This is a genomic window from Paractinoplanes pyxinae (genome assembly GCF_026626335.1).
GTDB classification, from domain to species: Bacteria; Actinomycetota; Actinomycetes; order Mycobacteriales; family Micromonosporaceae; genus Actinoplanes; species Actinoplanes pyxinae.
Map to the genome: position 1 here is coordinate 112,989 of NZ_JAPNTZ010000007.1, position 115,343 is coordinate 228,331.

Consider the following 115,343-nt stretch of genomic DNA (forward strand, 5'->3'; position numbering starts at 1 on the left):
AAGTCGGCCCGCTCGGGCAGCAGATAGCGGACCCGCACGACGTCGGCCAGCGTGCAGCCGGCCTCACGCAGGGCCGCCTCGATGTTGCGCACAGCCTGTTCGGCCTGCTCGACGACGCCGGAAGGAATGGTCATCGTCGAGTAGTCGAAGCCGGTGGTGCCGGAGACGTACACGTGGTCCCCGGCCACCACCGCCCGGGCGTACCCGATCTGCTCCTCGAAGGTGGAGCCGCTGAAGATTCTGGTCACACTGAGCCGTCCCGGTCGTGCCCTCCTGGCCCTGCGCCCGCTCCGCTTGCTTCGGTGCAGTCGGTCACTCCGCAAGACCGTAGGTGAGGGCGTCGACCAACGCCACCCACGACGCCTCGACGATGTTCTCGTGGACGCCGACCGTCGTCCAGTCGCGGTCGCCGTCGCCGGTCTCGAGCAGCACCCGGGTGATCGCGTTGGTGCCGTGGCTGCCCTCGAGGATGCGCACCTTGAAGTCGGTCAGCTCGAAGTTCTTGAGCTGCGGGTAGTGCTGGGTCAGGGCGGCCCGCAGGGCCTCGTCGAGCGCGTTGACCGGGCCGTTGCCCTCAGCCGTGGCGATCACCCTTTCCCCGCGTACGCGGACCCGGACCGTCGCCTCGGACACGACCACCCCGTCCTCGCGGTGTTCGACCTGCACCCGGTACGACTCCAGGCTGAACGGGCGGGCCAGCTTGCCGCCCAGCAGCTCGTCGCGCACCAGCAGCTCGAACGACGCGTCGGCGGCCTCGAACGACCAGCCGCCGGCCTCCAGGTCCTTGACCCGCTGGGTGACCGAGCTGAGCGTGTCCGGATGGCCGGCCAGGTCGATCCCGAGCTCGCGGCTCTTGAGCTCGATGCTGGCCCGGCCGGCCATCTCGGTCACCAGGATCCGCATGTCGTTGCCCACCACCGACGGGTCGACGTGGTTGTAGAGCAGCGGATCCACCTTGATCGCGCTCGCGTGCAGCCCCGCCTTGTGAGCGAAGGCAGCGGCCCCGACGTAGGCCTGGTGGGTGTCGGGGGCGATGTTGGCGATCTCGGCGAGCGCGGTCGACACCCGCGTCGCCTTCTCCAGGCACCCTTCCGGTAGGACGGGCAGCCCGAGCTTGAGTTGCAGGTTGCTGACGGTGGCGAACAGGTCGGCGTTGCCGGGGCGCTCGCCGTACCCGTTGGCCGTGCACTGGAAGTGCTTGACCCCGGCCTCGACGGCCGCGACCGTGTTGGCCACGGCGCACGAGGTGTCGTTCTGGCAGTGGATGCCGAGCTGGTCGGCCGGGACGCCGGTACGCTCGACGACCTCGTTGATCGCCTTGGTGATCATCGAGGGGAGCATGCCGCCGTTGGTGTCGCACATGACGACCCGCTCGGCGCCGGCGTCGATGGCCGTCTTGACCACGCTCGCGGTGTACGCCGGGTCGTGGCGGAAGCCGTCGAAGAAGTGCTCGCAGTCCACGAACGCCCGGCGCCCGTTGGCCACCAGATGCTGGACGGTGTCGCGGACCATGGCCAGGTTCTCGTCGCCGGTGGTGCGCAGCGCCCGCTCGACGTGCCGGATGTCGCTCTTGGCGACCACGCAGACGACCGGGGTCTCGGCGTCGAGCAGGGCCTGAACCTGCGGATCTTTCTGCGCTTCGGTGTTCGCCTTGCGGGTCGCGCCGAAGGCGACCAGCACCGCGTTCTTCAGGTCGAGCTCGGTGCGGGCGCGGGCGAAGAACTCGGTGTCCTTGGGCATCGCGCCGGGCCAGCCGCCTTCGATGAAGCCCACGCCGAACTCGTCGAGCAGCTTCGCGACCGCCAGCTTGTCGGCGACCGAGTAGCTGATCCCCTCGCGTTGCCCGCCGTCGCGCAACGTGGTGTCGAAGACCTGGTACTCCATGGCGCGTTCCCTTCAAGGATTTTGGGGTGACCAACAAAAAGACCCCCCGCGGATGCGGGAGGTCTGCGCGTCGGCGAAGAAGTCAGCCGGCGCGCTAGGTGCGAATAATCAGCACAGCGTGGGTCACGTTCCGAAGCATGCCACGGGTGTGCACTGCTGGGACAGGAAATCCACCAGATGGGACAGGGTCACCCGAGCGGGTTTCACCTCCCGCAAGATCACAGCTACGTTGGCTGCGTGGCTGTCGAACAGTACCCCCGCAATCTCGGCTTCTCGGCGACCTACAACTTCCGCGACGTCGGCGGCTACAGCGGTCTCGACGGCCGTACGGTTCGCTGGCGGCGGCTCTTCCGGGCCGACGCGCTGCACCGGCTCGGCGAGGCCGACGCTTCCGCTTTCCAGGCCCTGGGCGTGCGTACGGTGATCGACCTCCGCCGTCCGCACGAGATCGAGAGGTACGGCCGGGTGGCCGAGCGCTACGGCCTCGCCTACCAGAACCTGGTGCTCCAGCACGTCGACTGGGACGAGGTCGGCCGCTCAGACGACGTGGTGCACGAGCGCTGGCTGGCCGACCGCTACCTCAACTTCGCCGAGGACGGGCGCGAGGCGATCGAGGCGTCGCTGCGGATCATCGCCGACCCCGGTCAGGCGCCGGTCATCGTGCACTGCATGGCCGGCAAGGACCGCACGGGTACGGTCTGCGCGCTCACCCTGGCCCTGCTCGGCGTGTCCGACGAGGACATCGCGGCCGACTACGCCCTGACCACCAACGCCATGACGCCGCTGACCGACTACCTGCTCGAGAAGCACCCGTCGGCCGTCCTCGGCAAGGAACACATGTGGGACTCGCCGCCCGCCGCCATGCTGATGTTCCTGGACGACCTGCGCGCCCTGCACGGCTCGATCGAGAACTACGTCCGCGAGATCGGCCTGAGCGACGCCGAGATCGACAGCATGCGGGGTCACCTGCTGGAGTAGTCCCCAGTCGGCCATCCGTCAGCCGGGCCCGCAAAGACCCATGCAGACTGCATGCTGGAGCTCATGCAGATGCTGATCGGGATTGCTGAGCGCGGCGCCGACGAAGAGCGGCTCGACTACCTGGTCCACGGCGTCCGCTCGGAGCTGCTGCAGCTCGATGTGGACGCCGTGGAACCGGTGACGGCCGCGCCGCCGTCGCCCGCCCTGCGGGTATCGCTCGGCGGGTCGGCCGAGGCGCTCACCCAGATGATGACGGCGCTGCGCTCGTGGGTGGGTCGCACCCCGGCGCCGCGCACGATCGAGATGACCGTGGGCGAGAAGACCCTGCGGCTCTCCGCCGCCTCGCTCGCCGAGCAGGACATCGACGAGTTCCTGAGGGCTATCCGCCAGGCCTAGAGCACGCGGTGCACCCAGCCGAACGGGTCCTCGGCCCGGCCGCGCTGGATGTCGACCAGCTGCTTGCGCAGCTCGGCCGTGACGTCGCCGGTGCCGCCGTCGGCCACGACGAACTCGTCGCCCGCGCTCTTGACCTGGCCGATCGGGGTGATGACGGCCGCCGTGCCGCAGGCGAAGGCCTCGCGGATGCGGCCCGACTTGGCGCCCTCCTGCCACTCGGCCAGGCTGACCGGACGCTCCTCGACCTTGCGGCCGGCCCGCCCGGCCAGCTTGATCACCGAGTCGCGGGTGATGCCGGGCAGGATCGTGCCGGTCAGCGGCGGGGTCACCAGGCTGCCGTCGTCGAGCACGAAGAACACGTTCATGCCGCCGAGCTCGTCGATGTACTTGCGCTCGACCGCGTCGAGGTAGACGACCTGGTCGCAGCCGTTCTCGATCGCCTCGGCCTGGGCCGACAGGCCGGCCGCGTAGTTGCCGCCGCACTTGGCCGCGCCGGTGCCGCCGGGCGCGGCCCGGGTGTAGTCCGGGGTCACCCACACCGAGACCGGCTTGACGCCGCCGGAGAAGTACGGGCCGACCGGCGAGGCGATGACCAGGTAGAGGTATTCCATCGAGGGCCGCACGCCCAGGAAGACCTCGCTGGCGTAGGCGAACGGGCGCAGGTAGAGGCTGCCCTCGTCGCTGGTCGGCAGCCAGGACCGGTCGATCCGGATGAGCTCGTGCAGCGACTGCAGGAACGTCTCGACCGGCAGCTGGGGCATCGCCATGCGCTGGGCCGACTGGGCGAACCGGGCCGCGTTGGCGTCGGGCCGGAACATGGCGACGCCGCCGTCGGGCAGCGTGTAGGCCTTCAGACCCTCGAAGATCTCTTGCGCGTAGTGCAGCACGGCCGACGCCGGGTCCATCGGGATGGGCGCCCGCGCCTCGACGCGAGGCTCGTACCAGCCTTTGCCGTCGGCGTAGCGGACCGTGACCATGTGGTCGGTGAAGATGCGGCCGAAGCCGGGGTTGACCAGCAGGGCTGCGCGCTCGGCGTCGCCCACGGGTGCCGGGTTCGGACGGATCTCGAACTCGAGGTTGTCACCACCGCTCATGACAAGTGGACCTGCTTTCTGACAAGAAGAATGGAGGCATGCGGAAGCACCCGTAGTGCTTCCTGAATCTACCCGAACGGTCGTTCAAACTGCAGACCGCAACGGGTGAGGGGCCCCCGACGCTGTGTTTACAGCGCGGCGGCGATGCGGTCGCCGACTTCGGCGGTACGCAGCGGCGCGCCCGTCGTGCGGGACGCGACCTCGGCCGCGACCGCCTCGGATACTCGGCGGGCCTCGTCGTGGTGGCCCAGGTGCTCGAGCAGCAGCGAAGCGGAGAGGATGGCGGCCGCCGGGTCGGCGATGCCCTGACCGGCGATGTCGGGCGCCGAGCCGTGCACCGGCTCGAACGTCGACGGGAACTTGCGCTCCGGGTTGACGGAGCCGCTGGCCGCCATGCCGATGCCGCCGGTAACGGCAGCGGCGATGTCGGTGAGGATGTCACCGAAGAGGTTGTCGGTCACGACCACGTCGTACCGCTGGGGGTTGCTGACCATGAACATGCTGGCCGCGTCAATGTGCTGGTATTCCGTGGTGACCTCGGGGAATTCGGCCGCGACGGCGGCGAAGGTGCGCGCCCACAGGCCGCCGGCCTTGGTCAGCACGTTCGTCTTGTGCACCATCGTGAGGTGACGGCGGTCGCGGCGCTGGGCCCGGCCGAAGGCGTCGCGGATGACCCGCTCGACGCCGTGGCGGGTGTTCAGGCTCTCTTCCGTCGCGATCTCGGCCGGGGTGTCCTTGTGCAGCACCCCGCCGGCGCCGACGTACAGGCCCTCGACGCCCTCGCGCACCACGACCATGTCGATCTCGCCGGGCTTGACGCCGGCCAGCGGGCTGGTGGTGCCGGGCCAGAGCTTGGACGGGCGCAGGTTCACGTACTGGTCGAAGTCGAACCGCAGCTTGAGCAGCAGGCCCCGCTCGAGGACGCCGGGCGGGACGCTCGGGTCGCCGATGGCGCCGAGCAGGATGGCGTCGTGGCGGGCCAGCTCTTCCTGAATGGCCGAGGGCAGCACCTCGCCGGTGCGGTTGTAGAAGCGGGCGCCGAGGTCGTAGTCGTTGAACTCCGTATTCGGGAGGACCGCCTCGATCACCTTCTGAGCCTGAGCGGTCACCTCGGTACCGATGCCGTCGCCGGCCACCACCGCGATCCGCGCCACGCTCACGTCCTGCTCCTTCGGTTGAGGTCTGCCGGGCCTCAGGCTAGCGCGCAAGTCCCGATCTTCGGTACGACGGTCCCACCTACTGAACCCATCCAACCATCCCGCCCGCCACCCTAAACCGGACTGAAGGCCAGATTCGGCTCGGCGGAAACGAACAACCCCCGACCGCGGCAAACGGTTCGGGGGTTGCTGCGACGAGTACGCGTGGATTGGCCTCGCCAATGTCGCCCGGCGCAGGCGAGCGCATCACCCGAAGACGAGCCCGCCGGCGGGTCGCGCGGCGGACACAACGCTAGCGATGCGGACTAAAGACGCGCAAGACACATCCCCCGCGTGTCGGCGCGGATGTTCCGGCTCACATGGCACCATGCGCCGGTGAGTTTCGACCTCGTGGTGTGGGCCATGGACAAGCCGGACCTGCCGGACGCCGTACGGGCCGCCAACGCGCGATGCGCGCGCGGTGAGCACCCGCAGCGCCCGGCCGATCCGCGCGTCGTCGCCTTCTACGACGCCCTGACCAGTGAGTATCCCGATCGCGGCCCGCGCGCCTCGGCGCCCGGCTCGCCCTGGGCGCACCCGCCGCTGCACGCCGCGGCCGACCACATCCAGATGCGGCTCGACGAGAACTGCCCGGACGAGGTGCTGGAGACGATCGAGCGGCTGGCCGCCGAGCTCAACCTCGACCTGCTCGACCTGCAGGACGGCACGGTCTACCCGCCGCCGGTCAGGGCCCGCTGACCCGCAGATCGGCGATGCTGCCGCGCTCCGCGCCGATCGCGGCGGCCACCGTGGTGAGCAGGTCGGCGCCGACCGACGAGTCGACGGTCAGCGTCATCAGCGCCTCGCCGCCGGCCTCGCGCCGGGCCACCTGCATGGCGGCGATGTTGACCCCGGCCTCGCCCAGCAGGGTGCCGATCGCGCCGACGATGCCGGGCCGGTCGCTGTACCGGAAGAACAGCAGCACACCGTCGGCGTTGAGGTCGAGGTCGAAGTCGTCGAGGCCGGTCAGCTTGGCCGTCTCGCGGGTGCCGTGCACGGCCAGGGTGCCGGCCACGCTCACCGACCGGCCGTCGGGCAGCGCCCCGCGCACGGTCACCAGGTCGTGGTCGAGGGGCTCGTCGCTGGTCACCAGTTCGACCTCGACCCCGCGGTCGGCCGCCAGCTGAGGGGCATTGACGTACGTCACCCGCTCGTCCACCACGGCGGCGAACAGCCCCTTCATCGCGGCCAGCCGCAGCACGCCCAGTTCGTGCGACACGATCTCGCCCCGCACCTCGACTGTGACGGTCGCCGCCACGTGCCCGGCCACCGCGGTGAAGACCTTGCCCAGCTTCTCGGCCAGGGTCAGCAGCGGGCGCACGTCCTCGTCGACCACGCCGCCGGCCTGCACGTTGACCGCGTCCGGCACGAATTCGCCGTCCAGCGCGAGCTTGACGCTGCGGGCCACCGAGAGCCCGGCCTTGTCCTGCGCCTCGGCCGTCGACGCGCCCAGGTGCGGCGTCACCACCACGTTGTCCAGGCCGAACAGGGGCGACTCGGTGGTCGGCTCGGTGACGAACACGTCCAGCCCGGCGCCGGCCACCCGGCCCTCGAGCAAGGCGGTGGCCAGCGCGTCCTCGTCGATCAGCCCGCCGCGGGCCGCGTTGACGATGCGCACACCCGGCCGGACCAGCCCCAGTTCCTTCTCGCCGATCAAACCCACCGTTTCCGGCGTACGCGGAAGGTGCACCGAGATGAAATCGGACTCCCGCAGCAACTCGTCCAGGCCGACCAGGCGTACGCCCAATTGAGCGGCCCGAGCGGGCTGCACGTACGGGTCGTACGCGATCAGGCGCGTGCCGAAGGCCGCCATCCGCTGCGCGAACAGCACGCCGATGCGGCCCAGCCCGACCACCCCGACCGTCTTGCCCTGCACCTCGACGCCGACGAACCGCGACCGCTGCCATCGCCCGCCCTTGAGCGAGGCCGTGGCCGTCGCGGTGTGCCGGGCCACCGCCAGCAGCAGCGCGATCGCCTGCTCGGCGGCCGACACGATGTTGCTGGTCGGCGCGTTGACCACCAGGACGCCACGGGCGGTCGCGGCGGCGATGTCGACGTTGTCCAGCCCCACCCCGGCCCGGGCCACCACCCGCAGCCCGGCGCCGGCCGCGAGCACTTCGGCGTCGACCTGGGTGGCGCTGCGCACGATCAGCGCGTCGGCCCCGGCCACCGCGGCCAGCAGGGCCGGGCGATCGGTGCCGTCGACCTGGCGGACGTCGTAGTCGCCGGCGAGAACGTCGATGGCGGACGGGGCTAGTTCCTCGGCGATCAGGACGACAGACGGCACGCGGCACCCTCCCGGGGGATCGCTACAGATCGATGCGATCGTAAATGGCCCCGGGAGGCGCCGTCACTAGCTCAGCGTGTTGGGATCGTCGCCCGGTTGATGGGTGGCGCGGGCGGCTGACCGGCCAGGGCCAGGCCGTCGGGCTGGCGGAAGCTGAGCGCCTCGGCGTCCAGCGCGTCGTACAGCAGGTCGAGGTCGAGCGTGCCGACCGGCGGGTAGACCCGCTCGCGCGGCGGTTCCTGACCGACCTCGAGCGCACCCTGCTCGACCATGAACTCGACGATCGCCTGCCGCACGGCCGGCAGCGTCACCGGCGAGTGGTACAGGACGTTGAGGGCCTGCATCCGCATGCCCTGCACGTGTTCCTCGCCCTTGTTGTCGTGGAAGTGCGGGTTGCGGGTCTCGATCTGCAGCACCGGCACCGAGCTGGCCATCACCTCGGGGTCGGTGCTCTCGAGGACGCCGCCGAACTGCTCGAACAGGTCCATGAACTCGTACGGCTCGACCGCGAAGCCACCGGCCAGGCGCAGCTTGAGACCGAGGTCGAGGGTCATGGCGTGCTCGCCCGCGTTGCCGGTGGCGATCACCTCGGTGCCGAAGTCGGAGTACTCCGCCAGGAAGCGGTTGAGCCATTCGTTGGTGATCTGCGAGCTGCGGCCCTTGCGGCTGAAGAAGAGCCGGTTGTCGCGCAGCTTGGGCTTCGAGTGCCACGAGATGCGGACCATCGAGTACGGCGAGTCGGCCAGGTGCAGCCCGGCCGCGTAGACCTTGCAGTACTCGTGGACCGAGCCGGGCACGTAGTTGTCGGCGTCGACGTAGCCGATGTAGCGGCGGCCGGTCATCGCGGCCAGCGCCATGCCGAGCAGCATGGCCTCGCCCTTGCCGTTGCGGATCAGGCCGTCGTCGTCGAGCAGCTCGGGCAGGCCGGCCGCCTTCATGGCCGCGGCCACCCCGGGGTCTTTCTGGTGGACCGTGATCGCGGAGCGACCGGCCAGCCGGCAGAACTGCTCGACGGTCTGCGCCTCGATCTCGTACCGGTCGACCGGGGCACGGTCGCTGTTCGAGACCAGAACGATGAGGCAATCGTGCGGAATTCCCGAGAGAACACCCTCGATGACGGTCCGTGTCTCATTCATGCACGGAACGACAATGACCATTTGTGATTCGACGGCGTGCAGTGCCTCGGCCGGCACCACCCGGCTGCCGGCCCCCGCCGACAGCCCCGAGTCCAGCTCGATGACCCGCTGGAGCTCGTGAATCCGAACCGCACCGAAGCGCTCGCTCCGGAAAGAATCAGCCAGTCGCATCGCCCGAAGATACCCGCCGCGGGCCGGCTTCAAGAGTCCGAACAGCACACATTTCAGTGTCGGAATCGTCGCAGGTAAATGGCACGTAACGCCGATGTTTCCAAATAGCACTCAGCCCGCTTTCCGGCCCCATTTCGGAGCAGGAAAGCGGGCTGAGGATAAATCAGGCAGTTTCAGTGATCGGGCGGTCGACCCAGCTCATCATGTCGCGCAGCTTGCGGCCGGTGACCTCGATCGGGTGCTGGGCGCCCTGCTCGCGGTACTTCTTGAGCAGCGGGCCGCCGTTGTCGTCGTCCTCGATCAGCTGGCGGGTGAACTCGCCGGACTGGATGTCGGCCAGGATCCGCTTCATCTCGGCCTTGGTCTCGGCGTTGATGACCCGCGGGCCGCTGACGTAGTCGCCGAACTCGGCCGTGTCCGACACGCTGTAACGCATGCGGGAGATGCCGCCCTCGTACATGAGGTCGACGATCAGCTTGAGCTCGTGCAGGCACTCGAAGTACGCGATCTCGGGGGCGTAGCCGGCCTCGGTGAGCACCTCGAAGCCGGTCTGCACGAGCGCCGCGGTGCCGCCGCAGAGCACGGCCTGCTCGCCGAACAGGTCGGTCTCGGTCTCTTCCTTGAAGGTCGTCTTGATGACGCCGGCCCGGGCGCCACCGATCGCCTTCGCGTACGAGAGGGCCAGCGCGAGGCCCTCGCCGGTCGGGTCCTGCTCGACCGCGACCAGGCACGGGACGCCCTTGCCGTCCACGTACTGGCGGCGCACCAGGTGACCCGGGCCCTTCGGCGCCACCATGGCGACGGTCACGTCGGCCGGGGGCTTGATGAGCTCGAACCGGATGTTCAGGCCGTGGCCGAAGAAGAGCGCCTTGCCCGCCGACAGGTTGGGCGCGATCGACTCGGTGTAGATCTTGCGCTGCGCGGTGTCCGGCGCCAGCAGCATGATCACGTCGGCCCAGGCCGACGCCTCGGCCGGGGTCTTGACCTCGAGGCCCTGCTCCTCGGCCTTGGCCCGGCTCTTCGAGCCCTCCTTGAGGCCCACGACCACCTCGACGCCCGAGTCACGCAGCGACAGCGAGTGCGCGTGGCCCTGGCTGCCGTACCCGATCACGGCGACCTTCTTGCCCTGGATGATGCTCAGGTCGGCGTCGTCGTCGTAGAAAACTTCCGCGGTCATTTCTTTCCTTTAACTAGGCGGCGCGGAGCGCCGGGCCGGTCGTGATGGAGCGGGAACCGCGGCCGATGGCCACCAGGCCCGACTGGACCATCTCTTTGATGCCGTACGGCTCGAGGTCGCGCAGCAGCGCATCAAGTTTGTCGGGGTTACCCGTCGCCTCGATCGTGAGGGTGTCCGGAGCGACGTCGATCACCTTCGCCCGGAACAGCTCGACCGTCTCGAGCACCTGGCTGCGCTGCGCGCGATCGGCACGCACCTTGACCAGCAGGAGCTCGCGCTGAACCGACTGCTGCGGGTCCAGCTCGACGATCTTGAGGACGTTCACCAGCTTGTTGAGCTGCTTGGTCACCTGCTCCAGGGGTGAGGAGTCGGCGTTGACCACGATCGTGATGCGGGAGACGTCCGGGTTCTCCGTCTCGCCCACCGCCAGCGAATCGATGTTGAAGCTGCGCCGCGAGAACAGGCCCGACACCCGGGCGAGGACACCCGGCTTGTTCTCGACCAGCACGGACAAGGTGTGCTTGTTCATGATCAGAGGTCGTCCTCTTCGAAGGTGGGACGGACGTCCCGGGCGAACATGATCTCGTCGTTGCTGGTGCCGGCCGCGACCATGGGCCACACCATGGCGTCCTTGCCGACAGTGAAGTCGATGACCACCGGGGCGTCGTTGATCTCCATCGCCTGCTTGATGATCTTGTCGACGTCGTCCTTGGACTCGCAGCGCAGCCCGATGCAGCCCAGCGCCTCGGCCAGCTTCACGAAGTCGGGGATGCGGTGCTTGTGCGTGCCCAGCTCGGTGTTGGAGTAGCGGCCCTCGTAGAACAGGGTCTGCCACTGCCGGACCATGCCCAGGTTGCCGTTGTTGATGACGGCGATCTTGACCGGGATGCCCTCGAGGGCGCAGGTGGCCAGCTCCTGGTTGGTCATCTGGAAGCAGCCGTCGCCGTCGATCGCCCAGACCGGGGTGTCCGGCCGGCCGACCTTGGCCCCCATCGCGGCCGGGACGGCGTAGCCCATGGTTCCGGCGCCGCCCGAGTTCAGCCAGGTGCCCGGCTTCTCGTACTTGATGAACTGCGAGGCCCACATCTGGTGCTGGCCCACGCCCGCGACGTAGATCGCCTCGGGGCCGACCAGCTCGCCGATCCGCTCGATCACGTACTGCGGGGCCAGGGTGCCGTCGGTCGGCTCCTCGTAGCCCAGCGGGTAGCGCTCGCGCAGCTCGTTCAGCGTGGCCCACCACGGCTCGTACTTGCCGGCGCCCTCGGCCGAGGCCGACACGGCGGCGATCAGCTCGTCGATGACGTGCCGGGCGTCGCCCACGATCGGGACGTCGGCGTGCCGGTTCTTGCCGATCTCGGCCGGGTCGATGTCGGCGTGCACGACCTTGGCGTCCGGCGCGAACGAGTCGAGCTTGCCGGTGACCCGGTCGTCGAAGCGCGCGCCCAGCGTGATCAGCAGGTCGGACTTCTGCAGCGCGTAGACCGCCGGGACCGTGCCGTGCATGCCGGGCATGCCCAGGTGCTGCGGGTGCGAGTCGGGGAACGCGCCCAGCGCCATCAGCGTGGTGATGACCGGGATGCCGGTCATCTCGGCCAGCTTCTTCAGCCCGTCGGTGGCGCCGGCCTTGAGCACGCCGCCGCCCACGTAGAGCACCGGGCGCTTGGCCGCGGCGATCAGCCGGGCCGCCTCGCGGATCTGCTTGCCGTGCGGGTGCAGGGTCGGGCGGTAGCCGGGCAGGTCGAGCGTGGGCGGCCAGGTGAAGGTGGTCTGCGCCTGCAGCACGTCCTTCGGCACGTCGACCAGCACCGGGCCCGGGCGGCCGGAAAGGGCCAGGTGGAAGGCTTCGGCCAGGATCCGCGGCAGCTCCTCGGGCGTCTGCACCAGGAAGTTGTGCTTGGTGATGGGCAGCGTGATGCCCTGGATGTCGGCTTCCTGGAAGGCGTCGGTGCCGATCGCGGGCCGGGCCACCTGGCCGGTGATCGCGACGATCGGCACCGAGTCCATGTAGGCGTCGGCGATCGGCGTCACCAGGTTGGTCGCGCCCGGGCCGCTGGTGGCGATGCACACGCCGACCTTGCCGGTGGCCTGCGCGTAGCCGGTGGCGGCGTGCCCCGCGCCCTGCTCGTGGCGGACCAGGATGTGCCGCACCTTGGAGTCGTACAGGGGGTCGTAGGCGGGCAGGATGGCACCGCCCGGGATGCCGAACGCGACCTCGACCCCGAGCGCCTCGAGCGACCGCACGAGCGCACCGGCGCCCGAGGTGGGAACCGGGGAGGCTACGGCCGGGGCCGTGGTGGCGGCCGCCGCGACAGTGGCCGGGTTGGCTCGGTGGGCGAGAGTCTCAGGAGTGGGTCTCGTCATGGCACTTCATACCTTTACGGGTTGGGCGAACCAGTACTTGAGCAACAAAAAAGGCCCTCGTGCCAAACAGCACGGGACCTAGCGCACTCGGGCTGGCCTCAGACCAGCGGGAGTGCGCTCAGATAAGTACTCGGGACGCGAAGCACATGCTGCCCACCTTGCCCGATCCCAGGCGGTGAGTCAACTGATCCCACATTTTGATCACTCGACTCCCTCCCCCGTGGGAGCGACGAAGCCCGGATCGCTCGGCAACAGGGCCCTGAGCTGCCTCATACCCGGCCCGAGCATCACCACCTGGCTGCGCGGAGCGGCGTCGGCGGGCGGGGCCGAACGCGGCGCGGGCACCGGACGGGAGCCGCCCTGGCGCAGGGTTCGCAGCTGCGCCTCGAGGTGTTCGGCGGGCACGCCCCAGCCGAACAGCGAGCCCTGCCCGAGCCGGCAGCCCGCCTCTTCGACGGCGGCCCGCTGGGCCGGTGTGCCGATGCCCTCGGCCAGCACCTCGAGACCGAGCCGGTGCCCCATCCGCACGACGACATCGACCAGCGGGGCGGCCATGCCCGTACGGGACTCGGGCTCGGCCACCAGGGCATGGTCGATCTTGAGAATGTCGACCGGGAGCGTACGCAGCTGACCGAGCGAGGAGTAGCCGGCGCCGAAGTCGTCGAGCGCGATCCGCACGCCGGTGGCCCGCAGCTCGGCCAGGCGGCTGATCAGCTCTTCCATGTCGGTGGCGACGGCGTGCTCGGTCACCTCGAGCACCAGCCGCTGGGGCGGGACGCCGTGCCGTTCGAGCACGTCGGCGACCTGACCCGCGTAGTCGGCGGCGTGCAGCTCCTTGGGCGACAGGTTGACCGAGACCCAGACGTCGTGGCCGCGGGAGAGCCATTCGGCGAGCTGGATGGTGGCCTGTTCGAGCACCCACGAGCCGATCCGGTTGATCAGCCCCGATTCCTCGGCGACCGGGATGAACTCGTCCGGCCGGACCGCGCCCAGCGTGGGATGGGTCCAGCGCAGCAGCGCCTCGGCCCCGACCGGCCGCATGGAGGGCAGCGCCACCACCGGCTGGAAGACCAGGCGCAGCTGCTCACGGTCGATCGCGTGGCGCAGCTCGGCCTCGAGCGTGCCCCGGCGGCGCAGCAGCTCGTCGTACCGCTGCTGATAGCGCTCGACCCGGTTCTTGCCGCGCTGTTTGGCGTAGCGCAGGGCCAGGTCGGCGTCGCGGATGATGTCGCCCGTGTCGGCCGGGTCGGGGCCCGTGTAGGCCACGCCGAGGCTGGCCGAGAGGAAGATCGAACCCCCGTCGGCCTCGTACGGTTCACCCAGCACAGCCAGCAGCCGGTGCGCGGTGAGCATGGCCTCGTCGGCCGTGCCGCGCATCAGGATGGCGAACTCGTCGCCGCCGAGCCGCGCGGCGACGTCGCCGTCGAGCAGGTTGCGCCGCAGGCGCTCGCCCACCTCTTTGAGCACCGTGTCCCCGACGTCGTGGCCGCGCATGTCGTTGACCGTCTTGAACCCGTCGAGATCGATGCCGACCAGCACCCTCGACTCGGCGCCCTCGCGCAGCGCCCGCTGCAGGCCGCGGCGGTTGGCCAGCCCGGTCAGCGGGTCGGTGTGCGCCAGCTCGCGGTAGTGCGCCTCGCGGGAACGCAGCTCCAGCGTGTAGCGCCGGACGTCACGCAGGGCCAGGTATTGCCGGCCGACCAGGGCGAAGCCTTCGACGGCGGCGCCCAGGAAGCCGTACACGTCGAAGTCGCCGCCCCGAGCCAGGTGGTAGCCGGCCGCGACGACCATGGCCACCATCGGGACCACCGCGTAGCCGGTGCTGCGCTCGGTGACGTCGCCCACCACCGTCACCGGCCGGTCGGCCACCTTGACCGCCCGCGCGATGACGAACAGGCCGGTCGGCAGCAGCAGCGCCCCGAACAGGACGGCGCCGTCATTGTCCTGGCAGATGCCGCCGGCCAGCGCGACGGCGGCGGCCGAGACGAGAGTCACCCCGCCGGCCGCCCGTACGGTGGTCAGGCGCGGCCGGTGCGCATGGAGCGCCAGCACGACGGTGAGGCCGAGCGAGATCACCGCCAGGCCGGTCGGCACCAGCACCGACGGGCAGGCCATCGGGGTGGCGTCGCCCAGCAGGCGGGTCGGCTCGGCCAGCAGCACCGAGCCCACGAACCAGATCGCCGCCGCGATGACCAGACCGTCCAGCAGGTGCCGGAGGGCGGCGCCGGGGTTCTCGGCCGCGCCGGGCAGCATGGCCGTGCCGACAAGCAGGATCAGGCTGCCGATGGCGGTGCCGGCGGCGACCGCGGTGCCCAGCCCCATGCGCGGCGGCTCGGCCGTGGTGATCAGCACACTCAGCATGCCGGCCAGGGCGGCCCCGGTGGCGATCGCACCGCCGGCCGCGAGCACGAGGTAGGCCCGGCGGGCCGCGCCGGTGTGCCGGCGGCCGGAGTTGCCCAGCACGGCGACGGCGGGGACCGCGATCAGGAGGCCCGCGAGCGCTGCCAGCTCCACGCCGGACGGTGATTGCACGGGAACACTCTGCCTGATGCCGATCTATTTAACGAGCCCCCTCGTCCCGCCTTCTGGACGCAATTGGCGGTCCTTACCTCCGGCGGTGGCACACTGAGGGGATGCCTGACCTGCGTTCCCGGACCTCGACCCACGGTCGGACCATGGCCGGCGCGCGTGCCCTGTGGCGCGCCACCGGGATGACCGACAACGACTTCGGCAAGCCCATCGTGGCGATCGCCAACAGCTATACGCAGTTCGTACCGGGTCATGTGCACCTCAAGGACCTCGGCGGCCTGGTCGCCGACTCGATCGCCGAGGCCGGCGGCGTCGGGCGCGAGTTCAACACGATCGCGGTCGACGACGGCATCGCCATGGGCCACGGCGGCATGCTCTACTCGCTGCCCAGCCGCGAGCTGATCGCCGACGCGGTCGAGTACATGGTGAACGCGCACTGCGCCGACGCCCTGGTCTGCATCTCGAACTGCGACAAGATCACCCCGGGCATGCTGATCGCCGCCCTGCGGCTCAACATCCCCACGGTGTTCGTCTCGGGCGGCCCCATGGAGGCCGGCAAGACGGTCGCCATCGAGGGCATCGTGCACGAGAAGCTCGACCTGGTCGACGCCATGAGCGCGAGCGCCAACGAGAACGTGACCGACGCCCAGCTCGACACCATCGAGCGCTCGGCCTGCCCCACGTGCGGCTCCTGCTCCGGCATGTTCACCGCCAACTCGATGAACTGCCTCACCGAGGCGATCGGGCTGGCCCTGCCGGGCAACGGCTCGACGCTGGCCACCCACGCCTCCCGCAAGGCGCTGTTCGAGAAGGCCGGCGAGCTGATCGTCGGCATCGCCAAGCAGTACTACGAGAACAACGACGAGTCGGTGCTGCCGCGCAACATCGCCAGCCGGGACGCGTTCGAGAACGCGGTCGCGCTCGACGTGGCCATGGGCGGCTCGACCAACACCGTGCTGCACCTGCTGGCCGCCGCGCGCGAGGCCGGGCTCGACTTCAGCGTGGCCGACATCGACGCGATCTCGCGCCGGGTGCCCTGCCTGTCGAAGGTCGCCCCGAACAGCCCGAAGTACCACATGGAGGACGTGCACCGGGCCGGTGGCATCCCGGCCCTGCTGGGCGAGCTGCACCGCGGCGGCGCGCTGAAGACGAACGTGCGCTCGGTGCACTCCCCCGACCTCGAGTCGTGGCTGGGCGAGTGGGACATCCGCGGCGGCTCACCGTCCGAGGCGGCCCTCGAGCTGTTCCACGCGGCGCCCGGCGGCGTGCGCACCACCCAGCCGTTCTCGACCGAGAACCGGTGGGCGACGCTCGACACCGACGGCGAGAAGGGCTGCATCCGCTCGGTCGACCACGCCTACACGGTCGACGGCGGCCTGGCCATCCTCTTCGGCAACCTGGCCCCGGACGGCTGCGTGGTCAAGACGGCCGGCGTGGACGAGTCGATCTGGAAGTTCACCGGCCCCGCCCGCGTCTTCGAGTCGCAGGACGCGGCGGTCGACGGCATCCTCGGCAAAGAGGTCGTCGAGGGCGACGTGGTGGTCATCCGCTACGAGGGCCCCAAGGGCGGCCCCGGCATGCAAGAGATGCTGTACCCGACGAGCTTCCTCAAGGGCCGCGGGCTGGGCAAGGCGTGCGCGCTGATCACCGACGGCCGCTTCTCGGGCGGCACCAGCGGGCTCTCCATCGGCCACGTCTCGCCCGAGGCGGCCGCGGGCGGGCTGATCGCGCTGGTCCAGACGGGCGACGAGATCACCATCGACATTCCCGGCCGCGGCATCACGCTCAACGTCAGCGACGAGGAACTGGCCCAGCGCCGGCACGAGGAGGAGCGGCGGGCCAAGCCGTTCACCCCGGTCGACCGCCAGCGCCCGGTGTCGGCGGCCCTGCGCGCGTACGCGTCGATGGCCACCAGCGCCAGCGACGGCGCCTACCGCCGCGTTCCCGACTAGGCCGTACTGCGAAAAGGCCGCGCACCCGTCGGGTGTGCGGCCTTTTTGATCTTTCCCGGAGGGCAACTTTTCGATGGGGATGGTCGTTGGCCGATAGGTGAGCACGCCCAGTCCCGACCGCCGCGGCACGATGAAAGTGCTGGCCGGCCTCATGCTCGGCATGTTCCTGGCCGCGCTCGACCAGACCATCGTCACCGCGGCCATCCGCACGATCGGCGACGACCTGCACGGGCTCAGCGTGCAGGCCTGGGTGACCACGGCCTACCTGATCACGGCGACCATCTCGACCCCGCTCTACGGCAAGCTCTCCGACATCTACGGCCGGAAGAAGTTCTTTCTGGCGGCCATCACGATCTTTCTGATGGGCTCGGCCGCCTGCACGTTCGCCGGGTCGATGTACCAGCTGGCGGCCTTCCGAGCGGTGCAGGGGCTGGGCGCGGGCGGGCTGTTCTCGCTCGCGCTGGCCATCGTGGGCGACCTCGTGCCGCCCCGCGAACAGGCCCGCTACCAAGGGTTCTTCCTGGCCGTGTTCGGGTCGGCCAGCGTCGTCGGGCCGGTGGTGGGCGGCTTCCTGGCCGGGGCCGACGAGATCCTGGGCATCGCCGGCTGGCGCTGGGTCTTCCTGGTCAACGTGCCGATCGGGGCGGTCGCGCTGGTCGTGGTGGCGCGGGTGCTGCACGTGCAGCACAACCGGCGCGAGCACCGGATCGACTGGTGGGGCGCGGTCGCGATCTGCCTGTGCCTGGGGCCGCTGCTGACGGTGGCCGAGCAAGGGCGTACGTGGGGATGGGGTTCGCCGGGGTCGGTCGTCTGCTACGTCGTAGGTGCGATCGGGCTGGTGCTGTTCCTGCTGGCCGAGGCGCGCATGGGAGCCGAGGCGCTGATCCCGCTGCGCTTCTTCCGCAACCGCACCTTCGCGCTGACCGCGAGCGGCGGGTTCGTCGTCGGCATGGGGATGTTCGGCGGGCTGGCCCTGCTGCCGTTGTATCTGCAGATCGTGCGCGGGGCGACGCCGACCGAGTCGGGGCTGCAACTGCTGCCGATGACGGCGGGAATCATGGTGGGCTCCCTCGCGTCCGGGCAGACCATCAGCCGTACGGGAAAATACCGGCTCTTCCCGGCGGTCGGGGTGGCGCTGATGATGTGCGGGCTGCTGTTGCTGCACACCACCGGGGTCGAGACGCCGTACTGGCAGACCGGCGTCCACATGGGAGTCTTCGGCCTCGGGCTGGGTTTCGTGCTGCAGCCGGTCACGCTCGCGGTGCAGAACGCCATGCCGTCGTCCGAGATCGGCGTGGCCACCGCATCGTCCACGTTCTTCCGGCAGATGGGCGCCACGGCCGGGACGGCGATCTTCCTGTCGATCCTGTTCGCCACCGTGGGAGATAAGATCGCCGCCGCGTTCCGGGAGGACACCGCCTTTCAGCGGGCGCTCAAGGACCCGGCCGTCGTCGCCGACCCGGCGAACCGGCCGCTGCTCTCGTTCTCGGGATCGGGGGCGGCTCTGGACGACACGTCGTTCCTCGAGCGGGTGAACCCGGCCCTGGCTCACCCCTTCAAGGCCGGTTTCTCGGACACGGTGAACGCTGTGCTTCTCGTGGCCGCCGGGATCCTGCTGCTGGCCTTCATCCTGTTCGTCTTCCTGCCGCACGTGCCCCTGCGTACCGCCGCCGCCTCCGCTTCGCCGCCTTCCTCACCACCGTCCTCGCCGCCTTCCTCGCCGCCTTCTTCACCGCCTTCCTCGCCGCTTTCTTCACCGCCTTCCTCGCCGCTTTCTTCACCGCCTTCCTCGCCGCTTTCCGAACACGCTCTCGCCCGTGCCTCCTCGCTCGCCGATCTCGACGCCGATCTCGCCCGGCTCTTCGACACCGGGCCCAGCCTTGAACGGACGCCCACAATGGACACTGCTCAGCTGACCGACGAACCCGACACGACCACGGCCGGGCCGGGCGAGGCTATCGTCCGCGGCCGCATCGACGGTCCGGGCGGGCTGCCGCTGCCCGGCGCCACCCTGACGATCACCGACTTCGGCGGTCAGCAGCTGGCCCGCGCGGTGACCGGCGACGACGGCACCTACCGGATGGTGCTGCACGCCGGCGGCTCGTTCCTGCTGATCTGCGCGGCCGACCGCCACCAGCCGGCCGCCGCCGTGATCAACGTGGCCGCGGGCGAGATCCGCCGGGTGCTGTCACTGGCCGGCGCCGGCCAGATCACCGGCCGGGTCACCGACCGCGCCGGCCGCGGCCTGCCCGGCGCGACGCTGACCCTGACCGACCCACGCGGCGAGGTGGTCGCCACCACCACGGCCGGCGCCGACGGTCGCTACCAGGTGCCCGGCCTGGACGGCCCCGAGTACACACTGACGGCGACGGCCCCGCACGCCCGCCCGGCCTCGCGCACGGTCTCCCCCAACGAGCCCGGCCCGGTCGACCTGGCCCTGGCCGTCGGCGGCGTCCTCACCGGCAACGTACGGGCGGCCGGCTCCGGCCACCCCATCCCCGAGGCGTCGGTGGTAGCCGTCGACCGAACCGGCCGCGTCGCCGGCGCCGCCACCACCGACCACGAGGGACGCTACGAACTGCGAGACCTGCCTCCGGGCGTCTACACGGTCGCCGCGAGCGGCCACGCTCCCGTAGCCACCCGAGTCGAACTGACCGGCGACCACGCCGCCCACGACATCACCCTGGGCACCCCGGCCGCCGCCTCGGCCCTGCACTGAGGGCTTGCCGCCGCTCACTCCGATGCCGATGCTGGGTGCCATGTTCGAACGGGTAGCGCCGATCATTCCGGTGGGGGATCTGGACGTGGCCCTGGAGCGGTACCGCCGGCTCGGGTTCACCGTCCGGGCCTACGGCGGGGCGGAGCGCTACGGCTTCGTGGACCGCGATGACGTGTCACTGTACCTGACCGAATGGGCCGACCACGACCCGGCCCACACGGCGGCGTCGGTCTACCTGTACGTGTCAGACGCCGACGCCGTCCACGACGAGTGGGCCGGGATCGCCGAGGGGCGGCTGGGCGCACCCCGCGATACGCCGTGGGGTCTGCGCGAATTCACCTACGTGGACCCGGACGGCACGCTTCACCGCCTGGGTTCGCCGCTGACCCGCTAGCCACTCCCGGCGCCGGGTCGCGAGGGCATCGGAAAGTCGCGCGCGAGCAAGGCGTAGAGGGCAACGTCGCGGGGCCCGTCCGGGAAGGGCGCGGCCTCGCGCAGGACGCCCTCAAGGGTGAAGCCGAGGCGTTCGGCCAGGCGGCGGCTGCGGTCGTTGGTGGTCAGGGTGCGCATCTCGGCGCGGTGCAGGTTCAGGTCGCCGAAGGCGTGGGCGAGCACGGCGGTCAGCGCGCGTGTGACGTAGCCCCGGCCCTCGGCGGCGGCGTCGATCCAGAAGCCGGCCTCGGCACTGCGGGTGAAGGCGTCGATGGTCAGGTTCACGGTGCCGACCAGGCGGTGGCCGCCGTCGGCCGGGACGCCGATGGCCAGCGGCAGCCGGGTGCCGTCGAGCCAGGCCTGGCCGGACCGTTCCAGGGCGGCCCGGGTGGCTTCGAGGGTGGGCTCTTGCGGGCTCGGCGACCACTGAGCCAGCCGAGCGTGGTTGGCCGCGACGAGCGCGTGGTAGGCGTCGGCGATCGCCGTGGTCCTGGGAATCAGCACCAGGTCGTCCGCGACAACCCACACGAACCGAGCAGTGGTGACGTCCGACATGGACGGCATCATAGGCTCGCATTTCGATCTTGACCCGTCGCCGCCGCCCATCCCTAACCCCCACCCGCCTCGGGGAACGGTGGTGAGGTTACGCCGGTGTCAAGACGTCAGGAGGCGGTTGTCCACAGGTGAACACGGGAGCCCTATGGCACGTATCCACAGATGGACACGAAAGCCCTGCGGCACTATCCACAGGTGGACACGGGAGCCCCTGCGGCACGTATCCGCAGGTCGCCGGGGTCCGGGGTTTCGAGCGCCACCATTTACGCACGCGCCTGGGTGGGGTGAGCGTTCTGGACGCGCCAGCGGCCAGCTCACCCCGCCCAGGCACCTCGGCGGGAGCGACGGTCTGTACCCACCACCCCGCTACGACATCAAGCTCTTGACCTTCAGTTCTTTGCGACGGGCGAAGCCGCGATGTCGTTGACGCAGCGGAGGACCGGGCGGCTGGTCAGGGCGGCCGGGTCGAGCGCCTGCTCCGAGTGGACGGTGAACGTCACCGAGTCGCCGGGTAGGACTGTCACGGCGGCGCGGTCGGTTTCGGCTTCGGGGTCGAGGCGGTCGGGGAACAGGGTCAGCGAGCGGAGCAGCGTCGTAGCGCGGACTGTCACTCGGTGGACGTCGCCGTCGTGTGCGACCTCGGTGGTGTAGTCGGCGGCGGGCCACGGGATGTCTTTGTCGAGCGACCAGAACCACGTCACGCCGGTGTCGGTGGTCAGGAACTCGGTGGTGGGGTCGCCGGGCGTGGACAGCTCTTCGGGCAAGGCCAGCGTCGCGTTCTCGCCGGGGGCGATCGTCGCGGTCAGCTCGGCCGACGCCAGGATCCGGCCGGTCAGGTCGCGGCGGGTCACGGTGGTGGCCAACTGCCATTCCGTACGGCTGTCGTTGGCGGCCACCAAGGCCGGTGCCCCCTGTGGCGGCACCACCGCGCCGGGCTCGATCTCGGTGAGCGGGCCGTCGGCTTCCAAGGGCGAGCCCGTACGGGGTTGGAACGTCAGCAATCGGTCGGCGTAGGCGTCCCGCATGGTGTGCCACAGCGGTTTCTTGCGCCCGTCGCCGTCGACCGCCGCCCATGAGGTGACCGGCCAGCAGTCGTTGAGCTGCCACATGATCGTGCCTTGGCAGAGCGGGCGCAGCGACCGGAAGTGCTCGATGCCGAAGGCCACCGCGCGGGCCTGGTTGAGCTGGGTCAGGAAGTGCCAGTCGTCGAAGTCGCGCGGTTCGGGCAGGTGGTTGGCCAGGCCCCGCTCGAGCTTCTGGTCGCCGCCGATGGCCTTCTGGTGGTGGGCCATGCCGGGCGAGTCAGGGGCCAGGTGCTCGTCCGAGATGGAGCGGCGCAGGGTCGCGTACGTGGGTGGGGCCTGGAAGCCGAACTCGGAGACGAACCGGGGGCGGTACGCGGCGTATTTGGTGTAGTCGTCGGTGTTCCAGACGTCCCAGATGTGGGTGGTGCCGTACACCGGGTCGTTCGGGTAGCGGTCGGGCGTGCCCGAGTACGGGCTGCCGGGCCAGTACGGCCGGGTCGGGTCGAGCTCGGTCACGATCCGGGGCAGCAGGTCGTAGTAGAAGCCGGAACCCCAGGTGCGGCCGTTCAGCTCGGGCTTCCAGCCCCAGTCCTCGTACCCCCACAGGTTTTCGTTGTTGCCGGTCCACACGACCAGGCTGGGGTGCGACGCCAGCCGTACGACGTTGTAGCGCGCCTCGGCCTCGATCTCGGAGCGGAACGGCTCTTCCTCGGGGTACGCGGCGCAGGCGAACAGGAAGTCCTGCCCGACCAGGAAGCCCATCTCGTCGGCCAGGTCGTAGAAGTCGAATGACTCGTACCGGCCGCCGCCCCAGATGCGCAGGTAGTTGACGTTGGCGTCGGCCGCCTGCCGGAACCGGGCGGCCAGGCGGTCGCGGGTGACCCGGTCGGCGAAGACGTCGTCGGGGATCCAGTTGATGCCGCGGACGAAGACCGGCACGTCGTTGACGATCACGGTGTAGCCGTCGCCGGCGGTGTCGATCCGGACGCTGCGGAAGCCGATCTTGCGACTCCAGGTGTCCAGGGTGGTGCCGTCGGCCGCGGCCAGTGTCACGTCGAGGTCGTAGCGGGCCTGGTCGCCGAAGCCGCGCGGCCACCACCGGTCGGGGTCGTCGATGGTGAGGATGAGCAGCGCTTCGATGCCGTCGACGGTGGCCTGGGCGCGGCGGCCGGCCACCTCGGCCGTGATGATCACCGGCTCGTCGGCGGCGCGGTCCAGGCGTACGCGTAATTCGACCCGGCCCGTGCCGCGATCCACCGTCACCTGCGGGCGGACCTCGGCCAGCCGGGCCACCGACCACGTCTCGAGCCCGATCGGCTGCCAGATGCCGGCCGTGACCAGTGTCGGCCCCCAGTCCCAGCCGAAGTTGCAGGCCTGCTTGCGGATGAAGTTGAACGGCTCCGGATACGCGTTGGGGCGGTTGCCCAGCCGTTGCTGCTGTCCTTCGGCGTACGCGTAGGCGCTCCTGAACTTGATCTTGAGTTCGTTGGAGCCGTCGCGCAGCAGCGAGCCGACGTCGAAGCGGTAGCCCCGGTGCATGTTGGCCGTCTCGCCGACGACCGAGCCGTTCAGCTCGATCTCGGCGACGGTGTCGAGCCCGGCACAGACGAGGTCGGTGCGAGAGCCCGGCGTGGCGGTGAAGGTGGTCTCGTACTCCCAATCGGTGCGCCCTATCCAGGCGAGCTTGGTCTCGTTCTCATCCAGGTACGGGTCCTCGATGCGACCGGCCCGCAGCAGGTCGGTGTGCACACACCCGGGCACGACGGCCGGCAGGCGGCTGATGTCGGACCCCGAGACGGTCCAGCCCTCGTGGAGCGGTTGGTACGAGTTCACGGTTCTCCTTCATCGCCACGCCGGTCCCCGGTCAGGACTTCACAGCGCCTTCCATGATCCCCCGCACGATCTGCCGCCCGCCGATCAACAGCAGGACGATCAGCGGAACGGTCGCGATGAACGCGCCCGCCAGCACCCGCCGGTAGATCACGTAGTTGCCGCTGGCCAGGTCGGACAGGGCCACCATCGAGGTCGGGTAGTCGGTGCCGTTGAGCTGGATGAGCGGCCACTGGAAGTCGTTCCACGCCATGACGAAAGTAAGCAGGCCGAGGACTGCCAAGGCGGGCCGGATCGCCGGCAGCACGATGTTCCAGTAGACCCGCAGGGTCAGCGCGCCGTCGATGCGGGCCGACTCGACCAGCTCGTCGGGCACCGCGTGCGCGATGAACTGGCGCATGTAGAAGACGCCGAACGCGCTGACCAGCCCGGGTGCGATGACCGCGAGCAGGGTGTTGTTCCAGCCCAGCTTGCCCATCACGATGTAGAGCGCCACGATGCCGAGCTGGTTGGGCACGGTCAGGGTCAGGATGACCACGACCATCAGCGCGTTGCGGCCCTTGAAGCGCAGCTTGGCGAAGGCGAACCCGGCCAGCGAGCAGAAGAACAGCGTCGCCGCCGTGATGATGCCTGAGACCAGAACGCTGTTGATCAGCGACGCCGCGAAGTACACCTCGTTGAGGGTGAAGACCTCTTGCGCGTTGACCAGGAACTGAGCGCCGGGGAGCAGGGCGGGCGGCGAGGCGGCGACCGCGTCGTCGGTGCTCGTCGAGATCACGAACATCCAGTACACCGGGAAGGCCGAGAAAAGCAGGACGAGCGTCAGACCCAGGTACGTCGTCCAGGTGCCGCGGGTGTCCTGCGGGGCTCGATTCACGTATGTGCTCATCGGCCACCTCCGAGGCGCCGGGTCGCGGCGAAGTTGATCCCGGCCACGACCAGGATGATCAGGAACAGGGCCCAGGACATCGACGCGGCGTACCCGAGGTCGAGGTCCTTCCAGCCGACCTTGTAGATCAGCTGCGCGATGGTCTGGAACTGGCCGTCCGAGCCGCCGCTGGCCGACTGCGGATTCTCGTCGAACATCATGGGCTCGTTGAACAGCTGCAGCCCCCCGATGGTCGACAGGATCACGGTGAACAGCACGACCGGCTGGATCATGGGCACGGTGATCGACCACAACTGCTTCCACGGCGAGGCGCCGTCGACGGCCGCCGCCTCGTACACGTCCTTGGGGATCGACTGCATCGCCGACAGGTAGAGCAGGGCGTTGTAGCCGATCCACTTCCAGTTGACCATCGTGGCGATGGCGATCCAGGCGCTCCACTTCTGCGCCCGCCAGTCGAGCGGGGTCTCCTGCCCGAAGCCGACCAGCGACAGGAACCAGTTGGCCAGGCCGTTGTCGCGGGCGAAGAAGATCGCGAAGACCAGGGTCGAGGCGACGACCGGGGTCAGGTACGGCAGCAGGATGCCGATCCGCCAGAACGTGGTGGCGCGCAGCTTGCGGTTGAGCAGGTTGGCGATGATCAGCGCGGCCAGCAGCTGCGGCACGGTCGAGAGGATGAAGATGCCGAACGTGTTGCCCAGCGCGTTCCAGAAGTCCTCGTCGGTGAGCAGCCGCTCGAAGTTGGCGAAGCCGGCCCAGCCGTCCAGCGAGCGGTCGTCCAGCCGCCAGGTGCGCAGGGCCACGATGCCGTTGAAGATCAGCGGGAAGACGCCGAAGATCGCGAAGAGGATGAAGAAGGGGGAGATGAAGACGTACGGGATGGTCTTGATGTCGAACCGGTAGAGCCAGTGCTTGGTCTTGCCGGGCGGGGGCGGCGGGGCGGAATGCCGGGCCGCCGGCCGCAGATCGGTGAGGGACACGGCCACTCCTAAAGGAAGGCGGGGCGGCCCACGACCGCCCCGCCATCGGGACTACTTAGCGGTCTTGGCGACCTTCTCGGCCTGCTTGACCGCCTCGGGCCAGGCCGCGTCCGACTTGAGGCCGCCCTGCTGCACGCGGGTGATCACGTTCTCGACGGCGACCCGGGTCGGGCCGTTCTTCTTGCCCAGGTACTGCGGCTTCAGGCTCTCCGCGGTGGCCGCGAAGATCTGGCCGGTGGGCGCGTTGCTCATGAATTCCTTCTTGTAGTCGAGCACCGCCGGGTCCTTGTAGAGGGCGGGCTGCGACGGCAGGTTGCCGACGGTCTTGAAGACCTCGATCTGCTGCTCGGGCTGGACCATCCACTTCACGAAGTCGGCCGCGGCGTCGATGTTCTTGCCCTGCGACGGGATGGTCCACCAGGAACCGCCCCAGTTGCCGCCGCCGCCGGGAATCGCGGCGATGTCCCACTTGCCCTTCTGGTTGGGCGCCGTGTCCTGGATGTGGCCGAGCATCCAGGCCGGGCAGGCCAGCACGGCGAACTGGTCCTTCTTGAAGCCCTGGTCCCAGTTGGGCTGGAAGCTGGCCAGGTTGGCCGAGATGCCGGCGTCGATGGCCTTCATGCTGACGTCGAACGCGACCTTCGGGCCGCCGTCCATCTGCAGGTTCTCCTGCTCGTCGTAGAAGCCGACGGGCTGCTGGGCGAGCACCGGGTTGAACAGGTTGGTGCCGGAGTCGACGAACTTCTTGCCGGTCTTCTTGGTGTACTCCTGGCCGACCTTGATGAAGTCGTCCCAGTTGGTCCACAGCTTCGAGACGGCGTCGCGGTCCTTGGGCAGGCCGGCCTTCTCGAACAGGTCGCTGCGGTAGCACATGGCCAGGCCGCCGACGTCGGTGCCGAGGCCGATCTGCTTGCCGTCGGCCGACATCGAGGCCTTCCACTTCCAGTCCAGGTACTTCGACTGGAAGTCGGCGCCGCCCTTGTCGAGCAGGTTGACGAACTTGTCGGCCTGGTTGCGGAACTGGACGATGAAGCCCTCGTCGACCGCCGAGATGTCGGGCGCGCCCGAGCCGGCCACCAGCTTCTTCTGCAGGTCCTCGTGCTGCGCGTTGAACTCGCCCGAGTTCAGCGCGATCTTGATGTTCGGGTGGTCCTTCTCGTATTTGGCCTTGAGCGCATCCAGGCCCATGTCGCCCCAGAAGTTGACCTTCAGGGTGATCTGCTCGCCGCTCGCGCCGTTGCTCGCGTCGTCGTTGCCCTCGAGGCTCTGCCCGCTGCAGCCCGCGATCAAAAGGGTGGCCGCCACACCGGCAAGGCCCGCCCGCACAGTCCGTCTCATAACGCGCCTCCACGGCGGAGAGAATTTACTGAACCGGATAAGTTGTGGAGACGCTATGACGGGGGTCCATGACTGTCAATACCGTGTTACGGGGTTGATCTGTCATCGTTGTCAGTACAGGTAAAGCTGGATGATTCGGGCATTATGGGTGATCGCTGTTTACAAAGTGCGGTGTGTCCGCTGACACTTAACCGATCAATTCGCGCCTCCGTCGTCTGTTCATCTCGGCGTGGTTTCGCGTGAGAGCGCTCTACCGATTCCGGCGCCGGTAAACTCCGCCGGTAGGCTCGGCGGGAACAGAGGAGACCGAGTGAAGCGGCCCACGATCGCCGACATCGCGCGGCGGGCGGGCGTGTCGAAGGGCGCGGTGTCGTACGCGCTGAACGGCCAGCCCGGCGTCTCCGAGGCGACGCGCCAGCGCATCGTGGCCATCGCTCAGGAGATCGGCTTCAACCCGAACAGCGCCGCTCGCGCGCTGTCCGGCGCCAGCGCGCGCGCCGTGGGCCTCACCCTGGCCCGGCCCGCCCGCATCCTGAGCATCGAGCCGTTCTTCATGGGCCTGATCAGCGGCTTCGAGGCCGAGCTGGCCGCCCGCTCGTACGCGCTGACGCTGCAGGTGGTGGCCACCCCCGAGCAAGAGGTCGAGGTCTACCGCCGCTGGTGGGGCGAGCGCCGCATCGACGGCGTGATCGTGACCGACCTGCGCGAGGACGACGTCCGCATCCCCGTGCTGCAGCAGCTGCAACTGCCCGCCGTGGTCATCGGTGGGCCGGGCGACACCGGCAAGATCGCTCAGGTGTGGTCGGACGACGCCGGCGCGATCACCGAGACGGTGCGCTACCTGGTCGCGCTCGGCCACCGCCGCATCGCCCGGGTCGGCGGCCTGCCCGACCTGCTGCACACCCGCACCCGTACCCGGGCCTTCGAGGACGTCTGCACCGCGCTCGGCCTCAACGAGGCGGTGACCATGCCGTCCGACTACACCGGCGAGGAGGGCGGCCGGGCCACCCGCCGGCTGCTGATCGGGGCCGACCGGCCCACCGCGATCATCTACGACAACGACGTGATGGCCGTGGCCGGCCTGGCCGTGGCGCAAGAGATGGGCCTGGCCGTGCCGGGCGACCTGTCCATCGTGGCCTGGGACGATTCTCCACTGTGCAGCCTGGTGCACCCGCCGCTGACCGCCCTGTCGCGCGACATCGCCGAGTACGGCGCCCACGCCGCCCGCGAGCTGCTGGCCGCGATCGACGGCAAGCAGGTCAGCAACGTCGAGGCAGGCACGGCCCACCTCACCCCGCGCGGGAGCACCGCTCCGCCCCGCTAGCCTCGGTGGCTCTCGATGTACGCCTCGATGCGTTCGGCCGGGGCCGGGCGGCCCAGGATGAAACCCTGCCCGTACAGGCAACCGGCTTTGGCCGCACGTTCACACTGGTCGGTCGTCTCGAGGCCCTTGGCCACGATCTCGAGCCCGAGGCGGCGGCCCAGGCTGACCACCACGTCGATCACCGCGGGGCCGTGACCGGGGCCCGCCTCGGGGGACGCGCTCGCCAGCGAGGCGTGCAGTTTGAGCATGTCGACCGGCAGGCGGCGCAGGTGCGACAGCGAGGCCTGCCCCGCGCCGAAGTCGTCCAATGCCGCCCGTACGCCCAATTTGCGCAGCCCCGCCAGGGAGGCCACGATCGCCGGCACGTCCTCGGCGATCCACGCCTCGGCCACCTCGACCACCAGCCGCTCGGGGGCGATTCCGTACCGCTGCAGGGTCGACGCCACCCTGTCCGGGAAGCGGGCCGTCAGCAGCTCGCGCGGCGAGACGTTGACCGACAGCCAGAAGCCGTTGTCGCCGCCCGTCCAGGCCGACAGGTGTTTGCAGGCCGCGTCGAGCACCCACTCGTCGAGCTCGGCCGAGATGCCCACGGCCCGGGCGATCGGCAGCAGCTCGTTGGGCAGGATCGTGCCGAGCTGGGGGTGCCGCCAGCGCAACAGCGCCTCGACGCCCACCGGCTGGTCGTCCCGCAGGTCGACCACCGGCTGGAAGACCAGGTCGAGCTCGCCCCGGTCGGCCGCGCCCAGCACCTCGCGCTCGAGTTCCATGCGCCGGTTGAGCTTCATCTCGACGTCGGGGTCGTACCACTCGACGCGGTCCAGGCCGAGCTGACGGGCGCGCCGGCGGGCCAGGTCGGCGTGGCGCAGCACCTCTTCGGAGTCCTCGCCGCCGGCCAGCTCGGCCAGGCCGATGCTCGTGTGCAGCTCGACGATGAGGCCGGGCAGCTGCAGCGGCTCGGCCACCGCGGCCGCGATGCGGGTGGCCAGCGCATACGCCAGCACGGCGCCGTCCGCGGTGAGCACCGCGAACTCGTCGCCGCCGAGCCGGGCCGGCAGGTCGTCCGGGCCGAGCAGGCTGCGCAGGCGGCGGCCCACTTCGATCAGCACGGCATCGCCTGTCCCGCGGCCCCGGCTGTCGTTGATCTCGGCCAGGCCGTGCAGGTCGATCACCAGCAGGGTGCCCTGCTGGCCGGCGCGGCGGCGGTGGGTCAGCAGCTCACGCATCAGCGCCCGCCGGTTGGCCAGGCCGGTGAGCTGGTCGGTGCTCGAGAGCTTGTGCAGCGTCTTTTCCAGGTGGCGGCGCTCGCCGATGTCGCGCACGTGCACCACCAGCGCCGCCACTTCCGGCACGGAGCGCTGGTCGGCGATGGTCGACTCGGTGTCGCGCCACATGTCGTCGCCGTCCCGCAGCCGGGCCGTGACCAGGGCGGGCGGCCCGTCGCCGGCCTCACCGGCCAGCACCGCGTCGATCGCCTCGCGGGCCCGCTCGACGTCGTCGGGGTGGATCAGCTCGACGAACGCGCGGCCCACCACCTCGTCGTCGTTGAGCGCGAACAGGCGCGACGCGGCCGGGGACTGCCAGGTGATCCGCAGCTGGGAATCGAGCACCAGGGTGAGGTCGGTGGCCCCGGCGACCAGGGAGCGGAAGTGGGCCTCGGCGGTCTGCAGCTGACCCGCGTACCGCCGGATGTCGTGCACCACCAGCAGCTCGCGCATGGCCAGCACGGCGACCATCGCGATGCCCAGGATGATGCTGGTCGGGTCGAACGTACGGACCACGATCAGATGCCACACCGCGGCCACGACGCCCACCGCGGCCGGCACCGCGAGCAGCGGATAGCTGGCCAGGTACTGATCCGGGTTGCGGGGTTCGAGCGGCGACGCGGGCAGACCGCGCCGGGTGCCGCCGTCGACGGCGAGAGCCAGGCCGGCCACCACGGGCAGACCGGCGGCGGCCAGTGCGGCCCCGGCCGGGCCGGCCGCGATCACGCCCAGCCCGGCCAGCACCAGGATCGTGCCGATGCCGCACCGGACCACGGGCCGGCGGGCCGGACGGCCGCGGAGCATCGCCACCAGCACGATCGAGGCGCCGGTGGCGCCGATCGCGATCACCGACAGGGCGCCGGGGCGGGTCACGTCGGCCGGGGTGAGCAGATAGCCCGCGAAGGCCAGGCTGACGCCCAGGCCGAGGCCGTCGAAGGCGCGCCGGGAGTGCACCACCCACCCGCGGCCGGAACTGGGCAGCAGCAGCGTGCCGGTGGCGTAGCCGGCCGCGGCCAGGCCGAAGGCGATCGTGACCCACACCCCTTCGGCGGGCGGCGACAGCCAGGTGACCAGCACGGCGACGGCGGTGGCGAGCGCACCGAGGCCGACGAAGCCGGCCCCGCGGCAGGCCACGTACGACAGGTCGGCCTGATGGATCCAGAGCGCGGCCCGCACCAGCTGGAACGCGGCCCACAGGGCGCAGCCGCCGGCGCCCGCGGCCAGGGCGAGCGGGGCCGGGACCAGGCCGATCACCCCGGCCAGCAGCACCAGGGCGGCGAGCACGGGCACGGCCAGCGTCATGGCCCGGCCGCGGGGCCGGGCAGTGTGCGTGCGCGTGGGGGGCGGCACTGCCACGTCGACGGATCCTCCCGGATTCTCGTCTTCTCGTCTTCTCGTCTTTGCGTCGGTCAGGGGGTTGAGGGGGACGCTGAACCGGACAACGAGCGTCCCCCGAACAGGTTACGGCCGGGTGTTACGCCTTCGCACGCTCAGAGAGTCGGCTATGGACGCTCCCAGGTCAACGGCGGCCGCCCGGGGCCGGATGGGAGAATGAGGGCGTGCCCAAGCCCCTGCTCCGCGTCCGCAAGTCCGGCGGCCTGATGGTGGCGGCCGTGCTCGCGTTCGTCAGCGGCGTCCCGCTCGCCAGCGTCTCGTGGGCCTGGTCCCTGATCCTGCTGATCCCGGTGGCCTTCTTCGTGTGGGCCTGGCGGGCCGGCACCGACGTCTACGCCGACCGGCTGCGCGTGCGCGCCCTGTTCGGCAACACCACGGTGCCCTGGCAGCGCATCAGCGAACTGGCCCCCGACCCCCACGGCCAGATCTCCGCCCTGCTCGACAACGGCAACGTCATCCGCCTGACCGCCGTCACCACCGACAACCTGCCCCGCGTGCTCGCCGCAAGCGGGCAACAGATCGGTCACACCGACTAGGGGTCTGTCCTGCCGGTCACGCGGGAGCGAGGCGAGGTCCAGGTGGCGCCTGACGGCGTCCGCAGAACGGCCGCATACAACCCCGGTATGCGACCGCTCTGCGGCCGACGTCAGCCACCACCTGGACCGCGCCTCGCTCCCACGTGACCGGCAGGACAGACCCCGTTCCCAGCTCGCCTCGCTACCCTGGGGTGCGTCGCATCCTTCAGGAGGTCGAGTGATCGTGCGTTCCCGCCGGGCCCGCGGCGCCGCCCTGGCGCTCGCCGCCGTGCTGGGGCTCGCCTCGGCGTGCAGTTTCGGCCCGCCCGATCCCGACCAGCAGGGCGCGCCGCCCAACCTGCCCACGCCGTCGGCCGAGGAATCGTCCGGCGCCGGCGCCGAGGACCCGAACGGCGGCAGCCAGGAGGTCGCGATCACCGTCCTGGCCAAAGACCTGGACGTGCCGTGGGGCATGGCCTTCCTGCCCGACGGCTCGGGGCTGGTCACCGAGCGCGACACCGGCCGCATCCTCAAGGTCGGGCCCGAGTCCGACGCGAACGGGCTCGCCGTCACCCAGGCCCACCGGCTGACCGAGGTGCAGGCCTCGGGCGACGGCGGCCTGCTGGGCATCGCGGTCTCCCCCGACTACAAGACCAACAAGCTGGTCTACGTCTACTACTCCACCGCCAAGGACAACCGGGTCGCCAAGCTCACGCTGGGCGGCAAGGTCCAGCCGATCCTGACCGGCATCCCGCGCTCGCGCGACTTCAACGGCGGCGCGCTCGCCTTCGGTCCCGACGGTTTCCTGTACGCCGGCACGGGCGACGGCACTCCGGCCGGCGCCCAGGCGCAGAACCCCAAGAGCCTGGGCGGCAAGATCCTGCGGATGACTGTCGCCGGCAAGCCCGCCCCCGGCAACCCGGTGAAGAACAGCCTGGTCTGGAGCTCCGGCCACCGCAACGTCCAGGGCATCGCGTGGGACAAGACCAAGCGCATGTACGCCAGCGAGAGCGGCCAGGCCAAGTCGGGCGAGCTCAACGTGATCGCCAAGGGCAAGAACTACGGCTGGCCCAAGGCCGACGGCGCCGGCGCCGACAGCAAGCTGACCAACCCCATGTTCAGCTGGCCCACCGCCGAGTCGGGTTGTTCCGGCGTGGCCGTGCTCGAGCGCACGGTGGCCACCGCGTGCCTGCTCGGCAAGCGGGTCTACCTGCTCAACGTCACCGAGAACGGCACTGTGCTGGGCACCCCGCAGTCCGTGCTGACCAACGAGTACGGGCGCCTGCGGAGCTTGGTCACCGCGCCCGACGGCTCGCTCTGGGCGGGCACCTCGAACCAGGAGGACGACGGCGATCCCGGCCCCGACGACGACCGGATCATTCGGCTGGTGTTCTCCGACGGTGGCGCCGGACGCAGCTGAGAAGTGCCAGGGTTTGCCGTATGACGGGGCGGGGCAGGTGAGGCGACGATGACCTCGATTTTCTCGACGGCTCGCCGCTGGTTCGACGCGATCCGCGCCAGCCGGTGGACCCGCCGCTCCCTCGTCGGGGCCATGGTCGCTTTGATCAGCGTGGCCGGCGCGGTGATCGGCACGATGCTCTTCGCGCACGCCAACGTGGCCGTGGGCCCGTTCCGCGCCGAGATGTCGATCAGCCCGTCGATCTTCGGTGGCACCGAGGTCGACCTCCCCCCATTGGGTTCCCTGCACCTCGACAGCCACGACGGCCCGATCCACCTCAAGGTCAACCTGGCCGCGCTCGACCAGAGCCGCACCGAGGCCCTGATCGACGACCCGACCGCGATCAGCTCGGCCGGCGAGAACGCGGTCGGCGACGTGCGCAACGGCGTGATCCGGCTGGGCGTGCGCACGCTCGGCATCGCGGTGATCAGCTCCCTGGTGCTGAGCGCGCTGATCTTCCGGAACGTGCGCAAGGTCGCCGTCTCGGGGGTGACCGCCCTGGTGGTCACCGCGGGCAGCTTGGGCTTGGCGGCGAGCACGCTGCGGCCCGACTCGATCGCCGAGCCCCGCTACGAGGGCCTGCTGGTCAACGCGCCCGCCGTGGTCGGTGACGCGCGCCGGATCGCCGACAACTACGGCCGCTACTCCGAACAGCTGCAGCAGATTGTCAGCAACGTGAGCCGGCTCTACACGACGGTGTCGTCACTTCCCGTGTACGAGCCCGAGGCCAACACCACGCGCATCCTGCACGTCTCCGACCTGCACCTGAGCCCACAGGCGTTCGGGCTGATCCGCACCGTGGTGCAGACGTTCGAGATCGACGCCGTGATCGACACCGGCGACCTGGTCGACTGGGGCAGCACGGCCGAGACCGGCTACGCCTCGTCGATCCCCTCGGTCGGTGTCCCGTACATCTGGGTCCGGGGCAACCACGACTCGGCCTCGATCCAGGCCGCGGTGGCCCGCCAGCGCAACGCGGTCGTGCTCGACAACAAGATCACCACGGTCGGCGATCTGCGGATCGCGGGCATCGGCGACCCGGAGTTCACCCCCGACAAGAGCGAGACGCCAGCCGCCGAGAACGCGGACGACCCGGCCCAGTCGCCGCTGCTGCGGGCCGGGGGCCAGCTGGCCGACACGATCCGCGCCTCCGACAAGCCGGTCGACATCGCGCTGGTGCACGACCCGGCCATGGCGCCGCCGCTCTCCGGCGTGGTGCCGCTGGTGCTGGCCGGGCACAAGCACCAGCGCGAGGTGAGCCTGCTGGCGGCGCCCGAACCCGACCCCTCGGCCTCCCCATCGCCGGCGCCCTCGGCCGAGGGCGACCAGGCGCCCCTGGCCACCCGGCTCATGGTCGAGGGCTCCACCGGCGGGGCCGGGCTGCGCGGCCTCGAGAAGGAGGAGCCGACGCCGTTGAGCCTGTCAGTCCTCTACTTCGACGAGAACCGGCAGCTCAAGGCGTACGACGACATCCAGCTGGGCGGCACCGGCCAGTCCAACGTGGAGATGCAACGCAACGTGGTCGGCGCCGAGGAGGCGCCGACCCCGTCGACGTCGGCCTCGCCTGGTTAGCTCGCGCCCAGACGCTCCAGGATCAGCTCGCGGACCGTCTTGGCGTCGGCCTGGCCGCGGGTGGTCTTCATGACCGCGCCGACCAGGGCGCCGGCCGCGGCGACCTTGCCGTCGCGCACCTTGGCCGCGATGTCGGGGTTGGCGGCGATCGCCTCGTCGACGGCGGCGGTGAGCGCGCCGGTGTCGGAGACGACCCCGAGACCGCGGGCGCTCATGACGGCGGCCGGGTCACCCTCGCCCGCCACCACGCCCTCGAGCACCTGACGGGCCAGCTTGTCGTTGAGCTTGCCCTCGTCGACCAGCTTCTGCAGCGCGGCCACCTGGGCCGGCGTGGCGCCGACGGCGGACAGCTCGACCCCGGTCTCGTTGGCCCGGCGGGCCAGCTCGCCCATCCACCACTTGCGGGCGCCAGCGGGCGAGGCGCCGGCCGCGATCGTCTCTTCGATCAGCTCGACGGCGCCGGCGTTGGCCACCGATTCCATGTCGACCGCGCTGATGCCCCAGTCGTCGCGCAGCCGGGCCCGTTTGGTGCTCGGCTTCTCGGGCAGGGCGGCCTTGAGCTCGGCCACCCACGCCTTGTCGGGCGCGATCGGCACGAGGTCGGGCTCGGGGAAGTAGCGGTAGTCGGTCGCCGTCTCTTTGGAGCGGCCGGGGCGGGTGTCGCCCGTCGTCTCTTGGAAGTGGCGCGTCTCTTGGAAGATGCGGGTGCCCTGGTCGAGCAGGCCGGACTGCCGGATGATCTCGGAACGGACCGCGCGCTCGACCGAGCGCAGCGAGTTCACGTTCTTCGTCTCGGTGCGGGTGCCCCACTCCTCACCCGGCTTGTTGAGCGAGGTGTTGACGTCGCAGCGCAGCGAGCCCTGCTCCATACGCACGTCGGAGACGCCGAGCGAGCGGATGATGTCGCGCAGCTCGGCCACGTAGGCCTTCGCGACCTCGGGGGCGAGCGCGCCCAGGCCCGGCACGGGCTTGGTCACGATCTCGACCAGCGGGATGCCGGCGCGGTTGTAGTCGACCAGCGACTCGGTGGCGCCGTGGATGCGGCCGGTGGCCCCGCCGACGTGCAGCGTCTTGCCGGTGTCTTCCTCGAGGTGCACCCGCTCGATGCCGATGCGGTACTGCTTGCCGTCGACCTCGACGTCGACGTAGCCGTCGACGCACAGCGGCTCGTCGTACTGCGAGGTCTGGAAGTTCTTCGGCATGTCGGGGTAGAAGTAGTTCTTCCGCGCCATGCGGCACCACTCGGCGATGTCGCAGTTGAGCGCCAGGCCGATGCGGATCGTCGCCTCGATGCCCGCGCGGTTGGCCACCGGCAGCGCACCCGGCAGACCCAAACAGACCGGGCAGACCTGGGTGTTCGGCTCGGCGCCGAACTCGGTGCGGCAGCCGCAGAACATCTTGGTGGCCGTGCCCAGCTCGACGTGGGTCTCGAGGCCGATGACCGGCTCGTAACGCGCGACAGCGTCTTCGTAGGTGGGCAGCGCGGTGGTGGTCATGGCTAAAGAATAGTGGGCCCGGCCGACAGAATTTCGCTGACCCACAGCCGGCCGGAAGTTATCCACAGCCCGCCCCCACGACCGACGATCGGTTCGGTACGGTCCCCGCCATGCAACGCGCCCCCCTCGCCGTCGTCGCCGCCCTCGCGGCCACCCTCATCGCCGGATGTGACGACGGCGCCACCAGCATCACCCCCTCCACCTCGCTCTCCTCAGCGCCCGCTGCCGAGGCGGCGGCCGCCGCCGTCGACTACTCGGCCTGGCAGGCGGGCACCTCGAAGCCGGCCGCCGACGGGCTCTATCCCCAGCACGGCACGGCCGCCCTCGACGTGCTGCACTACGACCTGAAGCTCGCGTGGCAGCCGGCGAAAAAGACGCTCACCGGCACGGCGACGCTGCGGATCCGGCCGACTGCGGACGCCGCCCAGATGCGGCTGGACTTCAAGCCGTACGAAATCGACAAGGCCACCGTCGACGGCGCGCCCGTCACAGCCACCGTCGCGAAAGAGAAGCTGGTCGTCCCGGCCGCAGTCACCAAAGACAAGCCGGTCACCCTGGTCGTGGCCTACCACGGCAAGCCCACCACCACGCCCATCCCGTCGCACCGCTCCGACGTCGAACCGCTCGGCCTCACGATCACCAAAGAGGGCGGCCTGTGGACGATGCAGGAACCGTGGGGCGCCTTCACGTGGTACCCGGCGAACGACCACCCGTCCGACAAGGCGCTCTACGACGTCGCGGTGACCGTGCCCACCGGCTGGTCCGGCATCGCGGCCGGCGCCCTGGTGACCCAGCAGGGCAACACCTTCCGCTACCGCAGCACCGACCCGATGGCCAGCTACCTGCAGACCCTCGCCGTCGGCAAGTACAAGAAGGTCAGCGCCAAGGGTCCCCGCGGCATCCCGCTGACGTACTGGTACCGCCCCGGTAAGGACGAGAAGTTCGTGCCCTCGCTGAAGAAGTCGCCCGCCTTCATCAGCTTCCTCGAGAAGCGGTTCGGGCCCTACCCGTTCCCCACCGGCGGCGCGGTCATGGTCGACTCCGAATCGGCCATGGAGACCCAGCAGATGATCACCATGGGCGGGAAGACGAAGAAGTTCGACCGGGCGTACTTCGAGGAAGACGTGCTGCACGAGTACGCGCACCAGTGGTTCGGCGACTCGGTCACCCCCACCACGTGGACCGACCTGTGGCTCAACGAGGGCTGGGCGACGTACGCGCAGTTCCTCTACTCGCAGTCGGTCGAGAAATACAGCGACAAGGAACTGGAGGACTACCTGCGCCGGGCCGACGCCGACCTGCGTAAGCGGCTCGGGCCACCTGGCAAGCCCAAGGCGGCCAACTTCGCCGAGAGCAACGTCTACCTGTGCCCGGCGGCCATGCTGAAGGAGCTGAACGACGCCCTCGGCGACGAGAAGTTCTTCGCCCTGGCCCGCGCCTGGGTGCAGGAGCACAAGAACACCCAGCAGAGCCGGGCGTCGTTCACCGCCTTCGTCAACGAGCACACCGGCCGCGACTTCACCAAGCTGATCAACAGCTGGCTGGACTCGAAGTCCACGCCGCGGCCGGCGTGACCGGTTAGAGGGCCGGCGGCGTGAGGGTTCCCACCGCGGACTCGAGCGCCGCCGCCACCCGGTACATCCGGTCGTCGGCCAGCGTCGGCGCCATCACCTGGAAGCCGACCGGCAGCCCCTCGGACAGCCCGCACGGCACCGAGATGGCCGGGCCGCCGTACAGGTTGGTCGGGATGGTGAACAGGTCGGCCAGGTACATCTGGTACGGGTCGGAGGTGCGCGACCCGAACGGGAAGGCCACGAACGGCGTGGTCGGCGAGACCAGCACGTCGACCCGCTCGAAGGCCGACTCGAAGTCCCGCGTGATCAGCGTGCGGACCTTCTGGGCCTGGCCGTAGTAGGCGTCGTAGTAGCCGCTGGACAGCGCGTAGGTGCCCAGGATGATGCGCCGCTTCACCTCGGGGCCGAAGCCGGCCTCACGGGTCAGCGACATGACCTCCTCCAGCGAGCGGTTGCCGTCGTCGCCGACCCGCAGGCCGTAACGCACGCCGTCGAACCGGGCCAGGTTGGAGGAGGCCTCACTGGGGGCGATCAGGTAGTAGGCCGGAAGCGCGTACTGGAAATGCGGGCACGAGACCTCGACGATCTCGGCGCCCAGCTTGACCAGCGCCTCGAGCGACTCGTGGAACGCGCTCAGCACACCCGGCTCGGAACCGTCGCCGGCGAACTCCTTGACCACGCCCAGCTTGACGCCGCTCAGGTCGCCGGTGGCGCCGAGACGAGCCGCCCCGACCACATCCGGCACCGGCTGCGGGATCGACGTGGAGTCGCGCGGGTCGTGACCGGCGATCGCCGCGTGCAGCAGGGCCGCGTCCTCGACGTTACGGGCACACGGGCCCGGAGTGTCGAGCGACGACGAGAAGGCGATCAGGCCGTACCGCGAAGTGCCGCCGTACGTCGGCTTGGCCCCGACCGTGCCGGTGACCGCACCCGGCTGACGGATCGAACCGCCGGTGTCGGTGCCGATGGCCAGCGGAGCCTCGAAAGCGGCGATGGCCGCGGCGCTGCCACCACCCGAACCACCCGGGATGCGGCCGAGATCCCACGGGTTGTTCGTGGCCCCGTAAGCCGAGTATTCGGTCGACGAGCCCATCGCGAACTCGTCCATGTTGGTCTTGCCCAGCATCACCGTGCCGGCCGCGCGCAGCCGCTCCACGAGCGTCGCGTCGTACGGCGGGCGCCATCCCTCAAGAATCTTGGACGCGGCCGTAGTCGGCACACCCTTGGTGGCGATGACATCCTTCACGGCCACCGGCACACCGGCCAGCGGGCCAGAGACCTCACCGGCGTCGACTCTGGCGGCCGCGGCCAGCGCACCCTCCCGGTCGACGTGCAGGAAAGCGTGCACGCGCTCGTCGACGGCGTCGATCCGGTCCAGGTGAGCCTGGGCGACCTCGACGGCCGAGGCCTGCTTGTCGGCGATCACCCGGGCGAGCTGAGCCGCCGACATCTTCGTCAGGTCAGACACGGCGTCAGTCCTCCTCATCCAGGATGCGCGGCACACGGAACCGGCCCTCGTAGGCGTCCGGGGCGCCCGAAAGCGCCTCCTCCTGCGTCAGGCACGGAACCGGCACGTCGTCGCGATACACGTTGGTCAGCGGCACGGAATGCGAGGTGGGCGGAATATCGTCGGCGGCCACCTCGCCGACCCGGGCCACGGACTGCAGGATCACGTCGAGCTGCCCCGCGAACCGGTCCAGTTCCTCCTCGGTCACGGCGAGCCGCGACAGGCGCGCAAGATGCGCAACCTCTTCGCGGGAAATGGCGGCCATATGGACTCACTTCCTCGTATGCCGATATGACGCCTTGAGAAGACGCCTCGATAAGACGCTGACCGGACGAGTCTATTTCGCGCCCCCACCACCCCCACCGCCGGGACAGGGATGGCGTGTCGCAGCAGACGAGGCGTGCGTGCGTGTGCCGATAACTGATGACAGCGCAACCACCATCAAAGCCAAGAGCCGGATGTCGTAGCGGGGTGGGTGGGGACGGTCAGCGAAAATCCAAGTCAAGAGCTGGATGTCGTAGCGGGGTGGGGGGCGGTCAGCGAAAATCCAAGTCAAAAGGTGGATGTCGTAGCGGGGTGGGGGGTTACAGACCGTCGCTCCCGCCGAGGGCCGCGGCGGGGTGAGCTGGCCGCTGGCGCGTCCAGAACGCTCACCCCACCACGGCGACGTGCGTAAGTGGTTGCGCCCGAAACCCCAACCCGCGCACGCCGGCCTCCGCTGTCCCGCGACCTCCGCCGAGCTCGTCCACCGACGCGCCGACCTCCACCATCCCGATCCAGTGCGAGGCCCTAATCAGCGTGCGAAGCCCGGCCCACCCTCACTCGATCCGCCCGCTCAGCCCGCCCGCTCGATCCGCTCCGACCCGCCCAGCTCGATCCACCCTGCTCGACCCGCCCGGCTCCGCAAACCCACCTCGGCCCACCCATCCGCGGCCCACTTGATCCGCTTCGCTCAGCCGCCCAACTCGATCCACCCAGCTCGAACCACCCGCTCGATCCGCCCCACTCGGCTCACCAGCTCGATCCGCCCAACGGCCCGAGCCGCGGGGTCCGCCCTGCTCGACCCGCCCAGCTCGGCCAACCCCCCTCGGCCCACCCCGCTCGGCGCGTCCGCTCGATCCGCTCCGCTCAGCCCGCTCAACCCGATCCACCCAGCTCGACCCACCCGCTCGATTAACCCCACTCGGCCCACCCCGCTCGGCGCGCCCGCTCGATCCGCTCCGCTCAGCCGACCCAACTCGATCCACTCAGCTCGACCCACCCGCTCGATTAACCCCACTCGGCTTACCAGCTCGATCAGCCCGATGGCCCGACTCGCTTGATCCGCCAACTCGGCCGCCTGCTCAATCACACCCACTCGGCCTGCCTGCTTGATCCCGCCCGGCTCGGCTCGCCCGCCCGGCTCGGCTCGCCCGCCCGGCTCGGCCCGGCCCGACCCGGCCGGCCGGTTCTGCTGGGGACGGCCAGGTCAAACCGCTTCCCCAGGTCGGTGGCTCAGGTCGCTTGGGGGCGGGGTGTTGTGGCGTGGGCTGGTGGGGGTCACTCGTATGGAGGGAAATTGGTTTATTGAGCGCTTTGGGACGTATGCCGATTTGATAACGGAGAAGATGTTTTGCGGTGGGATGCGCATGTGGATCTATCGTGGGAACGGTCGGTTGATCGAGGCCCTGGTGGAGGTCGCATGGACGCCGCACGCCCCCGTGAATCCGCGGCGAGCGATCGCGTCTTCGAACCGATGCATGAGTGGCCCGAACTGGCGGAACACATTCCGGCGGCCGGGGGTGGGCGTCATGAGGAGTTCGACGAAGCGGGACGACTTTCGGCGGCCGAGGTAGGCCGTGATGAGGGGTTCGACGACGCGGGGTGCCCTTCGGCGGCTGGGGTAGGCCGTCATGATCGGCTCGTCGAAGCGGGACGCTTTTCGGCGGCCGAGGGTCGCCGTGCGGGTGGCTCCGGGGTTGCTCTGGGTGGGTCGGCTTTGCGGGCTGGGCGTCGGCGGCGGGCTGCTCTGGTCACCGTGGGTTTGGCGGGGCTGGTTGACGGGCTGTTGTGGGTGTTTCAGCGCGGGGCGTTCGAGGGGCTTCCCGGGGCGTACTGGCTCATGGGGTTTCTCGCCGTCGTGGTGGATGCGCGGCCCTATCTGGTGGCTAATCGGCGGGCCAGTTCGGTCATCCTGCCGTCTATCTGCTTCACCTTTGCGATCGCGCTGGCCTGGGGGTATGGGCCGGCGCTGGCGGTGCAGCTGATCGCGGTCACGGTGGCTGGTGTTCGGATGCGACATTCGGCTCGGCGGACTCTTCACCTGGCGGTGCAGCACGCGGTGGCGCTGGGGGCGGCCTCGCTCGTCGTCGCGCTGGTGTCGTTGCGGATCGGGCCGGGGCCGGACTGGGGGGACGCCTTACTCACGGTGGCGGCGGCCGGTGCTTGGATCGTGGCCCGGTACGGGCTGGCGGCGATCGTGGCCCGGTCGATGGCCGACCGGCCGGGGCCGCGGCTGCGGCGGCTCCAGCGGCTTCGGCGGATGCGCCGGATCGGGGTCGAGGTGCTGGCCACCGGGGCGCTGCTGCTGCTCGGGCCGGTCGTATTGGCGACGGCGCAGGTCGGACTGGCGTTCGTACCGCTGGTTCTGCTGGCGCTGCACGCCGTACACCGAATGGTTCGATCGGCCGGCGAGTTCGAGCGTGCCTCCCGCGTGGACAGCCTGACCGGACTGCCGAATCGGCGCGCCCTGCACGCGGCGGTGCTCTCGCAGGCCAAGGGGCGACGGCTGGCGCTGCTGGTGCTGGATCTCGACCGCTTCCGTACGGTCAACGACGCCCTCGGCCATGGCGCGGGCGACCGCCTGCTCGGCGAGGTGGCGCACTGCCTGGCCGAAGTGGTGCCGGCCCACGACCTGGTCGTCCGGCTCGGCGGCGACGAGTTTGCGGTGCTCGCCACTCGGGTCGACGGGCCGCCGTCGGCCCGGCGCATCGCCGAACACCTGGCCGAAGCTCTGAACCGCCCCTTCACCCTGGACGGCGTGCCGGTGGACGTCAGCGCCTCCATCGGCATAGCGCTGCAACGCGAACCCGGCGGCGACGGCACGACGCTGCTGCGGGAGGCCGAGGCCGCGATGTACGAGGCCAAGCAGCGCGGCGACCAGGTCGCCCTGCACACCCCGGACGCGCCCCACCACACACCCGACCGGCTCACCCTGCTGGCCGACCTGCGGCACGCCCTCCGCGCGGACACACCCGACGACGGGATCACGCTCTTCTACCAGCCTCAGATCGCCATCGCGACGGGCGAGGTGGTCGGAGTGGAAGCGCTGCTGCGCTGGCGGCACCCCGAGCGCGGCCTGGTCGGCCCGGAGGAGCTGATCCGGGTGGCCGAGCCGACCCCCGTGATGCGCCTGCTCACCGGCCGCGTGCTGCACGAGGTGGTGGCCCAGCTGGCCACGTGGCGCGACGCCGGCCGCCCGTTGCGAGCCGCCGTCAATGTCAGCGCTCGCGACCTGCACGCCGGTGACATAGCCGACCGCGTCGACTCTTTATTGCGCGAGTACGACGTCCCGCCCGACCTCCTGCAGCTGGAGATCACCGAGAGCGCCCTGATGGCCGACCCGCACCGCGTCCTCAGCACGATCACCCGCCTGGACCGCATGGGCATCGCCATCAGCCTGGACGACTTCGGCACCGGCTACTCGTCCCTGCAGCACCTGCGCCGCCTGCCCCTGGCCGAAGTGAAGATCGACCGCTCGTTCGTCCTCGGCATGGCCACCGACCACGGCGACGCCGCCATCGTCCGCTCGGTGATCGACCTGGCCGAGGCCCTGGGCCTGCGAGCCGTGGCCGAGGGCGTCGAGGACGAACGCACCTGGCGCCTGCTCGCCGAGGCCGGCTGCCACGCCGCCCAGGGCTGGTTCCACGCCCGCCCGATGCCCGCCCCCGAGCTGGCCGACTGGCTGTCCCGCTACCGCCCCGTCCGCCCGACCGTCGCCCTGCCCACGCGCCCCCGCTGACAACAGCCCGCCGAGCTGTCAGGGGGCCTCGGGAGCGAACTCGGCCACCTCGCGGGCGGCGTCCGGGCCGTCGGAGAGAAGCACGGCGAAGCCCTCCTCGTTGAGCACCGGGACCTTGAGGGTGAGGGCCTTGTCGTACTTGCTGCCGGGGTTGTCGCCGACCACTACGAAGGCTGTCTTCTTGGAGACTGAGCCGCTGACCTTGCCGCCGCGGGAGGTCACGGCCTCGGTGGCCTGGTCGCGGGAGTGGGTGGAAAGCGTGCCGGTGACCACAACCGTCAGGCCTTCGAGGGGGCGGGGACCCTCGTCGACCCGTTCGTCGGCCATGCGGACGCCGGCCTCGCGCCACTTGCTGACGATGTCGCGGTGCCAGTCGACGGCGAACCACTCGCGCAGGCTCTCCGCGATGGTCGGGCCGACGCCCTCCACCGTGGACAGGACGTCGGGCGCGGCCTTCGCCTTCTTGGCCGGCGCGGCCTCACCATCGGCGGCAGCGGCGTCATCGTCCGTCGCGTCAGCGTCCTCGGAAGAAGCGGCGCTGGCTGAGGAAGCGGCGCCGCCGGAAGAAGCGGCACTATCCGAAGAAGCGGCCGTGCCGGAAGAAGCGGCGGCGTCGGCCAGGACGCCGGCGGCCGTCGAAGCGACCGAGCTGTCGAGAGCGGCGGCCTCGACCGCCGCGGCCTCCTCGGCGCTACCCGGTGCGGCGGCGACGATGGCCTCGATCGCCTCCATCGAGCCGAACTGGCGGGCCAGCGCCTGCGCCGCGGTGGGGCCGACGTGGCGGATCGACAAGGCGACCAGCACGCGCCACAGCGGACGGTCCTTGGCGCCCTCCAGGTTTTCCAGCAGCTTCACGGCGTTGGTGCCCAGGCTGCCGTCCTGGTTGACGAAGAACGGGGACTGGCGCAGCTGATCCTCGGTCAGCGCGAACAGATCGCCCTCGTCGGTGATGACGTGGGAGTCGAGCAGGGCCTGGGCCGCCTTGTAGCCCAGCACCTCGATGTCGAACCCGCCCCGCCCGGCCAGGTGGAACACCCGCTCGCGCAGCTGCGCGGGACACGACCGCGTGTTGGGGCATCGGATGTCGATGTCGCTCTCTTTGGCCGGAGCCAGCTTGGTGCCGCAGGCCGGGCAGTGCGTCGGCATGACGAAGGGGTGAGCGTCGTTGGGCCGCAGGTCGATGACCGGGCCCAGCACCTCGGGGATCACGTCGCCCGCCTTGCGCAGCACGATCGTGTCGCCGATCCACACGCCCTTGCGCTCGACCTCGCGCGCGTTGTGCAGCGTGGCCAGGGCGACCGTGGAACCGGCCACCTTCACCGGCTCGAGCACGGCGAACGGCGTGACGCGGCCCGTCCGGCCGACGTTCACGTCGATGTCGAGCAGCTTGGTGGTGACCTCTTCCGGCGGGTACTTGTAGGCGATGGCCCAGCGTGGGGCCCGCGAGGTGGAGCCCAGCCGGCCCTGGATGGCCACCGAGTCGATCTTGATGACCACGCCGTCGATCTCGTGCTCGACGTCGTGCCGGTGCTCGCCGTAGTACTCGATGTATTCGCGCACGCCGGCGATGTCGTCGACCAGCTTCCAGCGGGAGCTGGTGGGCAGGCCCCACGCCTTCAGCGCCTCGTAGGCGTGCGACTGCGAGGTGGGGGTGAACCCCTGACGAGCGCCGATGCCGTGCACGACCATGCGCAGGCCCCGCGAGGCGGTGATGCGCGGGTCTTTCTGCCGCAGGCTGCCGGCCGCCGCGTTGCGCGGGTTGGCGAACGGCGCCTTGCCCTGCTCGACCAGCGACGCGTTGAGGTCGGCGAAGGCGGACACCGGGAAGTAGATCTCTCCGCGCACCTCGAGCAGGTCGGGCAGGTCGTCGCCGGTCAGGCGCTCGGGGATCTCGCGGATCGTGCGGACGTTGGACGTCACGTCCTCGCCCGTGCGGCCGTCGCCCCGGGTGGCCCCGCGGACGAGACGGCCCTTCTCGTACGTCAGGTTGATGGCCAGGCCGTCGACCTTGAGCTCACAGATGAACTCGACCGGGCCACCGGCGTCGCGCAGCGTGCGGTCGACCCAGGCGCCGAGCTCTTCGTCGTCGAACACATTGTCGAGCGAGAGCATGCGTTCGGCGTGCTCGACCGGCGTGAACTGCGTCGAGAAGGTGCCACCGACGTTCTGCGTGGGCGAATCGGGCGTACGCAGGGAAGGGAACTCAGCCTCGAGCGCCTCGAGCTCACGCAGCAGCTTGTCGAAGTCGGCGTCGGAGATGGTGGGCGAATCGAGCACGTAATAGCGGTATTGGTGGCCGCGCAGCTCGTCGGCCAGCTCGGCGTGACGCTGGCTCGCCTCGGGCGTCGGGTCTTTACCGGCAGCGGCCTCTTGCTCAGCGGTCGGCTGAGCGTCGACGACCTCGTCACGCTCGGGCTGCTGGGATTCCGCCTTCTTCGCCACCGGGACCTCCGTGCTCGACAACTACGAAGAACCGTAGTCGTCGCCTCTGACATTTTCGGCCCGGCACGACACCGAAACGCAGGTCAGACCTCGGAAAGGCGGCGGGCGGCCTCGCGGCAGGCGGTCAGCGAGGTTCGGGCGTACGCCGGGGTGGCGCCAGCCAGGCCGCAGGCCGGGGTGATGACTACCTGCCGGGGCAGTTGAGCCGCCGGGAAAGCGAGCCTCTTCCACAGCGTGGCCACACGATCGGCCACTTTCTTGCCGTCGATTCCCCCGGCCGGCGGGGTGGTCGGGGCGGCCCCGGCGAAGAGGCCGAGCCCGGCCTCCAGCGCCTCCCCCACCGGGTCGAGGTCTTTGAGCAGCGACAAGTCGAGAGCAACCGCAGCCGCCTGAGCGTCGCGGAAGACCTGCAGCGGCACAGCAGGCGCACAGCAGTGCGCGATCACGGGCACACCCACGGCCTCGACCACCGTACGCAGGGCAGCCGCCGCGTCCGGCCCGGGCACAGCCCGGTATGCGCTCAGGCCGCTCTCGGTCGGCACCCGGCCGGCCAGCACGGTCGGCAGGGACGGCTCGTCGAGTTGCAGCAGGAGCTCGGCCCGGGGCAGGCGCTTGCGGAGGTCGTCCACGTGCCGGCGCAGGCCCTCGGCCAGCGAGTCGGTCAGGTCGCGCACCGCGCCCGCGTCGCGCAGCAGGCGGCCGCCGATCTGCAGGTCGATGGAGGCGGCGAGCGTCCACGGGCCGGCCGACTGCACCTTCAGCGGCCCGGCGTACTTCTCGCCCTGTTCGGTCAGCTGGTCGAGGTCGCGTTCCAGCAGGTCGGCCGTGCGGCGCAGGTCTTGGCCGGGGCGGGGCGCCACCTGCCAGCGGCCGGCGTAGAGCTGCACGGGCAGTTCGACCAGGAACCCGGCGCTGCGGCCGATGATGTCGGCCCCGGGCCCGCGGGCGGGCAGTTCGGCCAGGTGCGGCAGGTCGGGCAGTTCGCCGAAGACGACCCGCTGGGCCTCGGCGATGTCGGTGCCGGGCAGCGAGCCGATGCCGGTGGCCGAGCCGGGCGACCAGGGGAAGTCAGGCACGCGAGGCTGCCAGGGGCGCCGCGGCGGTGATCGTGGCCGAGCCCAGCACGATGTCGCCCTCGGGCGAGCGCTGGTACGCCACGATCGCCTGGCCGGCGGCGACACCGCGGGCGGGCGTCTCGAGGCGGGCGGTCAGCGTGTCGCCTTCGATGGTGACGGTGGCCGGGTAGACCTCGCCGTGGGCCCGCAGCTGCACGTCGCACTCGACCTGGGTCGAGTCGCTGTGCCAGATGACCTTGGACGCGATGACCTCGTTGACTTCAAGATCCTCTCGAGGGCCGACGGTCACCGTGTTGGTCACCGGGGTGATCGAGAGCACGTAGCGGGGACGGCCGTCGGCGGCCGGCACGCGCAGGTCGAGCCCCTTGCGCTGGCCGATCGTGTAGCCGTAGGCGCCGTTGTGGCTGCCCAGGCGCTCGCCGGTGCGGCCGTCGACGATGTCGCCGGGGGCGTCGCCCAGCTGCCGCTGCAGGAAACCCTTGGTGTCGCCGTCGGCGATGAAGCAGATGTCGTGCGAGTCGGGCTTGTCGGCCACGGCCAGGCCGCGGGCGGCCGCCTCTTCGCGCACCTGGGCCTTGGTCGAGTCGCCGAGCGGGAAGACGGCCCGATCGAGCTGGGCCCGGGTGAGCACGGCCAGCACGTACGACTGGTCCTTGCCTTCGTCGACGCTGCGGCGCAGCAGACCGTCGGCCCCGAGGCGGGCGTGGTGACCGGTGACGACGGCGTCGAAGCCGAGCGCGACGGCCCGGTCGAGCACCGCCTCGAACTTGATCTTCTCGTTGCAGCGCAGGCACGGGTTGGGCGTGCGGCCGGCCGCGTACTCGGCCACGAAGTCGTCGACGACGTTGGCGTGGAACTGTTCGGCCATGTCCCACACGTAGAACGGGATGCCGATCACGTCAGCAGCGCGGCGGGCGTCACGGGAGTCTTCGAGCGTGCAGCAGCCGCGCGCTCCCGTGCGGTAGGTCTGGGGGTTACGCGCCAGCGCCAGGTGCACGCCGGTCACGTCGTGGCCGGCGGCGTGGGCGCGCGCGGCGGCGACGGCGGAATCGACGCCGCCTGACATGGCCGCAAGAACTCGCATGGCATCCAGCCTAACGGGGGGTTTTCCAGGCTGTGGCGCGGCGGGCGCGCTCGACCGCGCCGGGCAGCGCGGCCAGCAGAGCGTCGACATCTTCAACAACACTGGTGTGCCCGAGAGTGAACCGCAGCGAGGACCGGGCGCGGTCGTCGTCGGCGCCCATCGCGACCAGCACGTGGCTGGGCTGGGCGACCCCGGCCGAGCAGGCCGAGCCGGTCGAGCAGCAGACGCCCTGCGCGTCCAGGAGCAGCAGCAACGCGTCGCCCTCGCAGCCGGGGAAGCTGAAGTGGGCGTTGCCGGGCAGGCGGTCGCCGGGGTCGCCGTTGAGCACCGCGTCCGGCACGGCCGCCCGCACCCGGGCCACCAGCTCGTCCCGCAGGGCTCCGACCCGTACGGCGTACGCGGCCTGGCTCTTGACCGTCGCCTCGACGGCGGTGGCGAAGGCAGCCACCCCGGCCGTGTCGAGTGTGCCCGAGCGCACATCGCGTTCCTGGCCGCCGCCGTGCAGCAGCGGGGTGCAGGCGACGTCCCGGCCGAGCAGAAGCGCGCCCACCCCGACCGGACCGCCGACCTTGTGCCCGGTGACCGTCATGGCGGCGGCGCCGCTGGCCGCGAAGTCGACCGGCACCTGGCCCAGCGCCTGCACGGCGTCGGTGTGGAACGGGATGCCGGCGTCGGCGGCCAGGCGGGCCAGCTCGGCCACCGGCTGGATCGTGCCCACCTCGTTGTTGGCCCACTGCACGCTGACGACAGCGATCTCGTCCGCGTACGCCTCGACGACCGAGGCCAGCGCGGCCGGGTCGACCCGCCCGGCGTCGTCGACCGGCAGCCAGCTCAGCTGGGCGCCCTCGTGCGAGCCCAGCCACTCGGCGCTGTCCATAACGGCGTGGTGCTCGACCGCGGAGGCGACCACCCGGCTGCGGTTGAGCGAGCCGGCCCGCCGGGCCCAGAAGATGCCCTTGAGCGCGAGGTTGTCGCTCTCGGTGCCGCCGCTGGTGAAGATCACCTCGGACGGCCGGGCGCCGAGGGCGGCCGCGATGCGCTCGCGCGACTCCTCGACCAGGCGCCGGGCGTGCCGCCCGGCCGCGTGCAGGGACGACGGGTTACCGACCTCGCGGGCCGCCGCAACGTATGCCGCCAGCGCCTCGTCGAGCATCGGCGTGGTCGCAGCGTGATCCAAGTAGGCCATCAGTTCCAAAGCTTATGCCTCGCCCCGCGGACGCAGAACGGCCCGGCGCGGTGCGCCGGGCCGCCTGGTGACGGGGATTACTTGCGCTTGCGGATCTCGTCGGCCGCCTGGGGCACGACCTTGAACAGGTCGCCCACCACGCCGTAGTCGGCGAGCTCGAAGATCGGGGCCTCGGCGTCCTTGTTGACGGCCACGATCGTCTTCGAGGTCTGCATGCCCGCCCGGTGCTGGATGGCGCCCGAGATGCCCAGGGCCACGTACAGCTGCGGCGAGACGGTCTTGCCGGTCTGACCCACCTGGAACTGGTGCGGGTAGAAGCCCGAGTCGACCGCCGCCCGGGACGCGCCGACCGCGCCGCCGAGCAGGTCGGCCAGCTCCTCGACCAGCTTGAAGTTGTCCGCGTTGCCCACGCCGCGACCGCCGGAGACGACGATGCCGGCCTCGGTGAGCTCGGGGCGCGAGCCCTTCTGCTCGACCACGCGCTCGACGACCTTGGTCAGCTTGTCGCTGTCGGCCACGTTGACCTCGATCGACGAGACGGCGGCATCGACCGGCGACGGCGAGGGGGTGACCGAGTTGGGGCGGATCGTCACGATCGGCAGACCGCGCGTGACCTTCGACTTGACGATGCCCGAGCCGGCGAAGACGACCTGGGTCGCGGTGCCGTCGGCGGCCACCTCGACCGCGTCGGTCAGCAGCCCGTTGTCCAGCTTGACGGCCAGGCGACCGGCGATCTCCTTGCCCTCCTGGGTCGAGGCCAGCAGGACGGCGGCGGGCTGCTTTTCCCGTACGAGATCGGCCAGCACAGCCGCTTTCGGGGCGACCAGATAGCCGTCCACGTCGTCACCCGACGCCGCATAGACCTTGGACGCGCCGTACTCGCCCAGCTTCGCCGTGTCCGCCTCACCGAAGACGACCGCGGAGACGTCGCCCAGACCGCGGGCGATGGTCAGCATCTCGAGCGTGACCTTCTTGACGCCGTTCTCGACGACAACCAGAACCTCAGCCATGACTCCCTCTTCCCCGGCTCAGACGAACTTCTCGGTGGCGAGGTACGCGACCAGCTGCGCGCCGCCGTCGCCCTCGTCGGTGACCTTGGTGCCGGCCGAACGCGGCGGCCGCTTCGAGAACTCGACCACGGCGCTGGTGGCGCCGGCCGTGCCCACCTCGTCCGAGGAGATGCCCAGGTCGGCCAGCGCGAGCGCCTGCACCGGCTTCTTCTTGGCGGCCATGATGCCCTTGAAGGACGGGTATCGCGGCTCGTTGATCGTGTCCCACACGCTGACGACGGCCGGGGTGGCCGCGGTGACGACCTCGTAGCCCTCGTCGGTCTGCCGCTCGACGGTCAGCTGCGAGCCGTCCACCGTGAGCTTGCGGGCGCCGGTCAGCGCCGCGATGCCCAGCCGCTCGGCCAGCATGTGCGGCATGACCTGCACGCGGCCGTCGGTCGACTCGGCGCCGGCGATGATCAGGTCGGCGTTGAGCGTCTTGAGCGCCTCGGCCAGCACCTTGGACGTGGCCACGGCGCACGAGCCGTGCAGCGCGTCGTCGGAGATGTGGACGGCCTTGTCGGGGCCCATCGAGAGCGCCTTGCGGATGGACTCGGTCGCACCGGCCGGGCCCATCGTGAGGACGGTGACCTCGCCGCCGTGCTCTTCCTTGATCTTCAACGCCTCTTCGATGGCGTACTCGTCCATCTCGTTGATGACGTTGTTGGCCGAGGCCCGCTCGACCGTGTTGTCCGACGGGCTCAAGGTGCGCTCGGCACCGGAGTCGGGCACCTGCTTGACCAGTACGACGATATTCATCGCGCTCCTACGACCTCCTGTTGTGAACGCACCTGTGCGGCCGGACGCCTCCCGACAGGTTACCCGTCGGTAGCTTAGGCGCGACGGCCACCCAGAGTGACTCACCTCACCCGTTCCGGCTGTCCGCTGGCTACAGTCGGTACAGGGAGGTGTACGAAATGTCCGGCCTAATCACTCGGGCGGCCGACGAGTTGCTTCCGTCCGCTACCCATCGTCTACCACGTGGCCCCGCGCCCGCGCTGAACGCCCATGGCCGGGTGAGCACCGACTCGCCGTACTGCCGCTGCGGCCGGCCCCGCGAGGCCTGCGTGAGTGACGAAGTCCGCATGCTGTGGATGCACCTTCTCGACCGAGAAGGTCAATAATTCGTACGTGCTAGGTGGCCTGCGGCAATGGATCGATCCGGAGAAGACGCCGACGGTCGGCCGCACGCCTGACTACCGCTTCTCGCTGGCCAACGAGCGCACCTTCCTGGCCTGGATCCGCACCGGCCTGGCCCTGATCGCGGGCGGCCTCGGCGTCGCCCAGTTCCTGCCGCCACTGCCCATCGCCCACCTGCGCGAGATCATGGCCATCCTGCTGCTCGTGCTGGGCGGCCTGGTGGCGTTGCGCGCGGTCGACCACTGGGCCCGCACCGAACGGGCCATGCGTCTGGGCCAGGAGCTGCCGGGCTCGCGATTCCCCGCCGTGCTGGCCGTCGCGGTCGCCCTGGGCGCGGTCGCGATGATCGTCGCCGTCGTCGTTCAGGCCGCGGGGTGACCGGCGACGACCACGGCGCGGCGGCCGAACGCACCCGGCTCGCCTGGCGGCGTACGGCCCTGTCGGCCGGAGTCGTCGGCCTGCTCGCCGCCCGGCCCGCCTTCCACCCCGACGCCGGCGTTCCGCAATGGATCACCGCGGCGCTCAGCGGCCTCGGGTGGTCGTTCCTGGTCGCGATCGCCTACCGCCGCGCCCGCGCCTTGATGAAGAGCCCGCCGCACCCCGGACGGCGCACGATCGCAGCCTACGCGTTGACCACCGTCGCTCTCGCCGCGCTCGCAAGTCTGGTTGTCATGCTCTGATCGTCGCCGGATCGGCCGGGGCGCGTCATCATTGCCACATGGTCCGGTTGTTCATCCTTCTCGCTGCCGTGCAGCTGGTGCTCTTCGTGCTGGCGTTGATCAGCTGTTTGTCGGCCGCCCGCGTCCGCAACGCGCCGCGTCTGGTGTGGGTGCTGGTGATCCTTCTCATCCCCCTGCTGGGCCCGCTCGCCTACTTCCTGTGGGGCCGTCCGCTGCCCGCGCCCGAGGAGGGCACGGTGCCGCGCCGGCGCCGCGCTCCCGCCGCGCCGGACGACGACCCCGACTTCCTGCGCTCGGTCGACACCGAGCAGTCCCGCCGCGAGCGCGAGATGCTCGCCCAGTGGGAGAAAGACCTCAACCGTGAGGAGCCGGACAAGCCTTAGGCCAGGTTGGACGAGCGAGGGTAGGCGTCGCCGGGGTCGGTCAGCACGTTGACCAGGTAGGGCACCCCGGCCGCGAAGGCGCGCTCGAGGGCCGGGCCGATCTCGGCCGCCTTCTCCACCGTCTCGCCCGCGCCGCCCAGCGCCTTGACCACGTCGTCGTAGCGCAGCCCGGGCTGCAGGTCGGCCGCGACGTCGTAGCCGTACATGGCCTGCATGGGGTGCTTCTCGAGCCCCCAGATGCCGTTGTTGCCGACCACCATGACGACCGGGAGCCCCTGCCGGACCAGGGACTCGGCGTCCATCAGCGAGAAGCCGGCCGCCCCGTCGCCCATCAGCACGCAGATCTGCCGGTCGGGATAGGTCACCCGCGCGCCCATGGCGTAGCCCATGCCGGTGCCCAGGCAGCCGTACGGCCCCGGGTCGAGCCAGGTGCCGGGCTGGGCCGGTTCCAAGTACCTTCCCGCGTACGAGACGAAGTCCCCGCCGTCGCCGATCGTCACGGCGTCCGGCGCCAGAACCTTCCGCAGCTCGCCGTAGATGCGAGCCGGCTTGATGAGGTCGGTCTCGGCCGCCATCGCCTCGGCGTCCCGCGCCTTGCCCGCGTCCTCGGCCGTACGCAGCCCCTGGATCCACTCGGCGTGGTCGGCCCGGTCGCCGCTGTGCTCGGCGAGGGCGGTCAGGATGCGCCGCAGGTCGCCTGCCGGTGACACGGCCGTCTCGACGTGGCTCGCGCGCTGGCTGGGGGCGTCGACGATGTGCACGACCTGGGCCGCGCCGAACTCGCCGAAGCCGAGCCGGAAGTCGAGCGGGGTGCCGATCACGCAGACCACGTCGGCCTCGTTGAGCGCGGGGCGGCGCGCCTTGGCGAAGGCGAGCGGGTGCGACGGCGGCAGCGCGCCCCGGCCCATGCCGTTGGTGAACACCGGCACCTGCAGCGCCTCGGCGGCCGCCCGCAGCTCGGCGATCGCGTCGCCACCCCAGACGTCGGAGCCGGCGATGATCACCGGACGCTCGGCCGACGCCAGCAGCGTGGCCGCGCGGGACACCTCGTCGGGGTCGGCCTCGAGCACCGGGACGGCCGGCTCGCCGGGCGCGGCGGCCTCGCCGGTGGAGAAGACGATCTCGAGCGGCAGGTCGAGGAAGGCGGGCCCGCGGTGGGCGGTGAGGGCGGCGGTCAGGGCGGCCCGCACCTCGCCGGGGATGGCATCGGTGTCGGTCACCGTGCCGGCGTACTTGGTGATCGGGGCGACCAGCGGCACGTGGTCGAACTCTTGCAGGCTGCCCGAACCCCAGCGGAACTGCGGAGCCCGGCCGCCCAGCACGAGCACCGGCGAGGCGTTGAAGAACGCGCTGGTCAGGCCCGAGATGCCGTTGGTCACGCCGGGGCCGGCGGTGAGCACCGCGAGCCCGGGACGGCGCTGGAGCTTGGCGACGGCCTCGGCCGCGAAGACGGCGGTCTGCTCGTGCCGCACGTCGTAGATCGGAAAGCCGATCTTGTGCGCGGCGTCGTAGAGCGGGAACACGTGCCCGCCCGAGAGCGTGAACATCTCGTTCACCCCGAACGCCCGGGCCGCGGCCAGCGCCAGTTCGCCGCCGTGCCCCTCGATCGCCTCTGCCATGCCGTGCTCCCCTCGCGCCGTTGCCGGTTCTCCGGGCACGCTACCCGGCACGCCGGAAAAGGTGAACGAGCCTCAGATTCCCAGCAGCTCGCCCAGGTCGCGGATCAGGTTCTCGATGTCGGTCTGGATCGGGTAGCCGTTGCCCCAGCCGTACGCGAGCACCAGCGCGGCCAGCGGCACCGCGATCATCACCAGGATGCTGAGCAGGATCTGCAGGAAGCGCAGGAAGCTGCCGGTGCGGCGGGGCCGGCGTACGGCCCGCTCGACCCGGGTCGGCGGCCGGGCCTGGAAGGTGGGCGGCGACGAGACCGGACGGGCGGGCGGCGGGCGCGGCGTGACCGGACGGGAGGTGACCGGCCCGGAGGAGACCGGCGCGGACGGCGGCGGGTGGAAGACCGGCTTCGGGGTCGGGACGGTGGCGTGCGGGTCGGGCACCCAGCTGCTGTGGTCGGCGTCGGGCCAGGGGTCGACCGGCGGCTGCAGGCCGGTGGTGCCCGGCATCCGCACTGACGCGGCGGCCACGCGTACGGTGGCCGACTCGGCCCGCCCGGTGGAGACCAGCCGCAATTCGGAGGTCGGGCCCGGGGTGGCCGCCCCGGTGGCCAGCATCGCCGCCGAGGCCAGGATGCTGCCCTCGGCCACCACCAGCTCGGGCTGCTCGATCACCACCGGCGCCTCGCCCAGCTCGCGGTGCAGCAGCGTGGCCACCAGCGGGATCCGGCTCGCCCCGCCGACCAGGAAGACCCCGGCCAGCCGCCCGTCGGGCAGGTCGGCCCAGTCGAGCAGGCCCTTGGTGACCCGGACGGTCTGCTCGAGCACCGGGCGGGCCAGCTTCTCGAGCTCGTCGCGGGTGAGGTGGACCTCGGTGTCGAGCAGCGGCACCACGAACTCGGCCGACTGGGCGCGGGACAGCCTCTCTTTGGCGATCCGCACCTCTTCCCACAGCTGGCGCTGGGCGCGGCGCTCCTGAGCCGTGGACGGCTCGAGCAGCCGCTGCCACTCGCTGGTGCGCAGGTGTTCGACGATCGCCGCGTCGACGTCGAGGCCGCCGATGTCGTCGCGGCCGTCGACCGCCATCACCTCGAAGCCGGACGCGGTGCGGGCCACGACACTGGCGTCGAACGTGCCGGCCCCGAAGTCGTGCACCACGACGACCGAGCCGATCGGCACGTCGCGGCCCAGCACCTCGGCGAAGTAGGTGGCCGCGGCGACCGGCTCGGCGACCAGCCGGGCCCCGGCCAGCCCGGCCCGGGCGGCGGCGTCGGCCAGCAGCGAGCGACGGGTCGAGCCCCAGGTGGCGGGGCAGGTCAGGGTGACGTCGGGGGTCACCGGGCCGACCGCGCGGCGCCACTCCTCGGCCACCCGGGCCAGCACGGCGGCGATCAGCTCGACGACCGGGAACTCCTGCTCGCCCAGCAGCACCAGGCCGTCGTCGATGCGGCGCTTGGGGTTGGGCTCGAACCGGACCGGGTCGATGCGGGCGCTGTGCACCGCGTCCCGCCCCACCACCAGCGTGCCGTCGAGCTCGGCGAACACCGCCGAGGGCAGCAGCGGGGAGCCGTCGACCAGGATCGGGCGCGCGCGGCCGTCGGGCCAGCGCGCCACCGCGACGGTGTTCGAGGTGCCGAAGTCCACTCCCAGCGCGTGCTTCGGCTCACCTTGGTCGATGGCCATCCCCTGAGTCTAGGGGGTCGGAGTCGTCAGACGATCTTCCAGCGCGGCCGGTGCCCCCACTCCCGTACGCAGCGCACGAGCACCCCCTCGGCGGTTCGCCCGTAAGCACCCGCGGGACGGCATTCGTCCCCCACCTCGACCGGCTCCCGCACCAGATCGGGTGTCGGGCTGGGGGCCGGCGTGGCACTGGTCGTCGTCGGCATGGGGGTGACCGCCGGCGGCGACGGCGCGGGCGGTTCCGGTGCCGGGGACTTCGGAGCCGGGATGAGGATCGGCTCCGGTTCGCGGCTGGCCGGCGGTTGAGCGGGGGGCCGGGAGGGGACGGCGGACGACGTGACCGCTCGGCGGGGGACGGGACGGGTGGTGGTGGCGACGGGGGCCGGCTTGCGCGCCTGGGTGGTGGCCGGGGCGATCGCCGTACGGGCCGAGGGTGGCGGCGGATTGGCCGGAGGGGGCGCGGCCAGCTGGTCGACCACCGAGCCCGGGGTTCCGGGCGGCTCGGACCGGGACTGGCCGAGGGTCAGCCAGCCGATCAGCGCGCACAGCAACGCCTGGCCGACGACCAGCGCCACGGCCATGCGCACAGTGCGTCGCACCGTGCGCGTGACCGGAACCGGTTCCACCCGTCGGACTTTATGGCAAGGGATCGATGGGGTCGAGAGCTAACGCCCCGTAAATGTGGGCTTACGCTTCTCCACAAATGCCGTGGTGCCCTCGATCCGGTCGTCGGTGGCGAACAGACCGGCGAACAGCTGCGACTCGAGCGCCAGGCCGGAGGCCAGATCGGTGTTCAGCCCGCCGTCCACCGCCAGCTTGGCCGCCCGCAAGGCAAGAGACGGACCATTGACGTACGGCTTGACGAGCGCAAGAGCCGTCTCGAACACCTCAGCCGCCGGGGCGACCCGGTCGGCCAGCCCGATCCGCAGCGCCTCGTCGGCGTCCACCATGCGGCCCGAGAAGATCAGATCCTTCGCACGGGCCGGGCCGATCAGCCGGGCCAGCCGCTGCGTGCCGCCGGCGCCGGGGATGATGCCCAGCTTGATCTCGGGCTGGCCGAGCTTGGCGTCCTCCGCCACCACCCGCCAGTCGCAGGCCAGGGCCAGCTCGCACCCGCCGCCCAGCGCGTAGCCGGTGATCGCGGCGACGACCGGCTTGGGGATGCGAGCCACGGCGTCGAACGCGCTCGACAGCGCGGCCGCCCGCACGGCCATCTCGGGGTAGCCGACCTTGGTGAACTCGGTGATGTCGGCGCCGGCTGCGAAAACCTTCTCCCCGCCGTACACGATGACGGCCTTGACCTGCTCGTCCTCGGTCGCGGAATGCGCGGCGGCCCGCAGCTCTTCCTGTACCTGGGTGTTGAGCGCGTTCATCGGTGGCCTGGTCAACCGGATCGTCCCGATGCCGTCGGTAGTCTCCAACGTCACGAACTCGCCCACGCCCGCCTCCTGAATCTCGGTTCAGGTCAGCCTACGACGGGTAGAAAGATGCATGTGACCACGTACTACCGGGATCCGGACGTGTGGATCACCTCCGCCGGGGTCCGGATCAACGGACACGACCTGCGCCTGAGCGAGCTGCGGCAGGTCTGGCACACGCGTGGCAAGCGCTCGTTGCGCACCATCGCCGGGCGGGGCGCGGTCGGTTTCGCTATCCTCACCCCGGTCGTGATCGGCCTGCTCGCCGTGGCGGTCGCGCTGGTCCTCGACGCCTCCACCAGCACCACGATCGCCCTGATCGGCGGCGGCGTGCTGGTCGGCCTGGGCGTCGTCCCGCTGGCCGACGTGCTGCTCGAGCGGGTCGACCGGTCGTACGACCGCGGCAGCCGGGTGCGTGAGATCTGGGCTCGTACTCCCACCGGCGACCTGCTGCTGCTGAGTACCCCCGACGCGGCCCGGTTCGGCCGCATCTACCGCGCCCTGCAGCGGGCGCTGGAACCGGCTACCCGCCGGTAATGTCGTCCCGATGAAGAAGGACGCCGCCGCCCTGGCCGGGATGCTCGCCACCATGGGGGTGCTGCACTTCGCCGTGCCCCGCCCGTTCGACTCGATCGTGCCGCGCTCGCTCCCGGGCCGGCGGCGTACCTGGACCTATCTGAGCGGCGCGGCCGAACTCGCCTGCGCGGCCGCCATCGCGCATCCCCGCACCCGCCGAGCCGGCGCCCTGGCCGCGGCCGGGCTGTTCGTCGGCGTCTTCCCGGCCAACATCAAGATGGCGGTGGACGCGCGTCGCGCCACCCCGGTCCGGCAGGCGATCGCCTTCGGACGGCTGCCGCTGCAGGTGCCGCTCGTGCTGTGGGCCCGTCGCGTGGCCCGCTGAGCACGGAGTTTTTCCCGAACCGGGGCCGGACGAGTCGATCTTCGGTGACTATCGAAACACCATGAGAACGACCATCACCCAGCGGCCCACCGGGGTCGAGCGCACCTTCGGCGCCGACGAGATCATCGTGACCAAGACCGACCCGCGCGGCATTCTGACCTACGCCAACGAGGTCTTCCTGCGTACCTCGGCGCTGACCGAGGACGAGGCGATCGGGCAGCCGCACAACATCATCCGGCACCCCGACATGCCCCGGGCCGTCTTCAAGCTGCTCTGGGACACCCTCGGGCGGCGGGAAGAGATTTTCGCGTACGTCGTGAATCTCGCCGCCGACGGCGCCCACTACTGGGTGTACGCGCACGTCACGCCCTCGTTCTCGGCCGACGGCAGGCTGGTCGGCTACCACTCCAACCGGCGGCTGCCCGAGCCGGCGGTGGTGAACGAGGTGCGCCGGCTGTACGAGCGCATCCGCTCGGCCGAGCAGCAGCACACCGCCAAGCCGGCCGCGGTCGAGGCCGGGTGGCAGGCGCTGCAGGCCGAGCTGGGCGGCCGCACGTACGACGAGTTCATCTGGGCCCTGACCAGCGGAGCGCGCTGATGACCGACCCCGTGCTGACCACGATCACCGAGGTGTGCCGCCGGGCCACCGCGGGCGACCTCGAGGCCCGGCTGCCCTCGATCGGCGACTCCGACGAGGCCGTCGCCGCCCGCACCGCGCTCAACAGCCTGCTCGACATGAGCGACGCCTTCGTCCGCGAGGCCGGCGCCGCCTCGGCCGCGGCCGCCGAGGGCCGGTTCCACCGGCGGATCCTGACCCGCGGGCTGTCCGGCGCCTTCCGGTCGGCGGCCGAGCAGATCTCGACCTCCATCGTGGCCATGAGCCAGACCGCGGCCCGGGTCGCCGAGGCCGCGCAGGCCCGGGTCGCGCTGGCCGACGAGCTGGAGTCGGCCGTGCTGACCGTCTCGGAGCAGGTCGCCACCGCGGCCACCGAGATGGGCGCCTCGACCAACAGCCTGGCCGACTTCGCGCGGGAGGCGGTGACCGAGGCCGAGCGCGGCCTGGCCACGGTGACGTCGCTGCGGACCGCATCCGACCAGATCCGCACGGCAGTCGACCTGATCAACCAGGTGGCCAAGCAGACCCGGTTGCTCGCACTCAACGCGACCATCGAGGCAGCCCGGGCCGGGGACGCCGGGCGGGGCTTCAGCGTGGTCGCGGGCGAGGTGAAGACGCTGGCCGCCGAGACCAGCTCGTCCAGCGACGAGATCATGGGTCAGGTCAACACCGTGCAGGAGGTGGCGGCGGACGCGGTGGCCGTGCTGGAGACGGTCACCAACAGCATCCGCGAGATGAGCGGGCTGGTGAACGGCATCGCGGCCGCCGTCGACGGGGGCAGCGCGCACGGAATGGCAGGACTGTCGCAGCTGGCCGAGGTGCTGCGCTCCGAGGTCAACCGGTTCGTCAGCACCGCCCGCCAGGCGTAGGGGCTAGCCGGCCCGGTAGACCTCGTCGATCTCGTCGCGGGTGGGCAGCGCGTTGGAGGCGCCCACCCGGCGGACGCAGGCCGCCCCAGCCGCGTTGGCCCAGCGCACCGCCTCGACCAGGTCGCGGCCCTCGCCCCAGGCCACGGCGAGCGCCCCGGTGAAGGCGTCGCCGGCCGCGGTGGTGTCGGTGACCTCCACGTGGAACGCGGGCACCGTCTCGTCCCGGCCCTCCCGATCGGCGTACCGGGAACCGGCCCCGCCCAGCGTGAGCACCACCCGCGGCACCATCGAGAGCAGCTTCGGCACGTCGATCGTGTCGCCGCCGGCCACCATCAGCGCCTCGACCTCGTTGACGACCAGCAGGTCGATGTCGGCCAGAAGCTCCTCCGGCAGCTCGCGGGCCGGGGCCGCGTTGAGGATCATGCGGGTGCCGCCCTCGCGGGCCGCCCGAGCCGCCGCCACCACCGTCGCGACCGGGATCTCTTGCTGGCACAACAGCACGTCACCGGCGGCGATCGCGGCCTGCTCGGCCTCGGTCAGGCCGACGAACGTGTTGTTGGCGCCCGGCGCGACCAGGATCGAGTTCTCGCCGTCGCGGTCGACCATGATGACCGCCACCCCGGAGGGGCCGTAACTGGTGCGGACGTGCTGCATGTCGACGCCCGCGCCGTTGAGCCGGGCATTCAGGTTGACGCCGAACGCGTCCGAGCCGATCGCGCCCAGAAAGACCGTCCGGCCACCGGCCCGGGCCGCGGCGATGGCCTGGTTGGCCCCCTTGCCACCGGCCATCATCACGAACTCGTCGCCCAGCACCGTCTCGCCCGGCCGGGGCAGACGCGGGGCCAGGCCGACCAGGTCCATGTTGGCGCTGCCGGCGACCACGATGCGCGGCGCCATGGGCTCAGGCCGCCCGGGCCGCGTAGCGGTCGCCGAACCGGTCGACGACCAGCGGCAGGCCGAACGTCTTGCTCAGATTCTCGGCCGTCATCACCTCACCCAGCAGGCCGGAGGCGACGATCGTGCCCTCGCGCAGCAGCAGGCCGTGGGTGAAGCCGGGCGGGATCTCCTCGACGTGATGGGTGACCAGCACCATGGCCGGCGAGTCGGGGTCGAGGGCCAGCTCGGTCAGCCGGGCGATCAGGTCTTCCCGGCCGCCCAGGTCGAGGCCGGCGCCGGGCTCGTCGAGCAGCATCAGCTCGGGGTCGGTCATCAGCGCCCGGGCGATCAGGGTGCGCTTGCGCTCGCCCTCGCTCAGGGTGCCGAAGTCGCGCTCGGCCAGCGGGCCCATGCCGAGCTGCTCGAGCAGCTGCCGGGCCCGGGCCTCGTCCTGCGGGTCGTACGACTCACGCCAGCGCCCCACCACCGACCAGGCCGCCGTGACCACGACGTCGAGCACCCGCTCGCCCGGCGGCACCCGCTCGGCGAACTGGCCGGTGGCCAGCCCGATGCGGGTGCGCAGCTCGTTGATGTCGGTGCGGCCGAGGCGCTCGCCGAGCACCCAGGCCGTGCCGCGGGACGGGTGCAGCCGGCCCGAGGCCAGGTTGAGCAGGGTGGTCTTGCCGGCGCCGTTGGGACCCAGCACCACCCAGCGTTCGTCCAGCTCGACCTGCCACGACAGGCCGCGGACCAGATGGCTTCCGCCGCGGATCACGCTGACCTTGTCGAAGGCGATCACGGTGTCTTCGTCGGGCGGTGTCATGGCAGGTTCCGGCACGCGTCCATCCAACCACGCACGCCTGCGGCTTCTCAGGCGGTGGTCTTCGTTCAGCGGGTCGCCGGCAGCGCCCCGGCTCAGGCGGCGGTCTTCGTTCAGCGGTCGCCGACGCCGCCTCCGGCTCAGGCGGTGGTCGAGCCGAACACCTCATCGCGTACGGCGGCCAGGGCCGTGTGCAACGCGCCGTGCAGCACCGGCTCGGCCTCGACCCCGGTGATCACGACCTTGGGATTGACCAGCGTGATCGTGGCGACCTCGTTCTCGACCCGGGCCGCCAGCGCCGGGCCGCCGGCCTGGGACACCTCGCCCGCCAGCACGACCAGCGGCGGGTCGAGCACCACGCAGGTCGCGGCCACGCCCAGGGCCAGCCGGCTCGCCAGCTCGTCGAGCACCGGCTCCCCGGCCGGACCGGCCTCGACCGCGTCGCGCACGACGTCGGCCGCCTCGACCCCGCGGAAGCCGTACTTCTTGCCGATCGCCTTGACCGCGTCGGCGCCCGCGATGCTCTGGAAGCCGCCCCGCACCCCGCCCTTGCCGGACTTGCGGCCCGGGTGCTGCGGAACCTCGGCCCCGGCGACCGGCATGTAGCCGATCTCACCGGCCGCGCCCGAGTGGCCCTGGTGCAGCCGGCCGTCGATGACGCTGGCCAGACCGACACCGCGGCCGGCCCAGATCAGTACGAAGTCTTTGACGCCGGCCGCGGCGCCCGTGCTCGACTCGGCCACGGCGGCCATGTTGACGTCGTTTCCGAAGACCACCGGGGTGTGCAGGTCGCGGCGCAGGTCGTCGAGCAGGCCGCGGTGCCAGCGGGGCAGGTCCCAGGCGAACGCGATCTCGCCGCTCTCGGGGTCGACCAGGCCGGGGGTGCCCAGCACGACCCGTCGTACGGAGCTCATGTCCGTCCCGGCGTCGGTGGCCGCCTGGACCACGGCGTTGTGCACCACACCGACCGGGTCGTCGGTGTCCTTGGTGGACTGCTCGACCCGCCCGATGATCGAGCCGGTGATGTCGGCACAGGCCGCGACCACCCGATCGGGGCCGACGTCGACACCGATCACGTGGGCGCTGCCGGGCGTGACCGCGTACAACTGGGCATTGGGACCACGACCGCCCGCCTGCTCGCCCACCCTGCGCACCAGGCCCCGCTGCTCCAGCCGCTCCACCAGCTGGGACGCGGTGACCTTGCTCAGACCGGTCATCTCGCCGAGCTGGGCCCGGGTCAGCGGACCGCGGTTGAGCAGCAGTTCCAGCGCCGCCCGGTCGTTGAGCGCGCGCAGCAACCGGGGTGTGCCCGGAAGGCGGGTGGAGGCCATGGCAGGATCCCCTAGTAAATTTAGGTTTGTTTCCTATTAGATGGACGACGCCCGTCGGGGCGACCGGCACCGAGCGATCATGGCAGCTCGCGGGGTGTGCAGACCAGACTTACGTCACCGGAAGGACACCATGGCGATCGACCCCGGACTCCGCCGCCTCGCGCTCGGCACCCTGCTGGCCGCGTTCCCCGGCGACACCGCCCCCGAGTGGGCGGTCACCCTTCTGGCCGACGGATTGGCCGGTCACACGCTGTTCGGCACCAATGTGACCGACCCGGCACAGGTGTCCCGATTGACCGCCCGGCTGCGCGAGGGCCGCGACGACGCGCTGATCGCCATCGACGAGGAAGGCGGGGATGTCACCCGGCTTTCCCATCGGACGGGTAGCCCGTACCCGGGAAATGCCGCCCTCGGCGCGGTGGACGACGAAAGCCTCACCCGCGCGGTGTACGCGGCGATCGGCGCCGACCTCGTCGCGGCCGGGATCAATCTCGACCTGGCCCCCACGGTCGACGTCAACACGGCCGACGACAACCCGATCATCGGTACGCGCTCGTTCGGCGCCGACCCGCGGCTGGTGGCCCGGCACGCCCGTGCCGCCGTCGAGGGCCTGCAGTCGGCCGGGGTCGCCGCCTGCGCCAAGCACTTCCCCGGCCACGGCGCCACGGTGACCGACTCGCACCTCTCCCTGCCCACGGTCGACGTGCCGCTCGAGGTGCTGCGCGAACGCGACCTGCCCCCGTTCGCCGAGGTGGCCGCTTCGGCCAAGGCGGTGATGTCGGCCCACATCCGGGTGCCCGCGCTGACCGGCGACGACCCGGCCACGTTCAGCCGGGCCGCCCTGCAGGGCCTGCTGCGCGACGAGCTGGGCTTCCGCGGCGCCATCGTCACCGACGCGCTCGAGATGGTGGGCGCCGCGGCCACGGCCGGGGGCATCCCGCAGGCCGCCGTCCGGGCCCTGACCGCCGGCGCCGACCTTCTGTGCATCGGCGCCCAGGTCGACGCCGCCCTGGTCGAGGCGGTGGCGGCCGAGGTCGCGGCCGGTGTTCCGGCCGCCCGTCTCGAAGAAGCGGTTTCCCGTACGACCGAACTGGCGACCTGGACGGCGAAGCACCGCACCCTGCTGAGCTACGACGACGACCTGGGCCTGGCCGCCGCCCGCCGAGCCGTCCGGGTCGAGGGGTCGCTCAGCGGCTTCGGCACGCCGCTGGTGGTACAGCTCGTGTCCGGCTACTCCATCGCCGAGGGCCGGGTGCCGTGGGGCCTTTCGCCGCACCTGGACGGCATCGAGCAGGTCGAAGTGGTCGCGGCCGACGCCTCCGCCACGGACTTGGCCGCCCGCGCCGGCAACCGCCCGATCGTCATCGTCGGCCGGCACACCCACCGCAAGCCGGAGTCGCGCGCCCTGGTCGAGCAGCTGGCCTCCACCCACGCGGTCGGAGTGGTCGAGATGGGCTGGCCGTCCACCTGGCGGCCGTCGCAGGTGCGGGCGTTCGTCACCACCCACGGCGCCAGCCTGGCCAACGGCCGCGCCGCCGCCGAAGCGCTGGGCCTCCTCCACGCGTAAGGGCTGTGCATAACTAGTCCGGACCGGCCGGCGCTCCTGTGGACAACTCGGCTGCGCCGGCCCGGCATTCGCGTACCGTCCCCGCCACGTCCCTTGGGCGGGCGGGGGAGGTGGTGGCACACCTCAATCTCAGGGCTGGATCGGGTGGCGGCGTGGCGGGAAGCGGCTCTTTCTGATTCATTGACCGATGGCTGGCTCGTCACATCTCTTGAACATGTTCAAGTTGAGCGCTTAGTCTGAGGGCGCAAAGTTGAACGTGTTCGAGAAAGGTGGTCCGATGGACCCGAAGGTGTGGATGTACCTGGCCTATCTGGCTGTCAGCGTCGGGCTCACCGTGTGGGTGGCGACCACGCTGTCGCGCAACGGGCTCGTGTTCCTGGCCGACGTCTTCGCCGACGAGAAGCTGGCCCGGGCGATCAACCAGCTGCTGGTGATGGGCTTCTACCTGCTGAATCTGGGCTACGTGACGGTCACCATGCGGTCGACCCAGACGATCACGGACACCAGCGAGGCGCTGGAGACGCTGTCCAGCAAGGTCGGGCTCGTGCTGCTCGTGCTGGGCGTCCTGCACTTCCTGAACGTCTTCTTCCTGGGCCGCTACCGGCGGGGTCGCCTGCGTCAGCAGCAGCCGGCGCCGCCGCTGCCTCCGGCCGGTCGGCTGCCGTTCCACCCGCAGAACCCGCCTCCGGCCCGGGCATGACCGAGAGCCAGGTCCCGGCCGTACGAGGGGGCGGCCGGGGCCTCTCGCCCGAGATCACACCGATCGGGCACTTCGCCGTGCTGTACGACGCGGGGTGCCCGATCTGCCGGGCTGCTCGCCGATGGCTCTCCGGGCGGGCCCAACTCGTACCGCTGGAATTCGTGCCCGCCGGGTCGGACGAGGCGCGCCGGCGGTTTCCGGGGCTCGACCACGAGGCGACGCTGCGGGACGTGACCGTGATCGGGGATGAAGGCTCGGTCTATGTCGGGGACGGCGCCTGGGTGGCTTGCCTGTGGGCGCTCGCGGACTATCGCGCGATGGCCGAGCGGATCAGTTCTCCGGCGCTGCTGCCGACGGCTCGGCGGTTCATCGCGGCAGCTTCGGCGGTCCGGGAGCGTACGCGGGAAGGGTTTGACGCCGAAGCGGCTGAGGCGGGGTACTACGGTGACGGGTGTGACGACCGCTGCCGCTGAACCCGGCCCGCCCGCGGAGAAGCCGCGCCGGGCGCGTGGCGAGCAGACGCGGCAACTGATTCTGGAGACGGCACTCCGGTTGTTCCGCGAGCGGGGGTACGCCGAGACGACCATGCGGGCCATCGCGAAAGAGGCGGGGGTCGCGGTCGGGAACGCGTACTACTACTTCGACTCGAAGGAACACCTGATCCAGGGGTTCTACGATCGGAATCAGGTGGCCCATCGCGTCGCCGCCGAGCAGATCCTGGCCGACGAGAAAGAGCTCGCGCCGCGGCTGCGCGGGGTGCTGCACGCGGGCATCGACGTCAACGCGCCCTACCACTCGTTCGCGGCGACCTTCTTCAAGTCCGCGGCCGAGCCGTCGTCGCCGCTCAGCCCGTTCTCGCGGGAGTCGTCGCCGGCCCGGGAGGCGGCCATCGCGATCTTCCGCGACGTGGTGGACGGGTCGAACGCCAAGCTCGACCCCGAGCTGCGCAAGGAACTGCCCGAGCTGCTGTGGCTGGGGTGGATGGGGGTCATCCTCTTCTGGGTGTACGACAAGTCGCCTGATCAACGGCGCACGCGGCGGCTGATCGACGGGGCCGTGCCGCTGATCGACCGGCTGGTGTCGCTGTCGCGGCTGCGCGTGCTCCGACCGGCGTTGCGCCAGGTGCTCGCCTTGATCGAGACGGTCCGCAAGGACGATTGATCACGGTCGGTAGCGCACAACCACCTTCACGGTGAGTAGCGGCGCTTCGGACTTTATGCCTCGGTGTCCGGAGAAAGCCGGATCTGTTGCCTGATCGGTGCTGTCCGAACGGCTATTTCGCTCACCGGAATCTTCCCGGGTCCGGTCGCCGGCACGTAGCGTTATGTCCGCAGGTGGGTCTGGGGACGTCGCGAATGACTCGGCCTTCGGGACCAGTTCGAGCCCTCGCGACGCAGACAGTGAGCCGGGCGCGGCACTGGGATTTCGGGAGCAATCCGCCGCGACCGGCTCACACTGCGTTTCCGCCTCAGGCCGCCTTGAAGCCGCGCAGCCGCAGGCTGTTCAGCACCACGAAGACCGAGCTGAAGGCCATGGCGGCGCCCGCGATCATCGGGTTGAGCAGGCCGGCCGCGGCCAAAGGCAGACCCGCCACGTTGTACGCGAAGGCCCAGAACAGGTTGCCCCGGATGATCCCGAGCGTGCGGCGCGACAGCCGGACGGCGTCGACCGCGGCGGTCAGATCACCCCGTACGAGCGTCAGGTCCGAGGCCTGGATGGCGACGTCGGTGCCCGCGCCCATGGCCAGCCCGAGGTCGGCCTGGGCGAGCGCGGCCGCGTCGTTCACGCCGTCGCCGACCATGGCCACCGACCGCCCCCGCGCCTGCAACTGCTTGACCACGTCGACCTTGCCCGCGGGCAGCACGCCTGCCTCGACCTCGGTGATCCCGACATCGGCCGCGACGTGGGCCGCCACCGCCGCCGAGTCGCCCGTGACCAGCATCGGGGTGAGCCCGAGCCGGCGGAGTCCGGCCACGGCGGCCGCGCTCGTCGGCCGTACGGTGTCGGACAGCGCGACCCACCCGAGCGTCTGCCCGTCCGCGCTCACCGAAACCCAGGTCGCCGCGTCATCGGCGTCGTCCGGCGCACCCGTGGTCACTTCGATGCGGCGGCCCTCGACGATCCCCTGCACTCCAACCCCGGCCGTGGCCCGGAAGTCTGACACTGTCGGCAGTCCGGCTCCGGCTTTCTCGGCGATGGCCCGGCCGATCGGGTGCTCCGAGGCGGCCTCGACCGCGCCAGCCAGTCGCAACAGTTCCGCGTCCGTGACTGCCGGGTCGGCCGGTACGACCGACGACACCGACATCTGGCCGGTGGTCACCGTGCCCGTCTTGTCCAGCACGATCGTGTCGATCTTGCGCGTGGACTCCAGCGCCTCGACCCCGCGGATCAGGATGCCCATCTGCGCTCCCCGGCCGGTCCCGACCAGCAGGGCGGTCGGCGTGGCCAGCCCCAGAGCGCAGGGGCAGGCAATGATCAGCACGGCCACGGCGGCGGTGAAGGCCGACGTCGCGCCCTCGCCGGTTCCGAGCCAGAAGCCCAGCGTCCCGACCGCCAGCGCGATCACCACCGGCACGAAGACGCCGGAGATCCGGTCGGCCAGCCGCTGCACGGCCGCCTTGCCGTTCTGCGCCTCCTCGACCAGCCGGGCCATCTGCGCCAGCTGCGTGTCGGCGCCGACCCGGGTGGCCCGCACGACCAGCCGTCCGCCGGCGTTGATCGTCGCGCCGGTCACCGGGTCGCCCGGACGCACCTCCACCGGCACCGATTCGCCGGTCAGGAGGCTGACGTCCAGGGCTGACGCCCCTTCCACGACGACACCGTCAGTGGCGACCTTCTCCCCCGGACGTACGAGAAAAAGCGCACCCACAGTGAGATCGCCGGCCGGAACGACCCGCTCGGAGCCGCCCTCGACCACCGTGACGTGCTTGGCCCCCAGATCGAGCAGCGCCCGCAAGGCATCCCCGGCGTGCCGCTTGGCCCGCGCCTCCAGATAGCGGCCGGCCAGCAGAAACGTGGTGACCCCGGCGGCCGCCTCGAGATAGATGGCGTCCCCTTCGCGGGCCGTGAGCGAGAACGGGTGCGTCATGCCCGGCATGCCGGCGTCGCCCCAGAAGAGCGCCCAGATCGACCACCCGAACGCCGCCAGCGTCCCCATCGACACCAGCGTGTCCATGGTGGCCGCGCCGTGCCGCAGGTTCACGAACGCCGACCGGTGAAACGGCCACCCGCCGTACACGACCACGGGCGCCGCCAACGTCAACGACAACCACTGCCAGTAGTCGAACTGCCAGGCCGGCACCATGGCCAGCACGATGACCGGAACGCTGAGCACGGCCGAGATCAGCAGCCGGTCCCGCAGGGCGTCCCTCCGGGCTTCGACGCTCGGCTCATCCATAGGAGTCGGCTCCGCCGCGGTGTAGCCGGTCCTCTCCACAACGGCGATCAGGTCGGCCGCTTGGATCGTGGCGGGCACGGTGGCGCGGGCCTTCTCCGTCGCGTAGTTCACCGTCGCGACGACCCCGTCCATCCGATTCAGCTTCTTCTCGATGCGATTGGCGCACGCGGCGCACGTCATCCCACCGATCTCCAGCTCGATAACCCGCTCCATGCACCTACCCTATACCCCTTGGGGGTACCCGCAGGGCTCAGCGTCGGCTCGGCGCGGGGTGAGCCTCGACAAACGTGGCGATCGCCTCGGCGAGTCGGGTGGGGGCGGTTCGTTCGGCGATGTGGCCCTGGCCGGCCAGCACTGTGCGGCTTGCCTGCGGCAGGACGGCGGCCAAGGCGTCGAGCCGGTCATGCAGGTGCCGCGGGCTGCGTGAACCCTGCAGCAGCAGGACCGGAACGGCTATTTTCGCGTACGCCTCCAGGCGGCGGCCGAGGGCGTTGATGGCGTCGTTGTCGTCGAGCTGCCGCTCCACCAGTGGCTTGATCTTGCCGCCCTGCCGGTTCATGGCGAACGTGGCCAGCGCGACCATCGGCGACCTCATCCCGGCCACCTCGCGCAGGAAGATGGCGAACGCCGTGCCGGGCTTGCCCGCATCCAAGGCTGCCCGGGCTCGCACATTGGCTTCCGCGCCCAGCGGCGCGTCGACCACCAGCGGCGGCTCATAGAGGACCACGGCCGAGTACAGCCCCGGATCGGCCACCAGCGCCTCCAGCGCCAGCACTGCGCCCGACGAATGACCCACCAGCACCGGGTGGTCGAGCGCGGCCGCCACCTCGCGCACCGCGGCCACCTCTTGCTCCATGGCGACCCCACCCGGCTCGTCCAGCCGATACTGCCGCCGGGTCATCCGCGCGACCCGGAACCGGCCGACCAGCCGCGATGCCACGCGCTGCCAGCTGTCGAGGTTGCCCATGCCGCCGTGCACGATCAGGATCGGCCGGCCCTCGCCCTCGATCACCACGTTGTACACGCTGCGCCTCCTTAGCAGTGATAAGGAGAATTTAGCACTGCTAAGCTGGGCCCGTGAAGGGCTTGTCGCGTGAGGTGCTGATCGAGACCGGTCTGCGGCTGCTCGACGAGGTCGGGCTGGACGCGCTGTCCGTACGGAAGCTCGCGGCCCAGCTGGGCGTCCAGTCCCCTGCGCTGTACTGGCACGTCAAGACCAAGCAGGAACTGCTCGAGGGCATGGCCGGCGCGGTCATCCAGTCGGCCGGCATGGGCCCGCCGCGCGAGGGCGAGCGCTGGCAAGAGTGGTTGCGGCGCCGCGCGAACGCCTATCGGCAGGCGCTGCTCTCGCACCGCGACGGCGCCCGGCTGATCACCTCGGCACGACGGGCGCCCGACGCGCTGCACGGGTTCGAGGAAGAACTGGCGGCCATGGTCACGCTGGGGTTCACGCCGGCCCAGGCGCTCAGCACGATCATGACCGTCAGCGACTACACGAACGGCTTCGTCCTGCAGGAGCAGGCGGTCACCGGGCCACCGAGCGAGGCGGAGCTGACGGCGCTGTCCCGGCTGCCGACGCTGCTCGCGGCCGTCCAAGACGGCCGTGATTTGGACGCGGCCTTCGCCTACGGCATTCATGTGTTGATCGCCGGCACCGAGGCTGTGCTCGGCGCCGGCGATCCCTCAGGCGGCTGAGGTCTTCACCAACGTACGGATCTGGCGCAGCAGCACCGACAATGCCGCCAGCTCGGCCGGGGTGTCGGCCACGTCGCCCATGGCGTTGGCGGCCCGGGCGATCGAGGCGGCGTTGACGCGTTCCCACTCCGAGACCCGCTCGTCGGCCGAGGCGTCGGACGGGGTCGACTGCAGCACCTCGGCCGTCAGGGCGGCCAGGGCGGCGTACAGGTCGTACCGCAACGCCATGCGGGCCAACGTCTGCCAGCGGTCGCCGCGCGGCAGGCGCGAGATGTGCGACAGCAGCTGGTCGATGTGGAAACGCTCGGACAGGGCGAAGTAGACGTTGGCCACCTCGAGCGGCGCCTTGTCGGTCAGCACCCCCGTCTCGAGGATGTCGAGCAGGCCGAAGCCGTAGTTGCACCACGTCACCCGCTCGGCCAGCTCCATCGGCACGCCCTTGTCGACCAGCGTGGCGATGTGCTCGTCCATCGACCGGCGCTCGATGCCGAGCAGCACCGACGGCAACTGCGGCAGCAGGGACTGCACACCCTCGCGCAGCTTGCCCACCTCGGCCGCCACGTCGATCGGCGAGCGCCGGGTGCTGACCAGCCAGCGCACGGCCCGGTCGAGCAGCCGCCGCGATTCCAGGAAGACCAGCGTCTGGGCCTCGGTCGGCACCTGGTTGTCGAGCGCTTCGGCCGCCGCCCAGATGTCGGCCAGCCCGTACGCCTCGCGAATCACCGTGAAGGCCCGGATCACATCGGCCGCCGACGCGCCGCTCTCTTCCATGGCGCGGAAGACGAACGACGTGCCGCCCCGGTTGACCACCTCGTTGACCAGGGCCGTCGTGATGATCTCGCGGCGCAGCCGGTGGCCGGTCATGCGCCCCGCGCAGCGTTCGCGCAGCGGCGTCGGGAAGTAACGCGACAGGACCTCGTTGGTCCACGCCTCGTCCACGATCTCGTCGGCCAGCACCTCGCGTTCGAGGCTGATCTTGACGTACGCGAGCAGCACCGCGAACTCGGGCGCGGTCAGCCCGTCGCCCGCCTCGTAACGCGCGGCCAGCTCGGCGTCGGTCGGCAGCGCCTCGAGTTCCCGGTTGAGCTGCCCGCTGGCCTCCAGCTCGTCGAGCATCCGCCGGTGCACCGGCAGCAGCGAGTTGGCCTGCGCCCGGGCGTTGCCCAGCGCCGTGGCCTGCTCGTAGTTGTCCCGCAGGACCAGCGCCGCCACCTCGTCGGTCATGGTGGCCAGCAACTCGTCGCGCTCGGGCAGCGTCATCTCGCCGTCGGCCACCGCCCCGCCGAGCAGGATCTTGATGTTGACCTCGTGGTCGGAGCAGTCGACGCCGGCCGAGTTGTCGATGAAGTCGGTGAACACGCGCCCGCCGGCCCGGGCGAACTCGATGCGCCCGCGCTGGGTGAGGCCCAGGTTGCCACCCTCGCCGACCACCCGTACGCGCAGATCGCGGCCGTTCAGGCGGACCGCGTCGCTCGCCTTGTCGCCCACCTCGGCGTGGGTCTCGGTCGACGCCTTGACGTAGGTGCCGATGCCGCCGTTGAACAGCAGGTCGACCGGCGCCCGCAGGATGGCCCGCATCAGCTCGACCGGGCTCACCGACGCCGCGTCGCCCAGATCGAGGGCGGCGCGCACCTCCGGCGAGACCGGGATCGATTTCGCCGTACGCGGATAGACCCCACCCCCGGCCGAGATCAGCGACTTGTCGTAATCGGCCCACGAGGAACGCGGCAGCTCGAACAACCGTTTCCGCTCGGCGTACGAATCCGCCGCGGAAGGGTTGGGATCCAGGAAGATGTGCCGGTGGTCGAACGCGCCGACCAGCCGGATGTGTTCGGAGAGCAGCATGCCGTTGCCGAACACGTCGCCCGACATGTCGCCCACGCCGACCACGGTGAAGTCCTGCGTCTGCGTGTCGACGCCCAGGTCGCGGAAGTGCTTCTTGACCGACTCCCACGCGCCGCGGGCCGTGATGCCCATCTTCTTGTGGTCGTAGCCGGCCGAGCCGCCGCTGGCGAACGCGTCGCCCAGCCAGAACTCCTTGGCCAACGAGATCTCGTTGGCGATGTCGCTGAACGTGGCCGTGCCCTTGTCCGCCGCGACCACCAGGTACGGGTCGTCGCTGTCGTGGCGCACCACGTCGCGCGGCGGCACGATCTTGCCGCTGAGGATGTTGTCGGTGACGTCGAGCAGCGCCGTGATGAAGCGCTTGTAGCACTCCACCGCCTCGTCCCGGTCGCCCGGCTTCTGCTTGAGCACGAAGCCGCCCTTGGCCCCGACCGGCACGATCACCGCGTTCTTGACCTCTTGCGCCTTGACCAGACCCAGGATCTCGGTGCGGAAGTCCTCACGCCGGTCGGACCAGCGCAGACCGCCGCGGGCCACCGCGCCGAAGCGCAGGTGCACGCCCTCGAAGCGCGGTGAGTAGACGAAGATCTCGTACTTGGGCCGGGGCTGCGGCAGGTCGGGGATGGCCTGCGGGTCGAGCTTGAAGGCCACGTACGACTTGGGCCGCCCGTCCGCCCCGCGCTGGAAGAAGCTGGTGCGCAGAGTGGCCTGGATCAGGGTCAGGTACGAGCGCAGGATCCTGTCCTGATCGAGGCTTTCCACGTCGTCGAGCAGTTCGGTGACCCGCTCGACCAGTTCGGTGGCCAGCCGGCCGCGCTCGGTCTCGCCGGCCTCGAGGCGGGGCGAGAACCGCGTCTCGAACAGCTTCACCAGCAGGCGGGCGATCTCCGGGTAGGCGATGAACGTCGATTCGAGGTATCGCTGCGAGAACACCGACCCGGTCTGGCGCTGATATTTCGCGTACGCCCGGAGGACCACCACCTGTCGCCAGGTGAGCCCGGCCCGCAGCACCAGCTCGTTGAACCCGTCCACCTCGGCCTCGCCCCGCCAGGCGGCGGCGAACGCGTTCTCGACCTGCGGGCGCACCTCGGCCAGTTCACGGTGCGATTCCGGCGGCCGCAGCCCGAAGTCGTACAAGAAGATCTGACTGTCGCTGCGGCGGATCTCGTACGGCCGCTCGTCGACCACCTGCACGCCCAGCGAGTGCAGCACCGGCAGCACCGCCGAGAGCATCATCGGCTCGCCGTAGCGGAAGACCTTGAACCGGATGTCGTCGTCGTCGGCCTCCAGCGCCCCGTCCAGATTGGCGTGGCGCTTGCGGAACAGGTGCATCTCGAGCTGGCCCTCCTCTTCGAGGAGCTCGAGCTTGGCCAGGTCCTGCATTCCCTCGTACGGCGTGTGACCGTCCTTGTAGCTTTCCGGGTACGCCGTGGCGTAGCGCGCGAACAGGTCACGCGCCGCCTCCTCGCCCAGCTTGCGCTCGAGCACCAGCGAGAAGTCGTCGTCCCACATGCGGGTGGCGTCGGCCAGCATCTCGGCCAGCGCGTTCGGGTCGACCTGCCCGGGCGGGTCGGCCGGGTCCGTGCGCACGATGAAGTGGACCCGCGCCAGCATGCGCTCGGTGACCCGGGTCGTGTAGTCGACGCCGACACCGTTGAGCTCACGCAGCAGGATCTCTTGCATGCGCAGCCGGTTGCCGGTGGTGAACCGGTCGCGAGGCAGATAGATCAGGCACGAGATGAACCGGCCGTAGCCGTCGCGGCGCAGGAACAGCCGCAGCTGGCGGCGCCCGGCCATCCGCAGGACGCCGATCACCGCCTCGTACAGGTCATCGGTCTTGATCTGGAAAAGCTCGTCGCGCGGATACGTCTCGAGAATCTGCAACAGGTCTTTGCCGGAGTGCCCGCGCGGCGAGAGGCCGGAGCGGTCGAGCACCTCGCGCACCTTGCGCCGCACCACCGGTAGCTCGCGCACGCTGGTGCGATAGGCCGACGAGCTGAACAGGCCCAGGAATCGGCGCTCGCCGATCACCTCGCCCGCCTCGTCGAAGACCTTGACGCCGATGTAGTCCAGATAGGCCGACCGGTGCACGGTGGCTCGCGAGTTGGCCTTGGTGATCACCAGCAGCCGCTTCTCGAGCGCGCGCTGGAAGGCCTCGTCGGTCATCGTGGAGAGCTTGCGCGGCTTGCTGTCACCCCGCAAAATGCCCAAACCGGTTCCCGGTACGCCCGTGAGGACATCGCCTTCGAGGCGGTACTCACGGTAGCCGAGGAACGTGAAGTGGTCGTGGGCCAGCCACTTGAGCAGCTCGATCGAGTCGGTGACGTCCTTGTCGGGCACCGGCAGCCGCCGCTCGGAACCGCGGTGGGCGGCCAGCTCGTCGGCGATCACGAGGGCCCGCTGACGCATGCGCGGCCAGTCCTCGACGGCGTCGCGCACGTCGGTCAGCACCCGGCGCACCTCGTTGAGCAGCTGCTCACGGGCCTCGCCGTTGCGGATCGGGTCGATCTCGATCCGGATCCAGCTCTCGACCAGGTCGCCGTCGATCGCGTCGTCGGGCTCGACATCGGCGGCGAGCTCGCCCAGGGCGCCCAGCGGCTCCCGGCGGACGACGATCAAGGGGTGCACCAGCAGGTGAACCTGCTGCTGGTGGGCCGAGAGCAGGGCGATCACGGAGTCGACCAGGAACGGCATGTCGTCGGTGACGATCTGCAGGATGCTGTGGCACTGCGAGCCGGTCGGCGCCGTGATGGCCAGCTTCAGCTCGCCCGGCAGACGCGTCGCGGCCAGCTCACGGTGGCTGATCGCGGCGTCGTACATCTCTTGTGGGGTCAGCCCCACCAGTTCCTCGTCCGGCGCGAACCGCCAGAACCGCCCGACCAGCAGGGCCGTGGCGTGGTCGTCGCCCGCCACCTCCACCGCCTGGGCGATCAGCCGCTCCCCGTTCGGAAGCGTCTCGTCGAGCTCGCCCTCCTCGGCGCTGGCGCCCAGGCGGCCGGTCAGGGCCAGCCCTGGTCCGGCGATGAGGTCGTGCTCGGCATCGGATTCGGTCGCTGCCTCGTCGGCGACAGCCATGGCTCTGGCGCTCCCCTCACCCACGACATTGTGGGTACGAACGTGTCGAGGACAGCCTAGAACCCCGTGCCGGGGCCTAGGAGAGGCGAGGTCCGAACGCGTCCGATGGGCGGGAGATCCGACCTGACCCGCTGGCCACGGGTCAGCGGAACGTGCATTCGTTCACTACCGTCACCTACGATCCGCCCGATACCCGGCGAAAGGGGTTCCCATGCACCGCGGTCCGTACCGGTCCGTCCGCCGCGCCCTCGCGGCCACCGCCACCCTGGCGTTGCTGACCGGCGTACTCGCGGGGTGCTCGGGCGACGGCCCCGACGGCACACTCGACGACTTCCTGGCCGGCTGGAAGAGCGGCGACCTCAGCAAGGTCGGCTTCGTCGGCGCCGACGGCGGCAAGATCGCCGCGCCGCAGGTGCTGGAACAGATCAGGACCTACTCGGGTGACCTGGCCAAACAGCCGCTCACCGTCACCGCCGAGGGCGAGCCCAAGACCACCGGCGACGACGCGACCAGCGCGATCAAGCTCGACTGGACCCTGCCGGGCGACGTCAAATGGTCGTACCCGAGCACGGTCCGCCTGACCAAGCGGAACACCGACGGCTGGCGCGTGGTCTGGGAGCCGGCGATCCTGCAGGCCGACCTCGAAAGCGGCGACAAGCTGGGCCTCAAGCGGCTGCCGGCCGAGCGGGCCAGCATCCTCGACGCCGCGGGGAAACCGATCGTCACGCCGCGCACGGTCATCTCGATCGGCGTCGAGCCGCAGAAGGTCACCGACCTCGCCAAGCTGCGCACCGGCCTGGCCGCCCAGTTCAAGAAGATCGGCGTCACGGTCGACACGTCCAACCTGGCCGAACGGGTCAAGAACGCCGACCCGAAAGCCTTCCTCGAGTTGATCACCCTGCGCGAGCCCGACTACAACAAGATCCGCGCCGGCCTAGAGGCGCTCGACGGCACGGCCTTCATCACCAGCGAGCGCCCCCTCGCGCCCAGCCGGGTGTTCGCCCGAGCCCTGCTCGGCACGGTCGACGAGGCCACGGCCGAAGACCTCGAGAAAAACCCGCAGACGCTGGTTCAAGGCGACACGGTCGGGCACGGCGGCCTGCAGCAGAAGTACGACGCCGCCCTGCGCGGCACGGCCGGCGTCTCGGTGCTGAAGGGCGAAACCACCCTCTTCAAGTCGGATCCGGTAGCCGGCAAGCCGCTCAAGACCACCCTGGACGTGAAGACGCAGCTCGCGGCCGACCAGGCACTCACAATTCAGAAGCAGCCCAGCTCGCTGGTCGCCCTGAAGGTCAGCGACGGCTCGGTGCTCGCGGTGGCCAACGGCCCCGAGGGCGGCACGGTCAACACGGCCCTCACCGGCCAGGTGGCGCCCGGCTCGACCTTCAAGGCCATTTCCGCGTACGGAATTCTGCAGAAAAAGGTGGCGACGGCCGACACCACGGTCAACTGCCCCAAGACCGCCGCGGTGGGCGGCCGCCAGTTCAAGAACTCCCACGACGAGGCCTTCGGCCCGGTGCCCTTCCACGTCGACTTCGCCAAGTCGTGCAACACCGCGTTCGTCGGCCTGGCCCCCAAACTAGGCGCCGACGGCCTGCGCTCGGCCGCCGAGGCGCTGGGCATCGGCGGGAAGTGGGACCTCGGAGTCGAGGCCTTCAGCGGCAAACTCTCCCCCGCCGACAGCCCCACCGAACTGGCCGCGGCCACCTTCGGCCAGGGCGCCACCGCCGTAAGCCCCCTGACCATGGCCAGCGCAACGTCGGCCATCGCCCGCGGCCAGTTCAAGCAGCCCCGCCTGGTGCTCGACCCGGCCCCCGCCGCCCCCGCCGCCGACGGCGCCAAGCTGGACGCCGCCGCGGTGACCGCCCTGCGCAAGATGATGCGCGAGGTGGTCACGGCCGGAACGGCAACAGCCTTGAAGGACGCCCCCGGCGGCCCCGTACACGGAAAGACCGGAACGGCCGAGTTCAGCGAGGCCACCGAGGACACCCACTCCTGGTTCATCGGCTACCAGGGCGACGTGGCCTTCGCCGTGATGGTCCAGAAGGGCGGCGCGGGTTCCGAGGCTGCGGTGCCGGTGGTGGAACGTTTCCTGCAAAACCTGGCCAAGAACTGACCTGATTTACGCGCCGCTTCGGCGGCGTTCGCCGAGTTTCCGCGACGCCCTGATTTCAAGGCTGCAGCCGGGAAGAGGACGCGCAGCAGCGCAGCGATCGTTGCCGGTTGGAGATCAGGCCGTCGCCTGCTCGACGCAGAGCGTTCGCTGCCCGGGACCCTCGAGAGCTGAGAGCCTTACCAGACGCCGGGCCTGATGTCCGTCGTTGCTCACAGCCCTGTGGACGACCGGGCCCACACCCAGGTGGATCACGTAACGTCCTGCCCCACGCCCCGAGGCGGGCGGGGGCTCGGGATGGCGCGGTGAGGCGAAATCTTGATCAGGAACGCGGGTTCGGTCAGGCGATGTCGGCCGGCTCGTCGGAGCCGAGTTCGAACGCGGGGCGCTGTACCGGGAGGGAGAAGCTTTCGCGCTCGTCGGTGACTCGGGGGCGCAGCATGCCGGGGCGGGTCGCGGGTAGCGGCTCCGAATCGAGCAGCGGAGCCTGACCGAGCGGCCGCGGAATCATCCGGGTGGCTTCGGCTTCGCCAGTGGGCTCGTTCGCGGTTTCCAGCTGGTCGTCGGACCGCTGGCTTGTCGAGTCGGCGATCGCTGTCGGGTCGTCCATCGACTCCTGACTGGACAGATCGCCGGCTTCCATCACACCGGAATGCGCGGCGTGTGCGTCGGAAATCAGGTCGGCATCGAGCTCCGAATCCGCGTCGGAGCCGGCAACGTCCGCCTCGGATTGCGGATCGGCGTCCGGATCTGGGTCGGCGTCGGAAGGCGTGGCGTCGGGCTGGGGGAACTCGGCTTCCGGGCGGCCGGGGTGTTCGGCGGGGAGTTCGTCGGCCTCCTCGACGCCCAGCAGGGTGGTGGCTGGGATGGCGACCTCTTCGGGGGCCTCGGGAAGGCCCTCGGACATGCCGGCGGCGGCCAGGGACACGCTTCCGGCCGCTCCGGCGGCGCGGCGGCGTTCCCATTCGCGTTGGTGGGCCTCGCGGCCGCTGGCCTCTTGGGCGCCGCTGCCGCTGCTGGAGTCATCGGAGACGGCGGAAAGGTGGCGGTTCAGGCGCGCGGCCGGCTCGGGCCGGTTGAGGCTCGCAAAGAGGTCAGAACGTTTCAAACCGCCAGCAAGCCGGGCGCGATCGAGGCCCGAGTCAGGCTCGGACCGGGTCGGGCTGCTCGGCGCGGTCTCGCCGTCGTCGTCCGAATCGGAACGGCCGAGGCGGGCCGGCTCGGAGCGGTCCGGGTCACCCGCCTCGGAGCGGTCCGGGTCGCCCGCCTCGGAGCGGTCCGGGTCATCAGGCTCGGAGCGGTCCGATTCGTCAGCCCCGAACCGGTCCAAGCCGCTCGACGCGGACGGGTTTGAGCCACCGGTTTCAGACCGGCCCAGACCACCGGGCTCGGAGGGGTTCGAACCGATCAACTCGGACCGGCCCAAGCCACCCGGCTCGGACGGATCCGAACCGCCCTCCCCAGACCGATTCAGACCACCAGGCTCGGGGCGGTTCAGGCCACCTGGCTCGATGCGGTTGAGACCACCTGGCTCCGTGCGGTTCAAGCCGCCCGGCTCGGAACGGTTCAAGCCACCCGGCTCGGGACGGTTCAAGCCACCCGGCTCGGGACGGTTCAAGCCGCCCGGCTCGGGGCGGTTCAGGCCGGCCGCTCGCTCGGGGCGCTTGAAGCCGGCGGCCAGATCCAAGCCGTTCAGGCGGTCGGCCAGCCGGGGTCGGCTGGGCGCGCCGACGGGCTCGCGGGGAGCGTCGTCCGCTGAGGGCTCCGGCCGGTCGTCGGTGGCGGAAGGCTGCTCGTCAGAGGCGGAAGGCTGCACGTCGGTGGCGGAACGCTGCTCGTCAGAGGCGGGCTGCCCGTCGGCCGACTGCGGACTGTCGTCGTCGGTGGCTTCCGCGGCGTCGGGAACGTCGGTGGGCTCGGCGCTTTCGGCGGAGGGAGAGTGGTCGGCGGGAGCGGGGGTCAGGCGGTTGAGGAGGTTGCGGGCGGCCGGGCTCTGGACGGCCTCGGGGCGGTTGAGGTCGGCCCGGGCGGCGATCAGATCGGGGCGCGGGGTCACCGTGTGGGCGGCGGCCAGGCCGGCCGTCACGGTGCTGACGATCTCGGCCGCGTAGGCGCCGTCGAGGTCGTAGTCGGGGTCGAAGACGGTGATCTCGACGCCGAGGCAGTGCGGGGACTCGACCAGGCCGGCCAGCAGGATTTCGAGCTCCGGGAAGGCGATGCCGCCGGGGGACGGCGCATCGACGGCCGGCATCACGGCCGGGTCCAGCACGTCGACGTCGACGTGGACCCAGTAGCCGGCGCAGTCGACCAGCTGGTCTCGGGCCCACTGGGCGCTGCGTGCGGCGCCTTCGGCTCGTAGCGCGGGGACCGGGCGGGTGACGATGCCGGCGGCCTGCAGGTCGAGGCGGTATTCGTCCTGGGCGCGGATGCCCATGACCACCACGTCGATGTCGCGGAAGTAGGGGCGGCGGCCCTCGATGGCGGCCAGGTCGGCCTGGCCGCGGCCGGTGACCAGGGCCAGGTCCTCGCCGGCGGCGGCGCCCACATAGGACGCGTTGCCGGGGTGGCGGAAGTCGGAGTGGCCGTCGACGAAGACCAGGCCGATGCGGCCGCCGACCGCCTCGCCCAGGCGGTGCATGGCCAGGCCGGAGCCCAGGACGATCGAGCAGTCGCCGCCCAGGACGACCGGGAACTCGCCCGCGTCGAGGATGGCGCCGATGCGGTCGGCCAGCGCCCGCGAGTAGGCCGCGATCTGGGGCGCCATGGCCACGCCGTCGCCCGGCCGCCAGTCCCCGGCGTCGTAGCGGGGCGGGGTCAGGCAGCCGGCGTCGCGGGCGTCGAGCTTGGCCAGCAGCCCGTGGTCGCGCAGGGCCCCGGGCGCCTTGGCGCACCCCGGCACCGACGTCACGGTCGGCGGGCGCAGACCGAGATTGGACGGTGCGTCGAGGACGGCGATGCGGCGCACGGGGCGGCTCCCTGCCTAGAAGAGGGCGCTGGCCAGGGCGCGCCGGGCTCCGGCGACCGCGGGGTCGTCGGGGCCGGCCACGCTGAACAGCGAGAGCAGGTGCTTGCGGACGGCCTCGCGCTCGTCGCCCGAGGTGCGCTTGACCAGGGCCACCAGCCGGGCGTACGCCTTGTCGGCGTCGCCGCTGAGCACTTCGATGTCGGCCGCCAGGCGCTGGGCGTCGATGTCGTCGGGCGAGGCGTCGGCCTTGGCCACGGCGGTGGCCGGGTCGGCGCCGGTGATGCGGCGGTAGAGCTCGACCTGGGCCAGGCCGGACTCGGCGGCCGCGTCGGCCGGGTGCTCGGCCAGGATCTTGCGGTAGGCCGCCTCGGCCTCGTCGAGGTCGCCCACCATGAGGGCGTCGTCGGCCGCGTCGAGCCGGGGGTCGGCCGGCGCCTCGACCGAGACCCCGCCCGCCTTTAGCACCGCGTCGATGTACTGCTTGACCTGGGCCTCGGGCAGCACGCCGGTGAAGCCCTCGACGAGCTGGCCGTTGACCACGGCGACGACCATCGGGATGCCCTGCACGCGCAGCGCCTGAGCGAGGCGCGGGTTGGCGTCCACATCGACCTTGCCCAGCACCCACGAGCCGCCGCCCGCCGCGGCCAGCCGCTCGAGGATCGGCGACAGCTGCTTGCACGGCTCGCACCAGTCGGCCCAGAAGTCGAGGACGACCGGGGTGCTCAGCGACCGCTCGAGCACCGTGGTCTGGAAGTTGGCCTCGGTGACGTCGATGATCGTCTCGGGGGCGATGCCGCCGGGCAGGCCGCCGGGGATGGGGCCGGACGGGCCGTCGTCGGGCTGGCTGGGGGCGGCGGGCTGGGCCGCCGGGGACGGGGCCGGTGCCCGCAGCGCGCTGAGATCGACCGCGCCGCGGGTGAAGATCGACGGAGTGGTCCGTGGGTCGCTCATGGTTACCTAGTCTCGCACGCTGACAAGGCGCTCCGTCGCGCCGTGGGACAGCTGATATCGGACGTCACAGGAGCACGTTTCCGCCGATCCTCGGCCCTGCCGGGCGGATCCGCAAGATCCGCCCGACCGCCACGCCTTTTGTCCGATTTGAAGGCGAGAGACCTCAGAACCGGGCGGGCTCCCGATAGATCCCCCACTCGTCCTTCAGCACCCCGCAGATCTCGCCCAGCGTCGCCTCGGCCCGGGCCGCGTCGAGCATGGCGGGAATCATGTTCTCGCCAGTGCGGGCCAGCTCCACCATCCGGTCGAGAGCCGCCTTCACACGTACGGGATCACGCTGCGACCGCCGGGCCCCGAGCGCACGGTTCTGTTCCACCTCGACCTCGTGCGACACCCGCAGGATCTCGAGCTCTTTGGCCACGGTGCTGGTGTGGGCGTTGACCCCGACCGTACGTTTGTCGCCCTTCTCGACCGCCTGCTGGTACACGAACGCCGCCTCGGCGATGTTGGACGTGAACCAGCCGTCCTCGATGCCGCGCAGGATGCCGGCCGTGATCGAGCCGTCCTCACCCAGTTCGCGGATGCGCGCGAAGATCTCTTCGGCCTCGGCCTCGATGCGGTCGGTCAGTTCTTCCAGGTACCAGGAGCCGCCGAGCGGGTCGGCCACGTTGACCACACCCGTCTCTTCCATGATCACCTGCTGGGTGCGCAGCGCGATCTCGGCCGACTCGTCGGTGGGCAGGGCCAGCGTCTCGTCGAGCGCGTTGGTGTGCAGCGAATTCGTGCCCCCGAGCACGGCGGCCAGCGCCTCGACCGCCGTACGGACGACGTTGTTGACCGGCTGTTGCGCGGTCAGCGAGACACCGGCCGTCTGCGTGTGGAACTTCAGCCACAACGCCTTCTCACTGGTCGCGCCGTAGTCGTCGCGCAGGTGGCGGGCCCAGATGCGGCGGGCCGCCCGGAACTTGGCGATCTCTTCGAAGAAGTCGATGTGCGCGTCGAAGAAGAAGCTCAGGCCGGGCGCGAACTGGTTGACGTCGAGCCCGCGCGAGAGCCCCAGTTCGACGTACCCGAAACCGTCGGCCAGCGTGTACGCCAGCTCCTGCGCCGCGGTCGAGCCGGCCTCACGGATGTGGTAGCCGCTGACCGAGAGCGGTTTGTAGCGCGGGATCTCGCGGGCGCAGTACTCCATCAGGTCGCCGATCAGGCGCAGGTGCGGCTCGGGCTGGAACAGCCACTCCTTCTGCGCGATGTACTCCTTGAAGATGTCGGTCTGCAGCGTGCCGTCGAGCTTGTGCAGGTCGGCGCCCTGACGCTCGGCCGCCACCAGGTACATGCAGAAGATCGGCACGGCCGGGCCCGAGATGGTCATGCTGGTCGTGGTCTTCTCGAGGTCGATGCCGTCGAAGAGCACGTCCATGTCGGCCGCCGAGTCGATGGCGACGCCGCAGTGCCCGACCTCGCCGGCCGACTGGGTGTCGTCGGAGTCGCGGCCCATCAGCGTCGGCATGTCGAACGCGACGCTCAGGCCGCCCCCGCCCGCGGCCAGGATCATCTTGTAGCGCTCGTTGGTCTGCCGCGCGTTGCCGAAGCCGGCGAACTGCCGGATCGTCCACGTGCGCCCCCGATAGCCGGTCGGGTAGAGGCCCCGTGTGTACGGGAACTCGCCCGGCCAGCCGATGCGGTCGAAGCCTGGATAGCCGGCCCCGGCGGGCGGGCCGTACACCGGCTCGACCGTCGCACCGGAGAGAGTCGTGAAGTCGGCGTCCCGTTTGCGGGCGGCGTCGTAGCGCCGCTGCCAGCGCTCGCGTCCGGCGGCGATGTCGGCTGCGTCCATGCCCGACATCCTAGAGCCATTCCTGAACGATCGCTAAGGCCAGTTTGGCGACCGAGAAGAAGCCACACAGGGTCAATCCGGCCGCGCCGGGCTGAACTCCGCGAGCGTCTGCTGGATCAGCTCGAGATCCCAGGTCAGCGCGCCCGAGTCCAGATCGGCCACCACCGCGCGCAGCCACGCGATCTCGGCCGTGAGCACGGCCGCGCGGTACTCGTCCTCGATCAGGAACAGCCGGGGCAGGCCCGGCGGCGCCGCCGCGCGCATGGCCGCGACCTTGGCCGCCAGCACCTCGGCCCGGCGGTCGAGCAGGTCACGGACGTCGCCCGGGTCCATCAGGGCGATGAAGGCCAGCGCGGCCGGGAACTCGGGGAACTCGCGGGCCGGGGTGGGCAGCGCGCTCACGAGCCAGTTCCTGAGGGTGGCCGAGCCGTCCTCGGTGATCTCGTAGACCGTGCGCTCGGGCCGGCCGGCCTCGCGCGCGGTGCTGCCCCGGCGGACCAGGCCGTCCCGCTCGAGCCGGTCGAGCGCCTGGTAGACGCTGTTGCGCTGGGCCACGTTGACGAGCTGGTCCTGCCCTCTTTCCTTGATCATCTGCTGCATCCGGTACGGGTGCGTGGGCGCCTCGATGAGCAGCGCCAGCAGCAGCATGCCCAGCGTCGAGCGCCGGGGTTCGGAGGTGGCCACCGATCAAGCCTAAGGGGTTGACCGTGCATAGTCATACGATGGATAGTCATTGCATGACTAAGCCAATCGCACTGATCGCCGGCGGCGGCATCGCCGGCACTGTCGCCGCGCTCGCCCTGCAGCGGGCCGGCTGGGCGCCCCGCGTCTTCGAGGCCCGCTCCCCCGGCGCCGGCGAGCTCGGCGCGTTCCTCACCGTGGCCGTGAACGGCCTGTCCGCCCTGCGCGCGCTCGACCTCGACCCGTCCGTCGTCACGGCGGCCGGCTTCCCGACCCCGAAGCTGACGATGCTCAACGGCAGCGGTCGCGAGTTGGCCGTGCTGCCCCTGGGCGGTCCGGCCGAGGACGGCACCACCACCACGACGATCAAGCGGGCCGACCTCTACGCGGCGTTGCGCGCGGCGGCCACCGAGCGGGGCATTCCCATCGAGTACGGCAAGGCCCTGCGCGGCTTCACCGAGGGACCGGGCGGGGTGAGCATCACCTTCGCCGACGGGTCAGGCGCCGAGGGTGAGCTCCTGGTCGGGGCGGACGGGATCCAATCGCGTACGCGGGAACTGCTCGACCCCGACGGCCCGGCGCCGCAGTACCTGGGCCTGCTGAACGCGGGCGGCTTCACCGACGGACCGGTGGCCGCAGCGGCCGGTCAGGCGCCCGGCATGGTGCACATGGCGTTCGGCAAGCGGGCGTTCTTCGGCTGGACCACGGCGCCCGACGGCTCGATCTGGTGGTTCGCCAACCCGCCGCGCAAGCAGCCGGTGCGGCCGGGCGAGTTCACGGAGGAGTCGTGGCGTGCGTACCTGATCGAGCTCTTCGAGGGCGATGCCACGCCGGCCGCGGCCATCGTCCGGGCCACGCCCGAGGTGCTCGGCCCGTGGAACACCGACGACCTCAAGCGCGTGCCGACCTGGCGGACCCGGCGGGCCGTGCTGATCGGCGACGCCGCCCACGCGGTCGCGCCGTCATCGGGTCAGGGCGCGTCAATGGCGTTCGAGGACGCGGTCACCCTGGGGCTCTGCCTCGACGGCACGACCGACCCGGCCGACGGACTCGCCGCCTACGAGCAGCGGCGCCGCCGCCGGGTCGAGCGGATCGTCGCGGTCGGCCGGCGCAACGGCAGCGGCAAGACGGCCGGCCCGGTCGGAGCGGCCATCCGGGACGCCATGTTCCCGTTGTTCATGAAGCTCGCGTACCGCAAGGGCGACCCGCAGGCCTGGATCCTCGACCACCGGCTCACTTGAGAGCTTTTCGGTCACTCTTAGTAAGAATCCGGTCGACGGCCGATACCGCCGTTCACCCGGTCGGCAACCACTCCGCAACGCCCTAAGCTGGGACTACGTCATCGCTACGAAGGGAGGGGACACCATGGTCAACCCCGTCACGTTCCCCCGGGCGGCCGGCACCACGGCCACCTATCTTCACCCTCTGTTGCAGTCGACGGTGCTGCAGTCGACGGTCCTGGCGGCCGCGGCCAAGCCGGCCGAGGCAGCGCCGAGCGTCGTGCAGGCCCAGACGCCGGCCGTGCCCGCGGTGGCCGCCGTGCAGCCGACCGCCGCCTACGCCGACAGCCTGGCCCGCGACGCCGCCACCGCGGTGCGCACGGCCACGATGACCGCCAAGACCTCGCGCAGCAACGAGCGGGCGGCCGATGTCGACCCGTTCGACGAGCTGGCCCGCCAGGCGATCATCGACCGCACCTCGTCCCAGGTCGGCGTGCTGCTGACCCGGGCCGCGGCCGAGCGCCGGGTCGCCCTGACCTCGGGGCTGCCGGCGTCCCGCCTGGCCCAGATCGACACCACCACGTCCCGCCTCTACCACGCGCTGGACGTGCTGATCTGAGGCGCTACAGGCCCTTGATCAGCTCTTCGGCGGCCGCGTAGGGGTCGAGCTCGCCCTTCGCGACCGCCGCCGCGAGCGTGCTCAACGCCGTCCCCTCGCGCAGGTCGCCGATGCGGGCGCGCAAAGTGCCCAGGGCGATCGCCTCGACCTCGACCGAGGCCCGGCGCTCCCGCCGGGCCTGCAGGGCGTCGTTGGCCTCCATCCAGGCCCGGTGCTTCTCGATCGCGGCCACGACGTCGTCGATGCCCTCGCTCTTGACCGCCGTCGCCCGCACCACCAGCGGCCGCCAGTCGCCCGGGGCGCGTTCGCCGAGGCCGAGCATGCCCTGGATGTCGCGGTAGGTGGCGTCGGCGCCGGGCCGGTCGGCCTTGTTGATGACGAACACGTCGGCCACCTCGAGCACCCCGGCCTTGACCGCCTGGATGGCGTCGCCCATGCCCGGCGCGAGCAGCACCAGCGTCGTGTCGGCGAGCGAGGCGATCTCGACCTCGGCCTGGCCCACCCCGACCGTCTCGACCAGGATCACCTCGCAGCCGGCGCCCTCCAGAACACGTACGGCCTGGGGTGTCGCCGCCGCCAGACCGCCGAGCTGACCCCGGCTGGACATCGAGCGGATGTAGACGCCGGGATCGGTGGTGTGGTCCTGCATGCGGATCCGGTCGCCCAGGATGGCCCCGCCGGTGAACGGGCTCGACGGGTCGACTGCGAGCACCCCGACCCGCTTGCCGCTCGCCCGCAGCGCGCGCACCAGTTCGTTGGTGGTGGTCGACTTGCCCACGCCGGGTGAACCGGTCAGCCCGACGACCTGGGCGTTTCCCGCGTACGGGGCCAGCGCGGCAGCCACCTGCGGGAGCGCCGGATGACCGTTCTCGACCAGGCTGATCAGCCGGGCCACCGACCGCGCGTCACCGCCCCGCGCCTTGGCCACCAGCGCTTCGACGTCGTGCCCCGGACTCACGCCCCGGCAGCCTTGATGATCAGCGCGTCGCCCTGGCCACCGCCGCCGCACAGGCCGGCCGCGCCGTAGGTGCCGCCCCGGCGCTGCAGCTCGAGCGCCAGCGTGAACACCAGCCGGGCGCCCGACATGCCGATCGGATGGCCCAGCGCGATCGCCCCGCCGTTGACGTTGACGATCTCCTCGTCGACCTTGAGCTCGCGCATCGACTGCAGCACGACCTGGGCGAAGGCCTCGTTCATCTCGATCAGGTCGAGGTCTTCGACGGCCAGGTCGGTCTTGCTCAGCGCGTGCTTGATGGCGTTGGCCGGCTGCGACTGCAGCGAGTTGTCGGGGCCGGCCACGTTGCCGTGGGCGACGATCTCGGCCAGCCAGCGCAGCCCGAGCTCCTCGGCCTTGGCCTTGCTCATCACCACGACCGCGGCCGCGCCGTCCGAGATCGGCGACGAGCTGCCCGCGGTGATCGTGCCGCCGGGGGTGAAGGCGGGCCGAAGCTTGGACAGCGACTCGGCGGTGGCGTCGGGCCGCACGCCCTCGTCGGTGTCGACGACCGGGTCGTCGGCCCGCTGACCGGCCCGGACCGGCACGATCTCTTCGGCGAAGCGGCCCTCGCGCTGGGCGGCGGCCGCGCGCCGGTGGCTGAGCGCGGCGAACGCGTCCTGCTCGGCCCGGGTGATGCCCAGGGCGACGCCGCTGCGCTCGGTCGACTCGCCCATCGAGGTGCCGTCCCACGGGTCGATCAGACCGTCGTACGCGGTGTGGTCGCGCACCAGCACGTCGCCGAACTTGATGCCCTGGCGCTGGGTCATCAGCAGGTGGGGCGCGTTGGTCATCGATTCCATGCCGCCGGCCACGACGATGTCGAACTCGCCGGCCCGGATCAGCTGATCGGCCAGCGCGATCGCGTCGAGCCCGGACAGGCACACCTTGTTGACGGTGAGGGCGGGGGTGGTCATCGGGATGCCGGCCGCGACCGCCGCCTGGCGGGCCGTGATCTGGCCGCCGCCGGCCTGCAGCACCTGGCCCATGATGACGTACTGCACCTGATCGGGCCGGACGCCGCCGCGCGAGAGGGCGGCCTCGATCGCGTAGCCGCCGAGCGTGGTGGCCGGCAGGTTCTTGAGGTTGCCGAGCAGGCGGCCCATGGGGGTGCGGGCGCCGCTCACGATCACCGAGCTGACCACGGTCTTGGCTTCCGTTCTGCCGAGGAGGAGTGCTGCCGCGCGGGGACGATGGGGGGACCCCGCGTTGGCCTTAACGGCCGTTCAGGCAAGACTAATAGGATGACCGAGCTTCCACCTAGTGCCACTTACCCCGAGAATGTCACATCCGGCGAGGTAGGGCTGCTGCGAGTTGATCACGTCGGCATCGCCGTGGCCGACCTGGACGCCGCGATGACCTTCTATGCCGACACCTTCGGGCTGCGGTGCGTGCACGAGGAGGCCAACGAGGAGCAGGGCGTGCGGGAAGCGATGCTGGCGGTCGGCGACGGCGCCGGCCCGCGCATCCAGTTGCTCGCGCCGCTGCGGCCCGACTCCGCCATCGCCAAGTTCCTCGACCGCAGCGGTCCCGGGCTGCAGCAGCTGGCCTACACCGTGGCCGACGTCGAGGCCGCCTCGGCCGCGCTGCGCGCCCGCGGTCTGCGTCTGCTCTACGACACCCCGCGCCGCGGCACCGCCGGGTCGCGGATCAACTTCGTGCACCCGAAGGACGCCGGCGGTGTTCTGGTGGAATTGGTGGAGCCTGCCCGGCTTGATGACCCTAAAGGGTGAATCATCCTGACGGAAGGGCAGCATCCTGGCAGGATTTCGAAGCAGGGCGGGCCGTGCCGCCGGTCCTCGTTCGACGGTGCTCCGGCCAACCCCGGATACAGCAGGTGACGACGGGCCGGACATGGCCCGCCGCCCGGGTGGCGTGCTCCGGCCGAACGGTGGACCTGCGGCATCGCGGGCCTGCTCAAAGCTGATCTACGTGTCTTTTCCGATGCACGTCCGGTCTTGCGTGGCTCGTGCGTCTTCGCCAGGATGGCCCAATGCCCCAGCAGCAGGATCAGAATTTGGCGTTCTTCGACACCGCGAACTCCCAGCACGACTTCACCGTCGTGCTCCGCGGGTACGACCGCGGGCAGGTGGACGCCCACCTCGGCCGCCTAGTCGCCGCGCTCAACCAGTCCGAGCAGGCCCGTGGCGAGGCCGAGCAGCGGATGAACGACGCCCAGCGCCGCCTGCGCCAGGCCGAGCAACGGCTCAACGCGGTCGAGCAGAAGCTGGCCGACAGCAACAAGCTGCTGGAAGAGAACAACCGGCCGACGCTCTCCGGGCTGGGCACCCGGGTCGAGCAGATCCTGCGGCTGGCCGAGGAACAGGCCAACGACCACCGGAGCGAGGCGAAGCGAGAGTCCGAGGGCATCCTCTCCGCCGCCCGCCTCGAGGCCCGCGAGATCACCGACAAGGCGCGGGCCGAGGCCGCCGCCATGAAGGCCACCGCCGAGCGCGAGGCCGGCCAGGTGCGCACCCACGCCGAGCGTGAGGCGGCCGAGGCCCGGGTGCAGGCCCGGCGCGAGGCCGACACGCTGCGCTCCGACGCCGACCGCGAGACCAAGCAGCTGCGTACGGTCACCGCGCACGAGGTGGCCGAGCTCAAGTCCACGGTCGAGCGTGAGGTCGCCTCGCTGCGGGCCACGGCCGAGCGCGAGATCACCCAGCAGCGGGCCAAGGCTTCCCGCGAGGCGGAAGAGAAGCGCGCCGAGGCGACCAAGCTGCTCACCGACGCCCGCGACAAGCGCGACAAAGACCTGCAGGCCCTCGCGCTCGAGATCGCCGAGCGGCGCGAGAAGGCCGAGCGCGAGGAATCGCAGCGCCACGCCGCCCAGGTCAGCGCCACGCAGAAGATGGTGGCCGAGGCCGAGGAGCGCGCCCGCGCCGCCGAGGACCGCTCGAAGGAGATCTCCCAGCGGGCCGAGCAGCGCCGCATCGAGTCCGAGCGCAACGCGGCCGAGACCACCGACAAGGCCCGCGCCCTGGCCGAGAAGACGATCAGCGAGGCCCGGGCCGAGGCGCAGCGTCAGCTCAGCGAGGCCCGCAGCGAGGCCGAGCTCACCACCCAGGCCGCCAAGCGCGAGGTGGAAGACCTGACCCGCCAGAAGGACGCGGTCACCAACCAGCTCGGCCAGATGCTGTCCGGCCTGTCCGGCCTGGTGCCCGGCGTCGGTCCGGCCAAGGCCGCCGAGGCCGCGGCCAAGGCGGCCGAGGCGGCGCCCGCTCCGCGCGGCCCCGAGGCTCCGAAGCCGGCCGCCGAGGCCGACAGCAAGCCGGTGCCGGCCAAGACGAATTCCTGACGCGCCGACCGGCGCCCCAGCGGTTGCGACCTTCATCCGGGTGCGCGACCGTGGGTGGCGCGCGGTCACCAGCCATCGATGCGGGGCCGTATCGGAGTTTCTCCGGTACGGCCTCGCTCGTTGCGGGTTAGCCCGGTTGGCGCAAGCAGGGTCAGACAAATCACAACTAGACGCATACTCCGCCCGGGAGGGTGTGTATCCCCCCGAGGCCGGACCCCGCGTATGTGAGGATGGACAGCATGTCGCACGGCGGTGAAATCCTTGGTCTCGGCGGAGACGCGGCCACCGAACCCAGCTTCGACATCGCTCTCCGGGGCTACGAGAAGAAGCAGGTCGAACGCTACGTCGCCCGGGCCGAGAACGAGATCGCCGCGCTGGCGGCCGAGCGCGAGCAGGCGTACTCGCAGATGCAGGCCATGAACGCGCAGATCGAGCGCCTCCAGCAAGAGGTGGTGCAGGTCCGCAAGCAGAACGGCTTGGGCGCCGAGGTCTCGTTCCGCCACCTGGGCCCGCGGGTCGAGCAGATCCTGGCCCTGGCCGAGGAACAGGCCGAGGCGATCAAGGCATCGGCCACCGACGACATCGCCGGCCGCCTGGCCGAAGCCGAGCGCATCCGGGCCGAGGCCGAGGGCCACGCCCACAACGGCATTCGCGACTTCGAGATCGCGCTGGCCGCCCGCCGGGCCGAGGAGGAGCGGGCCGACGCGGCCAAGCGCGCCGCCTCGGACAAGGCGCTGGCCGCGGCCCGGCAGTCGGCCGAGCAGATGCGGGCTGAGGCGGAAAACACGCTCACCCGGGCCCGGGCCGACGCTCAGCAGCTCACCGAGCAGACGGCGCAGCAGGCCATGCGGGTCCGCGCCGAGGCCGACGGCTACGTGAAGTCGACCCGGATGCAGGCCGATCAAGAGATCAAGGCGCTGCGCGACAAGACCCAGCAAGAGATCAACGCCCAGCGCGCCGCGGCCGACCGGGCCCACGCCGAGCAGACGGCCGCCATCGAGCAAGACCTGGACAAGAAGCGTCAGGCCGCCGCGCAAGAGCTGGCCCAGATGCGGGCCGGCGTCGAGAAGCAGTGCGCCGACCTGCGCAGCGAGGCCGACCGCTACGCCGAAGAGGTGCTGCGCCGCTCCGAGGAGCAGGCCGGCGCCGCCCGTAAAGAGATCGCCGGTCAGCAAGAGAAGATCGCCGAGGCCGGCCGCGAGCTCGAGGCGGCCCGGGTAAAGGTGGCCGAGGCCGAGCGTGACCTGGCCGCCGCCCAGGGCCGGGCCCGGGCCGGCGCCGACGAGGCCGCCCAGGTCGACAAGCGCCTGGTCACCGTCCGCAAAGAGCTCGAGTCCGAGCTGGCCCGGCTGGCCGAGGCCAAGCAGGCCGGCGAGGCCGCCGAGCGGCACGCCGCCGACGTCCGCCGCCAGGTGCAGAAAGAGGCCAAGCGGGTGGCCGAACTGGCCGCGGCCGCGGTGCTCGCCGCGGCTGGCTCATCCGACGAGCCGGACGAGACCGCCGACGACTCCACCGGCCCGGTCGGCGCCCACGCCGCCGACTCCTCCGGCCCGGCCGGCGCTCACGCCGCCGACGACGCCGCCGCTCCGGGCGGCGCCCATGCGGCCGACAAGCCGGCCGGCCCGGCCGACAAGGCGGCCGCCCCGGCCAAGGTCACGGCGTCGGCCAAGGTGACCGTCCCGCCGGCCTCCCGAGTGGGCGCCGACGCCGAGTAGTACGCGTGCGATAGCGTCGCGCCGTAACTGTTCGGCCGGCGCGGAAACCACCGGCTCCCACCCCTGTGGAGGAACCGGTGGCTCAGGACGAGGATCTGCCGGTCGAGACGCCGGCTCCGGACGACGACGAGGCACTCGACAAACCGGCCGAAGACCACTTGGCGGGCCGCTTCGGCCGGCCCGGCCCACCGCTCGACCGCCGCAATCCGTTCATGATCGGGTTGCTGGGCGGACTGGGCATCATCCTCGCGTACGCGATCTTTCTGGGCCTGCGCAACGCGGCCGGCATCCTCGTCCTGATCTTCATCGCGCTCTTCCTGGCCATCGGGCTCAACCCGGCGGTGGTCCGGCTGCGCAGCTGGGGCGTCCCGCGCGGGTTCGCCGTGGCGATCGTGGCGCTCTCCGTGGTCGCGCTGCTCGCCGGTGGCATCGTCGCGCTGATCCCGCCGCTGGTCAGCCAGACCACCCAGCTCGTCGAGAACGTCCCCGAATACATCCAGAGCCTGCAGCGCAACGAGACGATCAACGAGCTGGTCCAGCGGTACGACATCGTCAACCGGGTGACCAGCGCGCTCAACGCGGGCACGGTCGGCAACGCGGTGGGCGGCGTGGTCGGCGTGGGCCGCATGCTGGCCGGCACGATCTTCAACCTGCTCACCGTGCTGGTGCTGACCATCTATTTCATGGCCTCGTTCGACCGGATCCGCGAGACGGGCTATTCGCTGGTGCCGGCCTCGCGCCGGGTGCGGGTGCGACTGCTCACCGACGAGATCCTGACCAAGGTCGGGGCGTACATGGTCGGCGCGATCTCGATCGCCGTGCTGGCCGGGGCCAGCACCTGGTTCCTGGCCGTGATCCTCGGGCTGGCCTACCCGTTCGCGCTGGCCGTGGTGGTGGCCATCACCGACCTGATCCCGCAGATCGGGGCCACGCTGGGCGCGATCATCGTGAGCCTGGTCGGCTTCGCCTCGTCGCTGACCGACGGCATCATCTGCGCGGTGTTCTTCCTGCTCTACCAGCAGATCGAGAACTATCTGATCTATCCGAACGTGATGCGCCGCTCGGTGAAGGTCAGCGACGTGGCGGCCGTGGTGGCCGCGCTGCTCGGGGTGGCGCTGTTCGGCGTGGTGGGCGCGCTGGTGGCGATCCCGATGGTGGCCGCCATCCAGCTGATCATGCGTGAGGTGATCGTGCCGAGCCAGGAAGCCCGGTGATCACTCCGGCATCGGCACCTGCTTGAAGGCGGAGGTCGTCCGGTCCGCGTAGGCGTTCATGTCGCCCGTCTCCATCGGACCTTCCCACGTACGCGGCAACGGCACCGCCACCGCCGGCGCGACCCGCTGCACGATCTCGTCCAGCACCTTCTCGGCGTCACCGACCCACAGGTGCTTGCCGCCCGCCACCGGCAGCACCTCGCACTGCGGCACAGCGGCGAACCGCTCCTGCGCCTCGGCCGGGCGCAGGTAGTCGTCGAACTCGGGCACGATCGCGGTCAGCGGCTTGCCGTCGGCGGCCCAGGCGGCCAGATGCTCCGGCTGCGAGAAGCGCAGCGGCGGCGACAGCAGGATCGCGCCGGCCACGGCCGGGTCGAGCCCGTGCATCAGCGTCAGGTCGGTGCCGAACGACCAGCCGACCAGCCAGATGTTGGGCAGGTCGGCGAACTCGGCGTACTCGATGGCCGCGGCCACGTCGTACTTCTCGTCGACGCCCTTCGAGAACGCGCCCTCGCTGGTGCCGCGCACGCTGGACGTGCCGCGCGTGTTGAAGCGCAGCACGGCGATCCCGGCCAGCGCGGGCAGCCGCCAGGCCGCCTTGCGGAAGACGTGGCTGTCCATCATGCCGCCGTGGGTGGGCAGCGGGTGCAGGCAGATCAGGGTGGCCACGGGCTCGCGGTCGAGCGGGCGGGCCAGCTCGCCGACGAGGGTGAGGCCGTCGGCGGTCTGCAACTCGATGTCCTCGCGGTGCGCGGGCAGGATCGAGTTGGCGCGAATCGGTTGGGTCATGTGTCTCAGGGTTCCTTTTATCCGTAGCGCGGGGCGTTGCGGGAGCGCTCCACGCCCGGGCCGCGCCGGTCGCGGGCCTTCCAGCAACCGGTGTGCCAGTGCCGCCGGTCGGTCTCGTCGCCCCGGCCGTCGATCGGCCACGCCACCACGTGCGCCACGCCGGGCCGGATCTCTTGCATGCAGCCGGGACACCGGTACGTCTTCGCGGCGGCCCCGCCGAAGATCGACCGCACCATCCACTCGCCGTCCTGCCACTGCTGCACACCCTCGATGCCCTTGCGGACCCGTTCGTCGGTCAGCGCCCGGGGCGGCTCGGCGCCGGGGCGGCGGCGAGAGTGGTTACGGCGGGGACTCACATTTACCAGCGTACGGGTAACGCCGATCACGCTCGGCTCGTGACTCGCGGGTAACAAGCGAATTACACTCGCGTTCATGACCGCTACCCGAGTGCCCGGCCAGCCGGTCGTCGAAGACGGCGTACTGATCTCCACGAACCCCGCCTCGGGGGCGGAGGCCGGCCGGGTGCCGGTCGCCGACGTCGAGGCCGTGAACGAGACCGTCCGCCGCGCCGCCGAGGCCGCACTCTGGTGGCAGGCCCTGGGCTACGACGGCCGCCGCGAGCGGCTGCTGCGCTGGCGCTCGCTGATCGTCCGCCGGATCGACGAGCTGGCCCAGCTGACCAGCCTCGAGACCGGCAAACCGGCCGCCGACGCGATCGTCGAGGGCACCGCCGCCGTCGAGCATCTCGACTGGGCCGCCCACAACGCCAGACGGGTGCTCGGGCCGCGCAAGGTGCGCACCCGCCTGCTGACCGCCGAGCACTCCGGCCACCTGGAATACCAGCCGTACGGTGTGGTGGGCGTCATCGGCCCCTGGAACTACCCGATCCTCACCCCGGTCGGCCCGATCAGCGGCGCGCTGGCGGCCGGCAACGCGGTGGTCTTCAAGCCCAGCGAGTACACCCCGATCGTCGGCCAGTGGCTGGTCGACACGTTCGCCGAGGTGGTGCCCGAGCAGCCGGTGCTGCAGGCGGTGCACGGGCTGGGCGACACCGGGGCCGCGCTGTGCCGCTCGGGCGTGGGCAAGATGGCGTTCACCGGCTCCACCGCCACCGCCAAGAAGGTGCTGGCCGCCTGCGCCGAAAACCTGGTTCCGGCCGTGATCGAGGCCGGCGGCAAGGACGCGCTGATCGTCGACGCCGACGCCGACATCCCGGCCGCGGCCGAGGCGGCGGTGTGGGGCTCCATGACCAACGCCGGCCAGACGTGCATCGGCATCGAGCGGGTCTACGCGGTCGCGCCGGTCTACGACGCGTTCGTGAGCGCCGTCGTCGAAAAGGCAGGCCAATTGCGTACGGGTGAAGAGATCGGCCCCATCACGATGCCCCGCCAGATCGACATCATCCGCGACCACATCGACGACGCCCTGGCCAAGGGCGGCCGGGCCGTGCTGGGCGGCTCCGACGCCGTGCAGCCGCCGTACGTCTCCCCCACCGTCCTGGTCGACGTGCCGGCCGACTCCCGCGAGATCAGCGACGAGACGTTCGGGCCGACGCTCACCATCACCAAGGTGGCCGACGCCGACGAGGCCGTCGAAAAGGCCAACAGCACCGCGTACGGGCTGGGCGGGGCGGTCTTCGGCCGGAAGAACGCGCTGCGCATCGCCCGCAAGCTGCGCTCCGGCATGGTCGCCGTCAACTCGACGCTCACCTTCGTGGGCATGGGCAACCTGCCGTTCGGCGGCGTCGGCGAGTCCGGCTTCGGCCGCATCCACGGCGAGGACGGGCTGCGCGAGTTCGCCCGGGCCAAGTCGATCACCGTACGCCGGGGACCTTCGGTTCTGCCCGCGATGACCTTCGAGCGCACACCCGCGCAGGTGGCCACCATCGTCAAGGCACTGCGGATTCTTTACGGGCGCAAGTAACTGCTACCGTCCGTGAAGTGGTGGATCATCCCGCTGTCGAGGTCGACGGCCTGCATGTCGGCTATGGCTCCACACCCGTACTGGTGGGTGTCTCGCTGACCGTCCCGCGCGGCCAGGGCGTCTGCGTGGTCGGCGAGAACGGCATCGGCAAGTCGACGCTGCTGCGCTGCGTGAGCGGCCTGCAGCAGCCCGACGAGGGCACCATCCACGTCTTCGGCGGCGACCCCGGCGCCACCCCCGAGTTCTGGCGGGCCGTGGTGACCACGGTCGAGCCGCCCACCTGGTATCCCGGCCTGACCGCGCGCGAGCACGCCGAACTGGTGTGCCGCGCCCACGGCCAGGATCCCGACCAAGCCGGCGTCGACGAGGCGCTGGAACGCTTCGGGCTGGCCAACCACGCCGACGCCATCCCACCCTCGCTCTCATCCGGTCAGAAACAGCGCCTGGTGCTGGCCATCGCCCTGCTGCGCCCGAGTTCCCTGCTCATCCTCGACGAGCCCGAGCAACGCCTCGACCGCGAGGGCCGGGCCGACGTGGCCGGCCTGCTCGCCGACTACGTCGAGGGCGGCGGCTCCCTGCTGATGGCCAGCCACGACGACTCGTTCGCCCAGGCCTCCGGCGCCGCCATCACCACCATGGAATCGCTCAGCGCGGTCACGCCATGACCGTCGTCCCCCTGGCCCCCGTCCGCCGGTGGATCAGCCGCACCCAGTCCGCCCACCGCGAGCGCGGCGCGACTCTCGGCAGCCTCTACGTGGGCGTCCTGACCATCGCGATCATCGGCGGCATGTTCCACCGCCAGGTGGGCGAGATCTTCTGGCCACCCACCCCCGACGCTTCGGCCCTGGCCGCCGCATCCCTGGTCGCGGTCATCTACGGCCTGCTCTACCTAGCGCTCCGCCGGTTCGGCCCGCTGGCCCTGAGCCGCCCCGCCGCGTCCTGGCTGCTGCCGGCCCCGGTCAGCCGTCGCCGCCTGCTCCTGCCGTCCCTGCGCATCACCGCCATCGTGGCCACGGTGATCGGCGCCGTGGCCGCCCTGGCCATCGCCGGCCACGCGGCCCCCCGCTCCGAGGCCGGCGACGAGGTAGCCCTGCTGGTGACCGGCGGCGCCTTGATCGGCCTGGCCCTGCTGCTGATCGCGACAGCCGCCCAGGCCGGCGGCCGCTGGGGCCTGGTGCTGGACCGGGTGGTGGGCGTGGTGTTCGCGGCCGGACTGGCCGGCCTGGTGGTGTCCACGACGCTCGACGAGCCCGCATCGGTCGACCGCTGGCCCACAGTCGCCGTTCTGGGCCCCGCCGTCGGCGTGGCCGCGGTGGTGGTGCTGGCCGTACTCGCCCTGGTGATCCGCTCGTTGGCCGCGACCCCGAGCGACCGCATCCTCGATGCCTCCCGCACCGCCGGCACCCTCTTCGACACCGCCTTCGGCATCGAGCCTTCGTTCCTGACCGACATGATCGAACGCCGCTACTGGGCCCGGCGGCGGCTGCGCTCGACCCGCCTGTTCCCCCGCCTGCCGGTGCTGGTGGCCCAGGACGTGCTGCTCACCCTGCGCCGCCGCAGCCGCCTGCTGTGGCTGCTGTTAGGCGCCTCCCTGCCGGTCCTGCTCGGGTCCGCCCCGGGCTGGGTGCTGGGAGCGGCCGTGCTGGTCGGCCTGCTGATCGCCGGCATGACCGCCACCGGCAACGTCAAAACCGACGCCGGCAACCCGGTGCTGCTGCGCCTGCTCGGACTCTCCTCCCGCCAAGCCGTCCTGCAGCGCCTGTGGGTGCCGGGCGTGCTGGCCTCGCTGTGGGCCGCCTTCGCCCTGACCCTGCTCGACGTCGTCGGCGACCTGTCCGCCGGCCCGTGGTGGGCGCTCGGCCTGGTCCTGGGCCCGGTCGGCGCAGCCGCCGCCGTCCACCGAGCCCGAGTCGGCTTCGTCCGCAACGAACTGCTGCCGCTCGACACGCCGATGGGCACGTTGTCGACCGGCCCGCTGGTCAACGCCGTCATGGGCCCCGACATGCTGCTGCTGGGCATCCCGGCCTGGATAGCCATCGCCCAGGGCCACCTCGACTGGTCCACGGTCCTGATCCAAGCCGTGATCGGCGGAGCCGGCGCCCGCTTCTACCTGTCCGGCACAACCGGCGACGACCGCACCGAGCTCTCGCATTAGTCGCGTGCCGAATCTCGAACGGTTTTGCGCGGCCTCCGTGTCACCGACGGAACGATTTCGCCTACCGGAGGTGATTCATCCGCCGGCCGCTCCAGTTCAGCGACAGCCTTGATGATCGCTGGACGATCTTCGGGCTTGACGTCCTTGAGGGCTTCCACAAGGTTCTTGTTGCGGCTTCCCGCCCGGATCTTCTCGCGCCAGACCTTAAAGCCCAAGCCCATGGCGGTCATCAGTGCCGTACTTACGGTTCCGCTCAGCACGAGCCAGATCGCAGGGTCCTCAATCCCCACAGCGCCGCTCCTCGACTCGGTTGGTCGAGAAGTGCGCAGGGCTCAGCTCGACCAGTTCATGACTGGTGAAGCTGAGATCCCGCACCGACTGCGCAAGAACTCAGGTACTACACGGTCTGCCTCAAGACCGTTTCCAACGCTTGTAGTCTCGGCTCTCAACTTGCGCGGTGCTCCCACAACACCCCAGGAGTCCGGCAGTCGGCACGACCTCCCTGGACCGACTCATGTGGCTCTGACAAGCCCCATGGACGACCCACACCGGAATTTATGCGTAGAAATCTATAGCTCCGGCGGCGCACACGCAGGTTACCTGACCGCTGCGGCCGACGGCCAGACTCATAACGGCACGTCAGCCGACCCAGGGACGATAAAGCGAACCGACCCGAAGACACTGCTGGCCAGACTTCTGACCGAGCTCCTTAGGCTGCGCCCGTTCGCTTGATCGCAAGGCGACCCTCGCGCTTCCCGCCAGAAGCGGAATCGGATGATCAGGTTGCTGCGCCGGACAGAGATATCAACGTGGCCGCGAACATGCCACTGAGCGGAGTCAAGCCGATGCCGCTGATTTCAAAGATTGACTCAAGACCCGAGCCTCAGAACAGCGTGAGCTCGTCCCGCTCCATGCCGCGCAGCTTGTCGTAATCCACGACCACACAGCGGATGCCTCGGTCGGTGGCCAGCACGCGGGCCTGCGGCTTGATCTCCTGAGCGGCGAAAACACCCTGCACCGGCGCCAGCAGCGGGTCGCGGTTCATCAGTTCGAGGTAGCGGGTCAGCTGCTCCACTCCGTCGATCTCGCCTCGGCGCTTCACCTCGATGGCTACCGACTTGCCCGTGGCGTCCTTGCACAGCAGGTCGACCGGGCCGATGGCCGTCATGAACTCGCGGCGGACCAGGGTCCAGCCCTCGCCGAACGTTTCCGGGTGCGCGGCCAGCAGCTCTTGCAGGTGGGCCTCGACCCCGTCCTTCACCAGGCCCGGGTCGACACCCAACTCGTACGAGGTGTCCTGGAAGATCTCTTCGAGGGTGATCCGGAGCTCTTCGCCCGCCTTGTTCACCACTTTCCAGACGCCCGGTGCCTCCTGCAGTTTGCAGGGCGGGCTCATCCAGTTCAGCGGCTTGTAGGCACGGTCGTCGGCGTGGATGGAGACCGAGCCGTCGGCCTTCACCATCACCAGGCGCACGGCCGTGGGCAGGTGGGCGGACAACCGTCCGACGTAGTCGACGGAGCATTTCGCGATGACCAGACGCACCGGACGACAGTACCTGCACCGGCGCTGAGCGAGACAAGCGGCGGTTTGTCATTCTGGAGTTGTGCTCGAAGCGCTCACCGGCACCGGCCTGGCCGCATCCGCCGGGCTCAATGCCTACATCCCCCTGATCACCATGGGCGTGCTCGCCCGCTACACCGACACGATCGACCTGCCGACCGGCTGGAGCTGGCTGTCCAACGGTTGGACCCTGCTCATCCTGGCCCTGCTGCTGGCCATCGAGGTGGTGGCGGACAAGGTGCCGGTGGTCGACCACGTGAACGACGTCGTGCAGACCGTGGTGCGGCCGACCGCGGGCGGTCTGGCCTTCGGCGCCGGTTCTTCCTCCGAGACGGTGACGGTCAGCGACCCCGGCTCGTTCTTCGGCTCGCATCAGTGGGTGCCGATCGCGGCCGGCGTGGTGATCGCGCTCGTCGTGCACGGCGTCAAGGCGGCGTCGCGGCCCGTGGTGAACACCACAACGGCCGGTTTCGGGGCGCCGGTGGCGAGCACGGCGGAGGACATCGGCAGTGTTGTGATGTCCGTTCTGGCCATTCTGCTGCCGATATTGGTCCTGGTCGGACTGGTGGCGATGGTGTTCGCGGCCGTCTGGGTGGTGCGCCGCCGACGGCGCCGGAAGGCAGTGTCCGCTTCCGGCGAGCGTCAGCTGTTTGGTTGACTCTTCCGGTGCCCGCCCTCGCCGTTCCCGCCTTCGCCCTGACGTGGTGGGCCGCCTGCTACCTGGCCGGCCGCGATCCGGTTCGGCCGGCGGCGCTGCGGGCGGCGGCTGCGCTTCTGGCGTACGCGGTGGGGGTGGCACTGTGGACCGTCGACGCTGACGGCACGGCGGCGCAGGTGCTGTTCTGCGTGCCCGCCCTGCTGTGGGCGGGCACGGCGGTGGCTCTGCTGCCGTCGTCGGTGCCCGAGCGGCGGCAGATCGACCTGGGCTGGATGATCCTCGGCGGCCCGTTTGTGGTGATGGCGGCGCTGCTGCCGGCGGCCGGCCGGCTGGTAGTGGTGGCCCCGCTGCTGGGCGGGCTGATTCTGTTGTGGCGGTTCCGCGATCAGGTGCGGCCGCCGATGCTCACTTCCGCCCTGGCCGTCGCGGCCACCCTGTACGCCCTGGCCTTGGCCGCCCTGCTGCTGCCGGTCGACCTGGGCTGGTCCGGCCTGGTGGTCGCGGCGATGGGGCTCGACCTGCTGATTCTCGGGTTCCTGGTCGCCGTGTCGGAGACGGTGGACGCCGGTGAGCGGCTGCGGCCCGACCTGATCCGGTCGGCCACCGCGGCCGTGATGGCCACCGTGCTGGTGGGCGGGCCGGTGGCGGTCACCCTGCTGGCGATCGACGACGAGCCGGTGCTGACGTTCCTGCAGTTCGCCCTGCTGGCCGTGGTGATGACCGTGACCGGGCTGGGCGGGCCGGTGCGCCGCGGGCTCGACCTGCTGGCCTTCCACTCCGACGATCGGCTGCGCCGCCACCGGTCTTCCCTGTTGCAGCTGGCCGAGGCGCTGCCCCGGCATCAGTCGCGCCGCCGGTTGCCGGCCACGGCCGAGCAGGATTTTCTGCGGTACGCGCGGCAGGCCCTGGACAATTTCGGCAACCTGGGCCGTCTGATGCGCAGCCCGCTCACCGACCTGCCCGCCGTCGACCGGCGGCTGACCGGGCGGGCGCTCGACCAGCCGCTCGAACGGGCGACCGAGCTGCGGGCGGTGCTGCGTGAGGGCGTCACCAGCCTGCGCCCGGCCGGCGAGTTCGAGACCGGTGACGAGTGGCGGCACTACAACGCGCTGCACGTCTGCTCGGTGCTCGGTCTCAACCCGTACGCCCGAACCCGGACCGACGGCCTGGAGCGCGAGACCCGGCAGGCGGTCGAGTGGATCCGGCAGTACGTGCCGCGCGGCACCCTGCGGCGCTGGCACAACGAGGCGGCCGATCTGGTGGCGGCCCGCCTGTGGCAAGAGATGACCACGCCGGACGCCCGTGGGGTGGCTCGGCCACGGGGTAACCGGACCGCGCCGACACGCAGCACATAATCTCCTCATCCGTACGCAAATCGGTAAAATCCCCCATCATGCGCTACGGGGGAACGGGTGCCTAGCCACCGCAATGAGCTGGTCGCGGCCGTCCGGCGAGAGTTGGCCGAGGCGCGCGGAGCGGCCCGGGCGGTGCTGGCCGAGGCGGAGTCGGCCCGCGGCGAGGCTCAGAACCGCCGTCGGCTGGTCCGGGAGGCGTACGCGACCTGCCTCAACCAGCTCGCCGAGGCCCGCGACGCCGCCCGCCGGGACATCCAGCGCCGCTTTCAGTTCGAGTCGTCGCGGCTGGCCGGGAACGTGCGGCACCTGGCCGCGCTGAGTGCGAGCGGTGCGGCCGGGCTGCCCTGGCGCATGTGGTCGCCGACCGAGCCCGAGCCCGGCGCCCGTCCCGGCCTGCTCCGCATCGGCACGCTGACCGTGGACGACACCGCGGCCCTGCCCGCGCTGATCCCGTTCCTGGACGCGGCCCACCTCAACCTCGCCGGGCCGGCCGACGAGACGGACGCGGTGATCACCGGGCTGCTGCTGCGCGCGCTCGGCACCACCCGCCCGGGCGACGTGCAGCTCACCATCTACGACCCCGAGTACCTGGGCGGCACGCTGGCCTCGTTCGCCCCGCTCGGCGTCTCGTTCGTCGGGCCGGGCAGCCTGGGCACGACGCTGGACGAGCTGGTCGAGCACATCTGCCGGGTCAACGAGACGGTGCTGGCCGGCGAGCACCAGTCGCTGGCCGATCTGACCGCGGCCACCACCGGTCCGCGGGCCGAGCCGTGGCGGGTGATCGTGCTGCTGGCCGACTCGGCCACCGTCGGCGAGCTGACCAACGGGCAACGGGCCCAGCTCGACCGGATCGTGCGCACCGGCGTCGCTTGCGGGGTCCATCTCGTCGTACGCGGTCTGGAACTGACCGAACACCCCAGCGTGCGCCGCCTGACCGTGCGCGACCAGACCGCCACCTGCGATCTCACCGGCGACCTGGAGATCCGCCTCGACCCGCCACCCCCGGCCGAGCGGGTGACCTCGTTCTGCCGGGCCGCCGCCGAACGCCTGCGGGCCGGACCGCCACCGGCCCGGCTGGCCGATCTCGAGCCGCGCGAGTTCTGGGCCGAGTCGTCGGCGCACGGGCTGGTGGCGCCGATCGGCGACAGCACCGACGGCACGCTCATCGAGGTGCCGCTGGGCGACGACCCGCCGCACGCGCTGATCGGCGGGCCGTCCGGATCGGGCAAGACCAACCTGATCTACGCCTGGCTGGCCGGGTTGGCCACCCGCTACGGGCCCGAGGAACTGGCCCTCTACCTGCTCGACTTCAAGGAAGGCGTGTCGTTCGCGCGGTTCGTGCCCGGCCCGCGCGACCCGGGCTGGCTGCCCCAGGTGCGCCTGGCCGGCATCAACGTCAACGGCGACCGCGAGTTCGGCCTGGCCATGCTGCGGCACCTGAGCGAGGAGCTGCGGACCCGGGCCCAGGCGGCCAAGCGGGTGGACGCGTCCAAACTGGCCGAGCTGCGGGCCGAGGACCCCAACGGGCACTGGCCGCGGATCGTCGCGGTGATCGACGAGTTCCAGGTGCTGCTCTCGGGCCGGGACGCCGTGGCCGACGAGGCGGTCACCCTGCTCGAGGATCTGGCCCGCCGCGGCCGCTCGCAGGGAATCCACCTGATCCTGGCCTCGCAGGACGTCTCCGGCATCGAGGCGCTCTGGGGCCGCTCCGGCCTGATCGGACAGTTCACGCTGCGCATCGCCCTGCCCAAGGCCCGCCGCATCCTGGCCGACGACAATCTGGCCGCCGCCGTGATCCCTCGCTTCCACGCGGTGGTCAACACCCAGTCCGGTACGTCGGGAGCCAACCAGATCGTGCGGCTGCCCGACGCCGGGGACCGGCTGGTCTGGCGCAGCCTGCAACGCCGCCTGTGGCGCGACCGCCCGGACGGCTGCGAGGAGCCCCGCCTGTTCGACGGCGACGCCGTGCCGTTGCTGCCCGAGTCGTGCCGCCCGTCCGGCCCGGTGCCCAGCGCCGAGTCGCCGGTCGGCTCGTCGCCGGGCGCGGTGCTGGGCGAGCGGATCGACGTGGCCGCCCGGCCGGCTCGGCTGCGGCTGGGCCGCATGCCTGGGCGCAACCTGGCCGTGCTCGGCACCCGCACCGACGAGGCTTGCGACGTACTCGCGGCGGCTGCGTTGTCGCTGGCCGCGCAGGGTCCGGCGCACTTCAGCATCGTCTGCCTGGACCAGGACGCGTCCCGGCCGGCCGCGCGGCTGATGGCCGAGCTGCCGTCGGCCGACTGGTGCGACGGGCCGCCCGAGCTCACCGAGAGCGCTGTCCCGCACTACGTGATCGGCTACGCCTTGGACGCCACCGCCGACGTCTCGCTCCGGCAACTGCTGGCCGACGGGCCCGAGCGCCGTACGCACGTACTGGGCTGGTGGCGGTCGGTGAACCGCTTGCGCGACTCCCTGGGCGGCGTGGGCGCCCGCCTCGACCCGATCGGCGCCTGGGTGGCGCTCGACGTGCAGGGGGCCGACCTGGCCCCGCTCTATCCCCAGCCCGGCGGGCCGGCCTGGTATCCGCGCACCCGGCGGGCGCTGTTCTTCGACCGCTCGGTGCACCGAACCCCGGAAGTCATCGTCCCGTACGAGGTGAACAGTGACCACACGTGACCGCCAGCCGATCGGCCGCGACTACCAGCTGATGGTCAGCGCCCTGGCCGAGGCCACCCGCCGCCGCGACGCCGCCCTCGGCAACGCCGAACAGTCGTACCAGGAAAGCTCGGCCCAGGCCGGCGGCGAACTGGCCCGAGCCGAGGGCGACGCCCTGTCGGCCGACCAGTGGGCCGGCGCCGCCGCCGCGCAGGTGCTCGACGTGGACCGCGAAGCCGCCCACCTGTGGGACCAGCTACGCCGAGCGCGGGGCTTGCGCGTACGAACCCTGGGCGACCTCCCCGAGCCGGTCCCCGTGGACCTGCTGCCCCGCGCGGCCCTGACCAGCGCACCCGAGTCCCTGGACCGGCCACCCACCCGCCAATCCCCCCGGGCCCTGCTCGACAAGGCGGCCGAACGCATCGACCAGACGATCCGCCCGGCCGGCCGCCGATCCCTGCCCCGCTGGTCGCTGCCGCTGCTGCCTTTGCTGGGCGCGGTGGTGGCCGCACTGGCCGGCCTGGTCGGTTCGGGCCTGGTCTCGTTCGGCAGCACCGGCGTCCCGGGCGGCTCGGTGATCCGCCTCGCGGGCTGGCTCGCCTTCCTGGTGGCGCCTTCGGCCGGAGTCCCCGTGGCCGCGTTCTTCGCCCACCGCCGCCTGCAGGCCCGCGTCGACATCGGCGGCATCGGCCTGACCCTGCTCGGCGGCATGATCGCCGCCACATTGATGTCGCTGGCCTTCGCCTCAACCCGCTGAAAGCGAGACCTCGGCTCCCACGGTTTGAAGCTGCGCATCACGTCCTCGTACGGGTCACGCCCGATCGGAGCGGTGCAGCGGTTGTCGATCTGCGCGACCACGCCGGTGAGCCGGTCCAGGGAAGCCTTGCCCGTTGTCGGCCGCGGTGGTGAAGTGATAGCGCACGCGGAAGTTCCCTGACGTGTCGCGGCTCGGGAAGCAGAGGCCCGCCGAGTTCGGCTTGCGGAACCGCTCGTACACCTTGTCCTGGCAGGACTTGTCCAAGCTGGTGGCGCCCAGCGGGTTGTTGCGCACGCACCCACGAGAGCATCGGCGACCCCGGAGTCCGGGTTCACGGTGACGTTGCTGGGTACGCGTTGAACAGAGCGGCCACGGTGCCGGTGTGGCTCGCCGCCACGTCGACTCGGCCGGTCTCGAGGTCGACCCAGATGGAACCTTTTGCTCTTGGCCGCGTCGGCCGGGGGGAAGCGCCCCGGTCGTTGCCGAATCCGAGCAGGTCGATCCGCTTGGCTGCGATGTACATGTTGATCCGCAGACAGCCCCAACCGGGACGAGGCTTGATCGCCGTGGCGGCCCGGCTCCGGGTCCGGCAGTAACTGCCGTCGTTGAACTCGATCGGAACCTCGCAGACGTTCTCCAGCACGTGCCGGGGCTCGGACCGGCCCTTGTTCCCGTTCGCGTCGACCACGTCGACCGCGACGAATCGGGCCAGGTCGGCCGGCCGGGTGCGATACGTCGCGCCCGCCGCTCCGGCGATGGGGGTGCGATTGGTGGCGTCGAGCGCGGTACAGCGAAGCCAAGCGTAGGACCGCAGCGGCGCACTGAAGTTCCCTTCGACCTTCCAGATGGAGGCGACGCGCAGGGCACCTACCGTCCGAAGGGTCAGCGTGACCGGACCGGGCGGCGCCGACGTGGTCGGTATCGGGGTGGGCGCTGGTCCCGAGCCCGGTGCCGCCGTGATACTCAGCTGACCGTCGCCATCGTTCGACGCGTACACCGGCTCGTCGACCGGGTCGATGACGTGGCTGGCTCCCGCACCACCGCCACCCGGACTGCCGCCGCCGCTGTCACCTCCGCCGCCACCGCCTCCGATCGGGCTGGACGGGTCGCCGCCTCGGCCACGTCCCGCCTCGACGCCACCGCCCTTGACGGATGATCCGCCGCCACCACCGGCCACCATGCTCCGCGGGTGCCACGCCCGGTCCGGGCGCCCGCGAAGGTGCTGGTGCCGCCGCCGATGCTTTTGCCCGCTTTCAATTCGCCGCAATTGAGTGCACCGCAGCCGTCCCGGTTGCCGCCTCGGCCACCGACCAGAACCGCGAGCACCTGACCCGGGGTCACCGTCACCGTGGCGGTGACGTCGGCGCCGTCGCCGGCTCGAGCCGTCCCGGTGCCGCCCTGAGCGCCTGTGGCCGGATGCTGACGGAGGTCACGCCGTCCGCCTGTGCGCACCGTCCGGATGGTTGACCACCTACGGGTGCGTAGCTGGAGGCCGGAGTGAGAGCCAAGCCGAGGAGGCGGCGGGCGTCCTGGGTGCGTAGGAGGCGGGACAGGTGCGACGGGTACCAGCGGGTGCCGCCGGCCGGGGTTTGGACTCCGTCGGCGTTGAGGTGGGCGCATATCTCGGTCAGGCGGGCGCCGGCGGCTCGGGCCGTCACCACTCGTACGAGGACGTCGTCGGGGCAGCGGCGCGGGCGGCCCAGGCGCACGCCCTGGCGTCGCAGCGCGGCCAGGGCCTCGATCGTGCGCTCCGCGATCAGGCGGCGGCGCAGCTCCTCGGGCGTCACGACCGGGGCGGGGCGCTGGCGGATCATCGGGCGTTCCGCAGGAAGGTGAGCAGCTGGCGCAGGATGCCGGCCGCGTGCCGGCGCACCTCGGCTCGGGGGTGGAACAGCGTGACGGCGAGGGTCAGCCCGACGTAGAGGACGAAGGCGCCGAGTGCGACGGCGGCGACCCAGCCCAGTGCCGGGCCCATTTTCTCTAGTAGCAGGAACACGACGGCCACCTTTCGAGTGCCATAGCGAAGCAGCCCCCACAGCCCAGCGCGATACAAAACCAGGGGAATTGCCTTCAGCTACGGCACCCGGTTGCCGCCGGGTGTCGTGTCTTGGTTCGAAGGTAGACCCGGCTCGCCGCTTTCCGGTAAAGGGTCGCCCGCGCGGGACGGCGGAATGCGGGCCCGCCCCTTACGGTCATGGCATGGAGCCGGCTATCCGCGTGCGTGGGCTGCGGAAGACCTATGCGGGGAGCCCCGCCGTCGACGGGGTGGATCTCGAGGTGGGGCGGGGTGAGGTGTTCGCTCTGCTCGGGCCGAACGGGGCGGGCAAGACGACCACTGTGGAGATCCTCGAGGGGTTCCGGAAGCGGGACTCGGGCGAGGTCAGCGTGCTCGGGGCCGACCCCGCCACGCACCCGCCGCGGGATCGGGTGGGCATCGTCCTGCAGGGGACCGGGGAGTTCGACGAGTTGACCGTGGGTGAGGTCGTCCGGCATTTCGCCCGCTACTACTCGCGGCCGGACGACCCGGTGGCCGTGATCGAGCGGGTCGGGCTGAAGGACAAGGCCAAGGCCCGTACGCACACGCTCTCCGGTGGACAGAAGCGGCGCCTGGACGTGGCGCTCGGGATCGTGGGACGGCCTGAGCTGCTGTTCCTCGACGAGCCCACGACCGGCTTCGACCCTGAGGCGCGCCGGGAGTTCTGGCAGCTCATCCGCGACCTGCAGACCGGCGGCACCACGATCGTGCTGACCACCCACTATCTGGAAGAGGCCGAGGCGCTGGCCGACCGGGTGGGGGTGATCGCGCGGGGCCGTCTCATCGCTGTCGACACTCCGGCCCAACTGGGTGATCGCGAGTCGGCCCGTGCCACGGTCTCCTGGCGTACGCGGGAAGGGGTCTTGGAAAGCGAGCGGACTGCCACACCGACGCAGTTCGTGAGCGAGCTGGCCCGGCAGTTCGACGGCGAGGTGCCGGCGTTGACCGTGACCCGCCCGACCCTGGAGGACGTCTACCTCGAGATGATCGGAGTCGCGCCGTGATCAGCCTCGGCTACCACCAGGGGCTCCTGGAGGCCAAGCAGTTCCTGCGCAGCCGGGAGCAGGTCGTGTTCACGCTCGCCTTCCCGGCCATCCTGATCACCGTCTTCGGGTCGATCTTCAAGGGGGACATCGGCGCGGGGGTCGGCTTCACGCAGTACTTCGTCACCGGCATGATCGGGACGGGTCTGATGACGGCCGGTTTCCAGTCGCTGGCCATCCAGATCCCGGCCGAGCGTGACCGCGGCGTGCTCAAGCGTTTCCTCGGCACCCCGATGCCCCGGTGGGTCTACTTCGCGGGCAAGGTGATCATGGTCGGCTTCATCGCCGTGCTCGAGACGGTGATCCTGCTCACCGTGGCCACCCTGTTCTTCGGGCTCGAGCTGCCCAGCACCGGCGACAAGTGGCTGACCTTCCTGTGGGTGTCGGTGCTCGGCATCACCGCCTGCACGCTGTGCGGGGTGGCCTTCTCGTCGGTCGCCCGCACCGGCCGCAGCGCGCCCGCCGTGGTCACCCCGGTCGCGCTGGTGCTTCAGTTCATCTCCGGCGTGTTCTTCGTCTTCACCAGCCTGCCCGGCTGGATGCAGACCGTGGCCGGGTTCTTCCCGCTCAAGTGGCTGTGCCAGGGTCTACGCTCGGTGTTCCTGCCGGAGTCGTTCGGCGCGCAGGAGCCCGGCGGCTCGTTCGACCTGCCCCGGGTGGCGATCGTGCTGGGCGTGTGGTGCGTGGTCGCGCTGCTCCTCTGTCTGACGACGTTCAAGTGGACGACCAAACGCGACGGCTGAGTCTGACAGGCTTGACCGAGGGCACCGGCGGGTAAACCGGGCTGATTCGTCACAACAAAGGAGTTGGTCGCCGCCATGGGCGGATATGGCTGGCAGATCGTCCTCGTGATCGTCCTGGTGCTGCTCAACGCGGCCTTCTCGGGCAGCGAGATGGCCCTGATCTCGCTGCGGGACAGCCAGTTGCAGCGGCTCGAGCGGCAGTCGCGCACCGGGCGCACGCTGGCCAAGCTGGCCCGCGACCCGAACCGGTTCCTGGCCACCATCCAGATCGGCATCACGCTGGCCGGCTTCCTGGCTTCCGCCTCGGCCGCGGTCTCGCTGGCCAAGCCGCTGACCGGCCCGCTCGGCTTCCTCGGCGACGCCGCCAACCCGGTGGCGATCGTGCTGGTCACCATCGTGCTGACCTTCTTCACGCTGGTCGTGGGCGAGCTGGCCCCCAAGCGCATCGCCATGCAGCGGGCCGAGGGGTGGGCGCTGGTCGTGGCCCGGCCGCTCGACATGCTGGCCACGCTGTCCCGCCCGGCGGTCTGGCTTCTCGGCAAGTCGACCGACATGATAGTCCGGATCACCGGCAACGACCCCGAGGGCGGACGGGAAGAGGTGACCACGGAGGAGATCCGCGACCTGGTCACCCAGCAGCAAGAGTTCACCCCTGAGCAGCGCACGATCATCAGCGGCGCCTTCGAGATCGCCGACCGCATCCTGCGCGAGATCCTCGTACCGCGAAGGGACGTTCTGGTCGTCTCGGCGGAGGCACCCTCGCACGAGGCACTGCAGCAGCTGATCGCCGGCGGCCACTCGCGGGCGCCGGTCACCGGGCCGATGGGCCTGGACGACGTGCTCGGCATCGTGCACCTGCGCGACCTGGTGGACGCCGACGGTCCGGTACGCGGTCACATGTACGCCCCGCTGTTCCTGCCCGAGACGCTGAAGGTGTCCGACGCGATGCGCCAGATGCGCGTCCAGCGGCAGCAGCTGGCCCTGGTGGTCGACGAGCGCGGCGCCATCGACGGCATCGTGACCATGGAAGACCTGGTCGAAGAGGTCGTGGGCGAGATCTACGACGAGACCGACCGGGACGTGCAGTCGATAGTCCGCGAGCCCGACGGCGCGATGCTGCTGCCCGGCACGTTCCCGATCCACGACCTGCCCGACATCGGGGTCGACGTCGAGCGGCTGGACGAGGGCGACTACACCACGGTGGCCGGCCTGGTGCTGGCCCACCTGGGGCACATCCCGACCGAGGCGGGCGAGGTGGTCGAGATCGACGGGCACACGGCCGAGGTCGTCGAGGTCACCGGGCGCGCGATCACCAAAGTGCGGTTGCGGGTGGCCACGCGCGACCGCGAGGAGCAGGAGCAGAACTCCTAGCTGGTGCCCTTGAAGGCGACCGAGAGGACGGCGTGCGCGACGAGCACAGCCCGGTCCATCGTGTCGTACGGGCCGACGTGCAGCTCGACGGCGTGGGTGCCGAAGATCGCCCGCACCGTCCAGCTGTTGGGGTGCCGGTCGTCCTCACGGCTGTGGTTGACCACGACCTGGGTGGCCGACCGAATGTTCACGGCCGACCACCTGTCCTCCGTCGTGCCCCACGACCGGAACCAGCCCGGCGCGACGGCCAGGGCGCCCTTGCTCGCCTCGGCCAGCGCCCACTGCATGTCCATGCCCGTTTTGCTCACATAAGGCAGGCTACGCGACCTCAGTACGTGTAGAAGCCCTTGCCGCTCTTGCGGCCCAGGTCACCGGCCTGAACCATGCGCTGCAGCAGCTCGGGCGGGAAGAACTTCTCGTCCGCGGTGTCCCGGTAGATGTTGCTCGCCGCGTTGAGCATGACGTCGAGGCCGGTCAGGTCGACCGTGGCCAGCGGGCCCATCGAGTGCCCGAAGCCCAGCTTCATCACCGTGTCGAGGTCGGCCGGGCTGACCACGCCCGACTCGACCAGCTTGACCGCCTCGACCAGGATCGCCGAGAAGAGCCGGTTGGAGACGAAGCCGGCCACGTCCCGCTTGACCTCGACGCAGGTCTTGCCCACCTCTTCGGCGTACGCGCGGGCCGCGGCCAGCGTCTCGTCGGAGGTCTGGTAGCCGCGGACCAGTTCGACCAGCTTCATCATCGGCACCGGCGAGAAGAAGTGGATGCCGACGACCGACTCGGGCCGGGCGGTCACCGTGGCGATCTGGGTGATCGGGATGGCCGAGGTGTTGGTGCCGAGCACGGCGTCGGCCTTGCAGATCTTGTCGAGGGCGCGGAAGACCTCGTGCTTGGCCTCGACCTTCTCGTAGATGGCCTCGACCACCACGTCGGCGTCGGCGGCCGCCTCGAGGTCGGTGGTGGGAGTGATCCGGGCGAGGGTCGCCTCGGCTTCCTCCTCGGTGATCTTGCCCTTGGCCGCGAACCGGCTCAGCGAGTCGCGGATCGCCGCCATGCCGCGGCCGGTCGCCGCGTCGTCCACGTCGCGCATGGTGACCTGCCACCCGGCCTGGGCCGAGACCTGCGCGATGCCGGAACCCATCAGTCCGGAGCCGATGACCGCCAAACGACCCGCCATGAAACGCACTCCTCTGTGACGCCGGAAACAACAAGCTCACCCTAGCGGGGTTACTGAACGGAAACTCAGGCCAGGGGTGGCCACTCTATCGGGGCAATTCGCCGTAAAAACGCCCGTCGCCGGTGCGAGACTGTGCCCATGGCGTCAGGGAACGGCTGGTACCTCATCGGGCCGTTGATCGCCGTCGGCCTGGTCGGCTTCCTCGGGGCGCTCTTCTGGCGCATGGGCCTGCAGTGGACGGCCGCCCGCGAGCCCGACCCGGCCCCGGACGGCTTGACCATCTTCTACGAGCGGGAGCCCGACTACGGCCTGCTCTGCCCGGCCGCGGTCACGGCGGACGCGGAGGTGGCCGACGAGATCCGGCGCCGGCTGGGGGACGCCGGGATCCGAGCCACCCACACGTACGACCGGGAAGGGCGCACCGTCGTGCTGGTCTTCGCCGACCAGGTCGAGGAAGCCCGGCGGCTGGCCCTCTGAATCAGAAGTCGAACGTCGGCTCGGGAACGTCGGCCCGTTCCACCTCGACGCCCAGCTTGGCCAGGTCGTTGACGAAGTCGGGGTAGCCGCGGTCGATGTGGTGCACCTCGCCGACCTCGGTGACGCCCTCGGCGCACAGGCCTGCGATGACCAGCCCGGCCCCGGCCCGGATGTCGGTCGCCCGCACCGGCGCCCCGGACAGCCGCTCGCGACCGTTGACGACCGCGTGGTGGCCGTCGGTGCGGATGTCGGCGCCGAGGCGGACCATCTCGTTCACGAACATGAAGCGGCCGTCGAAGATGTTCTCGGTCACCAGCGACGAGCCCTCGGCCACCGAGGCCAGGCCGAGCGCCATGGGCAGCAGGTCGGTCGCGAACCCGGGGTACGGCAGCGTCACGATGTCGACCGCCTTGGGCCGCCCGGACATGCGTACGCGGAACTGGTTGTCACCCGGCTCGACCGTCGCACCCGCCGTGACCAGCTTGTCCAGGGCAAGATCGAGAAATTCGGGGCGTACGCCGTTCACCACCACGTCGCCCCGGGTCATCGCCGAGGCGAAGGCCCAGGTGCCACCCACGATCCGGTCGCCGATCGTGCGGTGCCGCACCGGCTGCAGGCCGTCGACACCCTCGATGGTCAGCGTCGACGTGCCGGCGCCGTCGATCCGCGCGCCCATCGCCGTCAGCATCTCGCAGATGTCGACGATCTCGGGCTCGCGGGCGGCGTTGTCGATCTCGGTCACGCCCTTGGCCAGCACGGCCGCCATCAGCAGGTTCTCGGTGGCGCCGACGCTCGGGAAGTCCAGCCAGATCTTGCCGCCGCGCAGGCCGCTGGGGGCCGAGGCGATGACGAAGCCGTGCTCGCCCGAGATCTGCGCGCCCATCCGGGCCAGGCCCGAGACGTGCATGTCGAGACCACGCGAGCCGATCATGTCGCCACCGGGCAGGGCGACCCGGACATAGCCCGTACGCGCGAGGAGCGGCCCGAGTACGCAGATGGACGCCCGCAGGCGGCGCACCAGGTCGTAGTCGGCCTCGCTGCCCGGCTCGGCCGGCACGTCGATGGTGGCCTGACCGCCCTCGAGCGTCACCTGGCAGCCCAGCCGGCGCAGCACCTCAGCCATGATCGCGATGTCGGTGATGCGCGGAACGTTCTCGACGACGCTGCGGCCGGGCGCCAGCAGGGCCACCGCCATCAGCTTGAGCGCCGAGTTCTTGGCCCCGCCCACGGTGACCTCACCGGTCAGCGGCGTGCCGCCCTTCACCCTGATCACATCCACGCGGGCCATGGTATGGGCCAGCCGCACCCGCCCGCTCCGTAGGGTCCGGTTCGATCACCGCCCGGACCGGCGAGGGCCGGCCGGACATGCCGTTAGGCTCGGCTGATGGCCGTTCACCTCACCCGCATCTACACCCGAGCCGGCGACGCCGGGCAGACCCGCCTGGGCAACAACGAGGTCGCCGACAAGACCGATCCGCGCATCGTCGCGTACGCCGACGCCGACGAGTGCAACGCCGCGCTGGGAGTGGCGCTCGCCCTCGGTGACCTGCCGCCGGACGTCCGGAAGGTGCTGACGGCCATCCAGAACGATCTCTTCGACGTCGGGGCCGACCTGTGCAACCCCGAGACCGAGAACCCGCCCTACCCGCCCCTGCGGATCACCGACGAGTACGTGACCCGCCTCGAGGGCTGGTGCGACCAGTTCAACGAGAAGCTGCCCGCTCTCGACAGTTTCGTCCTGCCGGGTGGCACCCCGGGGGCGGCGCTGTTGCATGTGGCCCGCACGGTGGCCCGCCGGGCCGAGCGCTCGACCTGGACGCTGCTGAGGGCCGACCCCGAGCGGACGAGCGACCTGCCCGCGAAGTACCTGAACCGCCTGTCCGACCTGCTGTTCATCCTGTCCCGCACGGCCAACCCGGGCGGCGACGTGAAGTGGGTGCCGGGCGGCGGCGCGGCCTGATGCTGCACCACGTCGAGCTGTGGGTGCCGGACCTGGCCGGCGCGGCCGGGCCGTGGGGCTGGCTGCTGGGTGAGCTGGGCTGGAAGCCGTACCAGGACTGGCCGGGCGGCCGGTCCTGGCTGTGCGAGGGCGTCTATCTGGTGCTCGAGCAGTCGCCGGCGCTGTCGGGCGACGTGCACGACCGGCTCGCGCCGGGGCTGAACCACCTGGCCTTCAACGCGGGCAGCCGGGCCGAGGTGGACCGCCTGACCACTGAGTCGGCCGATCACGGCTGGGCCCTGCTCTTCCCCGATCGTCACCCCCGCGCCGGCGGTCCTGACTCGTACGCCGCCTATCTCGAGGACGCGTGGGGCTTCGAGGTCGAGCTGCAGAGCGGAAAACCCGAATGACGCACGTCGCCCCGGGTGTCACCATCGAGGCATGACCGCACGCGCAGCCTCTTTTGCCCGGCCCCTCCCGGCGGCCGGCTGATCTGCGCTTTCTTGTTCACGGCCGTCCCATCGGGGCGGCCGTTCTCGTTTCCGGCTTCCCCGTTCGCTCTTCAGTCGAAGGAGAAGCTGATGTCTCTCGCCACCGATCTCGCCGTCCGCGACCTCACCGACCCGGCTCAGGGCCCGCACGCGATCCAGACGATCGTGCAAGCCGTGCTCGACGCGGCCACCGCCCGCTGGCCGGACGCCGAGCTGGTCGTGCACCGGGGCGAGCGCATAGTCGACGTGGCCGACAACTACGACCGGCTGGGGTACTCGGCGGAGGCGGCCGCCCGGGACAGCCGCTACACGCGCTACGTCGACGAGCGGCGGATGCTGCGCTCGCAGACGTCGGCGCTGATTCCGGGAGCGCTGCGGGAACTGACGGCCGGCGAGGCGCTGATCGCCTGCCCGGGCATCGTCTATCGGCGTGATTCCATCGACCGGCTGCACACCGGCACCCCGCACCAGCTCGACCTCTGGCGCGTCACCCGCGAACCGGCCGAGCTGATCGAGCTGGTGGCGGTGGCGATGACGGCCGCCCTTCCGGGTACGCCGTGGCGGGTGCATCCGGCCTGTCACACTTACACCACCGACGGGCTCGAGATCGAAGCGTGGTCCGGCGAGGCCTGGGTGGAGGTCGGCGAGTGCGGGGTGGCGGCCCGGCATCTGTGCGACGGGCTGGCTCTGGGGTTGGGTCTGGACCGGCTGCTCATGCTGCGTAAAGACATCGACGACATCCGGCTGCTGCGGTCGGACGATCGCCGGGTGCGCGACCAGATGGCCGACCTGACGCCCTACCGCCCGGTCTCGACGCAACCGGCCGCCCGGCGCGACCTGTCGGTGGCACTGCCGGCCGGGGTGACCGCCGAAGACCTCGGCGACCAGGTGCGCGAGCTGCTCGGGCCGGATGCGCGCCTGGTCGAGGAGGTGACGATCGAATCGATCACCTCGCCGGAGGTGCTGCCGGCGGCCTCCCGGGCACGGCTGGGCATCCGCGACGACGAGGTGAATGTGCTGGTCCGCGTCGTGCTGCGCGACTTGCACCGGGCGCTGCCCCGCCAACGCGTCAACGCCCTGCGCGACCGCCTCTACGAGGGGCTGATGGCCAGGAGCTCGCCGTCGATGACGGTCACGGCCTGACCCGTGAGCAGGGTGCGGTCGCCGCGCAGCGAGACCCGGACCAGGCCGCCGCGGGCCGAGGCCTGGTAGCCGACCATTTCGGTGCGGCCGCCCAGCTTCTCGGACCAGAACGGGGCCAGCGCGGTGTGGGCGCTGCCGGTCACCGGGTCCTCGCCCACTCCGGCCGCAGCGCCGAAGAAGCGGGAGACGAAGTCGTAGCCGGCGTCGGGGTCGTCGGCCCGGGCGGTCACGATGACGCCGCGCTGCTCGTAGCCGGCCAGCGTGCGCAGGTCGGGCGTCAGCGCGCGGACGGCGGCCTCGTCGTACAGCTCCAGCAGCAGGTCGTCGGTGTTCGGGCCGGTGTGGTGCACCGAGACGGGCGTGGCCCCGAGCACGTCGAGCAGTTCGGGATCCGGGGCTACGGGAGCCAGCGGGGCGGTCGGGAAGTCGAGCGTGTACCAGCCCTTCTCCCCCGCGGTGGCGCTCAGCACGCCGCTACGGGTCGTGAACCGTACGGTGCCGTCGACGGCCAGCACGTGGGCGGTCGCGAGCGTGGCGTGGCCGCACAGGGCCACCTCGACGGCGGGAGTGAACCAGCGCAACGCGTAGTCGGCCCCGGCGTCCCGCAGCGGGTGGACGAAGGCCGTCTCGGACAGGTTCACCTCGGCCGCGACCCGGGCCATCCACTCGTCGGCGGGAAACTCGGGCTGGTCGAGCACCACGACCCCGGCCGGGTTGCCCGCGAAGGGACGGTCGGTGAAGGCGTCGACGATTCGGATGCGCATGGCTCGACGCTAGAAGGGACGGCCGGCCACGGCGAGGGCCAATCCGGGGTCGGCGGCCGGAACTACTGCTCTATCGGGTCGGGGCGGATGGCCGGGCGCGGGGCGACGCTGCCGGGCTGGCCGGGCGGCGCGGCCTCGAGCCAGGAGAGGAAGCCGGTCACCGTGGACTCGGCCATCGCGATCTCGATCTCGTCGAGGGTGGTGGCCAGGCGAAGGATCACCCAGTGGCCGGGCATGGTCAGCCGCTCAGG

Annotated in this window: 97 protein-coding genes and 2 pseudogenes (2 of these 99 cut by a window edge); 45 read left to right on the forward strand and 54 right to left on the reverse strand. The window is 71.0% G+C overall.

Translation table 11 applies throughout. The annotated features are described in order from the left end of the window. Both OWR29_RS20530 and cimA read right to left on the reverse strand, forming a co-directional pair. Positions 1-248, reverse strand: the 5' portion of a protein-coding gene (locus tag OWR29_RS20530; protein ID WP_267564587.1) for a RidA family protein. It extends 136 nt beyond the left edge of the window; the window shows 248 of its 384 coding nt (coding positions 1-248); its start codon is at positions 246-248; its stop codon lies beyond the left edge, outside the window. A 64-nt stretch (positions 249-312) separates the two neighbouring features. Continuing rightward, the gene (cimA, locus tag OWR29_RS20535; protein WP_267564588.1) at positions 313-1,884 is read right to left on the reverse strand and encodes a citramalate synthase; all 1,572 of its coding nucleotides are present in this window, start codon (positions 1,882-1,884) and stop codon (positions 313-315) included. A 237-nt stretch (positions 1,885-2,121) separates the two neighbouring features. On the opposite strand from cimA, the gene OWR29_RS20540 reads away from it, so the two are divergent. Together OWR29_RS20540 and OWR29_RS20545 are read left to right on the forward strand one after the other, a co-directional pair. Beyond that, positions 2,122-2,862 carry a tyrosine-protein phosphatase gene (locus OWR29_RS20540; protein ID WP_267564589.1) on the forward strand — a complete coding sequence of 247 codons (741 nt, stop codon included), beginning with the start codon at positions 2,122-2,124 and terminating at the stop codon, positions 2,860-2,862. A gap of 51 nt (positions 2,863-2,913) precedes the next feature. Continuing rightward, the gene (locus OWR29_RS20545; RefSeq protein ID WP_267564590.1) at positions 2,914-3,258 is read left to right on the forward strand and encodes a hypothetical protein; all 345 of its coding nucleotides are present in this window, start codon (positions 2,914-2,916) and stop codon (positions 3,256-3,258) included. Here OWR29_RS20545 and OWR29_RS20550 read toward each other — a convergent pair. Next, positions 3,255-4,352, reverse strand: coding sequence for a branched-chain amino acid aminotransferase (locus OWR29_RS20550; RefSeq protein WP_267564591.1), 1,098 nt, complete (start codon positions 4,350-4,352; stop codon positions 3,255-3,257). The genes OWR29_RS20545 and OWR29_RS20550 overlap by 4 nt on opposite strands. 128 nt (positions 4,353-4,480) lie before the next feature. Further along, complete coding sequence (locus OWR29_RS20555) at positions 4,481-5,512, reverse strand: 3-isopropylmalate dehydrogenase (protein WP_267564592.1); 1,032 nt, start codon at positions 5,510-5,512, stop codon at positions 4,481-4,483. Between the two features lie 399 nt (positions 5,513-5,911). Between OWR29_RS20555 and OWR29_RS20560 the strand changes: the two genes are divergently transcribed. Continuing rightward, positions 5,912-6,247, forward strand: coding sequence for a hypothetical protein (locus tag OWR29_RS20560; protein ID WP_438872640.1), 336 nt, complete (start codon positions 5,912-5,914; stop codon positions 6,245-6,247). Here the strand turns inward: OWR29_RS20560 and serA are convergent. The 6 genes from serA to OWR29_RS20590 all read right to left on the reverse strand — a co-directional run bounded on the left by serA (position 6,234) and on the right by OWR29_RS20590 (position 15,212). Further along, complete coding sequence (gene serA / locus OWR29_RS20565; protein ID WP_267564595.1) at positions 6,234-7,835, reverse strand: phosphoglycerate dehydrogenase; 1,602 nt, start codon at positions 7,833-7,835, stop codon at positions 6,234-6,236. The two genes, OWR29_RS20560 and serA, sit on opposite strands and share 14 nt — an antisense overlap. 71 nt (positions 7,836-7,906) lie before the next feature. Then, positions 7,907-9,142 (reverse strand): mannosyl-3-phosphoglycerate synthase, encoded by a 1,236-nt coding sequence (gene mpgS, locus OWR29_RS20570; protein WP_267564596.1) that lies wholly within the window; start codon positions 9,140-9,142, stop codon positions 7,907-7,909. 163 nt (positions 9,143-9,305) lie between these two features. Continuing rightward, the gene (gene ilvC / locus OWR29_RS20575) at positions 9,306-10,319 is read right to left on the reverse strand and encodes a ketol-acid reductoisomerase (protein WP_267564597.1); all 1,014 of its coding nucleotides are present in this window, start codon (positions 10,317-10,319) and stop codon (positions 9,306-9,308) included. Between the two features lie 13 nt (positions 10,320-10,332). Further along, positions 10,333-10,848, reverse strand: a complete 516-nt coding sequence (ilvN, locus tag OWR29_RS20580) for an acetolactate synthase small subunit (RefSeq protein WP_030436185.1) — start codon at positions 10,846-10,848, stop codon at positions 10,333-10,335. Positions 10,849-10,850: 2 nt separating this feature from the next. Continuing rightward, positions 10,851-12,680, reverse strand: a complete 1,830-nt coding sequence (locus OWR29_RS20585) for an acetolactate synthase large subunit (protein WP_267564599.1) — start codon at positions 12,678-12,680, stop codon at positions 10,851-10,853. A gap of 201 nt (positions 12,681-12,881) precedes the next feature. Continuing rightward, positions 12,882-15,212: a putative bifunctional diguanylate cyclase/phosphodiesterase gene (locus tag OWR29_RS20590; protein WP_438872628.1), complete on the reverse strand. Its 2,331-nt coding sequence runs from the start codon at positions 15,210-15,212 to the stop codon at positions 12,882-12,884. Between the two features lie 101 nt (positions 15,213-15,313). Between OWR29_RS20590 and ilvD the strand changes: the two genes are divergently transcribed. From ilvD to OWR29_RS20605, 3 genes are all read left to right on the forward strand, one after another. Beyond that, positions 15,314-17,161, forward strand: coding sequence for a dihydroxy-acid dehydratase (gene ilvD / locus OWR29_RS20595; RefSeq protein ID WP_267564600.1), 1,848 nt, complete (start codon positions 15,314-15,316; stop codon positions 17,159-17,161). A gap of 97 nt (positions 17,162-17,258) precedes the next feature. Then, entirely contained in the window at positions 17,259-19,880 is a 2,622-nt protein-coding gene (locus tag OWR29_RS20600) for an MFS transporter (protein ID WP_267564601.1), read from the forward strand. Positions 19,881-19,920: 40 nt separating this feature from the next. Next, complete coding sequence (locus tag OWR29_RS20605; protein ID WP_267564602.1) at positions 19,921-20,274, forward strand: bleomycin resistance protein; 354 nt, start codon at positions 19,921-19,923, stop codon at positions 20,272-20,274. Here the strand turns inward: OWR29_RS20605 and OWR29_RS20610 are convergent. The 5 genes from OWR29_RS20610 to OWR29_RS20630 form a co-directional block, all read right to left on the reverse strand. After that, positions 20,271-20,867 (reverse strand): GNAT family N-acetyltransferase, encoded by a 597-nt coding sequence (locus OWR29_RS20610; protein ID WP_267564603.1) that lies wholly within the window; start codon positions 20,865-20,867, stop codon positions 20,271-20,273. The two genes, OWR29_RS20605 and OWR29_RS20610, sit on opposite strands and share 4 nt — an antisense overlap. A gap of 389 nt (positions 20,868-21,256) precedes the next feature. Beyond that, on the reverse strand, positions 21,257-23,725 hold the full coding sequence (locus OWR29_RS20615; protein WP_267564604.1) for a glycoside hydrolase family 2 protein: 2,469 nt from the start codon (positions 23,723-23,725) through the stop codon (positions 21,257-21,259). Positions 23,726-23,756: 31 nt separating this feature from the next. Beyond that, positions 23,757-24,611, reverse strand: a complete 855-nt coding sequence (locus tag OWR29_RS20620; protein WP_267564605.1) for a carbohydrate ABC transporter permease — start codon at positions 24,609-24,611, stop codon at positions 23,757-23,759. Further along, a complete protein-coding gene (locus OWR29_RS20625; protein ID WP_267564606.1) occupies positions 24,608-25,588 on the reverse strand; it encodes a carbohydrate ABC transporter permease in 981 nt (326 codons plus the stop codon). The genes OWR29_RS20620 and OWR29_RS20625 overlap by 4 nt, the downstream gene beginning before the upstream one ends. A gap of 51 nt (positions 25,589-25,639) precedes the next feature. Further along, the gene (locus tag OWR29_RS20630; RefSeq protein WP_267564607.1) at positions 25,640-26,926 is read right to left on the reverse strand and encodes an ABC transporter substrate-binding protein; all 1,287 of its coding nucleotides are present in this window, start codon (positions 26,924-26,926) and stop codon (positions 25,640-25,642) included. 310 nt (positions 26,927-27,236) lie between these two features. Between OWR29_RS20630 and OWR29_RS20635 the strand changes: the two genes are divergently transcribed. Then, complete coding sequence (locus tag OWR29_RS20635) at positions 27,237-28,250, forward strand: LacI family DNA-binding transcriptional regulator (RefSeq protein ID WP_267564608.1); 1,014 nt, start codon at positions 27,237-27,239, stop codon at positions 28,248-28,250. Here the strand turns inward: OWR29_RS20635 and OWR29_RS20640 are convergent. Further along, the gene (locus OWR29_RS20640) at positions 28,247-30,868 is read right to left on the reverse strand and encodes a putative bifunctional diguanylate cyclase/phosphodiesterase (RefSeq protein ID WP_267564609.1); all 2,622 of its coding nucleotides are present in this window, start codon (positions 30,866-30,868) and stop codon (positions 28,247-28,249) included. The two genes, OWR29_RS20635 and OWR29_RS20640, sit on opposite strands and share 4 nt — an antisense overlap. A gap of 203 nt (positions 30,869-31,071) precedes the next feature. On the opposite strand from OWR29_RS20640, the gene OWR29_RS20645 reads away from it, so the two are divergent. The 3 genes from OWR29_RS20645 (at position 31,072) to OWR29_RS20655 (ending at position 34,453) form a co-directional block, all read left to right on the forward strand. Beyond that, a complete protein-coding gene (locus tag OWR29_RS20645; protein WP_267564610.1) occupies positions 31,072-31,443 on the forward strand; it encodes a PH domain-containing protein in 372 nt (123 codons plus the stop codon). Between the two features lie 217 nt (positions 31,444-31,660). Next, entirely contained in the window at positions 31,661-32,842 is a 1,182-nt protein-coding gene (locus tag OWR29_RS20650) for a PQQ-dependent sugar dehydrogenase (protein WP_267564611.1), read from the forward strand. A 48-nt stretch (positions 32,843-32,890) separates the two neighbouring features. Beyond that, positions 32,891-34,453: a metallophosphoesterase family protein gene (locus tag OWR29_RS20655; protein WP_267564612.1), complete on the forward strand. Its 1,563-nt coding sequence runs from the start codon at positions 32,891-32,893 to the stop codon at positions 34,451-34,453. Here OWR29_RS20655 and gatB read toward each other — a convergent pair. Then, positions 34,450-35,949 (reverse strand): Asp-tRNA(Asn)/Glu-tRNA(Gln) amidotransferase subunit GatB, encoded by a 1,500-nt coding sequence (gene gatB / locus OWR29_RS20660; RefSeq protein ID WP_267564613.1) that lies wholly within the window; start codon positions 35,947-35,949, stop codon positions 34,450-34,452. The genes OWR29_RS20655 and gatB overlap by 4 nt on opposite strands. A 110-nt stretch (positions 35,950-36,059) precedes the next feature. Here gatB and OWR29_RS20665 point away from each other — a divergent pair, with 110 nt between their 5' ends. Continuing rightward, positions 36,060-37,523, forward strand: a complete 1,464-nt coding sequence (locus OWR29_RS20665) for a M1 family metallopeptidase (protein ID WP_267564614.1) — start codon at positions 36,060-36,062, stop codon at positions 37,521-37,523. Positions 37,524-37,527: 4 nt separating this feature from the next. On the opposite strand, the gene gatA is transcribed toward OWR29_RS20665, so the two are convergent. Together gatA and gatC are read right to left on the reverse strand one after the other, a co-directional pair. Beyond that, positions 37,528-38,991 carry an Asp-tRNA(Asn)/Glu-tRNA(Gln) amidotransferase subunit GatA gene (gene gatA / locus OWR29_RS20670; protein WP_267564616.1) on the reverse strand — a complete coding sequence of 488 codons (1,464 nt, stop codon included), beginning with the start codon at positions 38,989-38,991 and terminating at the stop codon, positions 37,528-37,530. A 4-nt stretch (positions 38,992-38,995) separates the two neighbouring features. Beyond that, on the reverse strand, positions 38,996-39,295 hold the full coding sequence (gene gatC / locus OWR29_RS20675) for an Asp-tRNA(Asn)/Glu-tRNA(Gln) amidotransferase subunit GatC (RefSeq protein ID WP_267564618.1): 300 nt from the start codon (positions 39,293-39,295) through the stop codon (positions 38,996-38,998). Positions 39,296-41,131: 1,836 nt separating this feature from the next. On the opposite strand from gatC, the gene OWR29_RS20680 reads away from it, so the two are divergent. After that, positions 41,132-43,030: a putative bifunctional diguanylate cyclase/phosphodiesterase gene (locus tag OWR29_RS20680; RefSeq protein ID WP_267565096.1), complete on the forward strand. Its 1,899-nt coding sequence runs from the start codon at positions 41,132-41,134 to the stop codon at positions 43,028-43,030. A 27-nt stretch (positions 43,031-43,057) separates the two neighbouring features. On the opposite strand, the pseudogene ligA reads toward OWR29_RS20680, so the two are convergent. The 6 genes and pseudogenes from ligA to OWR29_RS20710 form a co-directional block, all read right to left on the reverse strand. Next, positions 43,058-45,472 (reverse strand): annotated as a pseudogene (gene ligA, locus OWR29_RS20685) (NAD-dependent DNA ligase LigA); the annotation flags it as partial. 83 nt (positions 45,473-45,555) lie between these two features. Next, positions 45,556-46,548 carry a uroporphyrinogen decarboxylase/cobalamine-independent methonine synthase family protein gene (locus OWR29_RS20690; RefSeq protein ID WP_267564621.1) on the reverse strand — a complete coding sequence of 331 codons (993 nt, stop codon included), beginning with the start codon at positions 46,546-46,548 and terminating at the stop codon, positions 45,556-45,558. After that, a complete protein-coding gene (gene mnmA / locus OWR29_RS20695) occupies positions 46,541-47,632 on the reverse strand; it encodes a tRNA 2-thiouridine(34) synthase MnmA (protein WP_267564623.1) in 1,092 nt (363 codons plus the stop codon). The genes OWR29_RS20690 and mnmA overlap by 8 nt, the downstream gene beginning before the upstream one ends. A 10-nt stretch (positions 47,633-47,642) precedes the next feature. Continuing rightward, complete coding sequence (locus tag OWR29_RS20700) at positions 47,643-48,818, reverse strand: cysteine desulfurase family protein (protein ID WP_267564624.1); 1,176 nt, start codon at positions 48,816-48,818, stop codon at positions 47,643-47,645. A gap of 77 nt (positions 48,819-48,895) precedes the next feature. Next, on the reverse strand, positions 48,896-49,828 hold the full coding sequence (locus tag OWR29_RS20705) for an electron transfer flavoprotein subunit alpha/FixB family protein (RefSeq protein ID WP_267564626.1): 933 nt from the start codon (positions 49,826-49,828) through the stop codon (positions 48,896-48,898). A gap of 18 nt (positions 49,829-49,846) precedes the next feature. Further along, complete coding sequence (locus OWR29_RS20710; RefSeq protein ID WP_267564627.1) at positions 49,847-50,626, reverse strand: electron transfer flavoprotein subunit beta/FixA family protein; 780 nt, start codon at positions 50,624-50,626, stop codon at positions 49,847-49,849. A gap of 372 nt (positions 50,627-50,998) precedes the next feature. Here OWR29_RS20710 and OWR29_RS20715 point away from each other — a divergent pair, with 372 nt between their 5' ends. The 3 genes from OWR29_RS20715 to OWR29_RS20725 are packed head-to-tail and all read left to right on the forward strand — an operon-like array spanning position 50,999 to position 52,070. Continuing rightward, on the forward strand, positions 50,999-51,385 hold the full coding sequence (locus OWR29_RS20715) for a YidH family protein (RefSeq protein WP_267565097.1): 387 nt from the start codon (positions 50,999-51,001) through the stop codon (positions 51,383-51,385). Beyond that, complete coding sequence (locus tag OWR29_RS20720) at positions 51,382-51,687, forward strand: DUF202 domain-containing protein (RefSeq protein ID WP_267564629.1); 306 nt, start codon at positions 51,382-51,384, stop codon at positions 51,685-51,687. The genes OWR29_RS20715 and OWR29_RS20720 overlap by 4 nt, the downstream gene beginning before the upstream one ends. Before the next feature lie 38 nt (positions 51,688-51,725). Beyond that, a complete protein-coding gene (locus OWR29_RS20725; RefSeq protein ID WP_267564631.1) occupies positions 51,726-52,070 on the forward strand; it encodes a PLDc N-terminal domain-containing protein in 345 nt (114 codons plus the stop codon). On the opposite strand, the gene OWR29_RS20730 is transcribed toward OWR29_RS20725, so the two are convergent. The 4 genes from OWR29_RS20730 to OWR29_RS20745 form a co-directional block, all read right to left on the reverse strand. Beyond that, a complete protein-coding gene (locus tag OWR29_RS20730; protein WP_267564633.1) occupies positions 52,067-53,689 on the reverse strand; it encodes an acetolactate synthase in 1,623 nt (540 codons plus the stop codon). The two genes, OWR29_RS20725 and OWR29_RS20730, sit on opposite strands and share 4 nt — an antisense overlap. Positions 53,690-53,761: 72 nt before the next feature. After that, entirely contained in the window at positions 53,762-55,363 is a 1,602-nt protein-coding gene (locus tag OWR29_RS20735; RefSeq protein WP_267564635.1) for an Hsp70 family protein, read from the reverse strand. Positions 55,364-55,389: 26 nt separating this feature from the next. Beyond that, positions 55,390-55,986, reverse strand: a complete 597-nt coding sequence (locus OWR29_RS20740; RefSeq protein ID WP_267564636.1) for a hypothetical protein — start codon at positions 55,984-55,986, stop codon at positions 55,390-55,392. A 39-nt stretch (positions 55,987-56,025) separates the two neighbouring features. Next, positions 56,026-56,799, reverse strand: coding sequence for an enoyl-CoA hydratase/isomerase family protein (locus tag OWR29_RS20745; protein ID WP_267564637.1), 774 nt, complete (start codon positions 56,797-56,799; stop codon positions 56,026-56,028). Positions 56,800-56,847: 48 nt separating this feature from the next. Between OWR29_RS20745 and OWR29_RS20750 the strand changes: the two genes are divergently transcribed. The 4 genes from OWR29_RS20750 (at position 56,848) to OWR29_RS48040 (ending at position 59,164) form a co-directional block, all read left to right on the forward strand. Beyond that, positions 56,848-57,315, forward strand: a complete 468-nt coding sequence (locus OWR29_RS20750) for a DUF6232 family protein (RefSeq protein ID WP_324291257.1) — start codon at positions 56,848-56,850, stop codon at positions 57,313-57,315. A gap of 10 nt (positions 57,316-57,325) precedes the next feature. Further along, entirely contained in the window at positions 57,326-57,679 is a 354-nt protein-coding gene (locus tag OWR29_RS20755) for a DoxX family protein (RefSeq protein ID WP_267564641.1), read from the forward strand. 61 nt (positions 57,680-57,740) lie between these two features. Beyond that, positions 57,741-58,277: a PAS domain-containing protein gene (locus OWR29_RS20760; protein ID WP_267564643.1), complete on the forward strand. Its 537-nt coding sequence runs from the start codon at positions 57,741-57,743 to the stop codon at positions 58,275-58,277. After that, positions 58,277-59,164 (forward strand): methyl-accepting chemotaxis protein, encoded by an 888-nt coding sequence (locus OWR29_RS48040; RefSeq protein ID WP_324291258.1) that lies wholly within the window; start codon positions 58,277-58,279, stop codon positions 59,162-59,164. Before OWR29_RS20760 ends, OWR29_RS48040 begins: the two co-directional genes overlap by 1 nt. Positions 59,165-59,167: 3 nt before the next feature. Here the strand turns inward: OWR29_RS48040 and OWR29_RS20770 are convergent, their stop codons facing one another. The 3 genes from OWR29_RS20770 to OWR29_RS20780 all read right to left on the reverse strand — a co-directional run bounded on the left by OWR29_RS20770 (position 59,168) and on the right by OWR29_RS20780 (position 62,191). Beyond that, positions 59,168-60,061, reverse strand: a complete 894-nt coding sequence (locus OWR29_RS20770) for a ribokinase (RefSeq protein WP_267564644.1) — start codon at positions 60,059-60,061, stop codon at positions 59,168-59,170. A gap of 4 nt (positions 60,062-60,065) precedes the next feature. Further along, complete coding sequence (locus tag OWR29_RS20775) at positions 60,066-60,863, reverse strand: ABC transporter ATP-binding protein (RefSeq protein WP_267564645.1); 798 nt, start codon at positions 60,861-60,863, stop codon at positions 60,066-60,068. A gap of 137 nt (positions 60,864-61,000) precedes the next feature. Continuing rightward, the gene (locus tag OWR29_RS20780) at positions 61,001-62,191 is read right to left on the reverse strand and encodes an ROK family transcriptional regulator (RefSeq protein ID WP_267564647.1); all 1,191 of its coding nucleotides are present in this window, start codon (positions 62,189-62,191) and stop codon (positions 61,001-61,003) included. A gap of 130 nt (positions 62,192-62,321) precedes the next feature. On the opposite strand from OWR29_RS20780, the gene OWR29_RS20785 reads away from it, so the two are divergent. From OWR29_RS20785 to OWR29_RS20800, 4 genes are all read left to right on the forward strand, one after another. After that, positions 62,322-63,758 (forward strand): glycoside hydrolase family 3 protein, encoded by a 1,437-nt coding sequence (locus tag OWR29_RS20785; protein ID WP_267564649.1) that lies wholly within the window; start codon positions 62,322-62,324, stop codon positions 63,756-63,758. Positions 63,759-64,035: 277 nt separating this feature from the next. Continuing rightward, positions 64,036-64,458, forward strand: a complete 423-nt coding sequence (locus OWR29_RS20790) for a hypothetical protein (protein WP_267564651.1) — start codon at positions 64,036-64,038, stop codon at positions 64,456-64,458. Then, entirely contained in the window at positions 64,455-64,931 is a 477-nt protein-coding gene (locus OWR29_RS20795) for a thiol-disulfide oxidoreductase DCC family protein (protein WP_267564653.1), read from the forward strand. Before OWR29_RS20790 ends, OWR29_RS20795 begins: the two co-directional genes overlap by 4 nt. Beyond that, a complete protein-coding gene (locus tag OWR29_RS20800) occupies positions 64,912-65,619 on the forward strand; it encodes a TetR/AcrR family transcriptional regulator (RefSeq protein ID WP_267564655.1) in 708 nt (235 codons plus the stop codon). Before OWR29_RS20795 ends, OWR29_RS20800 begins: the two co-directional genes overlap by 20 nt. A gap of 307 nt (positions 65,620-65,926) precedes the next feature. Here OWR29_RS20800 and OWR29_RS20805 read toward each other — a convergent pair whose 3' ends face one another. Further along, entirely contained in the window at positions 65,927-68,068 is a 2,142-nt protein-coding gene (locus OWR29_RS20805) for a heavy metal translocating P-type ATPase (protein WP_267564656.1), read from the reverse strand. A gap of 37 nt (positions 68,069-68,105) precedes the next feature. Next, complete coding sequence (locus OWR29_RS20810; protein WP_267564658.1) at positions 68,106-68,879, reverse strand: alpha/beta fold hydrolase; 774 nt, start codon at positions 68,877-68,879, stop codon at positions 68,106-68,108. 53 nt (positions 68,880-68,932) lie between these two features. Here OWR29_RS20810 and OWR29_RS20815 point away from each other — a divergent pair, with 53 nt between their 5' ends. Then, complete coding sequence (locus OWR29_RS20815) at positions 68,933-69,550, forward strand: TetR/AcrR family transcriptional regulator C-terminal domain-containing protein (RefSeq protein WP_267564661.1); 618 nt, start codon at positions 68,933-68,935, stop codon at positions 69,548-69,550. On the opposite strand, the gene OWR29_RS20820 is transcribed toward OWR29_RS20815, so the two are convergent. Then, a complete protein-coding gene (locus OWR29_RS20820) occupies positions 69,539-74,470 on the reverse strand; it encodes an NAD-glutamate dehydrogenase (RefSeq protein ID WP_267564662.1) in 4,932 nt (1,643 codons plus the stop codon). The two genes, OWR29_RS20815 and OWR29_RS20820, sit on opposite strands and share 12 nt — an antisense overlap. Positions 74,471-74,681: 211 nt before the next feature. On the opposite strand from OWR29_RS20820, the gene OWR29_RS20825 reads away from it, so the two are divergent. Next, entirely contained in the window at positions 74,682-76,586 is a 1,905-nt protein-coding gene (locus OWR29_RS20825; RefSeq protein ID WP_267564663.1) for a penicillin-binding transpeptidase domain-containing protein, read from the forward strand. A gap of 1,864 nt (positions 76,587-78,450) precedes the next feature. On the opposite strand, the pseudogene OWR29_RS20830 reads toward OWR29_RS20825, so the two are convergent. From OWR29_RS20830 to OWR29_RS20845, 4 genes and pseudogenes are all read right to left on the reverse strand, one after another. After that, positions 78,451-79,548 (reverse strand): annotated as a pseudogene (locus tag OWR29_RS20830) (arginase family protein); the annotation flags it as partial. Positions 79,549-79,563: 15 nt separating this feature from the next. Continuing rightward, positions 79,564-80,499, reverse strand: a complete 936-nt coding sequence (locus OWR29_RS20835; RefSeq protein ID WP_267564664.1) for a tetratricopeptide repeat protein — start codon at positions 80,497-80,499, stop codon at positions 79,564-79,566. Between the two features lie 163 nt (positions 80,500-80,662). Further along, positions 80,663-82,336, reverse strand: coding sequence for a coenzyme B12-dependent isobutyryl-CoA mutase large subunit (gene icmA / locus OWR29_RS20840; protein WP_267564666.1), 1,674 nt, complete (start codon positions 82,334-82,336; stop codon positions 80,663-80,665). Positions 82,337-82,408: 72 nt separating this feature from the next. Further along, a complete protein-coding gene (locus tag OWR29_RS20845) occupies positions 82,409-83,020 on the reverse strand; it encodes a PadR family transcriptional regulator (protein WP_267564668.1) in 612 nt (203 codons plus the stop codon). 53 nt (positions 83,021-83,073) lie between these two features. Between OWR29_RS20845 and OWR29_RS20850 the strand changes: the two genes are divergently transcribed. Continuing rightward, entirely contained in the window at positions 83,074-84,258 is a 1,185-nt protein-coding gene (locus tag OWR29_RS20850) for an FAD-dependent oxidoreductase (RefSeq protein WP_267564670.1), read from the forward strand. Positions 84,259-84,382: 124 nt separating this feature from the next. Continuing rightward, positions 84,383-84,856 (forward strand): hypothetical protein, encoded by a 474-nt coding sequence (locus OWR29_RS20855; RefSeq protein WP_267564672.1) that lies wholly within the window; start codon positions 84,383-84,385, stop codon positions 84,854-84,856. Between the two features lie 4 nt (positions 84,857-84,860). On the opposite strand, the gene meaB is transcribed toward OWR29_RS20855, so the two are convergent. Continuing rightward, positions 84,861-85,814 (reverse strand): methylmalonyl Co-A mutase-associated GTPase MeaB, encoded by a 954-nt coding sequence (gene meaB, locus OWR29_RS20860; protein WP_267564673.1) that lies wholly within the window; start codon positions 85,812-85,814, stop codon positions 84,861-84,863. Then, on the reverse strand, positions 85,811-86,995 hold the full coding sequence (locus tag OWR29_RS20865; protein ID WP_267564675.1) for an acetyl-CoA C-acetyltransferase: 1,185 nt from the start codon (positions 86,993-86,995) through the stop codon (positions 85,811-85,813). The genes meaB and OWR29_RS20865 overlap by 4 nt, the downstream gene beginning before the upstream one ends. Positions 86,996-87,094: 99 nt before the next feature. Between OWR29_RS20865 and mce the strand changes: the two genes are divergently transcribed. From mce to OWR29_RS20885, 4 genes are all read left to right on the forward strand, one after another. Then, entirely contained in the window at positions 87,095-87,583 is a 489-nt protein-coding gene (gene mce, locus OWR29_RS20870) for a methylmalonyl-CoA epimerase (RefSeq protein ID WP_267564677.1), read from the forward strand. 260 nt (positions 87,584-87,843) lie between these two features. Continuing rightward, positions 87,844-89,148, forward strand: coding sequence for a DivIVA domain-containing protein (locus OWR29_RS20875; RefSeq protein WP_267564679.1), 1,305 nt, complete (start codon positions 87,844-87,846; stop codon positions 89,146-89,148). 239 nt (positions 89,149-89,387) lie between these two features. Beyond that, positions 89,388-90,863 carry a coiled-coil domain-containing protein gene (locus tag OWR29_RS20880; RefSeq protein WP_267564680.1) on the forward strand — a complete coding sequence of 492 codons (1,476 nt, stop codon included), beginning with the start codon at positions 89,388-89,390 and terminating at the stop codon, positions 90,861-90,863. 65 nt (positions 90,864-90,928) lie between these two features. Then, positions 90,929-92,077 carry an AI-2E family transporter gene (locus OWR29_RS20885; protein ID WP_438872629.1) on the forward strand — a complete coding sequence of 383 codons (1,149 nt, stop codon included), beginning with the start codon at positions 90,929-90,931 and terminating at the stop codon, positions 92,075-92,077. Here OWR29_RS20885 and OWR29_RS20890 read toward each other — a convergent pair whose 3' ends face one another. Both OWR29_RS20890 and OWR29_RS20895 read right to left on the reverse strand, forming a co-directional pair. Continuing rightward, a complete protein-coding gene (locus tag OWR29_RS20890) occupies positions 92,078-92,866 on the reverse strand; it encodes an alpha/beta hydrolase (protein ID WP_267564681.1) in 789 nt (262 codons plus the stop codon). It abuts the gene before it with no gap. 17 nt (positions 92,867-92,883) lie between these two features. After that, positions 92,884-93,222 carry an Rv1322 family protein gene (locus OWR29_RS20895; protein WP_438872630.1) on the reverse strand — a complete coding sequence of 113 codons (339 nt, stop codon included), beginning with the start codon at positions 93,220-93,222 and terminating at the stop codon, positions 92,884-92,886. A 76-nt stretch (positions 93,223-93,298) separates the two neighbouring features. Between OWR29_RS20895 and OWR29_RS20900 the strand changes: the two genes are divergently transcribed. Genes OWR29_RS20900 through OWR29_RS20910 form a run of 3 tightly spaced genes read left to right on the forward strand, consistent with a single transcriptional unit; the run spans position 93,299 to position 96,944 of the window. After that, positions 93,299-94,789, forward strand: a complete 1,491-nt coding sequence (locus tag OWR29_RS20900) for an aldehyde dehydrogenase family protein (RefSeq protein ID WP_267564682.1) — start codon at positions 93,299-93,301, stop codon at positions 94,787-94,789. Positions 94,790-94,806: 17 nt separating this feature from the next. Further along, the gene (locus tag OWR29_RS20905) at positions 94,807-95,454 is read left to right on the forward strand and encodes an ABC transporter ATP-binding protein (RefSeq protein WP_267564684.1); all 648 of its coding nucleotides are present in this window, start codon (positions 94,807-94,809) and stop codon (positions 95,452-95,454) included. Then, the gene (locus OWR29_RS20910; RefSeq protein ID WP_267564686.1) at positions 95,451-96,944 is read left to right on the forward strand and encodes a DUF6297 family protein; all 1,494 of its coding nucleotides are present in this window, start codon (positions 95,451-95,453) and stop codon (positions 96,942-96,944) included. Before OWR29_RS20905 ends, OWR29_RS20910 begins: the two co-directional genes overlap by 4 nt. Here OWR29_RS20910 and OWR29_RS20915 read toward each other — a convergent pair. Both OWR29_RS20915 and nucS read right to left on the reverse strand, forming a co-directional pair. Continuing rightward, positions 96,941-97,234, reverse strand: coding sequence for a hypothetical protein (locus OWR29_RS20915; protein ID WP_267564687.1), 294 nt, complete (start codon positions 97,232-97,234; stop codon positions 96,941-96,943). The two genes, OWR29_RS20910 and OWR29_RS20915, sit on opposite strands and share 4 nt — an antisense overlap. A gap of 593 nt (positions 97,235-97,827) precedes the next feature. Beyond that, entirely contained in the window at positions 97,828-98,487 is a 660-nt protein-coding gene (gene nucS, locus OWR29_RS20920; protein ID WP_267564689.1) for an endonuclease NucS, read from the reverse strand. Between the two features lie 61 nt (positions 98,488-98,548). On the opposite strand from nucS, the gene OWR29_RS20925 reads away from it, so the two are divergent. From OWR29_RS20925 to OWR29_RS20940, 4 genes are read left to right on the forward strand one after another with little or no spacing between them, the layout of a single operon-like run. Continuing rightward, a complete protein-coding gene (locus OWR29_RS20925) occupies positions 98,549-99,163 on the forward strand; it encodes a DUF4126 domain-containing protein (RefSeq protein ID WP_267564691.1) in 615 nt (204 codons plus the stop codon). A gap of 8 nt (positions 99,164-99,171) precedes the next feature. Further along, the gene (locus OWR29_RS20930) at positions 99,172-100,518 is read left to right on the forward strand and encodes a hypothetical protein (RefSeq protein ID WP_267564692.1); all 1,347 of its coding nucleotides are present in this window, start codon (positions 99,172-99,174) and stop codon (positions 100,516-100,518) included. 57 nt (positions 100,519-100,575) lie between these two features. Further along, positions 100,576-103,173: an FtsK/SpoIIIE domain-containing protein gene (locus tag OWR29_RS20935; RefSeq protein ID WP_267564693.1), complete on the forward strand. Its 2,598-nt coding sequence runs from the start codon at positions 100,576-100,578 to the stop codon at positions 103,171-103,173. Next, the gene (locus OWR29_RS20940) at positions 103,160-103,909 is read left to right on the forward strand and encodes a hypothetical protein (protein ID WP_267564694.1); all 750 of its coding nucleotides are present in this window, start codon (positions 103,160-103,162) and stop codon (positions 103,907-103,909) included. Before OWR29_RS20935 ends, OWR29_RS20940 begins: the two co-directional genes overlap by 14 nt. A gap of 54 nt (positions 103,910-103,963) precedes the next feature. Here OWR29_RS20940 and OWR29_RS20945 read toward each other — a convergent pair whose 3' ends face one another. The 4 genes from OWR29_RS20945 to OWR29_RS20960 all read right to left on the reverse strand — a co-directional run bounded on the left by OWR29_RS20945 (position 103,964) and on the right by OWR29_RS20960 (position 105,905). Then, positions 103,964-104,203 (reverse strand): hypothetical protein, encoded by a 240-nt coding sequence (locus OWR29_RS20945; RefSeq protein ID WP_267564695.1) that lies wholly within the window; start codon positions 104,201-104,203, stop codon positions 103,964-103,966. Positions 104,204-104,240: 37 nt separating this feature from the next. After that, entirely contained in the window at positions 104,241-105,089 is an 849-nt protein-coding gene (locus OWR29_RS20950; RefSeq protein WP_267564696.1) for a hypothetical protein, read from the reverse strand. Positions 105,090-105,252: 163 nt separating this feature from the next. Then, on the reverse strand, positions 105,253-105,723 hold the full coding sequence (locus tag OWR29_RS20955) for a hypothetical protein (RefSeq protein ID WP_267564698.1): 471 nt from the start codon (positions 105,721-105,723) through the stop codon (positions 105,253-105,255). Next, positions 105,720-105,905 carry a hypothetical protein gene (locus OWR29_RS20960; RefSeq protein ID WP_267564700.1) on the reverse strand — a complete coding sequence of 62 codons (186 nt, stop codon included), beginning with the start codon at positions 105,903-105,905 and terminating at the stop codon, positions 105,720-105,722. Before OWR29_RS20960 ends, OWR29_RS20955 begins: the two co-directional genes overlap by 4 nt. A gap of 203 nt (positions 105,906-106,108) precedes the next feature. Here OWR29_RS20960 and OWR29_RS20965 point away from each other — a divergent pair, with 203 nt between their 5' ends. From OWR29_RS20965 to OWR29_RS20975, 3 genes are all read left to right on the forward strand, one after another. Next, on the forward strand, positions 106,109-106,948 hold the full coding sequence (locus OWR29_RS20965; protein WP_267564701.1) for an ABC transporter ATP-binding protein: 840 nt from the start codon (positions 106,109-106,111) through the stop codon (positions 106,946-106,948). After that, positions 106,948-107,730 carry an ABC transporter permease gene (locus OWR29_RS20970; protein ID WP_267565101.1) on the forward strand — a complete coding sequence of 261 codons (783 nt, stop codon included), beginning with the start codon at positions 106,948-106,950 and terminating at the stop codon, positions 107,728-107,730. The genes OWR29_RS20965 and OWR29_RS20970 overlap by 1 nt, the downstream gene beginning before the upstream one ends. A 75-nt stretch (positions 107,731-107,805) precedes the next feature. Next, a complete protein-coding gene (locus OWR29_RS20975; protein ID WP_267564703.1) occupies positions 107,806-109,101 on the forward strand; it encodes a hemolysin family protein in 1,296 nt (431 codons plus the stop codon). Here OWR29_RS20975 and OWR29_RS20980 read toward each other — a convergent pair. Together OWR29_RS20980 and OWR29_RS20985 are read right to left on the reverse strand one after the other, a co-directional pair. Further along, complete coding sequence (locus OWR29_RS20980) at positions 109,098-109,409, reverse strand: hypothetical protein (protein ID WP_267564706.1); 312 nt, start codon at positions 109,407-109,409, stop codon at positions 109,098-109,100. The genes OWR29_RS20975 and OWR29_RS20980 overlap by 4 nt on opposite strands. Positions 109,410-109,429: 20 nt before the next feature. Continuing rightward, a complete protein-coding gene (locus OWR29_RS20985) occupies positions 109,430-110,278 on the reverse strand; it encodes a 3-hydroxyacyl-CoA dehydrogenase family protein (protein WP_267564708.1) in 849 nt (282 codons plus the stop codon). Positions 110,279-110,416: 138 nt separating this feature from the next. Between OWR29_RS20985 and OWR29_RS20990 the strand changes: the two genes are divergently transcribed. Then, a complete protein-coding gene (locus OWR29_RS20990) occupies positions 110,417-110,755 on the forward strand; it encodes a hypothetical protein (RefSeq protein WP_267564712.1) in 339 nt (112 codons plus the stop codon). Between the two features lies 1 nt (position 110,756). Here OWR29_RS20990 and murA read toward each other — a convergent pair whose 3' ends face one another. Next, a complete protein-coding gene (murA, locus tag OWR29_RS20995; RefSeq protein WP_267565102.1) occupies positions 110,757-112,043 on the reverse strand; it encodes a UDP-N-acetylglucosamine 1-carboxyvinyltransferase in 1,287 nt (428 codons plus the stop codon). A 96-nt stretch (positions 112,044-112,139) separates the two neighbouring features. Here murA and OWR29_RS21000 point away from each other — a divergent pair, with 96 nt between their 5' ends. The 3 genes from OWR29_RS21000 to srmL all read left to right on the forward strand — a co-directional run bounded on the left by OWR29_RS21000 (position 112,140) and on the right by srmL (position 114,328). Next, positions 112,140-112,715 carry a cob(I)yrinic acid a,c-diamide adenosyltransferase gene (locus OWR29_RS21000; protein ID WP_267564713.1) on the forward strand — a complete coding sequence of 192 codons (576 nt, stop codon included), beginning with the start codon at positions 112,140-112,142 and terminating at the stop codon, positions 112,713-112,715. Next, a complete protein-coding gene (locus OWR29_RS21005) occupies positions 112,715-113,104 on the forward strand; it encodes a VOC family protein (RefSeq protein WP_267565103.1) in 390 nt (129 codons plus the stop codon). Before OWR29_RS21000 ends, OWR29_RS21005 begins: the two co-directional genes overlap by 1 nt. Before the next feature lie 171 nt (positions 113,105-113,275). Further along, positions 113,276-114,328 (forward strand): PheS-related mystery ligase SrmL, encoded by a 1,053-nt coding sequence (gene srmL / locus OWR29_RS21010; protein WP_267564715.1) that lies wholly within the window; start codon positions 113,276-113,278, stop codon positions 114,326-114,328. Here the strand turns inward: srmL and OWR29_RS21015 are convergent. Together OWR29_RS21015 and OWR29_RS21020 are read right to left on the reverse strand one after the other, a co-directional pair. Next, complete coding sequence (locus tag OWR29_RS21015; protein WP_267564716.1) at positions 114,277-115,092, reverse strand: PhzF family phenazine biosynthesis protein; 816 nt, start codon at positions 115,090-115,092, stop codon at positions 114,277-114,279. The genes srmL and OWR29_RS21015 overlap by 52 nt on opposite strands. Positions 115,093-115,154: 62 nt before the next feature. Then, a protein-coding gene (locus tag OWR29_RS21020; protein WP_267564718.1) for a DUF2550 domain-containing protein crosses the window boundary here: on the reverse strand, positions 115,155-115,343 show its 3' portion. Its footprint extends 279 nt past the window's final position; only the last 189 of its 468 coding nucleotides appear in the window; the start codon falls outside the window, past its right edge; its stop codon occupies positions 115,155-115,157.

Excerpts from the sequence above, each read along its gene's own strand:
- cimA (WP_267564588.1), bottom strand. The coding sequence starts at position 1,884 with ATGGAGTACCAGGTCTTCGACACCACGTTGCGCGACGGCGGGCAACGC.
- OWR29_RS20545 (WP_267564590.1), top strand. The coding sequence starts at position 2,914 with ATGCTGGAGCTCATGCAGATGCTGATCGGGATTGCTGAGCGCGGCGCC.
- OWR29_RS20550 (WP_267564591.1), bottom strand. The coding sequence starts at position 4,352 with ATGAGCGGTGGTGACAACCTCGAGTTCGAGATCCGTCCGAACCCGGCA.
- OWR29_RS20560 (WP_438872640.1), top strand. The coding sequence starts at position 5,912 with ATGGACAAGCCGGACCTGCCGGACGCCGTACGGGCCGCCAACGCGCGA.
- mpgS (WP_267564596.1), bottom strand. The coding sequence starts at position 9,142 with ATGCGACTGGCTGATTCTTTCCGGAGCGAGCGCTTCGGTGCGGTTCGG.
- ilvC (WP_267564597.1), bottom strand. The coding sequence starts at position 10,319 with ATGACCGCGGAAGTTTTCTACGACGACGACGCCGACCTGAGCATCATC.
- ilvN (WP_030436185.1), bottom strand. The coding sequence starts at position 10,848 with ATGAACAAGCACACCTTGTCCGTGCTGGTCGAGAACAAGCCGGGTGTC.
- OWR29_RS20585 (WP_267564599.1), bottom strand. The coding sequence starts at position 12,680 with ATGACGAGACCCACTCCTGAGACTCTCGCCCACCGAGCCAACCCGGCC.
- ilvD (WP_267564600.1), top strand. The coding sequence starts at position 15,314 with ATGCCTGACCTGCGTTCCCGGACCTCGACCCACGGTCGGACCATGGCC.
- OWR29_RS20605 (WP_267564602.1), top strand. The coding sequence starts at position 19,921 with ATGTTCGAACGGGTAGCGCCGATCATTCCGGTGGGGGATCTGGACGTG.
- OWR29_RS20610 (WP_267564603.1), bottom strand. The coding sequence starts at position 20,867 with ATGTCGGACGTCACCACTGCTCGGTTCGTGTGGGTTGTCGCGGACGAC.
- OWR29_RS20620 (WP_267564605.1), bottom strand. The coding sequence starts at position 24,611 with ATGAGCACATACGTGAATCGAGCCCCGCAGGACACCCGCGGCACCTGG.
- OWR29_RS20630 (WP_267564607.1), bottom strand. The coding sequence starts at position 26,926 with ATGAGACGGACTGTGCGGGCGGGCCTTGCCGGTGTGGCGGCCACCCTT.
- OWR29_RS20655 (WP_267564612.1), top strand. The coding sequence starts at position 32,891 with ATGACCTCGATTTTCTCGACGGCTCGCCGCTGGTTCGACGCGATCCGC.
- gatB (WP_267564613.1), bottom strand. The coding sequence starts at position 35,949 with ATGACCACCACCGCGCTGCCCACCTACGAAGACGCTGTCGCGCGTTAC.
- OWR29_RS20665 (WP_267564614.1), top strand. The coding sequence starts at position 36,060 with ATGCAACGCGCCCCCCTCGCCGTCGTCGCCGCCCTCGCGGCCACCCTC.
- gatC (WP_267564618.1), bottom strand. The coding sequence starts at position 39,295 with ATGGCCGCCATTTCCCGCGAAGAGGTTGCGCATCTTGCGCGCCTGTCG.
- OWR29_RS20680 (WP_267565096.1), top strand. The coding sequence starts at position 41,132 with ATGGGGTTTCTCGCCGTCGTGGTGGATGCGCGGCCCTATCTGGTGGCT.
- mnmA (WP_267564623.1), bottom strand. The coding sequence starts at position 47,632 with ATGCGAGTTCTTGCGGCCATGTCAGGCGGCGTCGATTCCGCCGTCGCC.
- OWR29_RS20700 (WP_267564624.1), bottom strand. The coding sequence starts at position 48,818 with ATGGCCTACTTGGATCACGCTGCGACCACGCCGATGCTCGACGAGGCG.
- OWR29_RS20705 (WP_267564626.1), bottom strand. The coding sequence starts at position 49,828 with ATGGCTGAGGTTCTGGTTGTCGTCGAGAACGGCGTCAAGAAGGTCACG.
- OWR29_RS20710 (WP_267564627.1), bottom strand. The coding sequence starts at position 50,626 with ATGAATATCGTCGTACTGGTCAAGCAGGTGCCCGACTCCGGTGCCGAG.
- OWR29_RS20725 (WP_267564631.1), top strand. The coding sequence starts at position 51,726 with ATGGTCCGGTTGTTCATCCTTCTCGCTGCCGTGCAGCTGGTGCTCTTC.
- OWR29_RS20730 (WP_267564633.1), bottom strand. The coding sequence starts at position 53,689 with ATGGCAGAGGCGATCGAGGGGCACGGCGGCGAACTGGCGCTGGCCGCG.
- OWR29_RS20735 (WP_267564635.1), bottom strand. The coding sequence starts at position 55,363 with ATGGCCATCGACCAAGGTGAGCCGAAGCACGCGCTGGGAGTGGACTTC.
- OWR29_RS20750 (WP_324291257.1), top strand. The coding sequence starts at position 56,848 with ATGCATGTGACCACGTACTACCGGGATCCGGACGTGTGGATCACCTCC.
- OWR29_RS20755 (WP_267564641.1), top strand. The coding sequence starts at position 57,326 with ATGAAGAAGGACGCCGCCGCCCTGGCCGGGATGCTCGCCACCATGGGG.
- OWR29_RS20760 (WP_267564643.1), top strand. The coding sequence starts at position 57,741 with ATGAGAACGACCATCACCCAGCGGCCCACCGGGGTCGAGCGCACCTTC.
- OWR29_RS48040 (WP_324291258.1), top strand. The coding sequence starts at position 58,277 with ATGACCGACCCCGTGCTGACCACGATCACCGAGGTGTGCCGCCGGGCC.
- OWR29_RS20770 (WP_267564644.1), bottom strand. The coding sequence starts at position 60,061 with ATGGCGCCGCGCATCGTGGTCGCCGGCAGCGCCAACATGGACCTGGTC.
- OWR29_RS20775 (WP_267564645.1), bottom strand. The coding sequence starts at position 60,863 with ATGACACCGCCCGACGAAGACACCGTGATCGCCTTCGACAAGGTCAGC.
- OWR29_RS20780 (WP_267564647.1), bottom strand. The coding sequence starts at position 62,191 with ATGGCCTCCACCCGCCTTCCGGGCACACCCCGGTTGCTGCGCGCGCTC.
- OWR29_RS20785 (WP_267564649.1), top strand. The coding sequence starts at position 62,322 with ATGGCGATCGACCCCGGACTCCGCCGCCTCGCGCTCGGCACCCTGCTG.
- OWR29_RS20790 (WP_267564651.1), top strand. The coding sequence starts at position 64,036 with ATGGACCCGAAGGTGTGGATGTACCTGGCCTATCTGGCTGTCAGCGTC.
- OWR29_RS20795 (WP_267564653.1), top strand. The coding sequence starts at position 64,455 with ATGACCGAGAGCCAGGTCCCGGCCGTACGAGGGGGCGGCCGGGGCCTC.
- OWR29_RS20805 (WP_267564656.1), bottom strand. The coding sequence starts at position 68,068 with ATGGAGCGGGTTATCGAGCTGGAGATCGGTGGGATGACGTGCGCCGCG.
- OWR29_RS20820 (WP_267564662.1), bottom strand. The coding sequence starts at position 74,470 with ATGGCTGTCGCCGACGAGGCAGCGACCGAATCCGATGCCGAGCACGAC.
- OWR29_RS20825 (WP_267564663.1), top strand. The coding sequence starts at position 74,682 with ATGCACCGCGGTCCGTACCGGTCCGTCCGCCGCGCCCTCGCGGCCACC.
- OWR29_RS20835 (WP_267564664.1), bottom strand. The coding sequence starts at position 80,499 with ATGAGCGACCCACGGACCACTCCGTCGATCTTCACCCGCGGCGCGGTC.
- icmA (WP_267564666.1), bottom strand. The coding sequence starts at position 82,336 with ATGGACGCAGCCGACATCGCCGCCGGACGCGAGCGCTGGCAGCGGCGC.
- OWR29_RS20850 (WP_267564670.1), top strand. The coding sequence starts at position 83,074 with ATGACTAAGCCAATCGCACTGATCGCCGGCGGCGGCATCGCCGGCACT.
- OWR29_RS20855 (WP_267564672.1), top strand. The coding sequence starts at position 84,383 with ATGGTCAACCCCGTCACGTTCCCCCGGGCGGCCGGCACCACGGCCACC.
- mce (WP_267564677.1), top strand. The coding sequence starts at position 87,095 with ATGACCGAGCTTCCACCTAGTGCCACTTACCCCGAGAATGTCACATCC.
- OWR29_RS20875 (WP_267564679.1), top strand. The coding sequence starts at position 87,844 with ATGCCCCAGCAGCAGGATCAGAATTTGGCGTTCTTCGACACCGCGAAC.
- OWR29_RS20880 (WP_267564680.1), top strand. The coding sequence starts at position 89,388 with ATGTCGCACGGCGGTGAAATCCTTGGTCTCGGCGGAGACGCGGCCACC.
- OWR29_RS20890 (WP_267564681.1), bottom strand. The coding sequence starts at position 92,866 with ATGACCCAACCGATTCGCGCCAACTCGATCCTGCCCGCGCACCGCGAG.
- OWR29_RS20900 (WP_267564682.1), top strand. The coding sequence starts at position 93,299 with ATGACCGCTACCCGAGTGCCCGGCCAGCCGGTCGTCGAAGACGGCGTA.
- OWR29_RS20910 (WP_267564686.1), top strand. The coding sequence starts at position 95,451 with ATGACCGTCGTCCCCCTGGCCCCCGTCCGCCGGTGGATCAGCCGCACC.
- OWR29_RS20950 (WP_267564696.1), bottom strand. The coding sequence starts at position 105,089 with ATGGTGGCCGGTGGTGGCGGCGGATCATCCGTCAAGGGCGGTGGCGTC.
- OWR29_RS20955 (WP_267564698.1), bottom strand. The coding sequence starts at position 105,723 with ATGATCCGCCAGCGCCCCGCCCCGGTCGTGACGCCCGAGGAGCTGCGC.
- OWR29_RS20965 (WP_267564701.1), top strand. The coding sequence starts at position 106,109 with ATGGAGCCGGCTATCCGCGTGCGTGGGCTGCGGAAGACCTATGCGGGG.
- OWR29_RS20975 (WP_267564703.1), top strand. The coding sequence starts at position 107,806 with ATGGGCGGATATGGCTGGCAGATCGTCCTCGTGATCGTCCTGGTGCTG.
- OWR29_RS20985 (WP_267564708.1), bottom strand. The coding sequence starts at position 110,278 with ATGGCGGGTCGTTTGGCGGTCATCGGCTCCGGACTGATGGGTTCCGGC.
- OWR29_RS20990 (WP_267564712.1), top strand. The coding sequence starts at position 110,417 with ATGGCGTCAGGGAACGGCTGGTACCTCATCGGGCCGTTGATCGCCGTC.
- murA (WP_267565102.1), bottom strand. The coding sequence starts at position 112,043 with ATGGCCCGCGTGGATGTGATCAGGGTGAAGGGCGGCACGCCGCTGACC.
- OWR29_RS21000 (WP_267564713.1), top strand. The coding sequence starts at position 112,140 with ATGGCCGTTCACCTCACCCGCATCTACACCCGAGCCGGCGACGCCGGG.
- OWR29_RS21005 (WP_267565103.1), top strand. The coding sequence starts at position 112,715 with ATGCTGCACCACGTCGAGCTGTGGGTGCCGGACCTGGCCGGCGCGGCC.
- srmL (WP_267564715.1), top strand. The coding sequence starts at position 113,276 with ATGTCTCTCGCCACCGATCTCGCCGTCCGCGACCTCACCGACCCGGCT.
- OWR29_RS21015 (WP_267564716.1), bottom strand. The coding sequence starts at position 115,092 with ATGCGCATCCGAATCGTCGACGCCTTCACCGACCGTCCCTTCGCGGGC.